Source organism: Kluyvera genomosp. 2 (genome assembly GCF_036759865.1).
GTDB lineage: Bacteria > Pseudomonadota > Gammaproteobacteria > Enterobacterales > Enterobacteriaceae > Kluyvera > Kluyvera ascorbata_B.
Genome location: NZ_JAPKIA010000002.1, coordinates 1 through 115343 on the forward strand (window position 1 = coordinate 1; position 115343 = coordinate 115343).

Annotated in this window: 103 protein-coding genes and 3 riboswitches (1 of these 106 running past the window's edge); of the genes, 29 read left to right on the top strand and 74 right to left on the bottom strand. The window is 56.2% G+C overall.

What is annotated here, in order from left to right:
- Positions 1–130: 130 nt before the first annotated feature.
- From V6942_RS01845 to V6942_RS01925, 17 genes are read right to left on the bottom strand one after another with little or no spacing between them, the layout of a single operon-like run.
- Positions 131–1648 (bottom strand): cobyric acid synthase, encoded by a 1518-nt coding sequence (locus V6942_RS01845; RefSeq protein WP_182930099.1) that lies wholly within the window; start codon positions 1646–1648, stop codon positions 131–133.
- Positions 1645–2451, bottom strand: coding sequence for an energy-coupling factor ABC transporter ATP-binding protein (locus V6942_RS01850; protein ID WP_106925976.1), 807 nt, complete (start codon positions 2449–2451; stop codon positions 1645–1647). The genes V6942_RS01845 and V6942_RS01850 overlap by 4 nt, the downstream gene beginning before the upstream one ends.
- A gap of 8 nt (positions 2452–2459) precedes the next feature.
- On the bottom strand, positions 2460–3137 hold the full coding sequence (locus V6942_RS01855) for an energy-coupling factor ABC transporter transmembrane protein (RefSeq protein WP_106926119.1): 678 nt from the start codon (positions 3135–3137) through the stop codon (positions 2460–2462).
- The gene (locus V6942_RS01860) at positions 3124–3405 is read right to left on the bottom strand and encodes an energy-coupling factor ABC transporter substrate-binding protein (RefSeq protein WP_106925974.1); all 282 of its coding nucleotides are present in this window, start codon (positions 3403–3405) and stop codon (positions 3124–3126) included. Before V6942_RS01860 ends, V6942_RS01855 begins: the two co-directional genes overlap by 14 nt.
- A gap of 1 nt (position 3406) precedes the next feature.
- Positions 3407–4144 (bottom strand): cobalt ECF transporter S component CbiM, encoded by a 738-nt coding sequence (gene cbiM / locus V6942_RS01865; protein ID WP_106925972.1) that lies wholly within the window; start codon positions 4142–4144, stop codon positions 3407–3409.
- Entirely contained in the window at positions 4141–4854 is a 714-nt protein-coding gene (locus V6942_RS01870; RefSeq protein WP_333500750.1) for a cobalt-factor II C(20)-methyltransferase, read from the bottom strand. Before V6942_RS01870 ends, cbiM begins: the two co-directional genes overlap by 4 nt.
- Positions 4851–5630, bottom strand: coding sequence for a sirohydrochlorin cobaltochelatase (cbiK, locus tag V6942_RS01875; RefSeq protein ID WP_106925968.1), 780 nt, complete (start codon positions 5628–5630; stop codon positions 4851–4853). Before cbiK ends, V6942_RS01870 begins: the two co-directional genes overlap by 4 nt.
- A complete protein-coding gene (locus V6942_RS01880; RefSeq protein ID WP_333500751.1) occupies positions 5627–6427 on the bottom strand; it encodes a cobalt-precorrin-6A reductase in 801 nt (266 codons plus the stop codon). Before V6942_RS01880 ends, cbiK begins: the two co-directional genes overlap by 4 nt.
- A complete protein-coding gene (locus tag V6942_RS01885; protein ID WP_065358106.1) occupies positions 6424–7149 on the bottom strand; it encodes a precorrin-3B C(17)-methyltransferase in 726 nt (241 codons plus the stop codon). Before V6942_RS01885 ends, V6942_RS01880 begins: the two co-directional genes overlap by 4 nt.
- Positions 7149–8204 carry a cobalt-precorrin 5A hydrolase gene (gene cbiG / locus V6942_RS01890; protein ID WP_106925964.1) on the bottom strand — a complete coding sequence of 352 codons (1056 nt, stop codon included), beginning with the start codon at positions 8202–8204 and terminating at the stop codon, positions 7149–7151. Before cbiG ends, V6942_RS01885 begins: the two co-directional genes overlap by 1 nt.
- The gene (locus tag V6942_RS01895; protein ID WP_182930095.1) at positions 8185–8958 is read right to left on the bottom strand and encodes a cobalt-precorrin-4 methyltransferase; all 774 of its coding nucleotides are present in this window, start codon (positions 8956–8958) and stop codon (positions 8185–8187) included. Before V6942_RS01895 ends, cbiG begins: the two co-directional genes overlap by 20 nt.
- Complete coding sequence (locus V6942_RS01900; protein WP_182930094.1) at positions 8951–9520, bottom strand: decarboxylating cobalt-precorrin-6B (C(15))-methyltransferase; 570 nt, start codon at positions 9518–9520, stop codon at positions 8951–8953. The genes V6942_RS01895 and V6942_RS01900 overlap by 8 nt, the downstream gene beginning before the upstream one ends.
- Positions 9510–10115 carry a cobalt-precorrin-7 (C(5))-methyltransferase gene (locus V6942_RS01905; protein WP_106925958.1) on the bottom strand — a complete coding sequence of 202 codons (606 nt, stop codon included), beginning with the start codon at positions 10113–10115 and terminating at the stop codon, positions 9510–9512. The genes V6942_RS01900 and V6942_RS01905 overlap by 11 nt, the downstream gene beginning before the upstream one ends.
- On the bottom strand, positions 10109–11248 hold the full coding sequence (gene cbiD / locus V6942_RS01910; RefSeq protein WP_106925956.1) for a cobalt-precorrin-5B (C(1))-methyltransferase CbiD: 1140 nt from the start codon (positions 11246–11248) through the stop codon (positions 10109–10111). The genes V6942_RS01905 and cbiD overlap by 7 nt, the downstream gene beginning before the upstream one ends.
- Positions 11245–11880: a cobalt-precorrin-8 methylmutase gene (locus V6942_RS01915; RefSeq protein WP_106925954.1), complete on the bottom strand. Its 636-nt coding sequence runs from the start codon at positions 11878–11880 to the stop codon at positions 11245–11247. The genes cbiD and V6942_RS01915 overlap by 4 nt, the downstream gene beginning before the upstream one ends.
- Positions 11881–11890: 10 nt before the next feature.
- Positions 11891–12850, bottom strand: a complete 960-nt coding sequence (cbiB, locus tag V6942_RS01920) for an adenosylcobinamide-phosphate synthase CbiB (protein ID WP_333500752.1) — start codon at positions 12848–12850, stop codon at positions 11891–11893.
- A complete protein-coding gene (locus V6942_RS01925; protein ID WP_106925950.1) occupies positions 12847–14220 on the bottom strand; it encodes a cobyrinate a,c-diamide synthase in 1374 nt (457 codons plus the stop codon). Before V6942_RS01925 ends, cbiB begins: the two co-directional genes overlap by 4 nt.
- Before the next feature lie 95 nt (positions 14221–14315).
- Positions 14316–14494: riboswitch (cobalamin riboswitch) on the bottom strand.
- Between the two features lie 133 nt (positions 14495–14627).
- Here V6942_RS01925 and V6942_RS01930 point away from each other — a divergent pair.
- Positions 14628–15497, top strand: coding sequence for an L-threonine kinase (locus V6942_RS01930; protein ID WP_333500753.1), 870 nt, complete (start codon positions 14628–14630; stop codon positions 15495–15497).
- Here V6942_RS01930 and cobD read toward each other — a convergent pair.
- Positions 15482–16558, bottom strand: coding sequence for a threonine-phosphate decarboxylase CobD (cobD, locus tag V6942_RS01935; RefSeq protein WP_333500754.1), 1077 nt, complete (start codon positions 16556–16558; stop codon positions 15482–15484). The two genes, V6942_RS01930 and cobD, sit on opposite strands and share 16 nt — an antisense overlap.
- Positions 16559–16564: 6 nt before the next feature.
- Positions 16565–17815 (bottom strand): N-acetylmuramoyl-L-alanine amidase AmiC, encoded by a 1251-nt coding sequence (gene amiC / locus V6942_RS01940; protein WP_106925944.1) that lies wholly within the window; start codon positions 17813–17815, stop codon positions 16565–16567.
- Positions 17816–18044: 229 nt separating this feature from the next.
- On the opposite strand from amiC, the gene argA reads away from it, so the two are divergent.
- Entirely contained in the window at positions 18045–19376 is a 1332-nt protein-coding gene (gene argA / locus V6942_RS01945) for an amino-acid N-acetyltransferase (protein WP_106925942.1), read from the top strand.
- Positions 19377–19511: 135 nt separating this feature from the next.
- Here the strand turns inward: argA and recD are convergent, their stop codons facing one another.
- The 12 genes from recD to rppH form a co-directional block, all read right to left on the bottom strand.
- Positions 19512–21350 carry an exodeoxyribonuclease V subunit alpha gene (gene recD / locus V6942_RS01950; RefSeq protein WP_106925940.1) on the bottom strand — a complete coding sequence of 613 codons (1839 nt, stop codon included), beginning with the start codon at positions 21348–21350 and terminating at the stop codon, positions 19512–19514.
- Positions 21347–24892 carry an exodeoxyribonuclease V subunit beta gene (gene recB, locus V6942_RS01955; protein ID WP_333500810.1) on the bottom strand — a complete coding sequence of 1182 codons (3546 nt, stop codon included), beginning with the start codon at positions 24890–24892 and terminating at the stop codon, positions 21347–21349. Before recB ends, recD begins: the two co-directional genes overlap by 4 nt.
- Positions 24889–27771 carry a pitrilysin gene (ptrA, locus tag V6942_RS01960; RefSeq protein WP_182967129.1) on the bottom strand — a complete coding sequence of 961 codons (2883 nt, stop codon included), beginning with the start codon at positions 27769–27771 and terminating at the stop codon, positions 24889–24891. Before ptrA ends, recB begins: the two co-directional genes overlap by 4 nt.
- 154 nt (positions 27772–27925) lie before the next feature.
- On the bottom strand, positions 27926–31297 hold the full coding sequence (gene recC, locus V6942_RS01965) for an exodeoxyribonuclease V subunit gamma (protein WP_333500755.1): 3372 nt from the start codon (positions 31295–31297) through the stop codon (positions 27926–27928).
- 12 nt (positions 31298–31309) lie between these two features.
- Positions 31310–31630: a prepilin-type N-terminal cleavage/methylation domain-containing protein gene (locus V6942_RS01970; protein WP_106925932.1), complete on the bottom strand. Its 321-nt coding sequence runs from the start codon at positions 31628–31630 to the stop codon at positions 31310–31312.
- Positions 31615–32016 carry a DUF2509 family protein gene (locus V6942_RS01975; protein ID WP_106925930.1) on the bottom strand — a complete coding sequence of 134 codons (402 nt, stop codon included), beginning with the start codon at positions 32014–32016 and terminating at the stop codon, positions 31615–31617. Before V6942_RS01975 ends, V6942_RS01970 begins: the two co-directional genes overlap by 16 nt.
- Positions 32013–32561 carry a prepilin peptidase-dependent protein gene (locus V6942_RS01980; RefSeq protein WP_420107828.1) on the bottom strand — a complete coding sequence of 183 codons (549 nt, stop codon included), beginning with the start codon at positions 32559–32561 and terminating at the stop codon, positions 32013–32015. Before V6942_RS01980 ends, V6942_RS01975 begins: the two co-directional genes overlap by 4 nt.
- The gene (locus V6942_RS01985; protein WP_106926117.1) at positions 32561–33019 is read right to left on the bottom strand and encodes a prepilin peptidase-dependent protein; all 459 of its coding nucleotides are present in this window, start codon (positions 33017–33019) and stop codon (positions 32561–32563) included. Before V6942_RS01985 ends, V6942_RS01980 begins: the two co-directional genes overlap by 1 nt.
- Before the next feature lie 173 nt (positions 33020–33192).
- The gene (thyA, locus tag V6942_RS01990) at positions 33193–33987 is read right to left on the bottom strand and encodes a thymidylate synthase (protein ID WP_106925926.1); all 795 of its coding nucleotides are present in this window, start codon (positions 33985–33987) and stop codon (positions 33193–33195) included.
- Positions 33988–33993: 6 nt separating this feature from the next.
- Complete coding sequence (gene lgt, locus V6942_RS01995; RefSeq protein WP_106925924.1) at positions 33994–34866, bottom strand: prolipoprotein diacylglyceryl transferase; 873 nt, start codon at positions 34864–34866, stop codon at positions 33994–33996.
- A 268-nt stretch (positions 34867–35134) separates the two neighbouring features.
- Positions 35135–37381 carry a phosphoenolpyruvate--protein phosphotransferase gene (gene ptsP, locus V6942_RS02000; protein ID WP_106925922.1) on the bottom strand — a complete coding sequence of 749 codons (2247 nt, stop codon included), beginning with the start codon at positions 37379–37381 and terminating at the stop codon, positions 35135–35137.
- Between the two features lie 12 nt (positions 37382–37393).
- A complete protein-coding gene (rppH, locus tag V6942_RS02005; RefSeq protein ID WP_035893962.1) occupies positions 37394–37924 on the bottom strand; it encodes an RNA pyrophosphohydrolase in 531 nt (176 codons plus the stop codon).
- A gap of 453 nt (positions 37925–38377) precedes the next feature.
- On the opposite strand from rppH, the gene V6942_RS23380 reads away from it, so the two are divergent.
- The 5 genes from V6942_RS23380 (at position 38378) to V6942_RS02030 (ending at position 41648) form a co-directional block, all read left to right on the top strand.
- Positions 38378–38521: a hypothetical protein gene (locus V6942_RS23380; protein WP_413774302.1), complete on the top strand. Its 144-nt coding sequence runs from the start codon at positions 38378–38380 to the stop codon at positions 38519–38521.
- Between the two features lie 86 nt (positions 38522–38607).
- Positions 38608–39303, top strand: coding sequence for a DNA mismatch repair endonuclease MutH (gene mutH, locus V6942_RS02015; RefSeq protein ID WP_106925918.1), 696 nt, complete (start codon positions 38608–38610; stop codon positions 39301–39303).
- A 122-nt stretch (positions 39304–39425) separates the two neighbouring features.
- Positions 39426–40139 carry a TerC family protein gene (locus tag V6942_RS02020; protein ID WP_106925916.1) on the top strand — a complete coding sequence of 238 codons (714 nt, stop codon included), beginning with the start codon at positions 39426–39428 and terminating at the stop codon, positions 40137–40139.
- A gap of 123 nt (positions 40140–40262) precedes the next feature.
- Positions 40263–40481, top strand: coding sequence for a YgdI/YgdR family lipoprotein (locus V6942_RS02025; RefSeq protein WP_035893968.1), 219 nt, complete (start codon positions 40263–40265; stop codon positions 40479–40481).
- 126 nt (positions 40482–40607) lie between these two features.
- The gene (locus tag V6942_RS02030; protein ID WP_106925914.1) at positions 40608–41648 is read left to right on the top strand and encodes an NADP(H)-dependent aldo-keto reductase; all 1041 of its coding nucleotides are present in this window, start codon (positions 40608–40610) and stop codon (positions 41646–41648) included.
- Between the two features lie 233 nt (positions 41649–41881).
- On the opposite strand, the gene lplT is transcribed toward V6942_RS02030, so the two are convergent.
- Positions 41882–43075: a lysophospholipid transporter LplT gene (gene lplT / locus V6942_RS02035; protein WP_333500757.1), complete on the bottom strand. Its 1194-nt coding sequence runs from the start codon at positions 43073–43075 to the stop codon at positions 41882–41884.
- Entirely contained in the window at positions 43068–45227 is a 2160-nt protein-coding gene (gene aas / locus V6942_RS02040) for a bifunctional acyl-ACP--phospholipid O-acyltransferase/long-chain-fatty-acid--ACP ligase (RefSeq protein ID WP_106925910.1), read from the bottom strand. The genes lplT and aas overlap by 8 nt, the downstream gene beginning before the upstream one ends.
- Before the next feature lie 413 nt (positions 45228–45640).
- Between aas and galR the strand changes: the two genes are divergently transcribed.
- Complete coding sequence (gene galR, locus V6942_RS02045) at positions 45641–46657, top strand: HTH-type transcriptional regulator GalR (RefSeq protein WP_333500758.1); 1017 nt, start codon at positions 45641–45643, stop codon at positions 46655–46657.
- Here galR and V6942_RS02050 read toward each other — a convergent pair.
- From V6942_RS02050 to V6942_RS02065, 4 genes are read right to left on the bottom strand one after another with little or no spacing between them, the layout of a single operon-like run.
- On the bottom strand, positions 46618–47097 hold the full coding sequence (locus V6942_RS02050) for a GNAT family N-acetyltransferase (RefSeq protein WP_333500759.1): 480 nt from the start codon (positions 47095–47097) through the stop codon (positions 46618–46620). The two genes, galR and V6942_RS02050, sit on opposite strands and share 40 nt — an antisense overlap.
- The gene (locus V6942_RS02055; protein ID WP_106925902.1) at positions 47094–47867 is read right to left on the bottom strand and encodes a GntR family transcriptional regulator; all 774 of its coding nucleotides are present in this window, start codon (positions 47865–47867) and stop codon (positions 47094–47096) included. Before V6942_RS02055 ends, V6942_RS02050 begins: the two co-directional genes overlap by 4 nt.
- Before the next feature lie 47 nt (positions 47868–47914).
- Positions 47915–49342: a glycoside hydrolase family 1 protein gene (locus V6942_RS02060; protein ID WP_333500760.1), complete on the bottom strand. Its 1428-nt coding sequence runs from the start codon at positions 49340–49342 to the stop codon at positions 47915–47917.
- 7 nt (positions 49343–49349) lie between these two features.
- A complete protein-coding gene (locus tag V6942_RS02065; protein WP_106926115.1) occupies positions 49350–50687 on the bottom strand; it encodes a PTS sugar transporter subunit IIC in 1338 nt (445 codons plus the stop codon).
- Between the two features lie 310 nt (positions 50688–50997).
- Between V6942_RS02065 and V6942_RS02070 the strand changes: the two genes are divergently transcribed.
- The gene (locus tag V6942_RS02070) at positions 50998–51999 is read left to right on the top strand and encodes a LacI family DNA-binding transcriptional regulator (protein ID WP_182967903.1); all 1002 of its coding nucleotides are present in this window, start codon (positions 50998–51000) and stop codon (positions 51997–51999) included.
- A 152-nt stretch (positions 52000–52151) separates the two neighbouring features.
- Here V6942_RS02070 and lysA read toward each other — a convergent pair whose 3' ends face one another.
- Positions 52152–53414: a diaminopimelate decarboxylase gene (gene lysA / locus V6942_RS02075; RefSeq protein WP_333500761.1), complete on the bottom strand. Its 1263-nt coding sequence runs from the start codon at positions 53412–53414 to the stop codon at positions 52152–52154.
- A gap of 119 nt (positions 53415–53533) precedes the next feature.
- Here lysA and V6942_RS02080 point away from each other — a divergent pair, with 119 nt between their 5' ends.
- Positions 53534–54469: a LysR family transcriptional regulator gene (locus tag V6942_RS02080; protein WP_333500762.1), complete on the top strand. Its 936-nt coding sequence runs from the start codon at positions 53534–53536 to the stop codon at positions 54467–54469.
- Here the strand turns inward: V6942_RS02080 and V6942_RS02085 are convergent.
- Positions 54456–55148, bottom strand: a complete 693-nt coding sequence (locus tag V6942_RS02085) for an aspartate/glutamate racemase (protein ID WP_333500763.1) — start codon at positions 55146–55148, stop codon at positions 54456–54458. The two genes, V6942_RS02080 and V6942_RS02085, sit on opposite strands and share 14 nt — an antisense overlap.
- A gap of 141 nt (positions 55149–55289) precedes the next feature.
- Between V6942_RS02085 and V6942_RS02090 the strand changes: the two genes are divergently transcribed.
- From V6942_RS02090 to V6942_RS02120, 7 genes are all read left to right on the top strand, one after another.
- On the top strand, positions 55290–55616 hold the full coding sequence (locus tag V6942_RS02090) for a cupin domain-containing protein (RefSeq protein WP_106925892.1): 327 nt from the start codon (positions 55290–55292) through the stop codon (positions 55614–55616).
- Between the two features lie 202 nt (positions 55617–55818).
- The gene (locus V6942_RS02095; RefSeq protein WP_333500764.1) at positions 55819–56727 is read left to right on the top strand and encodes a hypothetical protein; all 909 of its coding nucleotides are present in this window, start codon (positions 55819–55821) and stop codon (positions 56725–56727) included.
- A gap of 536 nt (positions 56728–57263) precedes the next feature.
- Positions 57264–58154, top strand: coding sequence for a carbohydrate ABC transporter permease (locus tag V6942_RS02100; protein ID WP_035893990.1), 891 nt, complete (start codon positions 57264–57266; stop codon positions 58152–58154).
- Positions 58147–59049, top strand: coding sequence for a carbohydrate ABC transporter permease (locus V6942_RS02105; RefSeq protein ID WP_064542924.1), 903 nt, complete (start codon positions 58147–58149; stop codon positions 59047–59049). The genes V6942_RS02100 and V6942_RS02105 overlap by 8 nt, the downstream gene beginning before the upstream one ends.
- Positions 59050–59061: 12 nt before the next feature.
- Complete coding sequence (locus V6942_RS02110; RefSeq protein ID WP_106925887.1) at positions 59062–60189, top strand: ABC transporter ATP-binding protein; 1128 nt, start codon at positions 59062–59064, stop codon at positions 60187–60189.
- 14 nt (positions 60190–60203) lie between these two features.
- Positions 60204–61490 (top strand): ABC transporter substrate-binding protein, encoded by a 1287-nt coding sequence (locus V6942_RS02115; protein ID WP_106925885.1) that lies wholly within the window; start codon positions 60204–60206, stop codon positions 61488–61490.
- 69 nt (positions 61491–61559) lie between these two features.
- Positions 61560–62687: an oligogalacturonate lyase family protein gene (locus V6942_RS02120; RefSeq protein ID WP_182967110.1), complete on the top strand. Its 1128-nt coding sequence runs from the start codon at positions 61560–61562 to the stop codon at positions 62685–62687.
- An 88-nt stretch (positions 62688–62775) separates the two neighbouring features.
- Here V6942_RS02120 and V6942_RS02125 read toward each other — a convergent pair whose 3' ends face one another.
- From V6942_RS02125 to kduI, 3 genes are all read right to left on the bottom strand, one after another.
- Entirely contained in the window at positions 62776–64194 is a 1419-nt protein-coding gene (locus V6942_RS02125; protein ID WP_333500765.1) for a sugar porter family MFS transporter, read from the bottom strand.
- Between the two features lie 327 nt (positions 64195–64521).
- The gene (kduD, locus tag V6942_RS02130) at positions 64522–65283 is read right to left on the bottom strand and encodes a 2-dehydro-3-deoxy-D-gluconate 5-dehydrogenase KduD (RefSeq protein WP_052282041.1); all 762 of its coding nucleotides are present in this window, start codon (positions 65281–65283) and stop codon (positions 64522–64524) included.
- 113 nt (positions 65284–65396) lie between these two features.
- A complete protein-coding gene (gene kduI, locus V6942_RS02135; RefSeq protein ID WP_106925879.1) occupies positions 65397–66233 on the bottom strand; it encodes a 5-dehydro-4-deoxy-D-glucuronate isomerase in 837 nt (278 codons plus the stop codon).
- Positions 66234–66703: 470 nt separating this feature from the next.
- On the opposite strand from kduI, the gene V6942_RS02140 reads away from it, so the two are divergent.
- A complete protein-coding gene (locus tag V6942_RS02140; RefSeq protein ID WP_182967106.1) occupies positions 66704–67879 on the top strand; it encodes an oligogalacturonate lyase family protein in 1176 nt (391 codons plus the stop codon).
- Between the two features lie 200 nt (positions 67880–68079).
- Here the strand turns inward: V6942_RS02140 and V6942_RS02145 are convergent, their stop codons facing one another.
- The 3 genes from V6942_RS02145 to V6942_RS02155 form a co-directional block, all read right to left on the bottom strand.
- The gene (locus V6942_RS02145; RefSeq protein ID WP_106925875.1) at positions 68080–68793 is read right to left on the bottom strand and encodes an oligogalacturonate-specific porin KdgM family protein; all 714 of its coding nucleotides are present in this window, start codon (positions 68791–68793) and stop codon (positions 68080–68082) included.
- Between the two features lie 477 nt (positions 68794–69270).
- Positions 69271–70458 (bottom strand): acetyl-CoA C-acetyltransferase, encoded by a 1188-nt coding sequence (locus V6942_RS02150; RefSeq protein WP_106925873.1) that lies wholly within the window; start codon positions 70456–70458, stop codon positions 69271–69273.
- A 111-nt stretch (positions 70459–70569) separates the two neighbouring features.
- On the bottom strand, positions 70570–71439 hold the full coding sequence (locus V6942_RS02155) for a LysR family transcriptional regulator (protein WP_106925871.1): 870 nt from the start codon (positions 71437–71439) through the stop codon (positions 70570–70572).
- Positions 71440–71533: 94 nt separating this feature from the next.
- Between V6942_RS02155 and V6942_RS02160 the strand changes: the two genes are divergently transcribed.
- Both V6942_RS02160 and V6942_RS02165 read left to right on the top strand, forming a co-directional pair.
- On the top strand, positions 71534–71995 hold the full coding sequence (locus V6942_RS02160; RefSeq protein WP_106925869.1) for a multidrug/biocide efflux PACE transporter: 462 nt from the start codon (positions 71534–71536) through the stop codon (positions 71993–71995).
- A 111-nt stretch (positions 71996–72106) separates the two neighbouring features.
- Positions 72107–73336 (top strand): amino acid permease, encoded by a 1230-nt coding sequence (locus tag V6942_RS02165; RefSeq protein WP_106925867.1) that lies wholly within the window; start codon positions 72107–72109, stop codon positions 73334–73336.
- 39 nt (positions 73337–73375) lie between these two features.
- On the opposite strand, the gene V6942_RS02170 is transcribed toward V6942_RS02165, so the two are convergent.
- From V6942_RS02170 to V6942_RS02210, 9 genes are all read right to left on the bottom strand, one after another.
- Positions 73376–74899, bottom strand: coding sequence for an alpha-N-arabinofuranosidase (locus tag V6942_RS02170; protein ID WP_333500766.1), 1524 nt, complete (start codon positions 74897–74899; stop codon positions 73376–73378).
- 11 nt (positions 74900–74910) lie between these two features.
- The gene (locus V6942_RS02175) at positions 74911–76266 is read right to left on the bottom strand and encodes an MFS transporter (protein WP_182967101.1); all 1356 of its coding nucleotides are present in this window, start codon (positions 76264–76266) and stop codon (positions 74911–74913) included.
- 295 nt (positions 76267–76561) lie between these two features.
- A complete protein-coding gene (gene mqo / locus V6942_RS02180) occupies positions 76562–78217 on the bottom strand; it encodes a malate dehydrogenase (quinone) (RefSeq protein ID WP_333500767.1) in 1656 nt (551 codons plus the stop codon).
- 192 nt (positions 78218–78409) lie between these two features.
- Positions 78410–79183: an ABC transporter ATP-binding protein gene (locus tag V6942_RS02185; protein ID WP_181357980.1), complete on the bottom strand. Its 774-nt coding sequence runs from the start codon at positions 79181–79183 to the stop codon at positions 78410–78412.
- Positions 79180–80151 (bottom strand): ABC transporter substrate-binding protein, encoded by a 972-nt coding sequence (locus tag V6942_RS02190; RefSeq protein ID WP_106925863.1) that lies wholly within the window; start codon positions 80149–80151, stop codon positions 79180–79182. Before V6942_RS02190 ends, V6942_RS02185 begins: the two co-directional genes overlap by 4 nt.
- A gap of 51 nt (positions 80152–80202) precedes the next feature.
- Positions 80203–81033, bottom strand: a complete 831-nt coding sequence (locus V6942_RS02195) for an ABC transporter permease (protein ID WP_106925861.1) — start codon at positions 81031–81033, stop codon at positions 80203–80205.
- A 9-nt stretch (positions 81034–81042) separates the two neighbouring features.
- Complete coding sequence (locus V6942_RS02200) at positions 81043–82389, bottom strand: LLM class flavin-dependent oxidoreductase (RefSeq protein ID WP_333500768.1); 1347 nt, start codon at positions 82387–82389, stop codon at positions 81043–81045.
- Between the two features lie 142 nt (positions 82390–82531).
- On the bottom strand, positions 82532–83851 hold the full coding sequence (locus V6942_RS02205) for a voltage-gated chloride channel family protein (protein ID WP_106925857.1): 1320 nt from the start codon (positions 83849–83851) through the stop codon (positions 82532–82534).
- A 70-nt stretch (positions 83852–83921) separates the two neighbouring features.
- A riboswitch (Fluoride riboswitch) is annotated at positions 83922–83983 on the bottom strand.
- A gap of 45 nt (positions 83984–84028) precedes the next feature.
- Positions 84029–84493 carry an Lrp/AsnC family transcriptional regulator gene (locus tag V6942_RS02210; protein ID WP_106925855.1) on the bottom strand — a complete coding sequence of 155 codons (465 nt, stop codon included), beginning with the start codon at positions 84491–84493 and terminating at the stop codon, positions 84029–84031.
- A 139-nt stretch (positions 84494–84632) separates the two neighbouring features.
- Here V6942_RS02210 and V6942_RS02215 point away from each other — a divergent pair, with 139 nt between their 5' ends.
- Positions 84633–85244 carry a LysE family translocator gene (locus tag V6942_RS02215; RefSeq protein WP_106925853.1) on the top strand — a complete coding sequence of 204 codons (612 nt, stop codon included), beginning with the start codon at positions 84633–84635 and terminating at the stop codon, positions 85242–85244.
- Between the two features lie 37 nt (positions 85245–85281).
- On the opposite strand, the gene V6942_RS02220 is transcribed toward V6942_RS02215, so the two are convergent.
- From V6942_RS02220 to V6942_RS02235, 4 genes are all read right to left on the bottom strand, one after another.
- On the bottom strand, positions 85282–85554 hold the full coding sequence (locus V6942_RS02220) for a GNAT family N-acetyltransferase (RefSeq protein WP_106925851.1): 273 nt from the start codon (positions 85552–85554) through the stop codon (positions 85282–85284).
- A gap of 11 nt (positions 85555–85565) precedes the next feature.
- Positions 85566–85799 carry a 4Fe-4S mono-cluster protein YjdI gene (yjdI, locus tag V6942_RS02225; RefSeq protein WP_182930071.1) on the bottom strand — a complete coding sequence of 78 codons (234 nt, stop codon included), beginning with the start codon at positions 85797–85799 and terminating at the stop codon, positions 85566–85568.
- A 67-nt stretch (positions 85800–85866) separates the two neighbouring features.
- Positions 85867–86400 (bottom strand): hypothetical protein, encoded by a 534-nt coding sequence (locus V6942_RS02230; RefSeq protein WP_146145707.1) that lies wholly within the window; start codon positions 86398–86400, stop codon positions 85867–85869.
- 168 nt (positions 86401–86568) lie between these two features.
- Complete coding sequence (locus tag V6942_RS02235) at positions 86569–87264, bottom strand: porin (protein ID WP_106925845.1); 696 nt, start codon at positions 87262–87264, stop codon at positions 86569–86571.
- Positions 87265–87977: 713 nt separating this feature from the next.
- Here V6942_RS02235 and V6942_RS02240 point away from each other — a divergent pair.
- On the top strand, positions 87978–88730 hold the full coding sequence (locus V6942_RS02240) for a DeoR/GlpR family DNA-binding transcription regulator (RefSeq protein WP_106925841.1): 753 nt from the start codon (positions 87978–87980) through the stop codon (positions 88728–88730).
- A 210-nt stretch (positions 88731–88940) separates the two neighbouring features.
- A complete protein-coding gene (locus tag V6942_RS02245) occupies positions 88941–89423 on the top strand; it encodes a hypothetical protein (RefSeq protein WP_333500769.1) in 483 nt (160 codons plus the stop codon).
- Positions 89424–89751: 328 nt separating this feature from the next.
- Here the strand turns inward: V6942_RS02245 and puuE are convergent, their stop codons facing one another.
- The 5 genes from puuE to puuD form a co-directional block, all read right to left on the bottom strand.
- Positions 89752–91017, bottom strand: coding sequence for a 4-aminobutyrate transaminase (gene puuE, locus V6942_RS02250; protein WP_333500770.1), 1266 nt, complete (start codon positions 91015–91017; stop codon positions 89752–89754).
- A gap of 40 nt (positions 91018–91057) precedes the next feature.
- The gene (gene puuB / locus V6942_RS02255) at positions 91058–92338 is read right to left on the bottom strand and encodes a gamma-glutamylputrescine oxidase (RefSeq protein ID WP_333500771.1); all 1281 of its coding nucleotides are present in this window, start codon (positions 92336–92338) and stop codon (positions 91058–91060) included.
- A gap of 2 nt (positions 92339–92340) precedes the next feature.
- Entirely contained in the window at positions 92341–93828 is a 1488-nt protein-coding gene (gene puuC / locus V6942_RS02260; protein WP_182930069.1) for an aldehyde dehydrogenase PuuC, read from the bottom strand.
- A gap of 223 nt (positions 93829–94051) precedes the next feature.
- Positions 94052–94609 carry an HTH-type transcriptional regulator PuuR gene (gene puuR, locus V6942_RS02265; RefSeq protein ID WP_106925831.1) on the bottom strand — a complete coding sequence of 186 codons (558 nt, stop codon included), beginning with the start codon at positions 94607–94609 and terminating at the stop codon, positions 94052–94054.
- Between the two features lie 26 nt (positions 94610–94635).
- A complete protein-coding gene (puuD, locus tag V6942_RS02270; RefSeq protein ID WP_106925829.1) occupies positions 94636–95400 on the bottom strand; it encodes a gamma-glutamyl-gamma-aminobutyrate hydrolase in 765 nt (254 codons plus the stop codon).
- Positions 95401–95611: 211 nt separating this feature from the next.
- Here puuD and puuA point away from each other — a divergent pair, with 211 nt between their 5' ends.
- The 3 genes from puuA to puuP all read left to right on the top strand — a co-directional run bounded on the left by puuA (position 95612) and on the right by puuP (position 98733).
- Positions 95612–97030 (top strand): glutamate-putrescine ligase, encoded by a 1419-nt coding sequence (gene puuA / locus V6942_RS02275; protein ID WP_106925827.1) that lies wholly within the window; start codon positions 95612–95614, stop codon positions 97028–97030.
- A 154-nt stretch (positions 97031–97184) separates the two neighbouring features.
- On the top strand, positions 97185–97352 hold the full coding sequence (locus V6942_RS23385; RefSeq protein ID WP_420107831.1) for a hypothetical protein: 168 nt from the start codon (positions 97185–97187) through the stop codon (positions 97350–97352).
- Entirely contained in the window at positions 97342–98733 is a 1392-nt protein-coding gene (gene puuP / locus V6942_RS02280) for a putrescine/proton symporter PuuP (protein ID WP_182967085.1), read from the top strand. Before V6942_RS23385 ends, puuP begins: the two co-directional genes overlap by 11 nt.
- Positions 98734–98876: 143 nt before the next feature.
- Here the strand turns inward: puuP and uca are convergent, their stop codons facing one another.
- The 8 genes from uca to ompC all read right to left on the bottom strand — a co-directional run bounded on the left by uca (position 98877) and on the right by ompC (position 108656).
- Positions 98877–102479 (bottom strand): urea carboxylase, encoded by a 3603-nt coding sequence (gene uca, locus V6942_RS02285; protein WP_333500772.1) that lies wholly within the window; start codon positions 102477–102479, stop codon positions 98877–98879.
- 153 nt (positions 102480–102632) lie between these two features.
- Complete coding sequence (locus V6942_RS02290; RefSeq protein WP_106925821.1) at positions 102633–103265, bottom strand: urea amidolyase associated protein UAAP2; 633 nt, start codon at positions 103263–103265, stop codon at positions 102633–102635.
- Positions 103266–103276: 11 nt separating this feature from the next.
- Positions 103277–103984 carry an urea amidolyase associated protein UAAP1 gene (locus V6942_RS02295; protein ID WP_333500773.1) on the bottom strand — a complete coding sequence of 236 codons (708 nt, stop codon included), beginning with the start codon at positions 103982–103984 and terminating at the stop codon, positions 103277–103279.
- Positions 103985–103995: 11 nt separating this feature from the next.
- Entirely contained in the window at positions 103996–104772 is a 777-nt protein-coding gene (locus V6942_RS02300) for an ABC transporter ATP-binding protein (protein WP_333500774.1), read from the bottom strand.
- Entirely contained in the window at positions 104769–105584 is an 816-nt protein-coding gene (locus tag V6942_RS02305; protein WP_106925815.1) for an ABC transporter permease, read from the bottom strand. The genes V6942_RS02300 and V6942_RS02305 overlap by 4 nt, the downstream gene beginning before the upstream one ends.
- 17 nt (positions 105585–105601) lie before the next feature.
- Complete coding sequence (locus tag V6942_RS02310; protein ID WP_333500775.1) at positions 105602–106660, bottom strand: putative urea ABC transporter substrate-binding protein; 1059 nt, start codon at positions 106658–106660, stop codon at positions 105602–105604.
- A 55-nt stretch (positions 106661–106715) separates the two neighbouring features.
- Positions 106716–106814: riboswitch (guanidine-I (ykkC/yxkD leader) on the bottom strand.
- 227 nt (positions 106815–107041) lie between these two features.
- Complete coding sequence (locus V6942_RS02315) at positions 107042–107488, bottom strand: hypothetical protein (protein WP_182967077.1); 447 nt, start codon at positions 107486–107488, stop codon at positions 107042–107044.
- 76 nt (positions 107489–107564) lie between these two features.
- Positions 107565–108656, bottom strand: a complete 1092-nt coding sequence (gene ompC / locus V6942_RS02320; protein ID WP_182930588.1) for a porin OmpC — start codon at positions 108654–108656, stop codon at positions 107565–107567.
- 993 nt (positions 108657–109649) lie between these two features.
- Between ompC and V6942_RS02325 the strand changes: the two genes are divergently transcribed.
- The 3 genes from V6942_RS02325 to V6942_RS02335 all read left to right on the top strand — a co-directional run bounded on the left by V6942_RS02325 (position 109650) and on the right by V6942_RS02335 (position 112645).
- Positions 109650–110210, top strand: coding sequence for a hypothetical protein (locus V6942_RS02325; RefSeq protein ID WP_146145705.1), 561 nt, complete (start codon positions 109650–109652; stop codon positions 110208–110210).
- A 275-nt stretch (positions 110211–110485) separates the two neighbouring features.
- On the top strand, positions 110486–111721 hold the full coding sequence (locus V6942_RS02330) for a tyrosine-type recombinase/integrase (protein WP_108454391.1): 1236 nt from the start codon (positions 110486–110488) through the stop codon (positions 111719–111721).
- 252 nt (positions 111722–111973) lie between these two features.
- On the top strand, positions 111974–112645 hold the full coding sequence (locus V6942_RS02335) for an EAL domain-containing protein (protein WP_161575269.1): 672 nt from the start codon (positions 111974–111976) through the stop codon (positions 112643–112645).
- 27 nt (positions 112646–112672) lie between these two features.
- Here the strand turns inward: V6942_RS02335 and V6942_RS02340 are convergent, their stop codons facing one another.
- From V6942_RS02340 to V6942_RS02350, 3 genes are all read right to left on the bottom strand, one after another.
- Positions 112673–114553, bottom strand: a complete 1881-nt coding sequence (locus tag V6942_RS02340; RefSeq protein ID WP_149384606.1) for a hypothetical protein — start codon at positions 114551–114553, stop codon at positions 112673–112675.
- Positions 114553–114747: a hypothetical protein gene (locus V6942_RS02345; protein ID WP_071889112.1), complete on the bottom strand. Its 195-nt coding sequence runs from the start codon at positions 114745–114747 to the stop codon at positions 114553–114555. The genes V6942_RS02340 and V6942_RS02345 overlap by 1 nt, the downstream gene beginning before the upstream one ends.
- Positions 114748–114887: 140 nt before the next feature.
- Positions 114888–115343, bottom strand: the final stretch of a protein-coding gene (locus V6942_RS02350; protein WP_333500776.1) for a major capsid protein E. Its footprint extends 582 nt past the window's final position; the window shows 456 of its 1038 coding nt (coding positions 583–1038); its start codon lies beyond the right edge, outside the window — the gene reads right to left on this strand; it ends in the stop codon at positions 114888–114890.

A 115343-nucleotide genomic window follows, 5' to 3' on the forward strand; every position in this document is an offset into this window, starting at 1 on the left:
GGCTCATAACCCGAAGGTCGTCGGTTCAAATCCGGCCCCCGCAACCAATTAAAATGACACCCTTAAGGGTGTTTTTTTTGCCCGTCGTTCAGCCAACGCAGCGCCACCCGGTTGAATGGCGCCCCCTTCCCTAGGCTTCTCGATACTCGCGCATAATCGTATAAATCTTTTCAATATCAATATGCTGACGCATCGATGCTGCCAGGATATCAAACTGCTGCGCCTTATATTCTGCATAGTGAAAATCGTGGTTGAGCGCCGCCAGCCCTTTGCGCTCACGTAAGCCGTTAACCAGCGCGCGGGTAAACGCATCGCTGTCGAACAGGCCGTGCAAATAGGTGCCAAAGACCAGCCCATCTTCGCTGACCGCGCCATCCGCGCTGTACTGACCGTTTTTACACAGCTGCATCAGCGCACGACCGTCTCCTGACGGCGTGGTTTCACCCATATGAATTTCATAGCCGCGCAGCGGCAGACCAGAGACCGGCGCCAGCCAGCCCGGCAGCGCATCGCCGAGCGTCGCGGTAGCCTGCGTGGTGGTTTTCGTCGGCGCAAAGCGCGTCACCACGTTTAGCAGCCCTAAGCCGGGCAGCGAGCCCAATCCTGACTCCACGTCATCGATGAGCGTATCGCCCAACATCTGATAACCGCCGCAAATACCCAGCACCGGCACGCCCTGACGCTGCGCCAGTAAAACGCCGTGCGCCAGCCCGTTATCCTGCAACCACAGCAAGTCGCCCAGCGTATTTTTACTGCCGGGCAGGATAATCAGGTCAGCGCCGGACAAATCTTCCGCATGCCGGACATAGCGCACCCGCACGTCCGGCTGCGCCGCCAGCGCGTTGAAGTCGGTAAAGTTAGAGATATGCGGCAGTTGCACCACCGCCACGTCAATCTCATACGCTGCCGCGTGACGGTATTTGCCCTTTTGCAGCGCCACGCCGTCTTCATCTTCCAGGTCAACTTCCAGCCACGGCATCACGCCCAGCACCGGCACATGAGTCAGCGCTTCAATCTGTTCAATACCAGAGTGCAGCAGCGCAACGTCGCCGCGAAACTTATTGATAATCACCCCTTTCACCCGCGCCCGTTCGTGCTCGCGCAGCAGCGCCAGGGTACCGTAGATAGCGGCAAACACGCCGCCCCGGTCTATATCGGCCACCAGAATCACCGGGCACTGCGCCATCTCGGCCATGCCCATATTGACGATATCGCGGTCACGCAGGTTAATCTCCGCCGGGCTGCCCGCCCCTTCCAGTACCAGCACCTCATACTCGCTCGCCAGACTCCGGTAGACGCTGAGAATCTGCTCGCGCAGGCGCGGCTTGTAGTCGTGATAGCTGACAGCGTCCATATCGCTCGCCACTTCGCCCATCAGTACAATCTGCGCTTTGCGGTCGCTGGTTGGCTTGAGCAGAATCGGGTTCATCCGCACATCCGGCGCAATGCCCGCCGCTTCCGCCTGAAAAATCTGTGCGCGCCCCATCTCTTTGCCATCTGGGGTAATGCCGGAATTGAGCGCCATATTCTGCGATTTAAACGGCGCGCAGCGCAGGCCATCCTGATAAAAAATCCGGCATAGCCCCGCCACCAGCATACTTTTCCCAACATCGGAGGCGGTGCCCTGCAACATAATGGCCTGTGTCATACGGTTCCTTTTTCACGCATCCGGCGGAAAAATTCCGCCTCGGTTTTACACAGCGGCAGCCCCAGCTCCGCATGCAGCTTCACCAGCCATGGCTGGCTCAACCCCGCTTGTTCAATCAGTGCTGTACGGGCAAACACCTCGCCCGGCTCGCCCTCAGCCAGCACTTCGCCGTGGCGCAGCACGTATACTGCGTCGCTAACTTCATAAATTAAATCAATATCGTGGCTGGAAATCACCACATGATTTCCCTGCGCCACGATGCGTTTGATGATATCGATCATCTGCGCGCGCCCGGAGGGGTCCAGCCCGGCGGTCGGTTCATCCAGCAGCAGGTAGCGCGCCTGTAATACCAGCGCACCGGCAATCGCCACCCGTTTTTTCTGCCCGTGGCTCAGGCATTGAATCGGCTGCTGACGGAAGTGCTGGGCATCAACCAGCGTCAGCGCGTCGTCTACCCGGCGGGCAATTTCCGTTTCCGGAACGCCCAGATTACGCAGGCTAAAGGCGATATCGCTATCAATATCGGTGTAGAAAATCTGCTGCTCCGGGTCCTGGAATACGGTCGCTACCTGCTGGCGCAGCGCCAGCAGCCCGCGCTTACTGTAGTCCAACGGCTTGCCCTGCCACAGCACTGCCCCCTGCTGTGGGCGCAGCAGCCCGCTGAGGTTCATAAACAGCGTCGATTTTCCGCAGCCGTTCGCCCCAACGAGGCCGGTGACGGCCTGGCGCGAGAAGTCCAGCGTCAGCCCTTTGAGCGTCGGTTCCTGCTGGTAGCGAAACCAAAGGTCAGTGGTAGCCAGCATGGCGTTCCTTAGAGGTGAAAATCACCTTGATACAGTTTGATATCCAGTACGGTGCTCATCTGCTGATAGCGGATTAAAACACGCGTAAACAGCAGGCTGACCAGCATCGCCAGCGAGCGGTAGCCCAGACGAACGTTGCGATAACCAAAGCGCAGCGTCTGCGCCCGGTGGATCGCCATCGCCTCGTCCAGCAGGATAAAGATAAAGCGCCAGGTCAGCAGGATCTGCTCGATCAGCAGACGCGGCACTCGTCCGCGTTTGAGCAGCACGATAAGCTGCGGGAACGGCAGATTCAACACCAGCCAGAAGGTCGCGGACAATGCGGCCAGGCTGCGCCAGAAGGTCGCGTTGGCGGTGGCAAGCCCGGCGGTGGTGATGCCGAGCGAGAACGAACCCAGCGGCACGCTCACCAGCAGCGCGTGCGGGTCGCGGCTGACGCTAAAAACAATCGTCACCACGCCTACCAGCAGAAAGCCCAGCGGCAGCGCCATCCAGCGAAGCCAGCGCCACAGCGAGATACGCAGCAGCCAGCAGGTAAAACCCGCCGTCAGTGCCATCAGCAGCGCCTGTCCGAGCGGCGGCAGGCTAAAGGCCAGCACCATCATCAGCAGCCAGAGCAGAAACTTTCGCTCTGGCTGCACGTGAAACCAGCGGCTTTGGTAACTCAGCCTATCAAGCCCGGTCATCATGGCGCTGGCGGCCCTTGTAGTAGCCGAGAATGTAGAAAATCACCGCCGCGCCGAGGGAGCCCTGCAGGGTAAACAGCAGGCTCTCAATTTCGCCGCTTGCCGGTTCATAGAGCGGCTGGAACCACGGCTTATAGCCTGGATCAACGGCGCTAATCACGCCTTCAGCCTGATCGTCAGAACCACCGTATTCGCCGCCATGGTTGATAAAGAACGGCAGGATAACCAGCGCAATCACCATCGCCAGCAGGATTAATGTCTTTTTCATTTTAGCGCCCCTCAGTGGCGATCAGCTGTCGCTTGGTTAACTGGTCGTAGATCATCACCGTCAGCAAGCCTTCGGCAATGGCGATAGGAACCTGAGTCAGGCAAAAGATCCCCATAAACTTCAGGCTCGATCCAACAAAGCCCGCCTGCGGATCCGGAAAGGCCACGCCCAACTGGAGAGAGGTGACAAAGTAGGTCGCCAGGTCCGCCAGCATGGCGCACAGGAACACCGACACATCGCGGCGGAACCCGGCCTTACAGGCCATTTTCCACACCAGATAGCCGACGATTGGCCCAATTACCGCCATCGACATGCCGTTAGCGCCAAGCGTCGTCAGGCCGCCGTGAGCCAGCAGCAGCGCCTGGAACAACAGTACGATCGCCCCCAGAATAGCCACTACGCCCGGCCCGAACAAAATGACTGCCAGCCCCACGCCGGTCGGGTGCGAGCAGCTCCCGGTGACGGACGGGATCTTCAATGCCGAGAGGACAAAAATAAACGCCCCGCACAGCGCCAGCAGCACCTTCTGGTTGCTGTCTTCCTGCACGATGCGGCGCAGGCGAACCAGCCCGTACCACAGGCACGGCAGGAACAGCAGCCACCAGGCCAGCGCCCACATCGGCGGCAGGAAGCCTTCCATGATGTGCATCGCAAAGGCTTCTTGCGGTACCACCAGCAGCAGTATCGCCGCCGCGAATCCACTGAGCGATAACTGCTTCAGCTGTTGTTCCAGTTTCATTTTCCTTGCTCCCACTGTTTATTCACCAGAATGGTGGAGAAATACGGCAGCGGCAGGTCGTCAGCGACCTCGCCTAAATGCCGCCAGCACTGTTCACCCGGCAGCGTCGCCTCGGCCATCAGCAGTGCGTTATCCAGCAGTCCTGCTTTTGCCAGCAGCGCTTTAATACGCGGAAAACGGCCATAGACTTTCATCAGCACCAGGCTGTCGTGCTGCGCCAGCGCGCGTTCAATCTCGTCTTCCGGCGCGGTGCAGGCGACTACCGCCAGCGACTGCTGTTCCATTGCCAGCGGCGTTTTGCTGCGCGCGGCAATGGCAGCGAACGAGGTCACGCCGGGCACAATCTCCAGCCACTCAGGGCTGCCAATGCGCTGGAGTAAAAAGACCCAGGTGCTGAACAGCATCGCGTCACCGAGGGTGATAAAGCCCACGCGCTTCCCGGCTTCCACTTCGCGTACCAGCGCCGCCGAAACGTCATCCCAGACGGCCTCTTTTTCAGCGCTGTCGGCGCTCATCGGGAAGTGGCAGCAGCGTACTTCGGTCTGTTCGCCGAGGTATTCGCGCACGATGGAGAGCGCCAGGCTGTCGCCGCCTTTGCGGCCAGCCGGGGCGTAAAGAATATCCAGCGAGCCCAGAACGCGCGCCGCGCGAATGGTAATCAGGTCAGACGCACCCGGCCCGGTGCTCAGGGCATACAGTTTGCCGCTCATGCTGCCTCCAGAGACTGCTGTAAATGGTCAACAAACATGGCGCGCACCACCGGGTTTTCGCCCAGCCCGCACAGCCACGGCGTAGCCGGAATGCCCGCCGCGTTAAACAGCGTCTTCCACGAATCTTCTTCGTCGGAGGCCATGTCGTTGATAGCGTGGTCGCCCGCCACCAGCATCAGCGGCATCAGGTGTACGGCGCTGACGCCCTCTCTGCTCATGCTCTCAATCAGCACCTCCACTTCCGGGTAGCTCTCCACCGCGCCAACCCGCGCCGGGAAGCGCTGGGCGGTCATCATATGGTCGAGGCAGGCGTAGGCAGCAAAGGCGTGGTGGCTGGCGCCGTGGCCCATAAACACCACCTTTTCGTTGGCGTTCAGCGCAGGCATTTGTTGGGTGAGCGCCTCCATCAGACGCACATAGTCGTCGTGGCCGCTCAGCAGCGGCGTGCCGAGGGTCAGGCGTTTAAACAGCGGGCGCAGGCTCTGTACTTCGCGGGCAATTTTCTCGTACTCGTCGCCATTGATAATGTGCAGCGACTGAACCGCCACATCGTCATAGCCGAGGTCCGCAAGCTTTTGCAGCGCCTCAAGCGGCGTATCGGTTTCAATGCCGTCGCGGGCTTTCAGCTTGCGGATAATCATGCCCGAGGTAAAGGCGCGGAACAGGTCACGATCGGGGCAACTGGCCGCCAGTTCGCGTTCGCAGGCGACAATATTCTTCTCGCAGGTATCGTGGTAGCTGGTGCCGAAGCTCACCACCAGTAGGGCTTTTTTCATGCTTGATTCCTTTTGTCCTCGGCCAACCAGCGCGCTAAGCGCTCGGCAAAGGCGGACTGACTTTCCAGTAGTTCATCGCCGGACACCAGCGGTGCCGGACGGGTAATCACGATGCAGGGAAGTCCGGCGTCCAGGCAGGGTTGTACCTTCTCCAGATAGCCGCCTTCCGCGCCGGAGGCTTTGGTCACCACCACGTCGGCGCGGCAGTGACGATAAAACGCGGCGTTAAATTCCGCGCTGAACGGCGCGCAGATAGCAAAAATCTCGCCCACGCCAAAGCCGAGGTCGGCGCACTGCTGCACCACGTTCGGCACCGGCAGCACGCGGGCCAGCAGCGTTTTTTCCGGCAGCCCGGCGCGCCACCGCGCCAGGTCTTTGCTGCCAGTGGTCAGCAGCACCCGCTGGCCCAGCGGTTTAATCCGCTCACAGGCTTCATCAATGCTGCCGACGTAGTGCAGCAGCGGGTGCGTCAGTTCATCCCGTTGATCCGGGCGCTGGTAGCGACTCAGCAGGACGCCCGCTTGCGCACAGGCGTCCAGCACGTTGCGGCTGACCGCTTCGGCATACGGGTGCGACGCATCAATCACCCAGCGCGTGTTGTGTTCACGAAGCCAGGCGACCATCTCTTCCCGCTCCAGACGACCGCAGCGCACCTGCCCCTGAATATCGCCCGCCAGCGCTTCGCCGGTGGGTGTCGCCACCGACACGGTGTAGCGCACCTGCGCGGCATCAAGCTGCAGGCAAAGCGCACGCGCATCGCTGGTGCCGCCCACCACCAGCACGTCACCGAAACTCACAGCACGTAGCCTCTAGGCGTGATCATCAGGCCGTCCTGCACATAGGTGGTTTTATTGCCGACGATGACCAGGCTGGTCATGTCCACCGGTTCAAAGTCCATCGCGCCGAGCGTAGTGAGCCATTTTTCCTGCTTTTTGCGCCCGGCCGACTTCACCACGCCCACCGGCGTATCGGCGCTTTTAACCGCGGAAAGCAGTTCAAAGGCGCGCGCCAGATGCCCTTCGCGACCCCGGCTGCGCGGGTTGTAGAAGCAGATAACGAAGTCGGCTTCCCCGGCGGCGATAATACGTTTCTCGATCACCGGCCACGGGGTGAGCAGGTCGCTCAGGCTGATATGGCAGAAGTCGTGCATCAGCGGCGCGCCCAGCAGTGAGGCTGCCGCAATGCTGGCGGTCATGCCCGGGATCAGGCGCACTTCCACGTCCAGCTTCTGTTTGCTGACCAGTTCCAGCACCAGCCCCGCCATGCCGTAAATGCCCGCATCACCGCTGCTAATCAGCGCCACGTTGTGCCCGGCCTGCGCCAGTTCAATCGCCGCCTGACAGCGTTCAATCTCTTTGCACATCCCGGTTTTGATCACCTGCTTATCGCCGGTAAAGGCTTTCACCAGGTGGGTATAGGTTTTGTAGCCGACGACGATTTCCGCCGCCTGCAGCGCCTCGACGGCCTCCATGGTCATCATGGCCTGCGAGCCAGGGCCGATCCCAATTACGCTTAACATCAGTATGTGACTCCCAAAGTAATGGTGATCCCCTGTTCACGCAGGGTTCCACCGAGTAAGTGCCCATCGCTTAACAGCCATGCCGACGGGCCGGAAACGCTGCCAACGCCGACCGTTTGTTTGACAAACAGCGATGAGGGAAAACGGTGCTCATGCTCGCGCAGAGCGGACACGCTAAACACCTCAAACGGTACGTCGAGGTCGCTTGCCAACTGAATCAGCCCCAGTTCATCCTGCTTAAGGACAATGCTGCCGATAGCCTTCAGCGCCAGCGGGTCCAACTGCTGAAGTGCCAACTGGCGCATCAGCAGCGCGCTAATCAGCTCGCGCGGGGTGCCGCGACGGCAGCCAATGCCCGCAACGATGCGCCGCGGGACCAGCTTCCAATGGGGCACCGGCAGATCGGGTAACGTTTTACGCAAGGTGATACACACCAGCCCATCGAGGTCGGGCAGCGTATGAAGATCGGTAACCGGAATAAAACCGCGTAGGTCGCAGCGGCGAATATCAGCGCTAAAACGGTCGTCCCACCACAGCCCAACCCGCTGCTGGCTGACGAGCATTTGGTTAACCGCCTTTACCGCGGCGCGAAAGTCGTGCATCCGCGCGTTGAGCTGACAGGCCAGCGTATCCAGCGCCGCCACCTCATTCACGTCGGTGGCGGTGGTGATGACCGGCTCCACGTCGAGAATGCCCGCCAACCGTCGTGCCAGGTCGTTCGCGCCGCCCACGTGGCCGGAAAGCAGGCTAATCACGTGCTGGCCGCGTTCATCAATCACCACCACCGCCGGGTCGCGGAGCTTATCAACCAGCAGCGGCGCCAGCACGCGTACCGCGATGCCGGTCGCGCCGATAAACACCAGCGCTGAATAGTGCGTAAATGCCCGCTGCACGGTACGGGAAAAGCTGCCGTCAAAAGGCAGGAATCCCTCCACCACCAGCCCTTCGCGGGTAAAGCAGGTCATCGGCAGCGCCGAGTGTAGCCGCCTGGCCAGCGCGACGCCGCCGGGGGTCAGGCAGAACAGCGCAATGCGCTCAGGCTTTGCGGTATTCATGGCTAAAATCTGCGGCGTAGAGGCGCGAGTAGTGGTATTCCTCGCCGAGAAAATCCCCGACCAGGATCAGCGCCGTTTTACGGATGTCGGCATCGCGCACTTTATCGGCGATATCCAAAAGCGTACCGCGTACGGTCTGGCTCTCGGGCCAGGTAGCCTTGTAAATCACCGCCACCGGCGTGGTCGCCGGGTAGCCGCCGTCAATCAGCCGCTCGGCGACTTTGTTGATGCGCTGTACGGAGAGGTAAATCGCCATTGAGGTGCGATGCTGGGCAAAGGATTCCAGCTGTTCGCGCTCTGGCACCGGCGTACGCCCTTCCAGGCGAGTGATGATCAGGCTTTGCGAGACTTCCGGTACCGTGTACTCGACGCCCAGCTCCGCCGCCGCGCCGAGAAACGCGCTGACGCCCGGCACCACCTGCCAGTCAATGCCGCGACGGGTCAGCTCTTCGCCCTGCTCGCGCACCGAGCCGTACAGCGACACGTCGCCGGTTTGCAGGCGCACCACCGTTTTTCCGGCCTTCACGCCCGCTTCCATCAGGTCGAGGATTTGCTCAAGATGCAGCCCGGCGCTGTCGTGGCACTCGGCTTCCGCCGGACAGTAGCTCAGCAGTTCGGGGTTAATCAGCGAACCGGCGTAAATCACCACTTGCGCCTGTTGCAGCAGGCGGTAGCCTTTCAGAGTAATCAGTTCGCGGTCGCCCGGCCCGGCGCCGACGAACCAAACGCAGCGTGTATCAAAAGCCTCAGCCATGGTGTCGCTCCTTGTGACAAGCAAGCACAAAAACGGGATTGTGCGGTTTAAAATAGTGACCGGTACCCAGCGCCGTCAGCGTTGAAACATTCAACTGCTGGCAGTCAACCGCCGGAACTCCGACGCGCTCGAGATGCTCGAGAGCACAGTGCAGGTTCTCCTGCAAAATAAAGGTCATCACCAGACGCCCGCCCGGGCGAAGCTGGCGCAGAGACCAGTCGATAAGCGCGCAGAGATGGCCGCCGCTGCCGCCCATAAAGACCGCGTCGGCGAGCGCATCAACCGTCAGCGGCGCTTCGCCTTCTACGATGTGAATATTCCGACACTCAAAGCGCTGACAGTTTTCCGCCAGCAGATGCAGCGCCGCCGGATTGCGCTCAATCGCCGTCACCGTCAGCGCCGGATTTTGCAGCGCGGCTTCAATCGACACGCTGCCGGTGCCTGCGCCAATATCAATCAGGTGACTCGCACCGTGCAGCTCAAGTTTTGAGAGCGCCAGCGCGCGCACTGCCTCTTTGGTCATCGGCACCTTTTCGCCGCGTAAAAACAGCTCATCTTTCATCGAGGATCACCACCGTGTTCATCTCATAATCGCGCTCCACGGCGCTAACCGGCAGCCAGTGGATGCGTTCGTTGTCCTGCGCCAGGTTTTCGCCAATCACCATCCAGCGGTGTCCCTTACCGCGCGCCACCAGTTCAGCGGCGATGGCTTTCGGGCCGCAGCGTTTGTCGGTGACCATCGCCACCTTGCGGTGGCTCGCCAGCCTGTCGAAATCCACCTCGCGCCCGTGGCTGCTGGTCAGCCACATGTCGTTCATATCAATGCCCGCCTGCGCGCACAGGTATTGCACGGCGCTGACGCCGGGGATCACCCGCACGTTTTCACGGCCAAAATGGGCAATAAGCCGCGTGCCGATGCCGTAAAACAGCGGGTCGCCGGAGGCCAGCACCACCACGTTTTGCGCCTGTCGCGCCTCAATCCACGCCAGCACCTGGGGTATATTGGCGCCCAGCGGGCAGCGTTCACCATCAAACGCCGGAAACTGCGCCAGATGGCGCACGCCGCCAACCAGCGCATCAGCTTGTTTCACCGCCTCCACGGCCTGCGGCGTCATCAGCTGTACGCCTGCCGGGCCCATTCCGACGACGGTTAACATTGCATGTCCTTGACGATCTCGTTGACCGGGCGATTGCTGCCGAGGATCTGGTTATCAAAGGCAAACATGATGGCATCGCAGATGGGCGGATTTTGCGTGAAGCGCAGCCGCTCCAGCACGCGCTGGCAGATGCGCTTGGCCAGATGGTTGTAGATTTTCTGGAAGCCGTGAGCGTCAATGTGTTCCATTGCCGCTTCGGTGGTGTCGCACTCGCTCACCAGAGTGAGCAGTTCAAGGGGCGCGCCGAGCAGCGCCAGATGGGCCACCAACGTCTCCATGCGCCCGTCGGCGATATGGCTGTGGGTGTGGAAAATCCCGGCGGCGATTTTGACCAGCTTGCCGGGGTGGCCAATCAGCACAATCTGGCGGAAGCCAAGGCGCACCGACTCTTCAATCATGTAGCCGACAAAGTTGCTCATGGTGACCACCACCTGCGAGTCAATGCCCATCTGCTCGCGTACGAAGCGTTCGCCGTGGTTGCCCGGTACCAGCACCACGCGCGCCAACCCGGCGGCACGTTTCATCTCCAGTTCCAACGCCAGCGAGCGTTTCCAGCTCTCTTCCGACATCGGCGTCACGATACCGGTGGTGCCAATAATCGAAATGCCGCCCAGAATGCCCAGCCGCGCGTTATAGGTTTTCTTCGCCCGCTCTTCGCCCTCTGGGGCAAAAATCTCCACCTCTGCGCCGCGCGCCGGGCCGATGGCTTCACGAACGGCGGTTTCAATGGTGTGTCGCGGGGTACGATTAATCGCCGCGCTGCCGATGGGCAACCCGATGCCTTTGCGGGTAACGGTGCCAACACCTTCGCCGCCGCGCAGGATAATCTCGCCGCTGTCGTTGACGGTGACGCGAGCAAAAATCAGCATCCCGTGGGTAGCGTCGATATCATCGCCGCCATCTTTGCGGATGGCGGCAATACCCTGCTGGCCTTCGACGTGCGGGGATTCGACATTCAGGTTTAGCGTCACGCCCGACGGCGTGACAATCGAGATCTGGTGAATCAGGTGCTGGCGCATCACCATCAGCGCGGCAACTTTCGCCGCCGCCGTGGCGCTGGAGCCGGTGGTGTAGCCTTTGCGCAGCGCTTTGCCGTTATGCCACACCGGGGCATCAAAGGCGGGCTCGCTCATCGCGCCCCCTGCAGATGGTAGAGAATGGCGTTGACGATCGCCGCCGCAACGTTGCTGCCACCTTTACGCCCCAGCGCGGCAATGCCCGGCAGGCTGCTTTTGCTCAGCGCCTCTTTGGATTCCGCCGCGCCGACAAACCCGACCGGCACGCCAATCACCCCGCCGACCTCCAGCGCGTTATGCTCCATCAGGCGAAACAGCGCGGTTGGCGCATTGCCGAAGACAAACACTTTGTCGCCCTCCTCTTTGGCGGCAATATCCACCGCCGCCATCGAGCGGGTAATGCCCTGCGCTTTGGCCTCGCGCACCACGCGCGGGTCGCTGATGTAGCAGCGGCACTCGCCGCCGAAGGTGGCCAGCAGGTTTTTGTTGATGCCGGAAAGTACCATGGTGGTGTCGGTGTAGAGCGTGCACGGGCGGCTCAGCGCCTCGCACAGGCGGGTTAATGCATCCGGCGAGAACCACAAAATATCCAGCCACTCGAAGTCGGCGGTGGTGTGGATCACCCGTTTGATAATCGCTTCGTGCAAGGGGCTGGCGAAGCGATACTCCGGGCGCGTTTGCGCGATAATCTCGCTGATAATCTCGAAGCTTTTGCGCTCAATCGCTTGCGGTTGCTGGATATAGTTCATGCAGTGCTCCTCAGGCCACGCCGATAAGCCAGAACCTGACCGCCATAAACAGCAGCAGGGCCAGCGTTGACGCTACCCACATCAGTCGAATCGTTCGGGAAATATCATCAATGGCAATCGGGCGATGCGCGTCGCCAATCCACGGCTTATTCACCCGTTCGCCAAAATAGTCGTTAGGGCCGCCAAGACGGATGCCCAGCGCCCCGGCGACGGTCGCTTCAGACCAGGCGCAGTTGGGGCTGCTGTGGTTTTTACGATCGCGCCAGCCGATACGCAGCGCGCGCGCGCCATTATCGCGGCAGGGAAAGGCGGCAAGGCCAATCAGCAGCCAACTCAGACGCGCGGGAATGAAGTTCGCCACGTCGTCGAGACGCGCGCTGACCATGCCAATTGCCCGGTATTTTTCGTGCTTGTAACCCACCATCGAGTCGAGGGTGTTCACCGCTTTGTAGGCCATCGCCAGCGGCGCGCCGCCGAGCAACAGGAAGAAGAGCGGCGCGATAATGCCGTCGACGGTGTTTTCCGCCACCGTCTCCACCACCGCGCGGTTGATCTGTTCCGGCTGTAGCTGTGAGGTATCGCGCCCGACAATCCACGACAGCTTGATACGGCTTTCGGCAAGATCGCCTGCCCGCAGCGGACGTTCGACCGCCTGCGCCGACTGCGCCAGGCAGCGCCCGGCCAGCACCGTGAAAATCATCCACACCTCAACGCCAAAACCCAGCCACGGATGCACGCTCGCGGCGAGGCGCAGCACGCCCCAGGCAACGGCGTAACTCAGCCCCACTACCACCAGCCACATCACCCCGCCGCCAATACGCAGCGCAAGGTCGGTATGACACATCCTGCGCACCGCGCGCTGCACGGCGTTAATCAGGTTGCCTATCCAGCGCACTGGATGCGGCCAGCTGTGCGGGTCGCCGATGATGAAATCAAGCCCCCAGGCCAGGCACCAGGCCAGCAGCGTCATTGGGCACTCCTTGCGGCGGCAAACCAGTGGTTGAGCATCGACGGGTTCTGAGCAAAATGGAGATGCAGGTAGCTGGCAAAAGTATTGCCACGTTGCCAGCCACCGGCCCACTGCTGGAGCACCGCGCCGTCGCGGGTTTTACGGCACGCCATCACCGCAGGCGTCTGGGCGGTAAAATCGGAATAGTGGAATTCGTGGCCGCGCAGCACGTCGCCGGGAGCAGCGAGCAGCGTTGGCTGCTGCGCCTGCGCTTCGCAGTAGCCAAAGCGGGTCAGCCGGGAGCCCATTTTGCTGTGGCCGGGCAGAATATCGGCCATTGCGTAGGTATCACCGTTCTTATCTTCCAGCGTGGTGCCAAGGTACATCAGGCCGCCGCATTCGGCGTAAATCGCCACGCCGCGCTCGTGCGCCGCGCGCAGCTGCGTCAGCATTGGCTGGTTATCTGCAAGGGCACGGGCGTGCAGTTCCGGGTAACCGCCGCCGAGCCAGATCATCTGGCAATCGGGCAGCACCGCGTCATGCAGCGGGCTAAAGCGCACAATCTTCACGCCAGCACGCAGCAGCAGTGCCAGATTGTCCGGGTAGTAGAAGTTGAAGGCTTCATCATCGGCAAGGGCGAGCGTCAGCCCCGCGCCGGAGTCCGGCATGGGCGGCCATTGGCCGGAAGGTAAAGTGCGCAATGCGCTCAGTTCAAGCAGACGATCGGCATCCAGCGTTCGCTCCAGCACGGTAGCAAAGTCTTGCCATGGCCCATTGTCGAGCGCCGATTCTCGGGCAGTGACCAGCCCAAGATGGCGCTCCGGCAACGATACGCCGTCCACGTGCGGCACATAGCCCAGCACAGGAAGGCCGCAGTAGCGTTCAATGGCGTGCTTAAGCAGCTGGAAGTGGCCCTCGCTGTTGACGCGATTCACGATGACGCCAGCGATATTCAAGCGGGGATCGAAGTGCTGAAACCCCATCACCGTCGCGGCAATAGAAGTTGAAACCGCCTTACCGTCCACCAGCAGAATCACCGGACAGCCCAGCTGTTTCGCCATCGCCGCGCTGCTGCAATAATCAGGGTCGGTGCCGTAGCCATCGTAAAGGCCCATGACGCCTTCAATGACGGCAACATCGGCCTGCTGCATATGTTCGCAGAACAGCGCATTAAGCGTGGGGGCAGGCAGCATATAGCTGTCGAGATTATGGGAGGTAACGCCGCTAAGGGCGCTGTGCCAGCCGGTATCAAGGTAGTCCGGCCCGACTTTGTAAGGCTGAACCCGCAGGCCGCGTCGCTGTAACAGCGTAAGCAGACCCAGCGTTACCGTGGTTTTACCACAGCCGCTGCCGGTCCCGGCGAGAACAAATGCGTGCTGTCTGGCTGCCATACCCTGACCCTATGCAGGGTGGTCATCGGGTATAGCCGTGCGTGCGCCCGGTCCGGAGACCGTTCGACTCAAAGCAACCCACTTCCCACCGAAGTTGTTGTTAATGGCCAACAGGCAGGTCTTCTGGCTTAGCGTCATCCTCGCCCGTCCTTCCCGATCTGTCGATCAGTGGTGTGTACGGGGTTGTCAGCATCACAGCAGCGGGGGCTGCGGAGGGTTTACACCTCCTTCCCTGGCACATAATCTATGCCAAACCTGTTGGTTGCAGATTTATACCGGCACGTCGGCCCGCATAAAATAAAAACAGGTTACTCTAGCGCCGCAAAAGAAGGATTTCGTTGCGCTATGACAATACCGGCAGATTTATTTACGGTAGTTATATTTCGTTCGGCAAAGCAAGGAAAATCATGAGCGTGGCGCGCTGTCCCGCCTCCTGTGGGGAACTTATTCAGGGCTGGATTCTCGGCAGTGAGAAGCTGGTTTCTTGCCCGATTGACTGGTACAGCACGGTGGAAGTGCGCGACGGAACGCCGCTTGCCGACGAGCGCCCCCTGGCGCGGGCGATACTCAACCGGCTGCTAGCCCAGTTGGGCTATCCACTGGCGCTAAGCCGTTCGCTGCGCATAGAGATTCACTCAACGATTCCGTTGGCTAAGGGAATGGCCAGCAGCACCGCCGATATCGCCGCCACCGCCGTTGCCGCCGCGCATCATCTGGGCCAGACGCTCAGCGAATCGGCGCTCGCCGCGCTATGCGTTTCGCTGGAGCCGACGGACAGCACGCTATTTTGTGCCCCCACCCTGTTCGATCATCATCACGCGCGCACGCAAATTGCCTGCCAGCCCGCGCCGCATTTCGACCTGCTGGTACTGGAAAGCCCGCTACGGCTTCGCACCGTCGACTATCACCGATTACCCCGCCAGGCGGTGCTGGAGGCAAACGCCGGGGTGCTCGATCTGGCATGGGAAAAAGTGCAAAGCGCCTGCAGACGTCAGGATGCTGGCCTGCTGGGCGAAGCGGCGACGCTCAGCGCCACCGCCAGCCAGACTCTGCTGCCCAAGCCGGGGTTTGCGGCGCTGCTGGCACTGGTTGAATCATGCAGCCTGTATGGCCTGAACGTAGCGCACAGCGGCAGCGTTGTCGGGTTGATGCTCGACCGCCGCCGTCACGATGTAGAGTATCTGCGCTGGGCGCTGGGGCAACGTTCGTTAGCGGCGCACTGGCCGCAGCTGCATCTGCGAACGTCGGTATCGGGTGGCGTTCAGCTCAGTACCTGACTCAGCGCCGCCAGCAGCCGCTGGTTTTCTTCGGCGCTGCGGATAGCCACCCTGAAGTAGCGCCCGTCGAGCCCCGGGTAGTTAGCGCAGCTGCGAATTAAAATCTGCTGTTCCAGCAGCGCGTATTGCAGCTCAAGGTCGGGGCGCTCGCAGCGCAGAAACAGGTAATTGGCTCGCCCGGGGTAAACCGTGATCCCGTCAATCTTACTGAGCGCACGGTAAAAGCGCGCCCCTTCATCGGCCAACCAGCGGCGAGTGGCCTGCTGGTAGGCGCTATCGTTGAGAATCACCTCGCCGGCCAGCGCGGCGAACGCATTGATTGACCACGGCATCTGCCGCTGGCGCAGCCTTGCGACCGCCCGTTCATCGCCGTTGAGCAGGTAGCCAAGGCGCAGGCCGGGAATAGCATAGAATTTGGTCAGTGAACGCAGCACCCAGACGTGGGGATACTCCGCCAGTAGAGGAATAAATCCCGGCGCATCGGGGATAAAATCAAGGAAGGCTTCGTCGAGAATCAGCGCGATGTCCAGCGCTCGGCAGCGTTCAGCAATGGCCGTCAATAGCGTGTGCTCCGGCATCAGCCCGGTTGGATTGTTAGGCGTGCAGAGAAACAGGCAGTCGAGTTCAGCCGTCAGCGCCGGGAGAATCGCCTCGCTCAGCTGCCAGCCGTCCTCTTCGCGCAGGTAAAACGTGTCGATAACGCAACCCTGCGTTTCCAGCGCGCGACGATATTCGGCGAACCCAGGCGCAACCACCATCGCCCGGCGCGGCTGCAGACCGTTGACGAGGGTAAAAATAGATTCCGTCTCGCCGTTACCTGCGAGAATCCACGTTGCCGGAACCCCGTGATGTGCCGCTAGCGCCTGATGCAGCTGCTGATACTCAACGTCGGGATAGCGTTCCGCACAGCTTAGCTGAGCCACAATGGCCTGTTTTAAGCTCTCGGGCATACCCAGCGGATTAATGTTGGCACTGAAATCCAGCAGCTGGTCAGCGGCGACACCTATCAGCGCAGCCGCTTCACGCGTATTCCCGCCGTGGGCGCATTTCAGACGCGACATGGCAAGTTACCCGCGCCGCGCAAGGGTCGCGCCGTCGGCGAAGTAGGCTTTGATCCCGGCGAGGATGGATTCGGCCACTTCCTGCTGGAATTTGGCGGTCTTCAGCTTGCGCTCCTCTTCAACGTTACTGATAAATGCAGTTTCGACGAGGATCGATGGAATATCCGGTGCTTTCAGCACCGCAAAGCCTGCCTGCTCAACCTGGTTTTTATGCAGATTGTTAATCTGCCCCATCTTCTTGAGCACCGCTTTACCGAATTTCAGGCTGTCGGCAATGGTCAGCGACTGCACCATATCAAACATGGTGTGGTCAACGTAACGGTCGCCGCTCTTGCTCACCCCGCCGATCAAATCCGAGGCGTTCTGGGTCTGCGCGAGATATTTCGCCGCCGTACTGGTGGCCCCCTTAGTGGAGAGCGCAAACACCGACGAGCCGCTCGGCTGACGGCTGGTGAAGGCATCCGCATGAATCGACACGAACAGGTCGGCGCGCTGCTTTTGCGCCTTCGCCACCCGCACCCTCAGCGGAATAAAGATATCTTCATTGCGCGTCATGTAGGCTTTCATATTGCCTTCTTTCTCAATCAGCGCGCGCAGGCGACGGGCAATTTGCAGCACCACGTCCTTTTCCCGCGTTTTATACAGCCCCACCGCACCCGAGTCTTCGCCGCCGTGACCCGGGTCAAGCATGATTACGATTGGCCGGTCACGTCCGGCTTTCCCCGGCTGAGGCCCGCTCTGCGCAGGCGGTACCTGCTTTTCGAGGCCGTCTTTATTGTACTCTTCCAGCAGCGCCAGCAGCGGATCCTGCACATCGTTGCTGTTGGCCGGGTATAGATCCATCACCAGACGCTCTTTGAAGCTGGCGACCGGCGCCAGGGCAAACAGCTGCGGTTTGACGTCCTGCTTAAGCTCAAACACCATGCGCACCGTCTGCGGGTCAAACTGCCCCACGCGCGCGGATTTAATAAACGGATCGTCGCCGCGGATCTGCGCGGCCATCCCTTTCAGCACCGAGTTAAGATTCACCCCTTCGAGATCGACCACCAGGCGATCCGGGTTGCTTAACGCAAACTGCCGGTACTTGAGCACGCGGTTGGATTCCACCGTAACGCGCGTGTAGCTGGACGCAGGCCAGATGCGAACCGCCACCACCTGACTGACGGCAGCAAAACCAACCTGACTGACACTTAGCAACCACATGGCGCCCGCCCCTTTTAACAGGCGGCGACGACTCAAAGACTGACTTCCGGACATGCTCCATCCCAGGCAAAAAAAGACGATTGTAATTTACGCATAATACGATTGACCGAAAACTCTAACCAATGAGGGATAAACTGTCATCTATAAAAGGGTAAACATTCGTTGGTTAAGCGAAATTCGACGCGAATTTTTGCCATCCTGAGGTAAATTCTGGCTTGCGTTTAGCGGCAAAACAGAATAAAAATACACTTATTACGAATAATCATGCATTGAGGGTTGCGCCGTGGTGAAGGAACGTAGAACCGAACTGGTCGAGGGGTTTCGTCATTCAGTCCCCTATATTAACGCTCACCGAGGGAAGACGTTTGTCATCATGCTCGGCGGCGAAGCCATTGAGCATGAGAATTTTTCCAGCATTGTCAATGACATAGGCCTACTTCACAGTCTGGGTATTCGCCTGGTGTTGGTGTACGGCGCGCGCCCGCAGATTGATGCGAACCTGGAAGAGCATCACCATCAGCCCACGTATCATAAACATATTCGCGTGACGGATAGCAAAACCCTTGAACTGGTTAAGCAGGCGGCCGGTCAGCTGCAGCTGGATATCACCGCGCGTCTGTCGATGAGCCTGAATAACACCCCGCTGCAGGGGGCACACATCAACGTGGTGAGCGGTAACTTTATTATCGCGCAGCCGCTTGGCGTGGACGACGGCATTGATTACTGCCACAGCGGGCGTATTCGTCGTATTGATGAAGAGGCCATTCACCGCCAGCTCGATAGCGGCGCGATTGTGCTGATGGGGCCGGTGGCCGTCTCCGTGACCGGCGAAAGCTTTAACCTGACTTCGGAAGAAATTGCCACCCAGTTGGCGATTAAGCTGAAGGCTGAAAAAATGATCGGCTTCTGCTCGTCGCAGGGCGTGTATAACGAAGCGGGCGAAATTGTTCCCGAGCTGTTCCCGAACGAAGCGCAGGCGCGCATCGAAGAGCTGGAGCAGGAAGGCGATTACCTTTCCGGTACCGCGCGCTTCCTGCGCGGCGCGGTGAAAGCCTGCCGCAGCGGCGTACGCCGTAGCCACCTGATAAGCTATCAGGAAGACGGCGCCCTGCTGCAAGAGCTGTTCTCCCGCGACGGTATTGGTACGCAAATCGTGATGGAGAGCGCCGAGCAAATTCGCCGCGCCACCATTAACGACATCGGCGGTATTCTCGATCTTATCGCCCCGCTGGAGCAGCAGGGTATTCTGGTGCGCCGCTCCCGCGAACAGCTGGAAATGGAGATCGATAAATTCACGATCATTCAGCGTGATAACACCACCATTGCCTGCGCCGCGCTGTATCCGTTCCCGGAAGAAAAAATTGGCGAAATGGCCTGCGTGGCGGTACATCCGGACTACCGCAGTTCATCGCGTGGCGAGGTGCTGCTGGAGCGGATAGCCGCTCAGGCGAAGCAAATGGGGCTGAATCACCTGTTTGTACTGACCACGCGCAGCATTCACTGGTTCCAGGAGCGCGGGTTTAAGCCGGTAGACGTGGAATTGCTGCCGGAAAGTAAGAAACAGCTTTATAACTATCAGCGACGGTCGAAGGTGCTGATGACGGACTTAGCATAGCGGCGCCGAACTGTCCCCTCGCCCCTATGGGGAGAGGGTTAGGGTGAGGGGAAATTCTGGCTCGGCGTTAAACCCTCACCCCAGCCCTCTCCCTTAAAAAGAGAGAGGGGGCACACCGCGCCCCTCTTCACCACTCTATTCCATCTCTGCAAAAATCGCCGACAGGCCGCTACGCCGTTCCGTACGCGTGGCAATCGCCTGCGCCAGCAGGTTTTCATCGGCATACATCGACAGCCGCGATTTTGCGCGGGTAATGGCGGTATACACCAGTTCGCGGCTCACCACCGGAACCAGCTGTGTCGGCAGAACCAGCGCCGCGTGCGTGAATTCAGACCCCTGAGATTTATGCACCGTCATCGCCCACGCGGTGTCGTGCTCCGGCAGGCGGCTTGGCTGTACCGACTTAATCGTGCCATCCGGCATCGGGAACCAGACGCGCATCCCCTGCCCGCGGTCCAGTGCGATACCTATATCACCGTTGAACAACCCCAGAGCGCTGTCGTTACGGCTGATCATGACCGGGCGGCCTTCATACCAGCGCGAATGGCGCTGCGGCACGATCTGACGATGACGGGCCAGCAGTTGCTCAAACTGGGCGTTTAGCCCGCCCACGCCCCACGGCCCTTCGCGTAGCGCGCACAGCAGCTGGTACTCACCAAAGGCCGCCAGCACTTCTGCCGGGTCGGCCTGCTCGCGCAGTCGCTGTAAATAGTGACCGTAGCCGGCGCGTGCATCATCGAGCATCGCGGCATAATCATCCGTCGAGCGCAGCGGTTTCAGTTCGATATCGTGAAAACCACGGGCGAAGACTTCACCGACGGCGTTCTTGTCGCCTCGGTTCACCGCGCCGGCCAGTTGCCCGATACCTGAATCACTGCCAAAACGGTAGCTGGTTCGCAGCAGGCACAGACTGTCACGCAGTGCGCCGGCGACCGGGCCGTCGCCCGCCGGGACCGTTGCCCCCACCAGACGGCTCAGCTGTGCCGCTCGTTCGGCGGTATACCCCGCGCTGACCCAGCTACAGATATCGCCCAGCACGGCCCCCGCCTCAACCGATGCCAGCTGGTCGCGGTCGCCGAGGAAAATCACCCGCCCATGCGACGGCAGCGCGTCAATCAGCCGCGCCATCATCGGCAGGTCAATCATCGACGCTTCGTCGACAACCAGCACGTCAAGGTGCAGCGGGTTACCCGCGTGATAGCGCATCTTCTGGCTGCCGGGCTGCGCGCCCAGCAGACGGTGCAGCGTACTGGCTTCCGTCGGTAGCATCGCCTTTTGCGCCTCATTCAGGGCGAGCTTGCGCAGCGCCGCGCCAAGGGACTCGGTTAATCTTGCCGCCGCTTTACCGGTTGGCGCCGCTAAGCGGATACGGCATTTTTCGCCCCCAGCCATCTGCACCAGCGCCGCCAGCAATTTGGCTACCGTCGTGGTTTTACCGGTGCCCGGCCCGCCGGAAATCACCGAAATACGCCGCGTCAGCGCCACGGCGGCAGCAACTTTTTGCCAGTCGACGCTTTCGCTCGCGGGAAATAGCGCGTTCAGCGTTGCGTTAAGCTGCGCGTCGTCCACTGCGAACGGCAGTTGGGTATCGTTGAAGAAGCGCGCGACCGTCAGCTCATTACGCCACATGCGGTTAAGGTACAGGCGATCGCGGCTGAGGATCAGCGGCGACGGGCGTTCGCCAGCGCTCACCGCCGCCGAGGCCAGCAGCAGCGTGGCCCAATCGTCCGGCGCATCGGCTTCGGCAAACAGCCGTTGCCAGAGTTCGCGCACGCGGCCTTTCGGCTGCGCGACAGGCGTCAGGTGCGACAGCGGCAGGCAAACATGCCCTTCGCCGGTATCACGGCTGAGCATCGCCGCCGCCAGCATCACCGCCGGGTGTTCATCTTGTGCGACCATCAGCGCAAACTGTACGTCCAGCGGGCGAAGCAGCCGTAGTTCCACGGCTTCCAGCAAACGTTGTTCCAGCGTCATGCGTCCATCTCCTCGCCTTCTCCGGCGAACAGCGCATCCATTGCTGCGATCAGCACCGGGTCAGGTCGGGTGGTAAAAATCCCCTGCTGCCCCGCGTCGCCGTTAACGCCGCGCAGGAACAGGTAAATAACGCCGCCAAAGTGGCGTTCATAGTCATAGTCGGCAAGGCGGTGGCGCAGATAGCGGTGCAGCGCCAGGCTATAGAGCTGATACTGCAAATCGTAGCGATGCGATTGCATGGCCTCCGCCATCGCCTGCTGGGTGTAGGCTTCGCCGCTTTCCCCGAGCCAGTTGGATTTGTAGTCCAGCAGGTAATAGCGCCCGTCGTGGCGGAAAACCAGGTCGATAAAGCCTTTCAGCATGCCGCGTACCTGGCGGAAGTCCAGCGTTGGGCAGCCTGCCGAGAGAGGATCATAGCGGCGGGTTAAGGCATCCAGCGCCAGCGGATCAAGCGGGCGGCTTATCGGCAGATAGAACTCCATTTCAACCTGTTTTTGCTTTGCACTCAATTGATTGAGCGCAATGCCCGTATCCGCCAGCGGAGCGGCCAGCACCTGAGAAATCCACGCCGTCAGTACCGGCTCCCACTCTTCGCCAAAACCGTTGCTTTGCAGTTTTTCCGCCATCCATTCCGCTGAAATGGGCTGAGTGAAGTCGAGGTCTTCAAACAGACTGTGCAGGAAGGTGCCCGGCGATGCACCCCGCGGGAAATTATGCGGCGTCAGCAGCTGCTCCGGCGGCGTTTCTGCCGTGCCCGCAGCATCAATATCCAGCCTCGGCAGCAGATCCTGCGCCACGCTGTGACCACGCTGCTGAAGGCCGGAATAGCTGGTCACCCGCCAGTCGTCCACGACGCGACGCAGCACCTGCCGCGCCGCCAGTTCAGGTGCAGGTGCTTGTGTCGCCTGCCAGCGCTCGCCGTTCGGCGGCGTCGCGAGCGTCAGCGCAATATGTTCATCGCACAGCGCGCGCAGACACGCCTCCAGGCCAGCGGCATCCCGCACTTCACCTTTCTGCATCAGCCTTCCCGGCGCGCTGTGGTGTAATTCGGAATCCGTGGGTTTATCGCTGCGTCGCGCGGTCAGCGGCGCGAGCCCCAGGCTGCAGTGCCAGACCGCTCGGGTTAAGGCGACGTACAGCAAACGCAGATCTTCAGCCAGACGCTCGGCCTCCGCCAGTTCAAGGCTTTCATCGCTTTCGTTGAGATCCAGCACCGCCGCGAACGATTCCCGGTCGTGATAAAACGCCTGCTTCTCTTTACGGAAGCGAGCGATAAACGGCAGCCACACCAGGGGATATTCCAGCCCTTTCGATTTGTGGATAGTGACTATCTGCACCAGGTGCTTGTCGCTCTCCAGACGCATCTGCTGACTGGACGCATTGGTATCCGGTTCCGCAATCTGCTGGTTCAGCCAGCGCACCAGCGCGTGCTCGCTCTCCAGTGCACTCGCCGCCTCCTGCAGTAATTCACTCAGGTGCAGAATATCCGTTAAGCGCCGCTCACCGCCGTGGGTCGCCAGCAGATTTTCCGCCAGCGAACGCGCGCTCATCAACGCGCGAATCATCGGCATCACGCCGCGCCGCTGCCAGATAAGCCGGTAATCGCTGAACTCTTCAACCAGCGCATCCCAGGCCTGTTCATCCTGATTTAACCGTTCGATATCCCGCGCGTTGAGGCCAAACATTGCCGTCGCCAGCGCGCTGCGCAGCGTATTTTCACGCTCCGGCGTCAGCACCGCCTGCAGCACCCACAGCAGCTCCTGGGCTTCCGGGGTTTCAAACACGCTGTCGCGGTTGGAGAGATAGACCGACGGGATCGCCAGCGCGTTGAGCGCATCGCGAATCAGCGATGCCTCCTGGCGGTTACGCACCAGCACCGTAATATCCGAAGCCTGCACCGGGCGGGCGCTGTCACCGCGCCACAGCAGGGCCGTGCCGCGCTGGCCACCGTCCAGCCAGTCGCGAATCTGCGCCGCGCACTGCTGAGCCATAAAGTTCTGGTAGTCCCCCGCGCTAACGCCTTCGCCGGGCATCAGCCATAGGTTCATGGCCGGCTGATTTTCGCCGTCAAACTCAAAGCGCAGCGAGGCATTTTTCGCCGCCGACTTCACCGGCTGAAACGGAATATCACGGAACATGAAGGGGTTATCAACCAGCCCGAACAGGCGGTTGACGCTCGCCACCATGCCCGGCGCGGAACGCCAGTTGGTGTCGAGCGTGTAATGGGCGGCCACGTCGCTGCGTGCCCGCATGTAGGTAAAGATATCCGCGCCGCGGAAGGCGTAAATCGCCTGCTTCGGGTCACCGATCAGCAGCAGCGCGGTGTCCGGCTGCTGACGCCAGATACGGCGAAAAATACGGTACTGCTGCGGGTCGGTATCCTGGAATTCATCGATCATTGCTACCGGGAAACGCTGACGGATAGCGGCAGCCAGCGCCTCGCCGCTTTCACTCTCCAGCGCTTCATCCAGACGGCTTAGCATGTCGTCAAAGCCCAGTTCACCGCGGCGGCGTTTCTCACGAGCGACCGCTTCACGAATCTCTTTCATCGCCTGGGCGATGACCAAATCGTTCAGCGTCAGCGGCGACTCAAGCAGGCGCTCAATAGCACTGAACAGGGGGTGAACGGGAACCTTGCCGCCGGCTTTGGTGCGCTCGGCGAGGAACGACTGGCTGAATTTTTCCAGCGCGTCGGGCAATTGGTAGGTTTTGCTCTCTTCCTGCGCCCAGTTGCTGATCTTATCGATCCACTTTCCCTGGTTGCCACGGTTGAACTTGCGGCGATCGAGATCCGAACCTTCCAGCAGCGGCTCCAGCTCACCTACCGCCGCCAGCCACTGCTGTTTGATAGCGTTGATGTGCTCGAGGATCTGCTGATGCCGTGATGCCAGCGTTTCTGTCGTACTCAGCGGCATCTTCAGCTGCGGCGCTTCCCCTTGCAGGTAGCGGTCAATCGATTTCAGCAGATCCTGCGGCCCTTTCCACGACTCGACAATCACCTGTGCAATATCGCGGTTCAGCGGGTAGCAATGACGTCGCCAGAAGTCGGCGCAGGCCTGATAGCGTAGCTGGGATTCATCCTCAATCAGCTGCTGCTCGAACAGCATGCCGGATTCAAACGCGTTGAGACTGAGCATTCGCTGGCAGAAACCGTGGATGGTAAACACCGCTGCGTCGTCCATCTGCCGCTCGGCCAGCAGCAGCACGTTGGCCGCCTGCTGGCGGTCATCGATTTCCGCCAGCAGGCTGGCGTAGAGCGGGTTATCGGTGGCGTTGCGCAGGCAGGCGACGCGCAGCTCGTGAATATTGCTGCGAATGCGCCCACGCAGTTCTTCGGTTGCCGCTTCGGTAAAGGTGACGACCAGCAGCTCTTCGACGTTAACCTGCCGGGGAAAGGCGGCTTCTCCGCCCAGCCCCAGCAGCAGCCGCAGATAGAGTGCGGCGATGGTGAAGGTTTTTCCAGTGCCCGCTGAGGCTTCAATCAGGCGCTCACCGTAGAGGGGCAAACGCAGGGGATCAAGGGACTCGGCGGTTTCGGTCATTCGTTCTCTCGTATCGGTAAAGTTTGCTGCAACGCGCTGATGCTTTCCCATGCCTTCCAGCCCTTAGGACGCGCATAGTCCGCTTTGCCGTTCTGGCTACCGGAAACCTGCGAAAGTACCGTCATGCCCTGCGGCGCAACGACCGTCTGGTGGAAGAAATCGGCCAGCTTTTGCGGCGTTAACCGTTTAATCTGGGCCACTACTTTAGCACGTGAATCAAAGGCCATATTACCGCGATCGAAATCTTTGCTCAGTTGCGAGGCTTCATCGCCCAGCGTTTGCGGTGCCTGAAGCATGTCGGCAATCACTGCCTGCTGAATTTGCGCGAACTCTTCCGGCTTCATCACCCGCAGCTTTTGCTCAGCGGTCGGGAAGAAAGCCTTAAAGCGCTGCCATAAAAACGCAGGCTGCTTCTCGTTGCTTTGCAGCAGGAAGCCCATGCCCCACTGGCGACCTATGTTCATTGAGAAAGCAAAGACGGCGTAGCCAAGCTGCTCTTCAGTGCGCAGCTGGTTATAGAACCAGGGCTGAACAATCTGCGCCAGCATCGCGCTGGCAGCCGAGCTGGAGAACTCGTCGACGTTAGGCGGTACAAACACCGCCGCCAGCGCGGAGTCGGTGCTATTACCCGCTTTCTCGATGATAACGTTCTGCTTTTTATCAACCAGTACGTCTTTGTTGCGGCACCACTCGCTGCCGTTAGCACCAAGCTGAGACTGGACCGCACGCGCCAGCGTCGTCGACTGCTCGGCGCTGAGGTTGCCAATCACCATAAACTCCGGCCGGCCGCCGGTTTTCAGGCGATCGCGGTAGGCCACAATATCCTGCAGCGTAATCGACGGTAGCAGCGCTTTACGCTCTTCACGCTGGAAGTACGGCACCTGTGAAATCATCTGTACCGGCATAATCGCCTGTTCATAGGCTTTGCCTTTGTCAGCAGAGTCGAGCATCTGCTTATACCAGGACTTCGCCTGCTCAAGCTGCTCTTCTGTTGCTGCATAGCTGAAGTAGCCCTGCAACAGCGCTTCGAAAAGCTGCGGCAAGCGCTGGGTGTAACCATTGGCATTCAGCATCAGGCCATTATTCGCACCGGTAGAGAAGCTGATGCCGCCCACCGCCGCCTGGTTGCTTAACTGGTCAAGCGCAATGCCCGCCAGGTAGTCGTTCAGGGCAAACATCACCTGATTTTTCGCGCTGTCCATCGCCTGCGGGTTACGCAGGATCATGGTGATATCAGCCTTCGGCTCGCTGGCAAAATAGCGGCTCGGCATATAGACCAGGCGCAGGTTGGGCTCATCGACAATAAGCGTTGGGTGCGTAGCGGTCTTTTCGTTTTTAATCAGCGCGAAATCATCCGGAATATACGGGTTCAGCTGCGGTAAATTGAGGGTAATGCCCTCGCCCGCCTTCTGCCATCTGGCAAACGTCTCCGGCGTAATTTTATCCACCTGATAAGGCGCATCAACAAAGTAGGCCACCTTGTTATGCGGCTCTTTCTGGCTGATGTACCAGACTCGCGCATTCTGCGGCGTCATCATCGCCAGACGATCTTTGATTGCCTGTGCGTCGTAGCGATCGGCAATATTGACCGCATCCAGCGTGTGCTGCACCGGCACGCGGATCATGGTATCCGCCAGCCATTCGACATAGTCCATGTCGCGGTTGATTGACGGGTAGCGGAAGTCGAGGTCCAGCACGTGCGCCAGCTCGTCGAAATAGCGTTTATCCACGCCTTTCTGGCGCAGCATCTCAAGGTAGCTAAAGATAGCCGCTACGACTTCATCGCGGTGGGCAAGGCCTTTGTCGGTTAAGGTGGCGGAAATTGCCAGTACGCCGCTGTTGCCGTTCACTACCGGGTCAGAGTCGGCGCGGATCCCTTCCACCAGCCCCTGTTTTTGCAGCCAGTCGGATAGCGTGCCCGGCGTGCGGTTGCCGATAAGATAGGTGATCAGTTCGTCGGTTTTGCTACGGAACTGCGCAGAGTTGTTATCAATACGAAACTCAACGCGCAGCACTTTTCGCGGCAGCGCCGGCACGTAGTGGATAACAATCCCTTTCTGCGCATCGGTGACGACCGGGACGGTAATTTCCGGACGCTCAATCGCTTTATCAGGGACGCGGCCATAGGTCTGCGCGGCGATCTGCGCCAGCTCCGGCAGCGGTTTGTTGCTGTAGATAACCGCCTTCATCAGATTGGCAGAATAGTATTTGTCGCGGAATGCCAGCAGCGATTCGTAAACCGGGCTGCCGGGCTTATCGCTCAGCGTTTCAAGGTTGCCGCCGGAGAAACGCGCCCCCGGATGCGCCGGGTTAATGGTTTCTGCGCTGACTTGCGCCATGCGCATCCCGTCTCGGGTACGCGCCATGGTCAACTCGGCATTCACCGCATTGCGTTCTCGATCGGCGTATTTTTTCTCCAGTAGCGGCGAGGCTATGGCGTCCGCCAGGCGGTCAACGGCTCCCTGGAGTGCATCATTTTCCACTTCAAGATAGAACGCCGTCCGGTACGGCGCGGTGCTGGCATTATGGCTGCCACCGTGCAGCTTGAGAAATTCCGAGAGGCTATCGGGCTGCGGGTAATGCTTTGAGCCCATCAACGTCATATGTTCAAGGAAATGCGCGAGGCCGGGGTGTGCGTCAGGATCTTCCAGCGAACCGACCGGCACCACCAGCGCCGAGAGCGATTTTACCGCCTGAGGATCGGACACCAGCAGCACCACCATGTGGTTATCCAGCGTAATCGCCTGATACTGACGGGTGTCTTTATCACTTTTGCGGATGGTTTCCTGAATCGGCTGCCATCCGGTGTCTGCCTGACCTACGGTCGCCCAAAGGGCGGTAACAAAAACAACGATACTCAACCAGATACTGCGGGGCATTCACGGACCTCACCATTAACAAATACAGCTGAATCTTAATGCTTATGCGGGCAGTTCCTGGCCTGGGCGCTGGCTTTGGCTGGCTGCCACTCATCGGTCCGTGACGCGTTATGCATACTAAATGAACAACTCCGCTTGCGCAATTTTTATACAATCACTGCGATTGATGAAACCGAAACAGCGGCAGCAGATACGGCGTCGTCTGTTCAACTATTGCCTCATACTGCGCGGGTTCCAGGGTACGCCACAGGCGTTGATACCAGACATCGGCCCCTTCGCCGCTCACCACCATATTGCCTTCATACGCCTGCATAAACTTGCTGCGCGCTTTTTGCTGCGTGTCCTCGTCCCTTAAGATGGCACCTTTTTCGGCATCGTAACAGGCTTTTATCCATGCCCCGCCGCTTTCGGGTAAGAACAGCAGCGGCTGGCACATTCCCTGTCGATAACCTTCCACCAGCTGCGAGAGATAGGTTTTCGCCTCATCAATCGCCAACGGTGGGAAGCACCATTCACCTTCTTTACGCAGCAGCAGCCGGCTTTCACCGTTGCCGCCGCTAACACAGTAGACAAGGTGTTCCAGCCAAAGTTGCATTCCTTGTGCCACGCTAAGCAAAGATGGCCGCCAACGCAACAATCCATTCTCCTGAACCTGTGGTAACCATCCCGTTATGTTAACCCCGTCGCAATCAAGGTCTATTTCCATGCTTTTTCCGACCCGGCGATATTCAATAACCCGCGCAGCCAGTGCGGCCATCTCCTGGCGCTGAGCTTCCCAGGCAATTTCACCGAACGGCCCGTAGGGGAGCTCGCCCGCTGCGCGATAGCGGCGATACATCGGTTCTGCCTCCTGCTCTTCAATCAGGGTATTGAGCAGTTGCTGGTTAAGCTGGTAGCGCGTCAACCCTTCCAGCGTGAACGGCTCGGTATCCGGGATATCGTTCTCCTCGCTGCGGAAATTAACCTGCAGACGCAGTTGGAAGAAGGCGCGAACGGGGTGCTTCCAGAAGCGCTGGAGCTGCTCCAGCGGCAACGTGGTCAGTGCGAGAGGCTCCAGCGGCTGGATAAATTCACCGTGGGCTTCTCCCTGTCGGCCAGCTGCCGCCAGCCACTCACGGGCATAGCTTTGCCGCTCGTTAGCCTGGTAGTTTTCGGCATCAAACGGCATTCGGCTATGCAGGTGCATAATATGCTGCTTCACCCGCCGCTCGCTTTCGTCGCAGTTGAGCGCCTCGTCACCTTCCAGACAGTGGCTCTGGCCGACGTAGTCCAGCAGCTCCTGCACCAGCACCGACGGATAGCGCTCGCTGTTATCCTGAATAGAACGGCCGATATAGCTGATATAGAGCGCTTTTTCCGCCGACATCATCGCTTCAAGGAACAGATATCGGTCATCATCGCGGCGGCTACGGTCACCACGAACCGGTTTCTGACTCATGAGATCAAAGCCCAAAGGAGCCAGCGCGCGTGGATAGATACCGTCATTCATCCCCAGCAGACACACCACCTTGAACGGGATGGAGCGCATCGGCATAAGGGTACAAATATTAATAGGGCCCGCCAGGAATCGCTGGCTGATACGTTCCTGATCGAGGCGCTGCGCCAGTTCGTCTCGCAGCAGCGTCAGCGGCACATCGCCCGCATACTGTGACTGCACGCCTTGGGCAATAATCGCCTGCCACTGCTGTTCAATCAGGGTCAGCGCCGCTTCGGTATCCTGGTCCGGCAGGAAGAAATCATTAAGCATGTCGCGGCATACCGGCAGCCATTCCTCCAGCGAACGCGCCTGCGTCAGCACCTGACGCCAGCGGTTCAGTTGCATCAACAGCGAGGCCAGATGCCCCACCAGCTCGGCAATCAGCCCGCTGGATTCATCGTACGGCAGCACCTCCTGCCACTCCCCCTGGCTGCTCTCCATGGCATAGCCCAGCAGCATGCGCGTCAGACCAAATCGCCACGTGTGCTGCCCGGTTGCCGGCAGATCCAGCTCACGTACGTTGTCGTCGTCCATCCCCCAGCGCACGCCGGATTCACTCACCCATTGGCGCAGATGCTGTAGCCCCGCTTCATCAATATTAAAACGCGCCGCCAGCACCGGCACGTCGAGCAGCGCCAGCACGTCTTCGCTGGTAAAGCGGCTGTCCGGTAAGGAGAGCAGCGTAATAAACGCCTGCATCGCCGGATGCGCCTGACGGGCGCGGCGGTCGGAAATAGCGTACGGCAGAAAGCGTTCACCGGTTGCGCTGCCGAACACCGCCTGAATAAACGGGCTGTAGCTGTCGATGTCTGCCACCATCACGATAATGTCGCGCGGCGTCAGCGTCGGGTCGGCCTCAAGCATTGCCAGCAGACGGTCATGCAGCACTTCCACTTCGCGCTGCGGGCTGTGGCAGACGTGGACGGTCAGGCTGCGGTCATCATGGGCCAGCGCGCGCTTGTGACCACTCCACGCAAACTCTTCGGCGGTGCGCCCGGCTACGGCGCTATTTTTGAGTTCCAGCACATCGTACTGAAGGTTGTGCAGCAGGTTATCCGGCTCAATGTCAACGAAGGCGTCCAGCTCCTGATAACGCTCCAGCCCCGCCAGCAGATAAATATAGTCGCGCCCCAGCTTGCCCCAGGAGGCCAGCATCGGGTTGCCGACGTCCTGTTCCCCGTCATCGTTAAACAGCCCCGGTGCGCGGCTGGCATCCTGGAACAACGGCAGCTCGCGCTGTTCGCGGTAATGCCGACGCTGGCGCGCCATCAGGCGGGCAAGAAACGCGGGGTCTTTAATATCGCCCCAGTAGTAACGGCACGGGTTGGTAAACAGAACGTAGATATCAACATGTTTGCCCAACGCCTGTAGCGCATGCAGGTACACCGGCGGCAGCGCGGAGATACCACAGATAAACACCCGTGACGGCAGCCCGGCAGGTGCTTCAGCACTGTTTTCCAGCGTGTCAATAAAGCGCTGATAGAGATTGGCTCGATGCCACTGCGGCTGCCCCAGCGCAGCAGTATGTTCAACCAATGCTTTCCACAGCGGAGCCTGCCACTGCTGCGCCTCGCCGACGCCGTCAACGAATTCACCAGCCTCCCATTGGGTCAGCCACTGCGGTCGATACACCAGATACTGGTCGTAAAGGTCCGCCACGCGGGAAGCCAGCTGGAACAGCTTGCGTTTATCCGCGTCGTCGGTCAGATAGTGGCGCAGCGGCATAAAGGCTTCCTCATCCAGCATGCCCGGCAACAGCGTCATCAGCTTCCAGCTCATGCTCTGTTTGTTAAAGGCGCTTTCGCCTGGAATATCGGGCAACACGCGGGTAAACATGTCCCAGATAAAGCTCGCGGGCAGCGGGAAATCGATGTTGGCGGCAATGCCAAATCGCTGAGAAAGCGTCATCTGGAGCCACTGCGCCATACCGGTGCTCTGCACGAGGATCATTTCAGGCTCGAAGGGGTCAGCCAGCCGGTCCTGCTCAACGATAAATTCCATTAGCGCTTCCAGCACGTCCAGACGGTTGGAGTGGTAGACCCTTAACATATTCGCTCCTGACTACTGACTGACCGGGCAATGCAGACGCGTCATGCGTCCCTGCCTGCCCATGGGGGTGGTAATAGTAGCACTGATGCTGACACAACGTTGTGACGTTGTCTGTACCCGCTGGCTGCGCCAGCCTTCCGGCAGCACCGTAGGCTGCGGCTGCGTCTGCTCCCAGGCATAGCGCCACAGCTGGCGATACTGGCTAAGCTGAGCGCTAGCGGTAGCCAACGCCCGGTAATAACCGCCAAGGGCCGTGACGACCAGCACCATCAACGCCATCGCCAGTATGACCTCCGGCAGGCTAAAACCGCGTGTTCTCAGGGTATCTGACATAGCACCGCCTCTTTTAACGGGCAAAAATCACTCCAGCCGTGGGTCGAAAATTGCAGGCCGCTTGCGGCCCAGCGCCCGGATTGCCACAGCTGAAGATCGCCATTTTGCGCAATCAGCAACAGCCTGCCGTCGTTCTGCAGACGCGCGCAGACGCGGCTTTCGCCCAGCGACAGGCACTGGATGCCCGCCTCCACCCGCCAGGGTTGGCCTATTCCCCACTGCAACGCGGAATGCACCTGTGACGTGCGCTGCAATGCCCTGCTTTCGTCGGTGACCGTCGCCAGCTGGCGGCGCTGCGCCTGATTCAGCCCTTGTAGCATCAGGCTACCCAGTACCAATAGCATCAGTACCATGGCAAGCGCAGAGGCGCCGCGCTCGCGGTTCACAGGTTGTATCCCGTCACGCTGTACTGCGCGCTCACCGTATTGCCGCGCGTATCGCGAGCGGAAAGGACGATAGCAAGCTGTGGCATTAAGCTAACCCGCGCGCTACGCGTGACCTGAAAGTCGGTAACCGTGAGGGTCGCGGGGTCCGTCATTTTATCCCATCCGCCCCCTTCACAGGCGGTCGCACCGCGCCGCGTTTCCAGCACGCCGGTCTGTAAGCGAAAACCAATGCTGTCAGCCTCATCGGCGGGCGCGGTTTGCCAGGCACCGTTGCTGTCGCCATCCCAGCGAATAATCACGCACTGCCCCTGACGCGCAATGTACAGCGCATCATCACCGCAGCGCTCGCCGCCGCAGTACCCCGCTCGCTGTAAATGCTTCGCGAGGGTAAACAGCCGCTGCCAGACCTCCTCCTCCAGCGTTTGCTGCTGTATTTGCGCCAGCACGCCGCGCTGCAGGGCAGGCAAAAAGCGTGATGCGCCCAACAGCAGTATGCTGGTGATTGCCATCGCAACCAGCACTTCCAGCAGTGAGAACCCTCGCATCAGCATGCCCCCTCTTCACACAGACGTATTCGCCCCCAGTTTGAAACAACCACGGTCCAGCGTCCCGCCTCGCTGGCTATCGCAAGGCTACCGGCCCATGCGGTATTGCGCAGGCCAAAGAAGGCCAGATTTGGCGTCATTTTGCTGAGCGAGACTTCTTCCCACTCGGGCTGAAATACCGCAGGATTCCCCGCCGGGCAGCCTTCCAGCACCGCGTCATCTGCCGTAAGACACCAGCGCTGAGCGGTACGGTTTACCCGTAGCCGACGATCGCGGTTGTGCCAGTTGGCATCGTTACGCAGGTAAATCAGATAGTCCCGTAGCGCAGACGCCGTTTGCCATAGCCGTTGCTCCTGCTGCCAGCTGCGCCAGCCGTACAGGCCGGTAGCGCTGAGGATCAGCACCAGCGCCACGGCGGCTAAGGTTTCGATAAGGGTGTAGCCTCGTTCTCTGTTCATGCCGACAGTGTGCGGCGGCGCCAAGGGGATGACGAGAGGCGGTCGCGCATTTTTGCTGGGCGCGATGAGGGAAATATGAGGGCGTTGCAACCCGCGACAAAAAAATCGGAAGCATCATTCAAAGAATAAAAAAAACGGCGCTGAAATCAGCGCCGTTTGTCATGCCCGGAAGCTTAGATGGCAACCGGCGCTTTGATACCCGGATGCGGGTCGTAACCTTCGATTTCAAAGTCTTCAAAGCGATAGTCGAAAATCGAGGCCGGTTTGCGTTTAATCACCAGCTTCGGCAACGCGCGCGGTTCGCGAGTGAGCTGCAGCGCAGTCTGTTCCATGTGATTGTTGTACAGGTGAGTGTCACCACCGGTCCAGACGAAATCACCCACTTCCAGGTCGCACTGCTGCGCCATCATATGCACCAGCAGCGCGTAGCTGGCGATGTTGAACGGCAGGCCGAGGAACACGTCGCAGGAGCGCTGGTACAGCTGGCAGGAGAGCTTGCCGTCCGCCACGTAGAACTGGAAGAACGCGTGGCATGGCGCCAGCGCCATTTTGTCCAGCTCGCCGACGTTCCAGGCCGAAACGATGATACGGCGCGAGTCCGGGTCGTTTTTCAGTTGGTTCATCACGGTGGTGATCTGGTCGATATGACGGCCGTCCGGCGTCGGCCAGGCGCGCCACTGTTTACCGTAGACCGGGCCAAGATCGCCGTTCTCATCGGCCCATTCGTCCCAGATGCTGACGTTGTTTTCATGCAGATAGGCCACGTTGGTGTCGCCCTGCAGGAACCACAGCAGCTCGTGGATAATCGAGCGCAGGTGGCAACGTTTGGTCGTCACCAGCGGGAAACCTTCTTGCAGGTTAAAGCGCATCTGGTGGCCAAAAATGGAGACGGTACCGGTGCCGGTGCGGTCATTTTTCGGGGTGCCCTCATCGAGCACCTTCTGCATCAGTTCAAGATACTGTTTCATGCTTCCTCAGGAGATCTGTTGCTGCGGACGGCGAAACGCCCAGACCATCATAATGATACCCGCAAGCACCATCGGAATCGAAAGAATCTGCCCCATGCTGATGTACTGCACCCACTCGCCGGTGAACTGCGCATCCGGCTGGCGGAAGAGTTCGCAGATGATACGGAACAGACCGTAGCCAATCAGGAACAGGCCTGAGACCGAGCCCGCCGGACGCGGTTTACGGATAAAGAAGTTCAGGATCAGGAACAGCACCACGCCTTCCAGCGCCATCTCGTACAGCTGTGACGCGTGACGCGGCAGCGAGCCGTAGGTATCAAACAGCGTTTGCCATTCCGGGTGCGACGGCAGCAGCGCCAGGTCTTCCGCACGGGAGCCAGGGAACAGCATGGTGTAGTGGAAGCTTGGGTCCACGCGGCCCCACAGCTCGCCGTTGATAAAGTTACCCAGACGACCGCAGCCCAGGCCAAATGGAATCAGCGGCGCAATGAAGTCGGAAACCTGGAAGAAGGTACGCTTGGTGCGGCGGGCGAAGATAATCATCACCACGATCACGCCAATCAGGCCACCGTGGAAGGACATACCGCCGTCCCAGACGCGGAACAGATACAGCGGGTCCTGCAGGAAGGAATCGAAGTTGTAGAACATCACGTAGCCGATGCGCCCGCCGAGGAACACCCCGAGGAAGCCCGCATACAGCAGGTTTTCAACTTCGTTTTTTGTCCAGCCGCTGTTCGGGCGATTCGCGCGACGCGTCGCCAGCCACATCGCGAAGATAAAGCCCACCAGGTACATCATGCCATACCAATGCAGGGAGACCGGTCCGATGGAGAAAATTACCGGATCGAAGTCCGGGAAACGCAGATAACCACTATTCATCTGTCACCACAAATGCTTGTTATTCCGCCGAAAGTGGACAGCGGTAGAGATGCGCGCCGTAGGCTTCAGGCGCTCCAAAGGTGCGAATGATAGCATAAGGCGGATGAGAGGTGATGCGCCGAAGATGTAAAAGATATGTATAAGCAAGCAGCTTCGCTCGACCAGGTTACGCAATGGTGCTGCATGTAGGCCGGATAGAGCAACGCCGCCATCCGGCAAAGGACGCAGGAGCCTGATGGCGCTGCGCTTATCAGGCCGACAAAGGCAATCAGAGACCGCCGCGAATCAGGCCGCCAAGGCCACGACGTTCCATAAAGGCCGCCACCTGATGACGCACTTCAGTCGCCATCTGCGCTTCGAGGCTGCGCTGGGCCAGAGTCTGGGCATCTTCGAGTTCGATATTGCGCAGCAGATACTTCACGCGCGGTACCGAGCGGCCGTTCATCGACAGGTGGCGGAAACCCAGGCCAATCAGGATAGTCACGCACATCGGATCGCCGGCCATTTCGCCGCACAGACGTAAATCGATACCGTAGCGTTCGGCTTCCTGCACGATCATCGACAGAACGCGGATCATGCCCGGATGCAGGCTATCGTAGATACTGGCCACGCGAGTGTTGTTGCGATCTACCGCCAGCACGTACTGGGTAAGATCGTTAGTGCCTACCGAGATAAAGTCGATACGGCTGGCCAGATGCGGCAGCATAAAGACCATCGACGGAACTTCCAGCATGATACCAATGCGCGGTTTCGGAATCGCGTAGCCGATCATCTCTTCCACTTCGCGACCGGCGCGGTCGATCAGACGACGCGCTTCGTCCACCTCTTCAAGACTGGTGACCATTGGCAACAGAATACTCAGGTTGCCGGTGGCGGCATTGGCGCGCAGCATGGCGCGAACCTGAACGAGGAAGATTTCCGGCTGATCGAGCGTAATGCGGATCCCGCGCCAGCCCAGGCATGGATTCTCTTCGCTAATCGGCATATAAGGCAGCTGCTTATCTGCGCCAACGTCCAGCGTACGCAGCGTCACCGGCTTGTCGTTGAACATTTGCAGCATCCCCTGATACTGCGCCACCTGCTCCTCTTCGGACGGGAAGCCGCTTTGCAGCATAAAGGGAATTTCAGTCCGGTACAGGCCAATACCGTCAATGCGACGGCCCAGCTTTTGTTCATGTTCCGGGCTCAGGCCGGCGTTGAGCATCACCTTCACGCGTTCGCCGCTTTTCAGCTCCGCCGGGCGTTCAACGTCCCCTTCCGCCAGGCGGCTGAGCTCGTTCTCTTCGCTGATAAGGCGCTGGTATTCCTGTAACAGGATCGGTTCAGGATCGACCAACAGCTCGCCGCGGTAGCCGTCTACCACCAGCGTGCGGCCGTGCAGTACCGATGGCTGAATATCGGCGCCCATCACCGTTGGGATCCCCAGCGCACGCACCATGATCGCCGCGTGGGAGTTGGCTGCGCCGTCGCGAACGACCACCCCCGCCAAACGATCCTGCGGCACTTCCGCCAGCGTGGTGGCAGAAAGCTCATCCGCGACCAGCACAAAACGCTGCGGCCAGCCGTTGGCCCCTTGGGTTGTGTCATCGAGATGGAACAGCAGACGCTGCCCCAGCGCGCGCAGATCGCCCGCCCGTTCTTTCAGGTAGCCGTCGCTGAGCGCAGCAAACTGCTCGGCAAATTTTTCAACAACCGTTTTGACCGCCCATTCGGCTACCGAACCTTTATCTACCGCGGTAAACAGCGCGCGGCGCAGGCTGGCGTCGGACAACAGGTGAGAGTAAAGGTCAAAAATCGCCGCCGTCTCGGTTTGTGCCCCGGCGGCATAGCGCTTGCTGTAGCGACGAAATTCGTTGGCCGCCTCTTCCAGCGCGCCGGTCAAACGCTCACGCTCTAGCTGGACATCCAGCGATGAGGCTTCATAAACCTGCTCCATCAGCGGCAGGGTGGCATCCATCCAGCCTTCGGCAATCGCCACGCCCGGCGACGCGGGCAGCGCGCGAATACGCGTTTGTCGATACTGCCCGAACAGCGCCGTCAGCTGCGACTGCGACAGAATGGCCGCCATTTGAGTGGCCAGCGTCACCAGGAAGGATTCTTCGCTTTCGTCGAACTGCCTTAGCTCACGCTGCTGCACCACCAGCACGCCCAGCAGTTGGCGGCGCTGAATGATCGGCACGCCAAGAAACGCGCGGAAGCGTTCTTCTTTGACTGAGGGGATGTATTTATAGCTGGGGTGTTTTTGCGCATCGGCAAGGTTGATAGGTTCGGCCAGGCGGCCAACCAGCCCGACGATACCTTCATCGAAGGCGAGCGTAATGGTACGACCGCGCGGTTTTTTCAGGCCGCGGGTCGCCATCAGGTAGAAGCAGCGTCGATCGTTGTCGGCAAGATAGACGGAACAGACCTCGGTCTCCATGGCCAGGCAGACGTCGGTGACCAGAATATCCAGCGCCTCGTTCAGCCGAGGCGCGCTTGCGACCTTCTCAACAATTTCGCGTAAGCGCGTGAGCATAATATGCGTGGCTTAACCTCTTTTACGTCGATAAGCAGGCGCGCTTTGCGGTTTTGGCGCGCTCTCCGCAAGCGCCATCACAACGCTGGCGAACTCTTTCATTACCCGGCGGTAGACGTCGCGTTTAAACGACACGACCTGGCGCACCGGATACCAGTAACTCACCCAGCGCCAGCCGTCGAACTCCGGCGTGCTGCTGGTTTGCATATTGATATCCGCGTCATTGCCGATCAACTGCAAGAGAAACCACTTTTGTTTCTGGCCGATACAAACCGGCTTTGTGTCCCAACGCACCAAACGTTTAGGCAACTTGTAACGCAACCAGTTTCGGGTCGAAGCGAGGATCCGTACATCCTTACGGCTTAATCCTACTTCTTCGAACAGTTCCCGATACATCGCCTGTTCTGCTGTCTCACCGGGGTTTATGCCCCCTTGCGGGAATTGCCAGGAGTGCTGACCATAGCGCCGGGCCCACATAACCTGGCCCTGACGATTGCAAATTACAATACCAACATTTGGGCGGTAGCCATCGTCATCAATCACCGGACTACCTCAAAATAAGCTTCAATGTGAATGATTGTTTCACACTCGCTGGAAACGGTAAACCACTCTATTACAGCACGACCACCGAATAACATTTGAATAACTCACAGTAATCATCAGAGTTATAAACAGCGAACGCGGCTGACCGTCGATTTTATTCACTTTTTCTGTGGATAGAGTTGTGAAGAAGTATGGAATTACCCAGGGAAAACCCAGAGTACTCTGAATAATCGCACGCAACCACCGCACAGTAAAACGATATTTTTCATTATGTTATTATAGTTCATCTTGATGCATTAGCGCATAACGTGATGATCATCACATAGGCGATCCCCCAACTGATGAAAGATCGAGCAACGTTGGTTTTATCCACAGAATGTGCCAACAAGTTAGGCATCTTTTGTGCGAAAATTCGATTTTCATCGCACGTCAAGGCTGTAAATTGAAACAGTAGTGGGGCTTTTCCCCAGTTATCCCATTTTTCTGTGGATAACATGGTGTAAGATCCTGTTCATTGTCAGTGACCAGAATTGGAAAACCTTTTTTCACGCCGTTTTTTTAGCGCATGGCATTCATAAAAATTCAATACAATCATAGCGTTGTTATATTTACCCAGAAAAAGTTAAACTCTATCCACCCCCGGTAAAACTGTCGTTCATTTTTTGACCAAGAGGCGCATTGTCATGTCAACGCTCGCTCCACTTTGCGAATCACCGAAAACCCAGGCCGATCTGCTCGCGCAGGCACAGCGGCTGGCGGGCTATTCGCTGGGTGAGCTGGCGGCAATGGCAGGTATCGTGGCACCCAACGATTTAAAGCGGGATAAAGGCTGGATTGGCGTGCTGCTGGAAATCTGGCTTGGCGCCAGCGCGGGCAGCAAACCGGAGCAGGATTTCGCGGCGCTCGGGGTCGAGCTGAAAACCATCCCCATCGACCGCCTGGGGCGGCCGCTGGAGACCACCTTCGTTTGCGTTGCACCGCTGACCGGCAACTCCGGCGTGACCTGGGAAAACAGCCACGTGCGTCACAAGCTCAAACGAGTATTGTGGATCCCGGTCGAAGGCGAACGGACAATCCCGCTGGCGGAGCGCCGCGTCGGCGCGCCGCTGTTGTGGACGCCCAGTTCGGAAGAAGAACGCCAGCTGCAAATGGACTGGGAAGAACTGATGGACCTCATCGTATTGGGTCAGGTCGAACGCATTACCGCGCGCCACGGCGAAGTGCTACAGCTGCGGCCAAAAGCCGCCAACAGTAAAGCGCTGACCGAAGCCATCGGCGCCCACGGCGAGCCAATCATGACGCTACCGCGCGGCTTTTACCTCAAGAAAAACTTCACCGCCGCTCTGCTGGCGCGCCACTTTATGCTGCAACCGCATTAATCTTTTTGTCCTACCGCGCGGCGGGATTATACTCCTCATGCTGCTGGCAACGGAGTTGCCGAACGGCAGCACCTACAACGTACTTCAATTGAATCTTTCGTTTTTTTGGCAGGACTTACCTAATGTTATTTGCATGGATCACCGACCCCAACGCCTGGCTTGCGCTCGGAACGCTGACGCTGCTGGAGATCGTTCTGGGGATCGATAATATTATTTTTCTCTCTCTGGTTGTTGCCAAACTCCCCACCGCGCAACGAGCCCATGCCCGCCGCTTAGGCTTAATGGGGGCCATGATCATGCGCCTGGGGCTGCTGGCCTCGATCGCCTGGGTGGTCAAACTCACCAACCCGCTGTTTACGGTGTTCGATCAGGCGATTTCGCTGCGCGATCTTATCCTGCTGCTTGGCGGGCTGTTCCTTATCTGGAAGGCCAGTAAAGAGATCCACGAATCCATTGAGGGCGATGAAGAAAGCCTGAAAACCAACGTGCATTCGTTCCTCGGCGCCATCGTGCAGATTATGCTGTTGGATATCATCTTCAGCCTCGACTCGGTGATTACCGCCGTCGGTCTGTCCGATCATCTGTTTATCATGATGGCGGCCGTGGTCATCGCCGTAGGCGTGATGATGTTTGCCGCACGCAGCATCGGCGAGTTTGTCGATCGCCACCCATCGGTGAAGATGCTGGCGCTGTCGTTCCTGATTCTGGTTGGTTTTACGCTGATTCTCGAAAGCTTTGACGTGCACGTGCCGAAAGGCTACATCTATTTTGCGATGTTCTTCTCGATTGCGGTGGAAAGTCTCAATCTGCTGAGAAATAAAAAAAATCCGCTTTAATCTGTTGCCCATAGCCCTCTTTTGAGGGCTATGTCTGATTTTTTTAAGATTTTCCTGCTTTATGCTAACCCTAAGGTCGGTTATTACTAGACTGTTAAGAGTGCGGCGATGAAGGGGAAAACGATGACAAAATGGGCAGTTTTGATTTCCGCAGTAGGTTTAGCGTTTGCTGTTTCCGGCTGTAGCAGCGATTACGTCATGGCGACGAAAGATGGCCGGATGATCCTGACCGACGGTAAACCGGAAGTCGACGACGACACCGGGCTTATCAGCTATGAGGATCAGCAGGGCAATAAGATGCAGATCAACCGCGATGACGTATCGCAAATCATTAAACGATAACGACGAAGGTCAGCCGCCTGCTGGCCTTTTTTCATTTTCTGCTTTCCCTTTTTCTTCCCCTCTGCCATTTTTATATTCCTTTGTCGGGACTCTTTCCCGACGTTGTTGATAAAAGGAAGCCGGCTTATGCAGTACCACCGTATCCCCCACAGCTCGCTTGAGATAAGCACCCTTGGGCTTGGCACAATGACGTTTGGTGAACAGAACAGCGAAGCCGACGCCCATGCACAGCTCGATTATGCCGTCAGCCAGGGCATTAATCTGATCGATGTCGCCGAAATGTACCCCGTACCGCCGCGGCCGGAGACTCAGGGCCTGACCGAGACCTACGTCGGCAACTGGCTGGCGAAGCACGGCAACCGTGAAAAGCTGGTTATCGCCTCTAAGGTCAGCGGCCCGTCGCGCAATAACGACAGCGGCATTCGCCCGAATCAGGCGCTGGACCGCAAGAACATTCGCGATGCGCTGCATAATAGCCTGACGCGCCTGCAAACCGACTATCTTGATTTGTACCAGGTACACTGGCCGCAGCGCCCCACCAACTGCTTTGGCAAGCTCGGCTATACCTGGGCTGATTCCGCACCGGTGGTCACGCTATTGGAAACGCTGGAAGCGCTCACCGAATATCAGCGGGCCGGTAAAATTCGCTATATCGGCGTCTCTAACGAAACCGCGTTTGGCGTGATGCGCTATCTGCATCTGGCGGATAAACACGATCTGCCGCGCATTGTCACCATCCAGAACCCGTACAGTCTGGTTAACCGCAGCTATGAAGTGGCGCTCGCAGAAGTGAGCCAGTTTGAAGGCGTAGAGCTGCTGGCCTATTCCTGCCTGGCGTTCGGCACCCTCACCGGTAAGTATCTGAACGGCGCAAAACCGGCCGGCGCGCGCAACACGCTGTTTAGCCGCTTTACCCGCTACAGCGGCGAGCAAACGCAAAAAGCGGTAGCCGCCTACGTGGATATCGCCAAACGTCACGGCCTCGACCCGGCGCAGATGGCGCTGGCATTTGTTCGTCGTCAGCCGTTTGTCGCCAGCACGCTGCTCGGCGCAACCACGATGGAACAGTTGAAAACCAACGTTGAGAGCTTACATCTGGAATTGAGTGAAGAAGTGCTCGCGGAGATTGAGGCGGTGCATCAGGTTTATACCTACCCTGCACCGTAATTTATCGGCCGGATAAGTCGGTTACGCCGCTATCCGGCAATGTGCGCCGGGATGCCTGATGGCGTTACGCTTATCAGGCCTACAGGGCCGTGCGCGACGCGATTGTACGGCTCGTCGACATCCGGCCAGGATGCCTGATGGCGCTGCGCTTATCAGGCCTACAGAACGGGTGTAGGCCGGATAAGGCGGTCACGCCGCCATCCGGCAATTTGAGCGCTGCGCTTGCCGCTCTGTCAACGGTGCTTACCCCACAGCCACAGCGCGATAATCGCCAGCGCAAACAGCACGCCAAAGCCCACGCCCACGCCGACAACCGGCACGTCGACCGCCACCGCCAGCGAGTAAAGCCCCAGCATAATCAGCATCGCGCTGTTTTCACCGAGGTTCTGTACCGCAATGGCGTTGCCTGAGCCCACGGTATGTTTACCGCGATCCTGCAACAGCGCATTCAACGGCACGATAAAGAAGCCGCCGCAGATACCGATGATAAACAGCAACACGTAAGCGGGTAGAATGGCATGCTGAAGAGCGAAAATCGCCACCACGACGCCAATCAACACCCCGGCAGGCAAGCAACGAGCCACCGTTTCCAGCGTCACCATCTTCGCCGCTGCCGCCGCGCCCACCACGATACCCACTGCCACCATGGCGTTAAGATAGGTTGGCGTCGCGTTATCGGTCACGCCTAGCGCCACCGGCACCCACAGCACCAGCAGAAAACGCAGCGTTACACCCGCGCCCCAGAACATGCTGGTACCGAGCAGCGAGAAACGCGTTTCGCCGTTATGCCACAGAACGCGACAAGCGTTGAAAAAGCTGGCGGTCATCGAACGAAAACGCCAGGACTGGCCCGGGCGCGCCGCCGGCAGCTTCGGGATAAAGATATTCGCCACCACCGCGCCGCCGTAAACCATCGCGCACAGCGCCAGCGCCCCGACCACGCTCCAGTCGGCCACCACGCCGCCCGCCACGGAGCCGATAAGAATAGCCGCGATGGTGGAGGCTTCCATCAGACCGTTGGCTTTCACCAGCTTATCGCCGGTGGTCATTTCGCCCAGAATGCCGTACTTGGCAGGCGAGTAAGCCGCCGCGCCGATGCCCACCAGCGTATAGCCAATAAACGGATTAAACCCGATGCAAATCATCGCCGCGCCCGCCAGTTTCAGACCGTTGGCGAACATCATCACCCGGCCTTTACCGTAGCTGTCCGCCCCCTGACCGACAAACGGTGCGAAGAGAATGTAAGCGCCCACAAACACCATCTGCAGCACCGGCTGGCTCCAGTCCGGATAGTACTGCTGTTTCATGAGTGCCAGCGTGGCAAACAGCAGCGCGTTGTCGCCAAAGGCCGAAAGGAACTGGGCGGCAATGACCGCCATCATGCCTTTTGACCAGATTGAGGTGTTAGTGTGTACTGACTCACTCATGCGGCTGTTCCGTTTCTGCAACCATGCTTTTAAGGGTGACGAAATCCGGTTTACCGCTGCCCAGCAGCGGCAGCTGTTTCAGCCAGCGAATGTCGCGAGGGACCGCCAGCTCCGGCACGCCGTGAGCCCGCGCGTACTGTAAGAGACCGTCACGGGTCAGTTCATTATCGGTGGTAAACAGCACCAGCGCCTCGCCTTTGCTGGCGTCGGTTTTCACCGCGGTCGCGTGCATCTTATCGGGCGACACGGCCAGCGCCATCAGTTCGACCGTTTCCAGCGACACCATTTCGCCCGCAATTTTGGCGAAGCGTTTGGCACGCCCCTGAATCTGTACGTAGCCCTGGGCGTCGAAAGCAACAATATCGCCGGTGTCATACCAGCCGGTTTCCCGCTCACCATGCTGATTTTCCGCCGTTGGCGCTTCCAGTACGCCCGGATTTTCTACACGCAGATAGCCGCACATCACGTTCGGCCCTTTCACCTGCAGACGACCGCCCTGCTCAATGCCCGGAACGGCCAGCAGACGAGCGTCCATCCCCGGCAGAATTCGCCCTACCGTACCCGGCTTCGCCGCCATCGGCACGTTGATCGACACCACCGGCGCGCACTCGGTTACGCCGTAGCCTTCAAGAATGCGCAGGCCGAATTTGTCCTGCCATAAATCTTTGGTGCTTTGCTGAAGCTTTTCCGCCCCGGCTACGACATAGCGTAGACGATAGAAATCGTACGGGTTGGCGAAGCGCGCATAGTGACCTAAAAACGTCGAGGTGCCGAACAGCACGGTGCAGTTACGGTCGTATACCAGCTCCGGCACCATACGGTAGTGCAGCGGGCTCGGGTAAAGGAACACTTCCGCGCCGGTCAGCAGCGGCGTAAACAGACCCACCGTCAGGCCGAACGAGTGAAACAGCGGCAGCGCCGACATAAAGCGGTCGTTGGCGGTAAAGTCGGCGATGGTTTTAATTTGCTCGACGTTAGCCAGAATGCTTTTGTGGCTGTGCACCACGCCTTTAGGGTGACCTTCCGAGCCTGAGGTAAAGAGCACCATTGCCGGGTCTTCCGGCTTTTGCGGCACCTGCGCCAGATGCGGCATCAGCACGCGCGAGAAGATCCACAGCTTGTCGGCGGTGGTGACGTCGCCTTTTAAATCTTCCAGAAATACCCAGCGCACCTGGGTGAGCTGCTCGGTGAGATGCCAGAGCTTGCCTTTATCGAGGAACGTACGCGAAGTGAAAATAGTGCCGATTTGCGCCGCGGTAATGGCGCTGGACAGCCCTTTGACGCCCGCGGTGTAGTTCATCATCGCCGGAATGCGACCCCGCGCGATGGCGCCGAAAATCACCGCGGCGCTGATACCGGCATTGGGCAGCATCAGACCGATCTTTTCACCCTTCTGGCTGTATTTTTCGAGAATACGTGCCACAAACAGCGTTTTGGTGAGCAATTTGCGGTAGCTATCGGGCTGGAAGTTAATGTCTTCAACACAGTGCTTTTTCTCACCAAAGCGGTAGATTGCGCTCAACAGCGATTCATACAACGTTTCGCGCGGTCGCACCGCCATTCGAGCTTCCATCATGATCTGATGCAGCATTTCGCCAGCAATGCGGCGGCGGTCACGCGCGCGCGGCGCCTCAGGCATCGGCAAGGTAGTCGGTGGCAGCAGGTGCAGCTGAATGCGCGGGAACATCCGGCGCTTAACCAGCCCTTTCAGGCGGCTGAAGTAGCTCAGCTCGGCCCCTTCAATGCGCACCGGGATAATCGTCGCCCCTGATTTTGCCGCCACAAAGGCTGCGCCATCGTAAATTTTCATCAACGATCCCGACACCGAAATGCGCCCCTCCGGGAAAATCACCACCGGACGGCCCTGTTCAATCAGCCTGACCAGATGTTTGATAGACATCGGTTTTGTCGGGTCCAGCGGGACAAAATCGATGATCGGCGTCAGCCAACGCATGAACCATTTTTGCGAAATAGAGGTGTAGACGGCGAAAACCGGGCGAACGGGGAGAAACAGCGCCAGCAGAATGCCGTCGATAAACGAAACGTGGTTAGGCGTAATCAGCACCTTTGGCTGGCTGAGCGCCTCGGTGTTACCGGTCATCCGTACCCTGAATAACACCTTGAAAAGCTGTCGGAAGAAACAGAGAAGCATACCAACTCCTTTTGCCGTAGTTTTGTCTTTGCAAGGGTACACGAGAAAACCGGGGAAAAGCAGCAGACTGGCGGGTAGAGGCAAAAAAAAACCTGCGCATCTGCGCAGGTTGGTGTAATTAAGCGGTCAACCTTGTGGGCGACTTCACCTATCAATACCTCTGGGATAATCAGATTAGCAATTCCCGTAATGCGTTCTCCAGCGGACATTCGCAACAGCGTCTCGCAAAGTGTAAGCAAACGTTTGAAAGTTCCTGTTTGCTTGCACAAAGCCGGTGTAACTCTTCCACAAAACGCAATCTGGCCCTTATTATTGTGCAATCCACCACAGACTCAGCCTTGAATCACACCGGGATTTCCGTAAAACTGATAGGGTGTAAGCGTTTACCCACCGAATCTTCTTTAAGGCATATTATGGCGACAATTAAAGATGTGGCCCGGATGGCAGGCGTCTCTGTCGCCACCGTGTCCCGCGTCATCAACAACTCCCCTAAAGCCAGCGATGCCTCGCGTCAGGCCGTTCAATCCGCCATGGAGACGCTCAACTATCACCCGAACGCCAACGCGCGCGCGCTGGCGCAGCAGTCGACGGAGACCGTCGGTCTGGTCGTCGGCGACGTCTCCGACCCGTTCTTTGGCGCCATGGTGAAAGCCGTGGAACAGGTTGCCTATCACACCGGTAATTTCCTGCTGATTGGTAATGGCTACCACAATGAAATGAAAGAACGCCAGGCCATTGAGCAGCTGATTCGCCACCGCTGCGCTGCGCTAGTGGTGCACGCGAAGCTGATCCCCGATGCTGAACTGGCGGAACTCATGAAACAGATTCCCGGCATGGTGCTGATCAACCGCATTCTGCCCGGTTGTGAAAAGCGCTGCGTGGCGCTGGACGACCGCTACGGCGCATGGCTGGCCACCCGCCACCTCATTCAGCAGGGCCATACGCGAATTGGCTATATCTGTTCCAACCACGCCATTTCCGATGCGGAAGACCGCCTGCAGGGTTATTACGATGCGCTGAAAGAACACGGTCTGCCGTGCAACGACCGGCTGGTGACCTTCGCCGAGCCGGACGAAAGCGGCGGCGAGCAGGCGATGACCGAGCTGCTGGGTCGCGGTAAGCAGTTCACCGCCGTGGCCTGCTATAACGACTCCATGGCCGCAGGCGCGATGGGCGTACTAAACGATAACGGCATCGAGGTGCCGCAGGCGATTTCGCTGATTGGTTTCGATGACGTGCTGGTGTCGCGCTACGTGCGCCCGCGGCTGACAACCATCCGTTATCCCATCGTCACCATGGCGACCCAGGCCGCCGAGCTGGCGCTGGCGCTGGCAGAGAAGAAACCGCTGCCGGATATTACCCATCTGTTCAGCCCGACGCTGGTGCGCCGTCACTCGGTGATTGCGCCACCGGAAGAGCTTAAAGCGTAACGATAGAGATGCACGGCGGTGTCCGGGTAATCCAGGCCATCGCCGATATACTGCCAGCCAAAACGTTCGTAAAAATCCCGGCAGGCGGAATAGAGATACAGCTCGTCAAATCCCTGCTGCGCGGCATAGTCGATGACGTGCTGTTGCAACTGCCCGGCCAGGCCGCGCCCGCGCGCTTCTGGCGCAACGTACAGCGCCGCCATCCACGGCCACAGATCCTGACGACTAATGAGATCGCAGCGCCATAGCCCCACGGTACCGATAAGCCGATCGTCTTCGACGGCAATGAACGTGAGCGGCAGCGCATTCGACCGCTGGCTATGCTCGACGATGCTGGCAAAAAACGCGCGTGGCAGGCCGTCGCCGCCGAAAGCCTGCCACAGCCAGTCGGTCACCGCTTCGGCATACTGCGGCCTGGCGTAAAGCGGTAAAATCGTCACATCAGTTTTCCCTGAAAAATAGGCACTGATTCAAACAGATAACCGTCAAAGTCCGGCGCGTCCTCGTCAGACAGCTCCATCAGGCTATTTTTGACGTTCTCAAGATGCTGCCACATCGCCTGCCACGCCCCCATCACATCGCGGCGGCGCAGCGCGGCCAGAATCGTTTGCCGATCGCCCAGCCACTTCAAGCGATAGGTACGGCTGGCAATGTGCGCGTTAAACTGCTGCCATAGCGGGCTGCTGTCCATTTGCAGCCATACCCGCTCAATGGTCGCCAGCAGCATCTGGTTTTGCGTCGCACCGGCTAGCACCAGGTGAAACAGTCGACTGTTATCCTGGCTGGTGTCGTTTAGCGCAATCGCCCGCTGTTCTTGTTCAATTATCTGCTTGAGGTTGTCGATATCTGCGCGGGTCGCCATTTTTGCGGCAAAGGCGGCAATATTGCTTTCCAGCAGCTGGCGCGCCTGGAGGATCTCAAACGGCCCCACGTCGCTACTCAGCATCTGCTCTTCCTCACCGTCGTCTTCGTGCGGAATGCGCATCACGTACACGCCGGAGCCCTGGCGAATATCCACCGTCCCCTGTAATTCCAGCATCAGCAGCGCCTCGCGCACAATGGTGCGGCTGACGCCGTAGGTTTCGGCAATATTGCGTTCAGGCGGCAGGCGCGAGCCAACGGCATAGCGGCCCTGCATAATCTGCGCACGCAAATCGTCGCCAATCTCCTGGTAGGGTTTCTTTTCCGGCGGCACGGTAGCCTTCTCCACAATATCACCTGTACGTTATGCCAACACCGGCGCTATCTTAGCAAAAATTAACGCCATTCATCATCGATATCCATCGTTAACACGCGGCTATCGCGCAGTTGACGAAACCAACTGGCCGAGGCTTTTGGCCGCCGCGCGCGGTCGGCGTCAAGATCGATTTCAATCAGGCCGTAGCGATTCTTAAAGGCGTTCATTGGCGAAACGTTGTCGGTGAACGCCCACAGCATATAGCCGTGGCAGTTGGCGCCGTCTTCACGCGCGCGCAGCGTTTGCCATAGATGATCGCGAATAAACCGGATCCGGTAATCGTCGGCAATCACGCCATCGGCGTTACGGAACTGAGCCTCATTTTCCACGCCCATGCCGCTTTCAGCGACAAACCACGGAATATTGCGATAGTCGTTTTTGATGCGCATCGCCATGTCATAAACAATCTGCGGATAAATTTCCCAGCCGCGCGAGGGGTTCATCTTTCTGCCCGGCAGGTCGAATGGCTCGTAATACCAGGCCGGATGGAACGGCGTATCGGGATGCCAGGCGCGAGATGGGGCTTTGACCCGATGCGGGTAATAGAGGTTAATGCCCAGCTCATCGACCGTATTGTCACGGATCATCGCCAGCTCTTCGACACTGTAATCCCAGTTTACGCCGTGTTTTTCCAACAGCGCGAACAGCTCTACCGGGTAAACGCCGTGCACCAGCGGATCGAGAAACACCCGATTGTAGAACAGGTCGTACACCTCGGCCGCACGCCTATCGTGGGCCGCGCTGGAGCGTGGATAGGTGACCTCCGGATTAAGAATGCAGCCAACCGTTCCCCGATACCCTTTCTCACGGAACAGCTGCACCACTTTCGTCGTCGCCAGCACCTTATGGTGGTTCCACTGCATCCATTTGCCGGTGTTCTGCTCATACGGCCAGCGCAGCGCGTCCAGGTAGACGCGGGTCTGCACCACAATCGGCTCGTTAAAGGTGAACCAGCGCGCCACCTTATGGTGGTAGCGGGCGAACACCTGCTCAACGTAGCGCACGTACAGTTCGACTACCTTTTTCGCGCCCCAGCCGCCGTACTGCTCCAACAGGTATCCCGGCAGCTCGTAGTGCTCAAGGCAGATCATCGGTTCGATGCCGTTGGCCAGCAGTTCGTCGAATAGCTGGTCGTAATAGGCGGCATACTCTTCGTCTACCGTGACGGCCTCGTAGTCGGTCAAAAAACGCGACCAGTTGATCGAGGTGCGATAATGGGTGAGCCCCGCCAGCTTCATCAATTGGACATCTTCACGAAAGCGGTTGATAAAGTCAGTGGCGATTGCCGGACCATAGCCGTTGTGCCAGACATGGCGATCGTTCTTGTACCAGAGATCGGGCCAGGAATCCTGCCCCGCTTTCTTTCCGCTCCAGCCTTCCGTCTGCCAGGCCGAAGCCGCGGCCCCGAGGATAAAATCATCGGGGATAGTCATCCGTTGTGTACTCATAGCGTCCTCAAAGGTTATCGGTAGCGGGCGTTTTGGTCGCCTGGCGCTCGGAGAGCTCTGCGCGGCGGGAAGCAATCTTGACGAACGGCAGGTAAATCAGCACCGCCACCACAATGCAAATAAGCTGGGTGACCACCGCGCCCATCGAACCGGCGGTAGAAAGCCAGGCGTTAATCAGCGGCGGCGTCGTCCAGGGCACCATCACCACCGCCTTCCCGGCAAACCCGGTGACGGTAGCGAAGTAGCCGATGCTGCCGGTGACCAGCGGCGTAATGATGAACGGAATCGCCAGGATCGGGTTCAGCATGATCGGCATACCGAAGATCACCGGCTCGTTGATGTTAAAGATCCCCGGGCCGATCGACAGCTTGGCGATCTCTTTCATCTCTTTGCGCTTGGTGGCAATCATCACCGCGATCAGCAGGCCGATCGTCAGCCCCGATCCGCCAATGCTCATATACACATCCCAGAACGGCATGGTGATGATATTCGGCACCTCTTTACCCTGCTCAAAGGCGCTCATATTGACGGTAATCGCCCCCAGCAGCAGCGGTTCGCGGATGGGCTTAATCATCTGGTTGCCGTGAATGCCAATCACCCAGAAAATCTGCGCAACGAACATCAGCAGCAGAATCCCCGGCAGGCTCTGCATCACCCGCTCCAGCGGCTGCTGTACCACTTGATAGACCGCGTCGTACAGATACATCCCGGTGAGTTGATGGAAGATAAACCCGAAGGTGGCGATCGCCGTGACGGTAATGATCGCCGGGATCAGCGCGGAAAACGAGGCGGCGACGTTCGGCGGCACGGTGTCCGGCATTTTGATCTTCAGCCCGTTGCGCGTTTCCAGCCAGCAGTAGATCTCGACCGACAGAATGGCGATAAACATGCCAAGGAACAGGCTACGGGTATCGGAGAACTGACGCAGCAGCACATCCTTGACCTCATGCATCTGGCCATCGACCATCATCTGTACGGTTGTCGGCGTGACGCAGATAAAGCAAATGACCGCCAGCAGGCCGGGAAACAGCGTCTTGATGCCGTTAATACGCCCCAGTTCGATACCTATCAGAAACACCGCGCCAATGTTGAGGAAGTTCAGCGTGGCGTAGTTGATAGCGCCGGTAATCGGCTTGAGCGCCGCCAGAAACGACAGCGACTGGAAGCTGGCGAGGCCGTTTTTAGGATCCAGCACCATGTTGGAGATCAGTACGGAGAAAGCGCCGACGATGATCACCGGCATCAGCGTAATAAAAGCGTGTTTGATCGCCATAATATAGCGATAGCTGTTGAATTTCGTGGCGAAACTCCCCAGCGAATCAATCAATTTTTCCTGCAATGCCATAGAAAGTACCTCAAGTTTAAGGGCTTTATCGCGCATTCGGTGTACAGCCAAACACCTTTTGGTATACCAAAAATAATCACCCTTGCTTAAAAGTTCTGTGATTGAGCTCGCAACCTCCATTTTGGTATTCCAAAACAAAAAATGTAGGGTTATTGGTATGCCGCATGTGGCCGGCGCATTTTTTGCCACGAATAACTACAAAAGCGTGATCGCGATGGGTTTTTTAGCCGCAGCGGAGTTCATATCACCGATGAATGTCTGTGATAAACTGCGTGCCATCACGGAGTTTCAGGGATTAACAATGGCAACAATGCTGGATGTATCAATACGCGCGGGCGTGTCGAAAGCAACGGTCTCCCGCGTACTGAACGGTACGGGTCAGGTCAAAGAGAGCACGCGTAAGCAGGTGTTTAAAGCAATGGAGGAGCTAGGCTACCGGCCTAACTTTCTGGCGCGCTCGCTGGCCAACCGCACCAGCAACAGCATTGGCCTGGTGGTTTCAACCTTCGATGGCTTCTACTTTGGCCGCCTGCTACAGCAGGCGTCTCGCCAGACCGAGGCCTGGGGCAAGCAGCTGATCGTCACCGACGGCCACGATACGCCGGAGCGCGAAGAACAGGCGGTCCAGATGCTGGCCGATCGCCAGTGCGACGCCATCGTGCTCTATACCCGTCATATGAGCGAAAAAGCCATTATGGCTCTGGTGAACAGTACCCCGATGCCGCTCGTCGTGATTAACCGTGACGTAAGCCAGGCGCGCGAACGCTGCGTCTTCTTCGAACAGCAGGACGCCGCGTTTCAGGCGGTCGAGTATCTGATTTCCCAGGGGCACCGTGACATCGCCTGCATTACCGTACCGATTCACACCCCGACGGGCAAAGCGCGTTTGCAGGGCTACCGTCGCGCGCTGGAACAAAACGGCATCAAATGGGATCCGGCAAAGGTGAAGCACGGTGATTCCACCATGAACTGCGGCTATGACATGTGCAACGCGCTGCTGAATGAGAAAGTCACGTTTAGCGCCCTGTTCGCCTGTAACGACGATATGGCGCTGGGCGCATCGAAAGCGCTGCATCAGGCGGGGCTGCGGATCCCGCAGGATATTTCATTATTTGGTTTTGATGATGCCCCTAGCGCCAAATGGCTGGAGCCGGGGCTGTCGACGGTCTATCTGCCGATCGACAATATGATCGTCACCGCCATCGACCAGGCGATTAAGCTGGCCGCTGGCGAAGAGATTGAAACCATTCCACCGTTTACCGGCACGCTGGTATTACGTGATTCCGTCACCACCGGGCCCTATTTTAAGTAACCCGCCGAAACGAATTTACCGGTTCAGCGCAAGCGCCTGTAGGCCTGATAAGCGCAGCGCCATCAGGCATCCTGATGCACATTGCCGGATGGCGGCACAAGCGCCTTATCCGGCCTACAGGGCCATGGCGCCATCGGACGTCTTTCTCTGACTCAAATCAATTCCAGCGCCAGCAGTTCTTCTATCGTCTGTCGACGACGAATCAGCCGCGCCACGCCGTTATCAAACAGCACTTCCGGCAGCAGCGGACGGCTGTTGTAGTTTGACGACATTGACGCACCGTACGCGCCGGTATCATGCAGCACCAGGTAATCACCCGGAACCACCGCGGGCAGCAAACGGGTTTCGACTTTGCCACCTTCCTGCTGGGTAAAGACATCGCCGGATTCACACAGCGGCCCGGCCACAACGGTTTCGATCTGCGCGGCCCGCTCCAGCGAGCGTCCGTCGCCCGCCAGCGCTGAAATATGGTGATAGCTGCCGTACATTGCCGGACGCATAAGATCGTTAAAGCCCGCATCGATCAGCACGAAATGACGGCTGCCCATCGCTTTGACGCTGCGCACCTGTGCCACCAGCACGCCAGACTCGGCCACCAGGAAACGCCCCGGCTCAATCTCAAGCTTCACAGGGTGGCCCAGATGCTGTGCGATCTGCTGGCGCGCCGCGTTCCACAGACCAAAGTAATGATCGGTATTGATCGCCTCTTCCCCTTCACGATACGGGATAGACAGCCCGCCACCCGCGGAGATCGCTTCAAGATCCTGACCAAATTCAATAACCTGACGCACCATCGCGCCGCAAACCTGCTCGAGGTGGCCGTAGTCTACGCCGGAGCCAATGTGCATATGAATGCCCACCAGCTTCAGCTGATAGCGCTGAATAACCGCCAGCGCAGCAGGCAGGTCGCTATACCAGATACCGTGCTTGCTGTTTTCACCACCGGTGTTGGTTTTCTGGCTATGGCCGTGGCCAAAGCCCGGGTTAACGCGCAGCCATACGCGATGGCCCGGGGAAACGCCGCCCAGCTGCTCCAGCATATCCACCGATCCGGCGTTCACCGGAATGTGCAGCTCGCGCACACGGTCGAGCGTCGCCTCGTCAATCATGTCGGCGGTGAAGACAATGTCATCACGCCCTTCCCCCGGCACAAAGCCCGCCGCCAGCGCGCGCTCAATCTCGCCGAGTGACACGGAGTCCACCTTCACGCCCTGTTCGCGCATCAGGCGCAGAATGTGAATGTTTGAACATGCCTTCTGGGCAAAACGCACCACGTCAAACTGGTTGAGTTTGGCAATCTGCGTGCGAATGATTTGCGCATCGTAAACCCACACCGGACAGCCGAATTCGGCAGGCAGGCGCAGCAGGTTATCAGCGGTCAGGTCGGTGTCAGTGTTGTTGAGCGGGCGTGGCATAGCAAACTCCGGTATGGGTCTTTTTCATGATTACGCCACAGCCCGAAGAGAATAAAAAATATCGTTTTATCGCGAGTCTATGCAAAAATGATATGGACTATTGCCTGTGAGGATCGCCGATGCCCGCCGTAAACCTACGCCACATTGAAATTTTTCACGCCATCATGACGGCGGGGAATCTAACGGAAGCTGCGCGAATGCTACACACCTCTCAGCCAACGGTCAGCCGTGAACTGGCGCGCTTTGAACAGGTTCTCGGCCTGAAGCTGTTTGAACGCAGCCGCGGGCGCCTGCACCCTACGGTACAGGGGCTGCGGTTATTTGAAGAGGTCCAGCGCTCCTGGTACGGGCTGGACCGCATCGTCAGCGCCGCCGAGAGTCTGCGCGAATTTCGCCAGGGCGAGCTGTCGATTGTCTGCCTGCCGGTTTTCTCACAATCTTTTTTACCGCTGCTGCTGCAGCCGTTCCTGGCGCGCTATCCGCAGGTCAATATTCAGATCGTGCCCCAGGAGTCGCCGCTGCTGGAAGAGTGGCTGTCAGCGCAGCGCCACGACCTAGGTCTGACCGAGACGCTGCACACGCCAGCCGGTACCGAACGTACGCCGCTGCTGACGCTCAATGAAGTGTGCGTCCTGCCGCAAGGGCATCCGCTGGCAGCCAAAACGGTGTTGACGCCCGCAGATTTCCAGGGCGAGAACTACATCAGCCTGTCGCGCACCGACAGCTATCGCCAGCTGCTGGATGCCCTGTTTAATGAACATCAGGTGAAGCGACGTATGGTTGTCGAGACCCACAGCGCCGCATCGATTTGCGCGATGGTCAGAGCGGGCGTGGGGATTTCGGTGGTTAACCCGCTGACGGCGCTGGATTACGCCAACAGCGGCGTGGCGATTCGCCGTTTTAGCGTCGACGTACCGTTCACGGTCAGTCTGATTCGCCCGCTGCATCGCCCGGCATCAGCGCTGCTGGACACCTTTACCGCGCATCTTCAGGCCCATCTCTCGCGCATTACCGACCCGCTGGAGTCGGTGCTTAGCGAGACTAAGACAGCATAAACGCCACCGCATCTTGCGCATGGATCGCCGCCGTATCAAATACCGGCAGCGGGCTGAGCTCTGCGGGCACCAGCAGACCAATTTCGGTACAGCCGAAGATAACGCCTTCCGCGCCCTGCTTTGCCAGCGCGTCAATCACGCCGAGGTAATAGTCGCGCGATGTCGCGCTGAATTCTCCCAGGCACAGCTCGTCAAAAATAATCTGGTTAATTTTCTGCCTTTCATCCGCCTGCGGTATCAGCGTGCTGATGCCAAACGCCTGCTGCAAACGTCCGCGGTAAAAATCCTGCTCCATGGTGTAGCGCGTGCCCAACAGCGCAACGTGGCGCATCTGTCGTTGCTGAATGGCACGGCCCGTGGCATCCGCGATATGCAGGAAAGGTACATCGCAGGCGGTTTCGATCGCTTCAGCCACCTTATGCATCGTGTTCGTACACAGGACGATGCCTTCCGCTCCCGCCTGCTGGAGGCCGATCGCCGCCTGCGCGAGGATGTCGCCCGCCTGCTGCCAGTCGCCCTGTGACTGACAGCGTTCTATGTCGTGAAAATCTACGCTGTGCAGCAAAATCTGCGCCGAATGCAGGCCGCCAAGACGCTGCTTTACGCCTTCATTAATCAGGCGGTAGTAGGGAATCGTAGACTCCCAGCTCATGCCGCCCAACAGACCGATCGTTTTCATAGTGATTCCTTGTTCGTTACCGTCGCTCCAGTGAAGCAAAGTTGTGATCAACTTTCCACATCTGCGGCTCGCGTTTTCTTTTTGATCGTTTCTGATATAAATTTAATGAAACACCGTTTCAACATACAACAGGACTGCCGGATGTTTATTTTTCATAAAGAAACCACTCTTGAAGATCTGGGCAATGGAGTTACCCGCCGCATTCTCGCACACGATGGCAAGATGATGGCGGTTGAGGTGAACTTCGAACAGGGCGCTATCGGCCCGATGCACAACCACCCGCACGAGCAGCTAACCTACGTACTGTCCGGCGAGTTTGAGTTCACCATCGGCGACGAAAAACACGTCGTGGCCGCCGGCGATACGCTGTACAAACAGCCGAACATTATGCACGGCTGCGTGTGCCTGAAAGCCGGGACCCTGCTCGATACATTCACCCCTATGCGTCAGGATTTCCTGAAAGCATAATCCCCTGCACCTCGGCCGCTTTTTCTGACAAAAAGCGGCTGTTGTTGCCATCATGTTCTTTTCTCATCACTGAAGCCTCAGCCGAAAAATTCACCCTTTCATATGAGATCTAACGTCGATTTTCATCACAGCCCTCTGTAATTAAATCACGCTATTCTGGCAAGTCACTGCCGTACCAGCATATTTAATAAAAGGGACTGTTATGAAATTGCTAACGCTTGATGAGCTACATCCAGCGGACGTACTGCTTTTCTCTGCCGAAAAGAAAAGTTTTATTTCCTGGGCAATGACCTTTCTGACGGGCGCACCGGTGAGCCATACAGCGCTGTATTACGACACGCTGCCGCCCACCATTATTGAAAAAATGCTGCCGCAGGTGGCCACTACCCCTGCAGCACCTCGCTTTAGCGGGCGCACCGTTCATGTCTATCGCCATACCGGCCAAGGAGTGCTGACTCCGGTGATTGATGCCGCGCGTCAGTACCTGAATAATCAGGAACCCTATGATCATGCCGGGTTGTATATGGTTGGCCTGTTACTGATGTATAAAAAATTCTCGATTACCCGCGCCAGGCAGCAGGTCGTGATTCGGATTTTGCAAAAGCTGACCGCCACCCTCACCCGCTTTATTCAACAACATCAGACTCCACACCAACACCCGATGGTCTGTTCACAGTTTGTTGCCCAGTGTTTTGACGATGCCGGCAGCACCTTTCGTCTGCAGTTCCGCCATGCTACGCAGGTCGATTCGGCGATTGGCGAAACGCTGCTTGATAAAGCCATAGAGTGGACAGCGCAGCGCCGGCGCGCCGTGGGTGCATATGATCTGACAGAAGAAGTAGAAAAGGCCAGCGATGAAGCACTGTGCGAAGCACTACACAATGCGTTTATGGAAAACGTGTCACGGCCAACACCACCGATGACCGACGCGTTAGCCGAATCCATTTACCACTTTGCGCAAGCGCATGCGGCGTTATTAAACCTCGATACGACGGCTAAGAAATATCATCCGCTTACAGCCCTGAGGGCGCATAACAATATGTTTATCGCTCCCGGCGATCTGATGCGGAGCTGCAATAATTTAATGCCAATGGGCATTGTGATGATTTAGCGATCATCATCACAAAAACCTCATTATATAAATTTCCACCGCTTACCCAAGATAAAGCCTCATCGGGTTTACTGAGGTTTTATTTTTAATTAACCAACACATTAGTTAGCGACTTAATGATTAAATCAGTAAATTATATCGTTTATTCCAATCTAAATACCCCCTGTCAACTTCCATACCAGAAGCCCCTAACGGTGCCGCCTGAGCGGTAAAAACGCCATCGCCGTCACTATAATGAAACATCGTTTCGACTCCGATCACATTTTCATGATTAATCGAATGACGTGGAAACAAATCGCAATAAAATAAATTTAAAACGGTGTTTTATAAAATGATTGTCGCAAAGCATGAGATTTTAAAACGCAACAACACCGACCAAAGGATTACGTTAAATTTTATTGAATTACATTCACTTACAGGGAAAGGCTGCATGACTGACACCAAGTTAACGCTTTAAACGCTCTGGCGCCAGAAGGCGCGAGGGATGTAACCAACACCCAATCCGTTTGACACACTTGTTCGCCAGGTAGGTATGTATGAATGAAAACAGAATGCTGGGTTTGGCCTGGATTTCACCCTATATAATCGGGTTGATAATCTTCACGGCCTTCCCGTTCGTTTCATCTTTCTTCCTCAGTTTTACTGAGTATGACTTGATGAGTCCACCGGTGTTTAATGGCATCGAAAACTATCGCTACATGTTTACCGAAGATACCCTCTTCTGGAAATCCATGGGCGTGACCTTTGCCTACGTATTTTTGACCATCCCTTTAAAACTCGCTTTTGCTTTAGGGATTGCGTTTGTTCTTAACTTTAAATTACGCGGTATCGGCTTCTTCCGTACGGCTTACTATATTCCGTCCATCCTCGGTAGCTCCGTGGCTATCGCCGTTCTGTGGCGCGCCCTGTTCGCCATCGACGGCCTGCTGAACAGCTTTATCGGCGTTCTCGGTTTCGATCCGGTCAACTGGCTGGGCGAGCCGTCTCTGGCGCTGATGTCCGTTACCCTGCTGCGCGTATGGCAGTTCGGCTCTGCGATGGTTATCTTCCTGGCCGCGCTGCAAAACGTTCCACAGTCTCAGTACGAAGCGGCGATGATCGACGGCGCCTCTAAATGGCAGATGTTCATGAAAGTGACCGTGCCACTGATTACGCCGGTTATCTTCTTCAACTTCATCATGCAGACCACCCAGGCATTCCAGGAGTTCACCGGTCCGTACGTCATCACCGGCGGTGGCCCAACCTACTCAACGTACCTGTTCTCGCTGTACATCTACGACACAGCGTTCAAGTACTTCGATATGGGTTATGGCGCAGCGCTGGCATGGGTACTGTTCCTGGTCGTTGCGGTCTTCGCCGGCATCGCCTTTAAGTCTTCAAAATACTGGGTGTTCTACTCCGCCGATAAGGGAGGCAAAAATGGCTGATATCCAACAAATCTCCGACGCAAGAAGCATCGCTGAACGTGAGGTTGCCCGCACCCTTCGTCGTGAGAAGATCAACGCATGGGTTCGCTATACCATCCTGCTGATCGTCGGTTTGTTAATGCTTTACCCGCTGGCGTGGATGTTCTCGGCGTCGTTCAAACCGAACCACGAGATCTTTACCACCCTGAGCCTGTGGCCTGCGCACGCGACCTGGGACGGCTTTATTAACGGCTGGAAAACCGGTACCGAGTACACCTTCGGTCATTACATGCTGAACACCTTCAAGTATGTCATTCCTAAGGTGATCCTGACCATTATCTCCTCCACCATCGTGGCGTACGGCTTTGCCCGCTTCGAGATTCCGTGGAAGAAATTCTGGTTCGCCACGCTCATCACCACCATGCTGCTGCCGAGCACCGTACTGCTGATTCCTCAGTACCTGATGTTCCGCGAAATGGGCATGCTGAACAGCTACATGCCGCTGTACCTGCCGCTGGCCTTCGCCACGCAAGGGTTCTTCGTCTTCATGCTGATTCAGTTCCTGCGCGGCGTACCGCGTGACATGGAAGAAGCGGCGCAGATTGACGGCTGTAACTCCATCCAGGTGCTGTGGTATGTGGTCGTACCGATTCTGAAGCCGGCGATTATCTCCGTCGCCCTGTTCCAGTTCATGTGGTCCATGAACGACTTTATCGGCCCGCTGATCTACGTCTACAGCGTTGATAAGTACCCGATTGCACTGGCACTGAAAATGTCCATCGACGTCACCGAAGGGGCGCCGTGGAACGAAATTCTGGCAATGGCGAGCATCTCCATTCTGCCATCCATCATTGTGTTCTTCCTGGCACAGCGCTACTTCGTGCAGGGCGTGACCAGCAGCGGAATTAAAGGTTAAGAGGGATATATCATGGCTGAAGTTATTTTCAACAAACTGGAAAAAGTGTACTCCAACGGCTTCAAAGCGGTACATGGTATCGACCTGAAAATCGCAGAAGGTGAGTTTATGGTTATCGTCGGTCCGTCCGGCTGCGCCAAATCCACCACCCTGCGTATGCTGGCAGGACTTGAAACCATCAGCGGCGGCGAAGTCCGCATCGGCGAAAAAATCGTCAACAACCTCGCGCCGAAAGAGCGCGGGATTGCGATGGTGTTCCAGAACTATGCGCTGTACCCGCACATGACCGTGCGTGAAAACCTGGCGTTCGGCCTGAAGCTGAGCAAAATGCCGAAAGATCAGATCGACGCCCAGGTCAATGAAGCGGCGAAAATCCTCGAGCTGGAAGAGCTGCTGGACCGTCTGCCGCGTCAGCTCTCCGGTGGTCAGGCACAGCGTGTGGCCGTAGGCCGCGCGATTGTGAAAAAGCCGGACGTGTTCCTGTTCGATGAACCGCTGTCTAACCTTGACGCTAAGCTGCGTGCATCAATGCGTATCCGTATTTCCGACCTGCACAAGCAGCTGAAGAAATCCGGCAAGCCGGCGACCACCGTTTACGTTACCCACGATCAGACCGAAGCGATGACCATGGGCGACCGTATCTGCGTGATGAAGCTGGGCCACATCATGCAGGTCGATACCCCGGACAACCTGTATCACAAGCCGAAGAACATGTTCGTTGCTGGCTTTATCGGCGCGCCGGAAATGAACATTCGTTCCTGCAAACTGGTGAATAAAGAAGGCCGCCTGAACCTGAGCATCGGCGACGAGTTCATGCCGCTGAGCGAAGATCTGCACCAGAAATTGAGCGGCCACGATAACGAAGAAGTGTTCTACGGCATTCGCCCGGAGTTCGTTTCCCTTTCCGATGAGCCGTTCGCTGAAGGCGGCTGCAGCGGTGAGATGGTTCGCGTCGAAAACATGGGTCACGAGTTCTTCGTTTACCTGAAAGTCGCGAACTACGAGCTGACGGCACGCATCCCTTCAGATGAGGCTAAGCCAATGATTGATAAGGGGCTTCATCGTAAGGTGTACTTTAAGTTTGACATGAACAAATGTCATATCTTTGACGCTAAAACTGAACAGAACCTCTCTCTCTAATCTGGAGTATTACAATGAAAAAAGTGCTTTTAAGCGCAGCAATCTCCGCTACCCTGGGCCTCACGGCCCTCCCTTCTATGGCAAAGGATGTCGACCTTCGCATGTCCTGGTGGGGCGGTAACGGCCGCCACCAGGTCACCCTGAAGGCGCTGGAAGAGTTCCATAAGCAGAACCCGGACATTAACGTCAAAGCAGAATACACCGGTTGGGACGGCCACTTATCCCGTCTGACCACCCAGATCGCAGGCGGCACCGAGCCTGACGTCATGCAGACTAACTGGAACTGGCTGCCGATTTTCTCTAAAACCGGCGACGGTTTCTACGACCTGAACAAAATGAAGGATGTCATCGACTTAAGCCAGTTCGATGCCAAAGAGCTGCAGTCCACCACGGTGAACGGCAAGCTGAACGGGATCCCAATCTCCGTGACCGCGCGCGTGTTCTACTTCAACGATGAAACCTGGAAGCAAGCGGGCGTTGAATACCCGAAAACCTGGGATGATTTGATGGCGGCGGGCAAAACCTTCGAGAGCAAACTGGGTAAACAGTACTATCCAGTGGTTCTTGAGCACCAGGATACCCTGGCGCTGCTGAACTCGTACATGACGCAGAAATACAATATTCCAGCCATCGACCAGGAAGCGAAGAAATTCTCCTACAGCAAAGAGCAGTGGGTTGAATTCTTCCAGATGTACAAAAAACTGGTCGACAGCCACGTGATGCCGGACACCAAATACTATGCGTCATTTGGTAAGAGCAACATGTACGAAATGAAGCCGTGGATCCAGGGCGAATGGGGCGGTACTTACATGTGGAACTCCACCATTAACAAGTACTCCGATAACCTGAAGCCGCCAGCCAAGCTGGAACTGGGTAGCTACCCAATGCTGCCAGGCGCCACCGACGCGGGTCTGTTCTTCAAACCAGCGCAGATGTTGTCTATCGGCAAATCCACCAAGAACCCAGAAGCGGCAGCGAAAGTGATCAACTTCCTGCTGAACAGCAAAGAAGGCGTGGATACGCTGGGCCTGGAGCGCGGCGTGCCGCTGAGCAAGGTTGCAGTGAAATACCTGACCGAAGACGGCATTCTGAAAGAAGACGATCCGTCAGTATCCGGCCTGCGTCTGGCGCAGTCTCTGCCGGCTAAACTGAGCGTGTCTCCGTACTTTGACGATCCGCAGATCGTGGCGCAGTTCGGTACCACGCTGCAGTACATCGACTACGGCCAGAAAACCGTTGAAGAAGCCGCGGCCGACTTCCAGCGTCAGGGTGAACGTATCCTGAGACGCGCCATGCGTTAATTGCTGTTAATGCGTTAATACCCTGCAACTTCCGGTTGCGGGGTATTTTTTTATTCAAGGAGAAAGGACATGAAAGGCAAAATCATCCCGCTGAATTTCCGCCACCAGAAGGACAGCGAAACCGGTCACGAAGTGATCCGGATGACGCCACCGCATATCATTTGCCATCGTAACTACTTCTACCAAAAATGCTTCACCCGCGACGGCGGCAAGCTGATTTTTGGCGGTGCGTTCGAGGGGCACTGGAACTACTACTTGCTGGATATTGCCGCGCAACAGGCAACCCAACTGACCGACGGCGCCGGGGATAACACCTTCGGTGGTTTTCTTTCCGATGACGACCAATCGCTGTGGTATGTAAAAGATACGCGCCAGCTTAGACGCGTCGATCTGACCACGCTGGAAGAGTACGTGGTCTACGAGGTGGATGACGAGTGGGTTGCCTACGGCACCTGGGTAGCAAACTCAGACTGCACAAAGCTGGTTGGCATTGAGATTAAAAAAAGCGACTGGCAGCCGCTGACCGACTGGTCGAAATTCCGCGCGTTCTACTTTACCAACCCGGAATGCCGCTTAATCAATATCGATCTAAAAACTGGCGAGCAGCGCACCATTTTGCAGGAAAAACGCTGGCTGGGGCACCCGATCTACCGCCCGTTTGACGACGCGACGGTGGCGTTTTGCCATGAAGGTCCGCGTGATGCGATCGACGCGCGTATGTGGCTGGTGAACGAAGACGGCAGCAACGTTCGCTGCGTGCGTCAGCAGCAGCCGGGAGAAAGCTTTACCCATGAATTCTGGGTTCCGGACGGTTCGGCGCTGTATTACGTCGCCCATCAGGAGAATAACCCGCACCGCTATCTCTACAGCGCCGATCCCGCAACGCTGGAAAACCGCCAGTTGATGGAGATCCCGCCCTGCTCTCACCTGATGAGCAACCACGATGGCTCGCTGATTGTAGGCGACGGCGCACCGCATAACACCGGTGATATTAGCCTGAACGATCCGTTTATCTGGGTGTTCGATCTGCAAACCGGCGGCAAGAAAGCCATTTGCCAACACAACAGCAGCTGGAAAGTGCTGGACGGCGACCGCCAGGTGACGCACCCGCATCCGTCGTTCTCACCGGACGGTAAGTGGGTGCTGTATACGTCCGACGCGGAGGGGATGCCGGCGCTGTATTTAGCGAAGGTATAAAAAAAGCCGGGTGGCGGCTACGCCTTACCCGGCCTACGTTTGGCGCTACCTTGTAGGCCCGGTAAGCGTAGCGCCACCGGGCATTCCATCAGACGCCGATATTGCGCAATTTCTCGCCTTTCATCAGCTTGCGTTCAATGTGCTCCAGCGTAACCCCTTTGGTTTCCGGAATCAGCCAGAAGGTGACGCCGATAAACGCCACGTTCAGCACGGTATACAGCCAGAACGTCCCTGCCGCACCAATCGAATCCAGCAGCGTCAGGAAGGTCGCGCCGATAATCATATTCGATACCCAGTTCGTCGTGGTTGAACAGGTGATACCAAAGTCGCGACATTTCAGCGGCTGAATTTCGGAACACAGGATCCACACCACCGGCGCAGCGCTCATCGCATAGCCGGCAATGCACATCATGGTCATGCCCACCGACAGCCAGGACAGCCCGCTTGAGGCGGTGCCGTTATCAAACTGCATCAGGCAGTAGCCCAGAACCAGCGTACCGAGCGCCATCACGGTAAAGCCGATTTTCAGCGCCGGTTTACGCCCCGCTTTGTCCACGGTAAACACGGCAATAAAGGTGGCGAACATGAAGGTCAGCCCAACCACCAGCGTGGCAATCATCTGCTGTTCGGTGGTGGTGAAGCCCGCCATTTTAAAAATACGCGGCGCGTAGTACATGATGATATTCATGCCGGTGAATTGCTGCATCGCCTGCAGCAGCATGCCAAGAAATACGGCGCGGCGGACGTTGCGATTGATCTTAAACAGCGCCCAGCCGCCCTGCCTCAGCTTCAGGCTTTCACGAATTTCGTTCAGCTCATCGCGCGCTTTCTCAGAGGTGTCGCGCAGCATCCGCAGTACCTCTTCTGCCTCAATATGGCGGCCCTTTTCCGCCAGCCAGCGCGGGCTGTTAGGCAGGAAGACAACCAATACAATCAGGACAACCGCCGGTAGCGCCAGCACGGCAAGCATCGCACGCCAGTTGCCGCTGTAGCTGAACGCGGTATCGGACAGGAACGCCATCACGATCCCCAGCGTCACCATCAACTGGTACATACTGATCATCTTACCGCGAACGTTCTCGCTGGCCATTTCCGACAGATACAGCGGCGCGGTGTAGGAAGCGATCCCTACGGCCACGCCGAGAACCACCCTGGCAACCAGCAACATTTCCACATTGACGGCAAAACCCGATCCCAGCGACCCCGCCACAAAAAGCACGGCCCCCACCATCAGGCTGTATTTCCGTCCCAGGCGGAAAGAGAGCCAGCCGTTAAACAGGGCACCAATTGCTGCGCCCAGCATCATGCTGCTGACCACCCATTCCTGCAGACGATTAGACAAGACGAAGTGGTCGGTAATAAAGGGCAGCGCACCCGCAATCACCCCGATATCCAATCCAAAGAGCAGCCCGGCCACCGCGGCGGCGAATGAGACAAACCAATTCATGCGCCGGGTATCGCGCTGTGCGCTCGGCATTACCGTAGAGTCGTTACTGATTGAAGTCATTTTTTTCCTGCCAGACAGAGTAAGACATACGCATAAAGTACGGGGAGGACGCGTAACGTTGTCAGGTAAGAAAGGTCAAGGATATGGACTATATTGCTGGGTAGAGTGATTTTGTGATGGATATTTGACTTTCAATGATGCGCGACATTTGTTACATCACCTCTGCGCGTCAATAAAATTAGCCTTTATCCGATATGACAATCTGGGCAGCATGGATAATTCATGCATTTCGATATGGATAAATACAATACTACGCGGGAGGCCTTCCGCCGCCGTGCGGGAATAAAAAAACCTGCCGTAGCAGGTTTTTTTATCGCGAGCGAACGCTTAGCGCGCCAGCCAGCCGCCGTCTACCGCAACGGTATAGCCGTTGATGTAGTCAGATGCCGGAGAAGCCAGGAAGACGATCGGCCCCATCAGGTCGCTCGGCAGACCCCAACGCCCCGCCGGGATACGGTCAAGGATTGCAGCGCTACGCTCTTCGTCAGCACGCAGCTGCTGGGTGTTGTTGGTCGCCATATAGCCCGGAGCAATCGCGTTGACGTTGATGCCGTGCTTCGCCCACTCGTTCGCCATCAGGCGGGTTACGCCCATTACGCCGCTTTTAGACGCGGTGTAAGACGGAACGCGGATGCCGCCCTGGAAGGAGAGCATGGAAGCGATGTTGATGATTTTGCCGCCTTTGCCCTGCGCGATGAAGTGCTTCGCCGCAGCCTGGGACATGAAGAACACGCTCTTGATATTCAGGTTCATGACGTCGTCCCAGTCTTTTTCACTGAAGTCGATCGCATCTTCACGGCGAATCAGACCCGCGTTGTTAACCAGAATATCGATATGGCCGAATTCAGCTACCGCGCGCTCCAGCAGTGCCGGGATGCCGTCAATCTGACGCAGGTCAGCGGTCAGGCTCAGGAAGCGACGGCCCAGCGCGGTAACGCGCTCGATGGTTTCAGTCGGCTCAACGATGTTGATACCCACGATGTCGCAGCCCGCTTCCGCCAGACCCAGCGCCATACCTTGACCCAGACCCGTATCACAACCGGTGACAACGGCAACTTTGCCCTGCAGAGAGAATGAATCCAAAATCATTTTTTTATTCCTTGTCATTAGCGCCTGTACCGGACAGGCATTGTTAATCTATACACATCGTCATTCGGCGCTTGATGTCGCCCGAAAGGTTCTGTGTACAATGCTGTCCGCGACTAGCGCAGATCCTTAACGGCCACGTGATCCATGTCATCAAAGACCTGGTTCTCGCCCACCATCCCCCAGATGAAGGTATACGCCTTAGTACCTACGCCCGAGTGGATTGACCAGCTCGGTGAGATCACCGCCTGTTCGTTATGCATCACAATGTGACGCGTTTCCTGTGGCTGCCCCATCATGTGGAATACGCAGCTGTCTTCATCCATGTTGAAATAGAAATAGACTTCCATGCGGCGCTCGTGAGTGTGGCACGGCATGGTGTTCCACAGGTTGCCCGGCGCCAGTTCGGTCAGCCCCATGCTGAGCTGACAGGTTTCCAGCACGTCCGGAACAAAGTATTTGTTGATGGTACGACGGTTGCTGGTGAGGTTATCGCCCAGCGTGACCGGCGCAACGTCGGCCGGAGTGACTTTTTTCGTCGGGTACGTGGTGTGTGCTGGCGCACAGTTGTAGTAAAACTTAGCCGGTTTCGCCGCGTCGACGCTGGCGAACACCACTTCTTTTGCCCCTTTACCCACGTAAAGCGCGTCGCGATGACCTATCTCGAAGCACTGGCCGTCAACGGTAATCGTGCCCGCGCCGCCAATGTTAATGACGCCCAGCTCGCGGCGTTCCAGGAAGTAGCTCACGCCGAGCTGCTTACCCACTTCACCACCGACGGATACGGTTTTCGCTACCGGCATGATGCCGCCAACGATAATGCGATCGATGTGGCTGTACACCATGGTGTATTCATCAGCGACAAATACCTGCTCAACTAAAAACTCTTCGCGAAGACCCTGCGTATCCAGCGTTTTAGCATGAGCGCTATGAATGCTCTGTCGTACTTCCACCTGAACCTCCAGGAAAATGTGGTGTGATGCTCTTTATAAGAACGAAACTTCGTTCCGCTTTGTTAATGCTCGTATCTTATCTCTGATGAAATGGGTTTTCAATTGCAAATAAAACATCGTTTCATTTTTTCTGTGAATTAATATCAAAAATGCAAATGAGATCACGAATACGCCATGCAGCGGCATGCAGGAAAAATAAAAAACAATATTATTCATTTAGTTACATGTTTCTTTGAAAAATACTCTCTATGGAGTAAAGGAGGGTGCAAAAACAAAGATGCGCTTGACTGGGGGGCAAAAGCCTTACCAAAAAAGTCGCAGAAATGATGATTTTTCGTATAAACTGCGTCTGACATCACAAACATTGAAACAGTGTTTTGATAAATTAACACCTAATTTTTAAAATGACATCCATATCGGCTAGCGGGGTTGATAGCACCTCGTGACCGCATCAGTAAAAGGAGAGCATCATGGCTAAAGGCATGCGGGTAAAATTGAATTATGAGGTCAGCCGCGACCCGGACACCGGCGCGGAAATCACCCGCTTAACACCACCAGAAGTCACCTGTCATCGTAACTACTTCTATCAAAAGTGCTTCTTTAATGATGGCAGCCATCTGCTGTTTGCTGGTGAGTTCGACGGCCATTGGAACTACTACCTGCTGGATGTGGCGAACGCCGAAGCCGTACAGCTGACCGAAGGCGCAGGCGATAACACCTTCGGCGGCTTCCTGTCTCCGGATGACCAATCCCTTTATTATGTGAAGAACGACCGCACACTGCTGGAAGTGAACCTGAAAACGCTGGCCGAGCGCGAAGTGTACCGCGTGCCGGAAGAGTGGGTAGGTTACGGCACCTGGGTCTCTAACAGCGATTGCACCAAACTGGTCGGCATTGAAATCGCAAAAAGCGACTGGACGCCGCTGAACGACTGGCAGCTGTTCCACGATTTCTTCCACAAAGGCCCGCACTGCCGTCTGCTGCGCGTCGATCTGCAAACCGGCGAAAGCGCGGTGATCCACGAAGAGAAAAACTGGCTTGGCCACCCGATTTACCGCCCGTTTGACGACAATACCGTCGCGTTCTGCCACGAAGGTCCGCACGATCTGGTTGATGCACGTATGTGGCTGGTTAATGAAGACGGCAGCAACGTGCGTAAAGTGAAAGAGCATGCGGAAGGCGAAAGCTGCACGCACGAGTTCTGGGTACCCAACGGTTCGGCACTGGTTTACGTCTCCTACCTGAAAGGCAAGCAGGGTCGTACCATTTACCGCTTCAACCCGGATACCAACGTAAACGAAGCGCTGATGCAGATGCCGGCCTGCTCGCACCTGATGAGCAACTTCGACGGCACCATGCTGGTCGGCGATGGCTCCGGTACCCCGGTCGACGTTAAGGACACCAGCGGCTACACCATCGACAACGATCCGTATCTGTATGGCTTTGATGTCGCGAAAAAAGCCTACTTCCCGATTGCGCGCCACGACACCTCGTGGGCAACGGTACAAAACAGTCGTCAGGTGACTCACCCGCATCCGTCCTTTACCCCGGACGACAGCGCGGTGCTGTTCAGCTCTGACAAAGACGGCAAACCGGCGCTGTATATCGCCAAACTGCCGACCGAACGTAAGTTAGTACAAGCTTAAAATTCTGAGTTTAGTGTTTCTGTAACTGGCCTTGCCCTCCTTCTGGAGGGCCTTTTTTTGCCTGTCATATTATGCCCGATAAGCGAAGCGCCATCGGGCAAGACATTACGCGCACAATACTGGCGCACGGACACGAAAAACGAAAACCCCCGGCCAAATGCTCCGGGGGGAAAACGGATGAGGGTCCGATTTTGTTAATGTCAGAAGGAGTACGCTACCCCAACGCGCAGACGGGTCTGGCGTTCATCGGTAGATTTGACGCCCACGTTCCCCACTTCAAAATACGGTGACCAGTTTTTATCCCACTTGTAGGCCATCTTGGCGTTGTATTCGTTGCTGTATGGTTTGTTATTGTTGCGGTACAGGCTCTTATGCTGAGCATCAGCCTCAGTACTGCGCGCATAAACGTAGTTCAGCTCGACGCGCCAGTCACCCATCGCCCAACCCACCCAGGTATCGAGTTTGTTGACTTTATCATCCACGCCGCCGTTGCTTGACGTTGCCGGAACGCGCGTATATTCGTAGCGGTAACGCGCAGCGACATAGAAACCGCTGTCGAAGCTGTACTGCGCATGCAGATAAGGTTTGTAGATAGAGAAGCTATCTTTACTTTCGATGTTAAAGCCCGGGTTCAGGGCAAAATTATTGGTCACTTTCCAGCGCCAGTTAATGGACTCTTCGTGACCATTACCCACGATTTCGTTGAACGGGCGGTCCTGTTTATCAGTATCACCACCGGTCTTCCACTTCGCTTCTACGCCAAAACCAAGACCGTTATCAAAGCGATGAGATACCGCAACGCGGTCGGCGTTGGAACCGCTGTCAATATATTCATGACGCAGGTCAACGGTGACCGCCGATGCGGCGAAAGACATACCGGATAATACAGCCAGGGCCAGAGTTTTCTTAAGCATTTGCCATCCCTCAATTGAAATTATGTTTCTTTTTTATGGAATTGTATTTTATTTTTTCCAAATATCTATTTTAGTGATCAAGATCGTAATTATTTGTTTCAGAAAAACTGGCACAAAGAGGACGTGATAAAGCTCAATAAAAAACCTACATAACCCTTAAAAAATAAAACTTAGATCACAAAGATTTATTTAAACTGAATTAAATTTTCAATATTTTACTTAAATAACAGATGGTTATCACAAAACAAATAACGTGGGTTATTTTTAGCAGGCGAAATATTCAATTTTCTACTTATATCCATGCTAAGGATGAACTGATTCACAATGCTTACATCTGAAACAAATATGAATAAAACGCCAAAGAAGAGAACTAGACAAAAACACGTTTATTGTCTGGCAGTTCGGCGGGAATAAACAAAAAAGACCTCAAATGAGGTCTTTCTGAAAAGAAAAAATATGAGGGAAACTAAAGATAACTTACTGAATATCGCGCTCAACGGCGAGCGCCACACCCTGACCGCCACCGATACACAGCGTCGCCAGCCCTTTACGGGCATCACGCTTAATCATCTCATGCACCAGAGAAACAAGAATACGGCAGCCAGATGCACCGATAGGATGCCCGAGCGCAATTGCCCCACCGTTCACATTGACCTTCTGCGCGTTCCATTCCAGCATTTTACCCACCGAAATCGCCTGGGCGGCAAACGCCTCGTTAGCCTCAATCAGGTCGACATCATTCAACTGCCACCCGACGCGCTCCAGACAACGGCGCGTGGCATACACCGGAGCAATCCCCATCAGCGCCGGATCGACGCCCACGCTGGCAAAGGCGCGGATGCGCGCCAGAATCGGCAGCCCCAGTTCAAGCGCTTTGCTTTCACTCATCATCAGCACTGCCGCCGCGCCGTCATTAATGGATGACGCGTTCCCCGCTGTAACCGATCCGGCGTGGTCGAAGGAAGGGCTTAAACGCGCCAACGCTTCGGCGCTGGCATCCGTTTGCGGCTGTTCATCGGTATCGACAACCTGCCTGCCGCCGTCCGGCAGCGGGTTAATCACCGGCACAATTTCATCACGAAAGCGGCCTGAATCAATGGCCTTACGCGCTTTGTGCTGCGAGCTAAGCGCCCATGCATCCTGCTGCTCGCGGCTAATACCGTATTCACGCGCCAGATTTTCCGCCGTGACCCCCATGTGGTAGTCGTTAAAAGCGTCCCACAGGCCGTCGTGAACCAGGCTATCAATCAGTTGACTGTTGCCAAGCTGCGCGCCGGTGCGGCTGTCGGTCAGCACGTGCGGCGCGCGGCTCATGTTCTCCTGTCCGCCGGCAATCACCACATCCGCTTCACCGCACTGAATCGCCTGGGTCGCCAGATGCAGCGCCTTCAGCCCCGAACCGCAGACGTCGTTGATGGTAATGGCCGAGACGGTATTCGGCAGACCGCCTTTTATCGCAGACTGTCGCGCCGGATTTTGCCCGGTTCCTGCGGTCAAAACCTGACCAATAATCACCTCATCGATCGACGCGGCGGAAATACCGCTGCGTTCCACCAACGCGTTGATCACCAGGCTACCCAGTTCGACGGCAGAATGGCGAGCAAGCGCCCCCTGAAAACAGCCGATGGGCGTACGGACTGCACCTACGATAACGACATCTTTCATCTTGACCTCAGCGCAAAATAACCTGCGTATAGTAGATGATTGTTATCAAATATTTTCGCAATTGTTTAAAAAAAGTGAGTTTTATCACAAAGGAAATTCATCTCATCCGCGTTACGCCGACGCCTGCTGTAGATACTGCCGCAGCCAGCTTCCGGCAGCGCCCAGCGGGGCTTCTTTATGCCACAGCAGATCGATAGAAACCGCCATCGGCCAGCCCGCAATATCCAGCATCTTCAGCTCCGCCGATCGAGAAAACTCCTCTACCAGCGCGCAGGGCAGCGCACACCAGCCTAACCCCTGCGCCGCCATGCTCAGCAGCATCAGGTAGTTTGGTGCCGACCACACCGGGCCGCGCGCGGGCGTGGCGCGATTTTCCAGATAAGTATTCAGCCGGAGCTCGCGCCAGGTTCGCAGCTGCTCCCATTCCACTTTCGACTGCGCGGCCAGCGGGTGCCCCGGCGCAACGTAAATCGCCATATGCGTGCGCATCGGCAGGCGAGTATGGCCAATGTCGGTGGGATAGTCGTCGCGCGCCTCAATCAGCCCCACCTGCGCGCGGCCTTTTTGCAACAGATCGACCACATCGTCGTCTTCACCCACCAGGCACTCAAACTCCGTATGCGGAAACCGCAGGTCGAACTGCGCCAGAAGATCTTCCAGCACGTCAGGATGCAGCGTATCGGAGAGCACAAACGCCAGCCGTGCCTCGGTTTCACCACTCAGCGACACGGCCAACTCATCGAGCCGTTCGCTGGCAGCCAGAATGGCCTGAACATAGCTCAATACCCGCTGGCCTTCCACCGTCAGTACCGGCTGACGCGCGGAGCGATCGAAAAGCGTGACGCCAAGATCCACCTCCAGGTGGGCGATGGCCGTACTGACCGTCGATTGGCTCTTGCGCAGTCGACGGGCAGCGGCCGAAAACGAGCCGCAGGAAACGGTTTCAACAAACGCGGTCAGTGCTTCGGGGGAATAGCGCATGAAGTATCTACTTTATCGATGGATTCTATCTTTTACTTATCACATTTCTCCATAAAATGCGCACAACCGTATTCCATAAAACAAAGGTCATCACATGCAGCAAGATTTATTACATCGCAGAAAGCTCCCGGAGCGTATTTTTCATGCCGTTTGCTTTGAAGGCATCGCCACCGCGATCCTTGCGCCCACCGCCGCATGGCTGATGCAGCGTTCGGTGCTGGAAATGGGCGGGCTGACGATTATTCTCGCCACCACCGCCATGGTGTGGAACATCATTTATAACGCCGTCTTCGATCGCCTGTGGCCCGTCACCCGCGTGAAGCGCACGGCGAAAGTCCGAGCCCTGCACGCTTTAGGATTCGAGTGTGGGTTTATTGTTATCGGCGTCAGCATTGTCTCGTTCGTGCTCGGCGTCACGCTGCTCCAGGCGCTGACGCTGGAGATCGGTTTCTTCCTGTTCTTCCTGCCCTACACCATGCTCTACAACTGGGCGTACGACACCCTGCGCGATCGCATCATGAAGCGTCGCCAGCAGAATCTCTACGCACAAAATTAATCCTCTTTTCAGGCCGATAGCCGTCGGCCTGGAAATGTTCAGCCACACGAAAAGCTAATTATGGTAAATTATCCGCCATTTTTTTGGTTTTATGGTTGATACATTCGAATAATGTCTAAAATCTGGTCTAAAGAAGAGACTCTATGGAGCTTTGCCTTATATGGCACTGCCGTCGGGGCGGGAACCCTTTTCCTGCCCATCCAGCTGGGCGCCGCCGGCGCGGTTGTGCTGTTCATCACCGCGCTGGTTGCCTGGCCATTAACGTACTGGCCGCATCGCGCTTTATGCCAGTTCATCCTCTCCGCTAACACGCCGGCTAGCGTGGGTATCACCGGTGCCGTCACCCATTACTATGGGAAAAAGATCGGCAGCCTGATCACCGCGCTCTACTTTATTGCGTTCTTCGTGGTGGTGTTGATCTATGCGGTTGCCATTACCAACTCACTAGCGGAACAGCTCTCCCGCTATCGGCCGGTTGATTTGCCGCTGCGCGCGCTCATCAGCCTGGGCGTGGTCGTGCTGCTGAACCTGATTTTCCTGACCGGTCGCCAGACCACCATCAAGGTGATGGGAATGCTGGTATTCCCGCTGATCGCCTACTTCCTGTTCCTGTCCGTATACCTGACCGGCAGCTGGCAGCCTTCGCTGCTGACGACGCAGATGGAGGTCAACACCCATACGTTACACCAGGTGTGGCTTTCCATTCCCGTGATGGTTTTCGCTTTTAGCCATACGCCGATTATTTCGACCTTCGCCATCGACAGGCGAGAGAAATACGGCGAGCAGGCCATGGGTAAATGCAAAAAAATCATGAAGGTGGCGTATCTGATTATCTGCCTGAGCGTGCTGTTCTTCGTCTTCAGCTGCCTGTTGTCGATTCCGCCGTCATACATTAATACAGCGAAAGAGGAAGGCGTGACCATCCTTTCTGCGCTGTCGATGATGCCCAACTCGCCTGGCTGGCTGTCGATTTCCGGCATTATTGTCGCGGTCGTGGCGATGTCGAAATCGTTCCTCGGCACCTACTTTGGCGTGATTGAAGGCGCAAGCGAGATGGTAAAATCGTCGCTCAACCAGGTGGGCGTACGCAAAAGCCGCTCGTTCAACCGCGGCCTGTCGATCCTGCTGGTGTCCACGGTGACGTTTATCGTCTGCTGCATCAATCCGAACGCGATATCCATGATTTATGCTATCAGCGGCCCGCTGATTGCCATGATTCTGTTTATCATGCCAACGCTGTCGACCTACCTGATTCCGGCGCTGAAACCCTACCGCTCTATCGGCAGCCTGATTACGCTGATTGTCGGCGTGATGTGCGTGTCGGTGATGTTTTTGGGTTAAATCCCCAGCGGGCAGCCTGGGCTGCCCGCTGTTCTTCTGCTATATCAGCTCAAAAATCAACATATTCCACGAATGCCGTAGGACCACCAGCGTCAGTTGACCGTTATCCGGCGCCGCCAGCGTAAGCGACACCGGCACCACATTATCGGGTCGTTCAAAACTGTTCACCTGTCGATAATCGTCACTCTGCAACTGTGTGTGCGACACGGGCTTGAGCGCCATAAAACCGTTCAGTTGGAGCCGCAGACAGTAATCATCATTAAGATCGTGATTGGCGATAAATACCGCCAGACGGCCGCTGTCAGCATCAAACGTCGCGGCGGTTTCCAGCGCAACATGCTGACCATGGTGCCCCGTCTCGCATAAATCAATCTCGCAAACCGCTTTTAACGCGACGCCTTTGGCGTGGTGGGCCACATCACGGAACGGGTAAAACGTGGTCTGACGAATCGCAGCTCCACCGGGCTGAGTCGAGATCATCCCGCCTTCGTTCACCAGTAGCGACTGACAGGCAATTTTCACCCGGTCGGCGTAATTGAGAAAGGTACACAGCACACCGCCATACACCACGGCGTCGAGCTGTGAAAAGCTGGCATAGCCATAATCTTGCTGCTGGCCGCCCGGTATCGCACCGGACTCGGTAACGACGCCCCATTCGTCGAAGCTGATCGCCATGCTTTTATCTGAACCGCGACGACCTTTCACAAAATCGCAGGCGGCAATCACCGTATCCAGGTAGCGACGCAGATCGCTGAACAACCAGGGGATATCGCGTTCATCTTCATGAGCCGCGTAGACCAGCTGTTTATCCGGGCGATAGTTCAGATAGCGGTGCAGGGAGAGATAGTCAATATCGTCGTAGCATGCTTCGAGTACGATACGATCCCACTCGCCAAATGTCAGATGCCCTGCTTCATTGGTGCAGGAGCCGCAGGCGATAGTCTGAGATTGGGGGTCCATCCATTTGATAATTTTGGCCGCCTCCCGCGCCTTGCGCGCATACTCCTCTGCGGTCAGCGCGCTAATCTGCCATTTTCCGTCCATCTCATTGCCCAGGCACCATAGACGAATATCGTGGGGCTCCTCAACGCCGTGCGCGCGGCGCAGCTCGGCCCATGCCGTTCCGGAATACGTATTGCAATAGTCCACCAGCTCACCGGCTTCCATCGGCGTCCCGGTCCCCAGATTACAGGCCATGATTAATTCAATGCCCGCATCGCGGGTAAAGGCGGCAAATTCGTTGGTCCCGACCGCATTGGTTTCCAGCGCTCGCCACGCCATCTCTTTTCTCACCGGACGCTGCGCCTGCGGCCCAACGCCGTCCAGCCAGCGGTAGCCTGACACAAAGTTTCCACCAGGATAACGTAGACCACTGATGCCCGCCTCCGCCATCAGGGCCTTAACATCCTGGCGAAAGCCGTGAGCATCAGCCTGCGGGTGCTCCGGTTCATACAAACCGTTATATAAGCAGCGCCCCAGGTGCTCGACGAAAGAGCCCATCAGCCGGGGAGAAACGTCACCAATAACATAGTGCCTATCAAACAAAATATGGGCATTTTTCATCGTGTCTCTCCTTAGCGCGAAAACAGTTCATGTTCGATGCGTCCCATCGTCCGGCGATCGAGCTTGTAAAACAGCTGAAACAACAGCCAGCTGGCGGCGTATCCGCCCGCCGGAATACCGGCCATCAGTAGGTAAATACCGGAAATCGCCGTATCGCTTTGCTGCGCCGCATCCGGAACATAACCGTAAAGGGAGAGAATTCCGCCCACCAGCGCTCCGCTAACCGCCAGCGAAACCTTCAGCGTAAAGAGATTGCTGGAAGCGCACAGCCCTGCCATTCTTTTTTTCAGCTTCCATGCACCGTAATCATCCGCATCGCCAACAAAACTCCATAAAATCGGCGCACTGGTCAGATGAACAACCGACAGCACAAAATAAAAGATAAACATCAGCGTCAAATTGTCAGGATCAATAAGATAGAACGCCAAAGACAATACCACGAGACACAGCTTGACATATTTATATACCGCCACTTTACAGAAATAGCGCGTAAACAAAGGCGTAATCAAACAGCCAATAATTCCAGCAACGATACCCAGACTCATAAATAAAGTACTCAACCAATCATTGAGATGCAGAATATATTTAGCAAAATAGATCGCTACCGCGCCGCGAACAAACGAAGGGAAGCAGTCCAGAAACATCCCTAATGAACAGACAATAAGCTGATCGTTCTTTAATGCGTGTCCAATATTCTTTAATACCCCGTCGCTGTTTTCACTCTCTGGCTCCACTCTTTCGGTGGTGGTACGGAAACAAAAAACAAACAGCGCCAGCGCCAGCACCGCATACAGCGTCACCACCCAGAAAAATCCGGTCTGCCGATTGCCGCCGCCGAAATACTGCACCAGAGGCAGCAGCGTAAACGTACAGAACAATCCGGCAACCGCGCCAGCAATGCAGCGATACTGCTGGCAGGAGACCCTTTCCGTCGCATTTCCCGTAATCACACAGCCAAGCGAGCAGAACGGAATATTGACTGCGGAATAGAGCAGCGAGAGCAGCAGATAGGTAAAAAAAGCGTAGATAATCTTGGCATTGGCCCCCAAGTCCGGCGTGTAGAACATCATCATACAGCTCAGGGTAAAGGGCACCGCGCACCAGAGCATCCAGGGACGATAGCGCCCCCAGCGGCTTTTCGTTTTATCAATCATGGCGCCATAAAAAGGATCAAAAAAAGCGTCCACAATACGTACCAGCAAAAAAATCGTGGCCACCACCCCGGCATCAATGCCATAAATATCGGTGTAAAAAAAAGCCAGAAACATGGTAATCGGATTAAACAATAAATTGCAGGCGGCATCGCCCGAACTAAACCCTATTTTTTCAAATACACTCAACTTCTCCACGGCCCTGTTAGGCGTCATATTTATATCCTTATGGCGAATAATTAATAGACATTTATTAATAAAGCAGCGGATGAAGTTTAATAAAAGCGGGTGACGGTTTCATGCTATGCACATGGACAATATAGCTGGTAAAATAAATATGTGAACTGCATTCCGTATATCGATAGGAAAATAAGAGAAACGTTAATATAGACATGTAATAGCAGGAAAATTATTCAATAGTCCAAATTAACGATTCATCGCTAAACGCAAGAATAATACCGGGGATATGTCCCGGGGAAGGCAGTAGCCGCCCCCGGGAAAGAGGCGAGGCTTACAGCGCCATATCATGCTGTGGCGAGGCGGTCGCCGGCTGTTCTACCGGTTTAGCCTGCGCGACCGGTGCGGCGGGCATCTGAATAACCGGCGGTTTGGTCAGTTGCAAGGTGGCGGCCGTGTCATCCCATACCTGCTGGGTGAGCGCGGTATTACCATTCAGATTCTGGCCAAAGCTCGGCACGATGCTGCGGATTTTGCTCTGCCATTCCGGCGAGTTAAACTGCTCAGGGAACAGCTTTTTAATCACGTTCAGCGTAATCGGCGCAGCCGTTGACGCTCCGGGCGATGCGCCCAGCAGTGCAGAAATCGTGCGCTGCTGGTCAACCACAACTTCGGTCCCCAGCTTCAGCACACCGCCTTTGTCAGCGTCTTTCTTAATAATCTGCACACGCTGACCGGCCTGGATCAGCGTCCAGTCTTCCTTACGTGCTGCAGGGTAATACTCTTTCAGTGCCGCAAAACGATCGTCGTCGCTTAACATCACCTGGCTGATAAGATATTTCACGAGATCAAAGTTATCCAGGCCAACGTGGGTCATCGGCATTACGTTGCTGGTCGTGGTGGTGCTTAGCAGATCGAAGAACGATCCCTGCTTCAGGAACTTGGTGGAGAAGGTCGCAAACGGCCCGAACAGCACCACGCGCTTACCGTCGATAAAGCGCGCATCAATATGCGGTACCGACATCGGCGGCGCACCCACGGACGCCTGCCCGTAGACTTTTTCCAGATGCTGGCGAGTGACATCCGGGTTCTCAGTCATCAGGAAGGAACCGCCCACCGGGAAGCCCGCATAATTATCCGCTTCCGGAATACCGGTTTTCTGCAACAGCTTCAGCGCGCCGCCACCAGCGCCAATAAACACGTACTTCGCGTCAATCGCGTGCTGTTTACCGCTACTCACATCTTCAATGGTCACATGCCAGGAGTTATCGCCGTTGCGCTTAAATTCGGTCACTTCAGAGGAGGTTTGCAGCGTGAAGTGCGGGTTCTTTTGCAGGCTGCCGATCAGCTGGCGAGTAATTTCACCGTAGTTAACGTCCGTCCCCACCGGCGTCCAGGTCGCGGCCACCTTCTGCTGTGGGTCACGGCCAGCCATAACCAGCGGCGCCCATTCGGCAATTTGCTGATGATTGGTTGAGAATTTCATGCCCTGGAACAGCGTGGTTTTTTGCAGCGCATCGTAGCGTTTGCCGAGGTATTCCACGTTTTTATCGCCCCACACGAAACTCATGTGCGGCGTCGAGTTAATAAACGCATGCGGATTATTCAGCACGCCGCGCTTAACCTGTGCCGACCAGAACTGGCGGGAAATCATAAACTGTTCGTTAATTTCCAGCGCTTTGCTTACGTCGATAGTGCCGTCCGGGCGCTCCGGCGTGTAGTTTAATTCCATGTTGGCCGAGTGGCCGGTTCCGGCATTATTCCAACCGTTAGAAGATTCCAGGGCCACCTTGTCGAGTTTTTCGACCATGACCTGTTTCCAGTCAGGCTGTAATTCCTGCAGCCAGGTGCCCAGTGAGGCGCTCATGATGCCGCCGCCGATCAGCAGAACATCGGTTTTTTCCGGCGTATCGGTATTGGCGTAAGCGGTTGAATTCACCAGCAGCGCAAGCGCGGCCAGCGAGAATAGTTTTTTATTAATTGCAGACATAATGATGATATTCGCATAGCAGAATGTATTGAGTGCGACAATAGTAGCGCACTTTTACATTATTTTAAAATATCACCCATATTTAATTAAAAACATTAACAATATTCCCCTGCCCGCTTTTTTTAATTAAAAAAAGCAGCCGCATTCTTTGCAAGGAAATAAAGTTAATATTCTCCTTTATTCGAGTATCAATTAATGCAGGCCAAATTCTGCCATTAACTGTTGGCGAAGACGGACAAATTCGCTGCTGCTGCGTTCGCGCGGACGCGGCAGCGTGACCTCAATGGTACGAATCGGATCGCCCTTGATTTTTGGTAATATCAACACCCGATCGGCCAGATAAATCGCCTCTTCGAGATCGTGCGTCACCAGCACCATCGTCATTTTTTCCGCGTCACGGATGCGCACCAGCTCTTCCTGCATGGTGATTTTAGTCATCGCATCCAGCGCCCCCAGCGGTTCATCCAGCAGCAGGATCTCTGGCTGAATCGTCAGCGCTCGCGCAATCCCCACGCGCTGCGCCATGCCGCCGGAAAGCTGGTTCGGCAAGGCCTGCTCACAGTGGCTCAGCCCCACCAGTTCAATCGCCTCTTTCGCCCGCGCCCTGGCCTGCTTGCGCGCAACGCCTTGCACATCCAGGCTGAAGCTGACGTTTTCCAGCACCGTCAGCCATGGCAACAGGCGCGGCTCTTGAAATATGACCGCCCGCTCGCGGCTCATACCGTGCACCGCCTGACCGTCGATAATCACATCGCCGGCGTCAGGTGTTTCCAGCCCCGCCAGAATACGCAGCAGCGTGGTTTTCCCGCAACCGCTCGGCCCGACGATAGCAATACTCTGGCCGCTTTCAATCTGTAAATTGAGGTCGCGGAAGACATCAAACGGCTTGCCCTCAAGAGAGAAGGTCTTACGCAAGCTGCGAATTGAGATATCGCCGCGCGGGGTTTGTAACGTCGCCGTCATCATACACCTTCCGTTTTGAGCAAAATGTTTGAGGCTTTTAACTGGCCTTTTTTCAGCACGCCGTCGCGCTCAAGAATATCCAGCCAGAACTGCACGTCGTGCGGCTCAGACTGCCCGCCCTTACGCACGCCGTAGCCGGTGAAGTACTTCGCCACTTCCGGGTTTTCACCGCGTTCTTTGAGGATGTTAGCCATAATTTCGCGCACTTTTTCCGGGTTATCACGGGCAAAGTCCAGCGCACGCGCAGATTCCACAACGAAGACGCGCGCTGCGTCAGGATGCTGCTTCACGAAATCCGCACGCAGCACCGTAAAGCCGCCGGCAATCGGGCCGAGCACATCAGCATCGTTGAAAATAGGACGCAGGCCGCCGTGGCTACGCGCCGCGCCTTCAAAGGTGGTTTGCCAGTAGCCAAACGCCGCCACGTCCACCTGCCCGGAACGCAAGGTCTGCTCGAGCTGTGGGCCCGGCACCGCAACCGGCTTCGCCGCGTTTTCCGGCAGGTTCGCCTGGTGCAACGCTTCACGCAGGGTGTAGTCCAGATGCGCACCCAGGGTATTCACAGCGACGCTTTTTCCGACTAAATCTTTGATGGACTTAATCGGGCTATCTTCCTTCACGTAGAAGATAGATTTGGTGGTCTCATTGATGCCGTTGGTCGGGTATGCCGCCACGAAGTCGTTGCCGTTGGCGATGGCGTTAATCACCGCAGGCGTCGCCGCCGAGCCAATATCAATGCTGTTAGAAGCCAGCGCAAATAACGACTCCGGGCCACCGCTGGCGTAGCCGGCATTTTTGATCGCTACGCCGGTGCCTTTAAAATACCCCAGCGCTTCCGCTAATTCGTGCGCGGAAATACCGCCGTAGCTCGCCATATAGCGCATCGTGACCTCTTCCTGCGCCCGTACGGAGGCACTCATGCCAACGAGAAAAAGGACCGCTACCCACACAAAATAGATCTGTTTTTTCATTATTTATATTCCCGTCAGGCTAGATGTAAAAACGCAAAATAACGTGCAAAATTAATGGTTACGAGAGTTCCAGCGACACAGTCGGCGTTGCAAAATGACCAGAATGGCATTCGCTAATAACCCGGCAAAAGCCAGCAGAAATATTGCCGCGAACATCATGGGAATTTGGAAGTTATATTGCGCATTCATCACCCGAAAACCGATGCCCTGATTAGCGCCAATCATCTCAGCGGCAATCAGCAACAGCAGCGCAGTGGTCGCGGACAGACGCAGGCCGACAAAAATAGAAGGAACGGAAGCCGGGACAATCACCCGGTAAAACAGCGTCAGACGGCCTGCGCCGAAAGTGCGCGCCATTTCCAGCAGCTTACCGTCCACCTCTTTCACGCCGCTAATGGTCGACAGCAGAATCGGGAACAGCGCCGCCCAGAAGATGACGAATACTTTTGAGGTTTCCCCCAGTCCCAGCAGCAGGATAAAGATCGGGTACAGCGCAAGCGCAGAAGTCTGACGGAAGAGCTGTAAGATGGGGTCCAGCGCCTGTTCGAGCGGGCGAATTTGCCCCATAAACAGTCCCAGCGGAATGCCCACCACAATGGCAGCGGCAAAGGCCAGACCGGCTCGCTGCAGGCTAATGGTGATGTCCCCCAGCAGCGCCCCTTCGGTTATGCCGTTCCACAGCGCGACGAAGATTTTATCCAGCGGCGGGATCACCGCGGCGTTCAACCAGCCCGCGGTGCTGGCGATTTGCCAGCCGGCGAAAAACAGCGCCAGCAGGCCATAACGGGCAATCAGCGACAAACTGCGCTGATACCACAGACCGTAGGCCGGCGCGGCGGCGCGGCGGGCCTTCAGACGAATACGCGTAGCGGAATAAAACATAGCTCCTCCTCAGGCCACTTTGGCGTTGCGCGCAGCGCTGTAGCGGTTTTCGGCAAACGGCAGCCCCAGATTTTCGCGCAGCGTTGTGCCTTCATAGCGAGTGCGGAACACCCCGCGCTTTTGCAAAATAGGCACCACCAGCTCGATAAAGTCATCCAGCCCGCCCGGCAGCCAGGGCGGCAGCACGTTGAAACCGTCGGCCGCTTCGTTCTCAAACCATTCCTGCAGCGTATCGGCCACCTGCTCAGCGCTGCCGACCACGGTAAAGTGCCCGCGCGCGGTCGCCACCCATTGGTACAGCTGGCGGATAGTGAAATTGTTGTCATCGGCGATCTGGCGGATCAGCTCAGGACGCGACTTCATGCCTTCCGTCACCGGCAGCGGCGGCAGCGGGCCATCAGGATCGAATTTCCCCAGATCGATCCCGCCACCGGCCAGACCGTTCAGTAGCGCAATGCCATCGGCTTCGACGATAAGCGAAGTCAGCTTGTGGTATTTTTCTTTGGCTTCTTCCTCGGTACGCCCGATAAACGGCGCAACGCCTGGCATGATCAGCACGTGATCCGGATTACGGCCGACCGCCCTGGCGCGAGATTTGATGTCACGATAAAAAGCCTGCGCCGTCCCGAGATGTTGGTGGGAGGTAAAGATCACTTCCGCCGTGGCTGCCGCCAGCGCCCGACCGCTCTCCGATTGCCCGGCCTGCACGATAACCGGTTGACCTTGCGCCGAGCGCGCGACGTTCAGCGGGCCGCGTACTTTAAAGAATTTGCCGACGTGGTTGGTGTCGTGCACCTTTTGACGATCGAAGAACTGCCCGGAGGCCTTATCGCGCAGGAACGCATCATCTTCAAAGCTATCCCACAGTTTTTTCACCACCTCAACGTGCTCTTTCGCCCGCTGATAGCGGTATTCATGCGGATGCTGGGTATCGAGGTTGAAATTGTGCGCTGCCGCTTCCGTCGCCGTGGTCACCACGTTCCAACCCGCGCGGCCGCCGGAGATCAAATCCAGCGAGGCGAACTTTCGCGCCAGATTATAGGGTTCTTCATAGGTGGTGGATGCGGTGGCGATAAAGCCGATATTTTTGGTCAGCGGCGCCAGCGCGGAGAACAGCGTGAGCGGCTCAAAACCGGCTACCTTCGCCGTGCCGCCGTCGGTTACGCCAGAGGCCGGGATCGCCAGGCCATCGGCCAGAAAGTAGGCATCAAACAAGCCGCGCTCGGCGGTCTGCGCTAGCTGCTTATGAAATTCGAAACTGGTTGCGCCGTCGGCAGGCTGATCCGGATGCCGCCACGCCGCAATATGTTGACCGCCGCCGGGAAGAAAAGCGCCTAATTTGATTTGTCTGCTCATTCTGGTTTTCTCCTGATTCATTGCCGGGGAGTGGGCTGAAATCAAGATAGCCAGAATGAGCCGCCATTCTGAAATAACAAATATTGAGTTCGTTATTTACATTTTTGCAATAAGAAATCCATGCTGTTACAACAATACGTTATTAGCTATCCGCTTTTGCTTCTTCGGTCCGGGCATGTTCGCGAGCATTTTTACGCTGCCAGGCAGGCAGTTCCGACAGCGCAATCCCTTCCGGTACCACCTGATGCTTCAGGCAGGCAACCCGCTGAGCCCGATAAATACCGGTATAGCCAGAGACCAGATAAGCCATCACGCAGGCCATCGCCGCGTACACGCCAACGTCGGCGCCGAACAGCTCAATAGCCATCAGGGTAGAAGCCAGCGGCGTGTTGGCGGCACCGGCAAAGACCGCGACAAAGCCCAGCCCTGCCAGGAAGGCAAACGGCAGATGCAACAACGGCGCCAGCGCATTACCCAGCGTCGCGCCGACATAAAATAGCGGCGTCACCTCGCCGCCTTTAAAGCCGCTACCCAGCGACACGACGGTAAAGACCAGCTTGCCGAGAAAATCCCACGGTGCCAGCGGGTGCTGGAAGGCATCAACGATGGTCGGTATGCCAAGGCCGATATAACGATCCGCGTGCAGCAGGTAAACCGCCAGCGCTACCATTATCCCGCCAATAAACGGGCGCAGCGGCGCATAGGCCACGTATTTCTTCATGATGCCGCCAATCAGGTGCGTGGCATCCGCGAACGCGCGCGCCGCCAGGCCAAAACAGCCGCCGGCGATAATCACCGCACCCAGCGTCCAGAGCGACATCGGCGGGATCAGCGACATTGCATAGTGCGTATGGTGCACGCCCCACATCAGGCCAACCTGGTCGGCAATCACCGCCGCCAGCAGGCAGGGGAAGATGGCGGTGTAGTGCATCCGGCCAATCGCCATCACCTCCATCCCAAATATCGCCCCGGCCAGCGGCGTACCAAAGACGGAAGAAAAACCGGCGCTCACCCCGGCCATCAGCACCATTCGCCGCGCATCGTTATCAAGATTCAACAACGGCGTAAAACGGTCGGCGATAGAGGCGCCCATTTGCACGGCGGTGCCTTCGCGGCCGACCGAAGCACCAAACAGATGCGAAACCACGGTGCCGATAAACACCAGCGGCGCCATTCGCAGCGGGATCGTATTCGCCGGATTATGCACTTCTTCGAGGATCAGATTGTTTCCCGCCTCTACCGAACGGCCAAAGCGCAGGTACAGCCAACCGACGGCAAACCCGGCGAACGGCAACAGTCCGATCAGCCAACGATGGCCGATGCGTGTGGCGGTGGCCCAATCAAGCGAAAAGAGAAACAGTGCGGAAGCCGAGCCGACAAGCACGGCAATCACCGTAGCCACAAGCAGCCACTGCACAAGAAAGAAAAGCGTATTTTTACGTGCGAAACGTTCAGAGATCATTGACGCATCCTTAGATGAATTGATCATCCTGGACGCGGTAGAGGTGTGCCTGTTCATTCCCGGTCCAGGAATAAAAACAGGCATCATCAGCCACACGGCGGTTCAAGGGGGAATGCCATCCCCTGTCGCGCTATATTAGCACACGAATCGTTTCAGCCAAGCACTTTGCGCACGAAACTATTTCAGCGTTTCCAGCGGAAACGGCCGGTCCTGCACCACGGTTTTCATCACCAGCGTCGAACGCAGGTGCTGTACTCCCGGCATCGCCGAGAGCTTCTGATCGTAGAGCTGCTGGAACGAAGAGAGGTCGCGCGTCACGACCTGCATTAAATAGTCCGGGTCGCCAAATAAACGCTGCGCCAGCACAATCTGTGGGATATCTTCGACCGCTTCTTCAAAGGCGCTCACCGCGTTACGATCGCCCTCTCTCAGCGTGGCAAACACCAGCGCGACAAAATTAAAGCCCATCTTGCCCGGATCGAGATTGGCGCGATAGCCGGTAATCACCCCTTCCTGCTCCAGCGCACGCAGGCGCCGATGGCACGGCGACAGGCTCAGATTCACCCGTTCGGCGAGTTCGGTAATCGATAAACGACCATCGGCCTGGAGCTCAGCAAGAATTTTTCGATCGATACTGTCCATTTAGAAGATTCTCTCTCTTACCATCCATTTCAAGCATAACATTGAAAGCTCATTGCGCGGCAATACCGTTATTCTTTCTCGACCACGACTCAAGTGATTCGAAGAATAACGCAATGACAAATCATAAAGGATGTCCACCATGGCAATGAGCTTTGTCGCCGGCTTCTGGCTGGTGTCGTTTCTGCTGATCGTGACGCCGGGGGCCGACTGGGCCTACACCATCAGCGCGGGTATTCACGGACAGCGCATCGTACCGGCCGTCGCGGGGCTTATCTCAGGGCATCTTCTGGCGACCCTCGTGGTGGTGGCCGGCGTGGGCGTACTGATTGCCGGGCACCCGATGGCGTTAACGGCAATAACCCTGCTGGGGGCAGCCTATCTGCTGTGGCTCGGCATCGCGCTACTGCGTCGCCCGGCAACGATATCCACCGCCCGCCAGCTAAGCGGCGGCTGGAATCAGTGGGCGCTGAAGGGACTGTGTATCAGCGGCCTGAATCCAAAGGTTTTTCTGCTGTTCCTTGCGCTGCTGCCGCAGTTTACCGACCCTCACGGCCAATGGCCGGTGGCGCTGCAGATGTCGGCGCTGGGGCTGATGCACCTGATCACCTGTACACTCATCTATTTACTGGTGGGCTACGGTTCGCGCGCGCTGTTGGCCAGCCGCCCGCAGGCGGCGCGGGTCGTCAGCCGGCTCTCCGGGGGATTAATGGTGATTATCGCGGCAATTCTGCTCGTTGAGCAGCTGCGCTAATGGGTGAGAGCTGCGCCAGCCGGGCTGGCGCAGGGGTTCAGGCGCGAATATCGTCGTATTCGCGAGTGTTATCAAATTCATGTTTCGCAAACGGGCACAGCGGAATCACTTTACGCTGCTCCTGGCGCATTTTCGCCACCACTTTTGCCACCAGCTGTTTGCCAACGCCCTGCCCTTTAAGGCTAGGATCAACGTCGGTATGCTCAATAATGCTCAGATGCTCGCCCGTTGGTACAAAGACGATTTCGGCGACCTGATTACCTTGCGCATCGTTCACATAAAACTTGTTATGCCCTTCCAGTATTTCCATCGCACCCTCGTTTAGTCATGATGACGGTATTTCAGCGCCCCGCTTGGGCAGGTATCAATCACCCGCACCACCGTAGCCACATCCACTTCGTCCGGGATAATCCACGGTTTACGCTTCAGGTTAAACAGTTTGCTGCTGCCCCTGACACAGTTACCGGAATGCTGACAAATGCCAGTATTGAAATAGACATCGATTTTTTCCCCGGTATAGACGCGATACCCCGCATCCAGTAGTTCCTTATCCATGACATTGCCTCTATTTATTTATATGGTTCGAGGCTAAGCATAGACCTGAGGCAATGGGGATCGCCACTCATTTCACCGTCACTTCATTGCGGATGCGGTTCTGGAACTCGGTCGACAGGGCGGCAAACTTCTGCATTTTGTCCGAGAGCTCGCGGATCACCCGCGCGCTGTCGTTAGATCGTCCGTAGACATAGTCAAAATAGACCGTGCAGTCTGCCAGTTTGCAGAGCTTGGCGTAATCATCCTGTAAATGAGGGAAGTAGATAAAGATCAGTGCCTTGATTCTGGAATGCAGCTGGGTGTTATCACCGTTAATGCTGGGGTGGGTACTACGGTATTCTGCATCCTGTTTTTTCTTTATTTTGGCGAGAAAAAAATGAATGCTTGCCAGCCGCTGAGTATGCCATTCGATTTCCATTGCCAGCAGCTCCTCATATTTTTGCAGCATCTTCTGCTGCTTTTCCTCTTCTCTTTTTAGTTCGAACTCATCTCGCATCTTTTTTTCAATTTTCAGTTCGGTGCGCATGATAAGAAACCATCCACCTCCTAAAACTAAAAAACTCACGATGAGCAGTAATACTACGGCAATAGCGTTGTCCATACACAAACCTCTTCGATGATGTGAATACGAAAGACGTGGGGTAAGAGCGACACAACGGCGTAGTAACATTAATTAATTTGTTCACGCGATACGCGGTGGACGTTTTGCGGCGAGGAAAAAGAGAACCCCGGCATGCTTCGCCGGGGGTTTCACTGATGCTGGTAAGCGTTAGAAGGAGTAAGCGACGCCTACGCGGAAGCGGGTCTGGCGGTCGCTACGGTCGTTAACGCCCACGTTGCCCACTTCACCGTATGGCGCCCAGTTTTTGTCAATTTTGTACGCCACTTTCACGTTGTATTCCTGGGAGTACGGCTTGTTGTTGTTACGCGCATTGCCTTCAGAGCTACGTGCATATACGTAGTTCAGCTCGGTACGCCAGTCGCCAAACACATAGCCAGCCCATGCGTCACCACGGTTTACCTTATCGTCGTCTTTATTCGCATTTGACGGGTAGCGGGTATAGTCATAACGGTAGCGTGCCGCTACATAGAAGCCGTTATCAAAGCTGTATTGCACTCGCAGGTTTGGCTTATAAATAGAACGGCTGTCGTTACTTTCAATATTAAAGCCCGGCTGAATAGAGAAGTTTTTATTAAATTTGTATTGATAGCTAATAGACTCTTCATGACCATTACCGACAAAGTCGGCAAACGGCTGATTAGTATTATCACCACCCGATTTCCATTTTGCTTCTACCGAGAAGCCAAAGCCATTTGCGAAACGATGAGAAACCGAAACACGGTCGGCGTTAGTTTTATCTGTTTTGCCACCATCAATAAACTCATGACGCAAATCGACCGTTACCGCAGAGGCTGCGAAGGATGCACCACATAATGCCATCAGGACCAGAGATTTTTTAAACATGCAATAACCCTCAATTGGAATTGTGTTTCATTTTTATGGAATTGCATTTTATTTTTTTGCGAAAGATATTTTAGTGATCGAGATCGTAAAGATTTATTTCATAACTGTACGAAATGATAGGACGTGACAGGTGTCAAGAAAATAGGGATTGACGAACAAAAAACACCGCCACAGATCACACCAAAGATTAATTTACATTGAGCTTACATAACTTTAGATAAGATATTTATTCATTTATTTTCAATGGCTTAAATTACAATAATTTCATGCGTTATTTTTTTATTATCAATAATTCACCTTCCCAACAATATAAATATTAAGAATTAACCAAATAACATTGCAGCATTTGACACACTTTCAGGCGATATCTAACGGCATCGATTGAACTTTTCTGGATCACATTTCTCAGCTTCTCTCATTCTCACTTTTTCCATCTCTGCCATGTTTATTCGGTTATTCCTTATCATCTCACGCCGAGGCCTGCATGCTGGAGAATGTCATCATCAGATAATCAGCTTCCCGCTCTTTCAGACCAGGCTGGTTATCGCTGCGCTTAAACCCCTCTCCCGTTCGTTCTCTCTGTCGCGAGAGCGAACGCGACGCGCTTTCTTGCGTGCCAGCTGACTCACAATGTGAATGCCGTGGGTGAGAGATGACAGCAGGCGCACCATTATGCATAATCGTGCAAATTCAACGATAAACAGGCAAAAGACATGTTAGCCAGCCAACGAAAACAGCAGATCCTGGCCATACTGGCACGAGATAAACAGGTGCAGTCGACCGGGCTTAGCCAGCACTTTAATGTTTCTGAAGATTCCATTCGCCGGGATTTACGTGAACTTGCCGCCGCCGGGTTACTCCAGCGCGTCCACGGCGGCGCACTGCCGGTTTCCGCCGCGATCGCGCCGTTCGAAACAAGAAAAAATGTGCAAATAAACGCGAAGAAAACCATTGCCCGGAAGGCCGTCGCGTTAATCAACCCAGGGCAAGTCGTCATTATCGACGGTGGCACCACCACCTCAGAGATGATCGCACTGCTGCCAAAGGCGCTGCCTCTCACCGTTGTGACCCATAGCCCACATATCGCCGTTGGATTGGTTGACTACCCGGAAGTAGAGGTCATTCTGCTCGGTGGTACGCTGTTTAAACACTCGGTGGTTACCACCGGAGCGGCAATGGCTGAAGCCGCCAGTAGAATCAACGCCGATCTGTTCTTTATGGGCGTGACGGGCGTGCACCACCGCGCGGGCTTTACCACCGGCAGTTTCGAAGAAGCGAGCGTAAAACGACTGCTTAGTGAGAGGGCTTCAGAGACGGTCGTGATGGCCTCCCACGAAAAAATCAACGCCGCCTCCGCCTTCGCCATTGGCGAACTTAGTCTGGCCAGCACGCTTATCGTCGACGGGGAGCTGGACGCATCGCTGTCCGAGGCGCTGGTTCGCAGCAACGTCGCGCTTATTAACTAACCAGGGCTAACCACGTCCTCTCCAGGCTTATCCTTAGAATGGCCTCTGCGCTGGCGAGCGGCGTTATGATCGACGCCACCTTTGCCACTCTGGCAGGCCGGTGACAAAACTATCCCTATATATGCTAGCCATGAGGCCATTGATAAATAACCTCTCGCATAGTTCAATGAATGCATAAGAACTTACGCATTGATTGTTTTAAGGAAGCTTATGTCCGTATCCCATTATTACCAGACTAAGCCGGATGGTTATGTTCGCTTCGAACAATCAGGAAAGTCTATGGAGGGCGAGTTCTACCGTTATGAGTCATTTGGTCAAGATAGTGATCCAACGTGGGGTTATATCAGGCCGTTTAATCGGGTCATCAGGCAACAGCTCATCGACAATTTACAGGCGCAACATGGCATCGACCTTCAGACGTTCACCTCTCAAGGTGACCTGATCACCTGTGATGCATTTGTGACCCACAAAGATTTGCAAGCAAGACACCAGGTGGTGCTTGATGCCTTCGAATTTATTGATCAATCGGAGCTGACAACTGAACAAGAACTCATTGCTCACTGCCGGGTCGATTTACTCCGACGCCAATACATTGTTGGTCGTCAGCTAAACGAGCCCAAAGAGACGTTAGATGACCTCAACGCCGAGTTTCTAAAATGGGTCACCCCTTTCGCTATGAGCGGAAATGGCTAACCCGGCATCGTGAAGGGCTGTTTCGTTTGGCGATAGTGGTTACTGCCGCTGTTCTCGCCTATTTTCACTTTAGCTAACCAGGACATTCACAACATTAGCGCCACCATCGGCCATGGCGATATTCCCGGCGCTAGCCACGAGGGTATTTTTCCCCACAAACACCGAGACGACACCGCCATTGCTGCCGGTGACGTCATCGCGCTGATGCGCTTTTCGTGTCGAAAAGCGCCATCCCTGAAGGCAGGTAAATACCTTTCGAAAAACAGCGGCCCGGCTTAAAGTGCCGGGCCGCTGTCGACGGACAAACATCCCTATCAAAACACGAACATTACTCAGCCAACGTGCCCTGCAAAATAGCCAGCGCGGCGGTAAATTGTTTTTCCGTAATGGTCAGCGGATAAAGGAAACGAATGACGTTGCCATAAGTCCCGCAGGTCAGCAGCAGTAAGCCTTTTTCCAGCGCACGCTGCTGGACTTTTTGCGCCAGCGCGGCGGAAGGCTCGCCGCTTTTAGGGTCGACAAACTCTGCCGCCACCATCGACCCCTGGCCACGCACCGCGGCAATGCTCGGGTTACTTTCTTTTGCCGTAACCAGCGCCTGGGTCAGCCGTTCACCCAGCCGACGCGCGCGATCGCAGAGCGACTCTTTCTCAATGATATCCAGCACCGCGTGTGCGGCAGCGACCGCCAGCGGGTTACCTGCGTAAGTGCCGCCCAACCCGCCCGGCGCTGGCGCATCCATGATTTTCGCATTGCCCACTACGCCGGACAGCGGCATACCGCCCGCCAGGCTCTTGGCCATGGTCATCAAATCAGGTTTATCGGCATAATGATCCATGGCAAACAGTTTCCCGGTACGGGCAAAACCACTCTGCACTTCATCGGCGATCATCACGATCCCGTGCTCATCGCACAGACGACGAATCGCGCTGACCAGCTCTTTCGGCGCGACGTTAAAGCCACCTTCCCCCTGTACCGGCTCAAAAATAATCGCCGCGACTTGTTTAGCGTCGATATCCGCTTTAAACAGACGTTCGATGGCTTTCAGCGAATCTTCAACGGTGATGCCCTGCAGTTCAGAAGGATACGGTGCATGATAGACCGACCCCGGGAACGGGCCAAAGCCCAGCTTGTAAGGGGCCACTTTACCGGTCAGCGCCATGGTCATATAGGTGCGTCCGTGGAAACCGCCGCTAAACGCAATCACGCCGGGACGGCCCGTATAGGCGCGGGCGATTTTTACCGCGTTCTCTACCGCTTCGGCGCCGGTGGTGAAAAAGGCCGTTTTTGCCGGGCCGCTCACCGGTGCCAGCGTATTGAGCTTTTCGGCCAGGCTGACATAGCTTTCATAAGGCACGATCTGGTAGGCCGTATGGGTAAACTGCTGGAGCTGCTTTTCAACCGCCGCGACCAGATCCGGATGGCGATGTCCGGTGTTCAGCACCGCGATACCGGCGGCGAAATCGATGTACTCTTTACCTTCGACGTCGGTGAGCGTCGCGTTTTCCGCCGACTGCGCGAAGAAGTTGCACATCACGCCAACGCCGCGCGGCGTGGCAGAAAGACGACGTTGATGAAGTTCGTTATTGCTCATGTTTTCAGACCTTTTGGTTATTCATCGTTAATCGAATTAATCACACGCCCAGACGATCGCGCAGGCTGTAATAGGCCGCGCCCATCGCGGTAAACGGTACGCGCAGCGTCCGCCCACCCGGGAACGGGTAGTGCGGCAGATTGGCGAACGCATCAAAACGCTCCGCGTCCCCGCGCAGCAGTTCCGAAATCAGCCGTCCGGCCAGGTGGGTACAGGTCACACCATGGCCGCTGTAGCCCTGCATGTAATAAATGTTTTTATCCAGTCGACCGAACTGCGGCATGCGCGAAAGCGTCAGCAGGAAGTTACCGGTCCAGCGATAGTCGATTTTGACCCCTTTCAACTGCGGGAAGGTTTTCAACAGTTTCGGGACCACCAGTCGCTCAACGTCATCAGGATCGCGCGCCCCGTAAACCACCCCGCCGCCGTAAAGCAGACGGTTGTCGGCAGTCAGGCGGTAGTAATCAAGCAGATAGTTACAGTCTTCGACGCAATAGTTATTCGGCAGCAACGAACGCGCCAGCTCATCGGACAGCGGCTCGGTGGTAATCACCTGAGTGCCGCACGGCATGCTGCGTTTGGCTAGCTCAGGTTCCACTTTGTCACCCAGATACGCGTTACCCGCGACGATCACGAACTTCGCCGTCACCTGTCCTTTGGCGGTCGTGACCACCGCCGGCGAGGTGTGCTGAATGCCGGTGACTGCCGACAGTTCATAAACGCGGCCGCCGTTCAGGCGAATAGCGTCGGCTTCCCCGATGGCAAGATTCAGCGGATGAATATGCCCGCCGCTGTGATCCAGCAGCGCGCCGGTGTAGCGCTCGCTATCCACTTCACGGCGGATCGCCTTTTCATCCAGCAGCTCCAGCTGCGTATTACCGTAGTGCTCCCAGTTCTCTTTTTGCTCTTCCAGCGTCGCCAGCTGCTTGTGATTCATCGCCACAAACAGCCCGCCCGGACGGTAGTCGCAGTCGATCTGATAACGCTGAATGCGTTCACGGATAATCTCACCGCCTTCAAACATCATGCTGCCGAGCATTCTCGCCGTGTCCATACCGTAGCTTTTTTCGATAACATCAATATCGCGACTGTAGGAGTTAACCAGCTGCCCGCCGTTACGCCCGCTGGCGCCGAAGCCAATCCGCGCGGCCTCCAGCACAACCACGTCGTACCCCGCTTCGGCCAGATGCAGCGCCGACGACAGGCCGGTATAGCCGCCGCCCACCACGCAGACGTCGCAATGAATGGACTCATCAAGGGTCGGGAATGGCGCATATTTATTGGCGCTGGCGGCGTAATAACTGGTGGTATGTTCGGTCATGATTAAGCCTCCAGGCTGATCCAAATGGTTTTAAGTTCAGTGAATTTTTCAAGGGCGTGCAGCGATTTATCGCGACCATTACCGCTCTGCTTGTAGCCGCCGAACGGCACCGTCATATCGCCATCGTTATAGTTGTTCACGAAGACCGAGCCGGCCTTCAGGCGGCGGCTCATGCGGTGAGCGCGGGACAGGTCGCGCGTCCATACCGCCGCGCCCAGTCCGTATTGGCTATCGTTGGCCAGCGCAAGCGCCTGCGCTTCGGTTTTAAAGCGAGTGACCACCAGCACCGGGCCAAAAATTTCTTCCCGGCTGAGGGAATCTGTAGGGTCAACGTCAACGAAAATGGTCGGGCCGATTGCCGCAGGCCACGGCGTCTGACGACCGTCCACCAGCAGTTGTCCCTTGCGCTCGCCTTCACGAATAAAGGTGTGCACGGTGTCAGCATGGGCGCAATCGATCAGTGTCCCCATGGTGGTGGCCGGGTCGAGAGGATGGCCAGGCTGCCAGTTGCGCGCCTGCGCTTGTAAAAGGTCTAAAAACGCATCGGCAATGCTGTCTTCAAGCAGCAAGCGCGTACCGGCAATACACACCTGCCCCTGGTTGTAGAAAATACCGCCCGCCGTGGCGTTGACGGCCTGCTGTAAATCAGGGCAGTCGGCGAAGACGATATTGGCGCTTTTACCGCCCGCTTCCAGCCAGACGCGTTTCATATTGCTGTCGCCGGCATCTTTCAGCAGCTGTTTGCCGGTGCGGGTGGAGCCGGTAAAGGCGATCGCATCGATATCCGCATGCAAGGACAGCGCCTGCCCGGCTTCATGCCCGAAGCCGCTTACCACGTTCAGCACGCCGTCAGGAATGCCCGCCTCTTTTGCCAGCCCGGCCAGACGCAGTGCCGTCAGCGGGGATTTTTCCGACGGTTTCAGGATGACGCTGTTGCCCGCTGCCAGCGCGGGGCCTAATTTCCAGCAGGTCAGCAGCAGCGGGAAGTTCCACGGGACAATAGCAGCAATCACGCCAACCGGCTCGCGCACAATCATCGCCAGCTCATTACTGCTCGTGGTGGCGACTTCGCCATACACTTTATCCAGCGCCTCGGCGTACCAGCGAATCGCGCGCGCCGCGCCGGGAATATCATCGCGCAGGCTATGACGAATCGGCTTTCCGGTATCCAGCGTTTCCAGCAGCGCCAGCTCTTCCGCATGGGCTTCTATTAAGTCGGCGAGTTTGTTCAGCACCGCCTTACGTTTCGCCGGCGCCGCCTGCGACCAGTCGCCGCGTTCAAATGCATCGCGAGCGCCTTGTACCGCGCGATCCACGTCGGCGTGTTGACCACGGGCAATGTTTGCCAGCGGAGCCTGGGTAAGCGGGTCAAGGGTTTCAAAGGTCGTATTGTCGGCGGCAGCACAATATTCGCCGTTAATAAATAACCGGTTTTCAATGGCGAGACTTAACGCTTTATCCTGCCAGTAAGCCAGATGATGGAAATTCATTTTGACTCCTGATTTTCGTATTCAAATACGCTTGATGGGTGAACGCCGGGCAACAGCAGGCCGCAAAGCGCCCCGGGTCAATAACCCGTATTTGCGCTTATGACGTTCTTTTTAATTACGTGTACTTTTTTACCCCGCCGGGAAATACATCCCGGCGGCGAAAAATAATCCGTTATGACGGCGATAGAACAGCCATTGCATCAGCCAGAGCGGCCAGGGGAGATTAAAACGTGGTGGGGGTATGGGCGCTGATAATCCGGCAAATTCCTGCCGATGTATTACTGAAGCTGTGCGGTATGCCGGTATTAATGGCATAGCTCTGCCCAGCGACCAGGTGATATGTCTGACCGTTAATCGTCAGAACCACTTCACCTTCCAGTACAGTGCCTATTTCCTCACCCTGATGCTTTATTCTTTCCCCGGTGGTGGTGCCCGGTTGATACGTTTCAAAAATCATTGCCAGCGTGCGATTAGGGTTACCGTTATGAACCAGCTTCATCGACACCCCCTGACTGCCCATTTCAATCAGGTCATCCTGATTAATAACGACCTGCGGCTCATCAGGTTTTTCCGGCTCGGAAAAGAATTCCGAGAGTGACAGACCATAAACTTTCAGCAGCTTTTGCAGCGTACTGATAGCAGGGCTGACTTTATCTTGCTCAATCGTGCTGATAGCACTGTGCGTCAGTCCAGAGAGTTCGGCGGCACGACGTTGTGAAAGTCCCTGCTTCTGGCGGATTTCCGACAAACGTTTTCCTGGCGCCAGTCCGTCATCACTCATAATATGCATTTCCTTAAGTGTAGGGGTCAGAGTCGCGGTTTTTCCGCGATATGGTTCTGACAAGCGGTGATAAAGCCCTCAAACAATATACGCGAAAGCGCGTACTCGCTACTGTTCCATTCCGGGTGCCACTGTACGCCCAGCGCGAAAGGATGGTCATTCACGCTGACCGCTTCCACCAGCCCATCCGGCGCACGCGCCTCAACACGCAGCCGAGGGCTGACCACTTTAGCTCCCTGACCGTGCAATGAATTGACCCAAAAGCTACTGCAATCCGGTAACAGGCGGGATAACAACCCGCCCGCCACCACCTGAACTTCATGCGACGGCGCGTATTGCTGCTCAATGGGCAGCTCCGGATCTTCCCGGTGCTCCAGCAGCTCCGGCTGTTCACACAGCTTGCGATGCAACGACCCACCGGTCGCCACCACCATTTCCTGGAGTCCACGGCAAATGGCGAAAATGGGGATGCGCCTTTCGAGCGCTGCGTTGATTAACGCCATGCTCAGAAGATCTCGCCCGGGATCGGCGTCAGGCTCATCGCCGTTTTCACCATAAAGGTGCGGCTGCACATTGCTGGGGCTTCCTGGCAGGTAGATACCGTCCAGTCTGGGAAGGAGTGCGTTCAGGTATTCAGGCTCTGCCAGCGCATGCGGCAGCGCAATGGGCAACCCGCCCGCACGAATAATGGCATTCAGGTACTTTTCTTGCAGGGTTTGGGTCTCATGACCCTTAAGCCTGTTCCTGCACATCACGATACCGATAACCGGCTTGTACATTATATTTTCCATGATCGCCCTCACAAAGTGGACTAAATTATAGCCATTACTGCCGTTAAATTGACCTTTATGTTCAATATTTTTTCAATCTAGCAGTGAGATTTCGTATTTGCAAACTTAATTTAACATTTGACAAACATTTCGTTTGCATACAAATTCGAGTAATGGTCATTATATTTTACACCTGAACGCGGGTGGGCAACAAAACCAAAGGCGAAGAATCATGGAAACTAATATCGTTGAAGTAGAGAGCTATGTTCAGCAGTCAGAAGAGAGGCGGGGCAGCGCGTTTGCGCAGGAAGTAAAACGCTACCTTGAACGCTATCCCAACACGCAGTCCGTCGATGTCTTACTGACCGATCTGAACGGCTGTTTCCGCGGTAAGCGCGTGCCGGTCTCCAGCCTGAAAAAACTCGAAAAAGGCTGCTATTTCCCGGCGTCCGTGTTTGCCATGGATATTCTGGGCAACGTGGTTGAAGAAGCGGGGCTCGGACAGGAGATGGGTGAGCCTGACCGCACCTGCGTGCCGGTGCTGGGGACCTTAACGCCTTCGGCGGCAGATCCTGAATACGTTGGGCAGATGTTACTGACCATGGTCGATGAAGATGGCGCTCCCTTTGACGTTGAGCCGCGGAACGTACTCAACCGCCTGTGGCAGCAGCTACGCCAGCGCGGACTGTTCCCGGTAGTAGCGGTAGAGCTGGAGTTCTATTTACTCGACCGTCAACGCGACGCCGAAGGTTATCTGCAGCCACCGTGCGCGCCGGGAACCGATGACCGCAACACCCAGAGCCAGGTCTACTCCGTCGATAACCTCAACCACTTTGCCGACGTACTCAACGACATCGATGAACTGGCACAGCTGCAGCTGATCCCCGCCGATGGCGCGGTCGCCGAAGCCTCTCCGGGCCAGTTTGAAATCAACCTTTATCACACCGATAACGTGCTCGACGCCTGCGATGATGCGCTCGCCCTGAAACGCCTGGTGCGCCTGATGGCGGAAAAGCATAAGATGCACGCCACTTTTATGGCCAAGCCTTATGAAGAGCACGCGGGCAGCGGTATGCACATCCATATCAGCCTGATGAATAACCGCGGTGAAAACGTGCTGGCCGATGCCGATGGCGAAGATTCTGCGCTGCTGAAAAAGGCGCTGGCGGGCATGATCGACCTGATGCCGTCTTCCATGGCGCTGCTGGCACCGAACGTGAACTCGTATCGTCGCTTCCAGCCGGGCATGTACGTGCCGACCCAGGCATCATGGGGCCACAACAACCGCACGGTTGCGCTGCGCATTCCGTGCGGCGATCGCCATAACCATCGCGTGGAGTATCGCGTGGCGGGGGCCGACGCCAACCCATATCTGGTGATGGCGACCATTTTTGCCGGTATTTTGCACGGCCTCGATAACGATCTGCCGTTGCAGGAAGAAGTGGAAGGTAACGGGCTGGAGCAGGAAGGGCTGCCTTTCCCCATCCGCCAGAGCGATGCGCTGTGGGAATTTATGCAAAACGCCCCGCTGCGTCACTATCTGGGCGAACGTTTTTGCCACGTTTACCACGCCTGTAAGAACGATGAACTGCTGCAATTTGAGCGGCTCATCACCGAAACAGAAATTGAGTGGATGTTGAAAAACGCATGACGCCCCTTCACGGGGCGGTAATACCGGCCTGAGTGGAACCTGGCCTGAATCTTCTGGTAATCCAGACATTTCCCGTATGTCGCGTTATGGAACGCAGGCGGCAACGGGCTTCCGTTAACGATTAAGACTGTGACGAGGAAATGAGATGATGCCGATGTTTACGTCCCCACAGGGGGAGGGAGGTTGCGAACATGAAACCGCCCTCACCGACTGCATGTTATCCCCACCGACGCCATTACTTCCCCTGCTAAACAGGTTTGATTTCAGGTCGACGCGACCGCAAACCCCGTTACGCAGTGGAGGTAACGCGCATGGCAACTAACACTTCGCTGAATATCCCTATGCAGCCGGGAAAAACCCGTCTGCGTAAATCGCTGAAGCTGTGGCAAGTGGTGATGATGGGCCTGGCCTATCTCACGCCGATGACCGTGTTCGATACCTTCGGTATTGTGTCCGGCATCAGTAATGGCCACGTGCCGGCGTCCTACCTGTTAGCGCTGGCCGGGGTGCTGTTTACCGCCATCAGCTACGGCAAACTGGTGCGTCAGTTTCCCGAGGCAGGCTCTGCCTATACCTACGCGCAAAAATCAATTAGCCCCCACGTGGGCTTTATGGTCGGCTGGTCATCGCTGCTGGATTACCTGTTCCTGCCGATGATTAACGTCCTGCTGGCGAAGATTTATCTTTCGGCCCTCTTTCCCGGCGTGCCGCCATGGGTGTGGGTGGTCACGTTCGTGGCAATCCTGACCGCCGCGAACCTGAAAAGCGTTAACCTGGTGGCGAACTTCAATACCCTGTTCGTGCTGGTACAGATAGCCATTATGGTGGTCTTTATCGTACTGGTTGTGCAGGGGCTGCACAAAGGCGAAGGCGTGGGGACCGTATGGTCACTACAGCCGTTTGTCAGTGAAAATGCTCACCTGATCCCTATCATTACCGGGGCGACGATAGTCTGCTTCTCGTTCCTCGGCTTTGATGCGGTGACCACGCTTTCAGAAGAGACGCCGGACGCCGCGCGCGTGATCCCCAAAGCCATCTTCCTGACCGCGGTGTACGGTGGGTTAATCTTCATTGCCGCGTCGTTCTTTATGCAGCTTTTCTTCCCGGATATCAGCCGCTTTAAAGACCCTGACGCCGCGCTGCCGGAGATTGCCCTGTACGTGGGCGGCAAGCTGTTCCAGTCCATCTTCCTGTGCACCACCTTCGTTAACACGCTGGCTTCAGGCCTGGCGTCGCACGCCAGCGTTTCGCGTTTGCTGTACGTGATGGGCCGTGACAACGTCTTTCCGGAACGCGTGTTTGGCTACGTGCATCCGAAATGGCGGACGCCAGCGCTGAACGTGATCATGGTCGGGGTTGTGGCGCTGTCGGCGCTGTTCTTCGACTTAGTCACCGCCACAGCGTTGATTAACTTCGGCGCGCTGGTGGCGTTTACCTTCGTCAACCTGTCGGTGTTCAACCATTTCTGGCGACGCAAAGGCTACAACAAAAGCTGGAAAGATCACTTCCATTACCTGCTGATGCCGCTTATTGGCGCGTTGACGGTCGGCGTACTGTGGATCAACCTGGAAGTCACATCGTTAACGCTGGGTTTGGTCTGGGCAATGCTGGGGGGAATGTATCTTTGGTATCTGATCCGACGCTATCGCAAAGTACCACTGTATGACGGCGAGCAGCGGATAAGCACTGTTGGGGAAAGCTAACCGAAATGCCCGATGGCGCTACGCTTATCGGGCCTACGGGGATTGAGATCGACATTCTTTGTAGGCCGGATAAGTCGCTTGCGACGCCATCCGGCACTCCGCTATCTGAGCGGCGCAGCATCACTGCGCCGCTGTATTCAGGGCTATGCCGTTTTATCCAGCACCACCACACACTGCCCCGCGCGTACCGATGATCCCGGCTGTACGCGGACCTGGCTGACCACCCCGTCCTGCGAGGCCAGCAGCGGGATTTCCATTTTCATCGACTCCAGAATGACCAGCACATCGCCTTCACGAACGGTGCTGCCCACGTCGACGTTGACCTGCCAGAGGTTACCGGAGATCGGGCTTTCAATCCCCTCCTGCCCCGGCTTAAGCGGCGCATCCTCACCTTCCGCCTCCCGCGCATCGCTGCTGTCAAAATGTGCCTGGCCGTTGGCAATCCAGCGCTCGCGCTCTGCGTCGAATGCGCCTTGTTGATGATGACGGAACGCCTCAATGCCCGCCGCTTCCGTCGCGAGGAATTTCTGATACTCCGCGAGTTTCAGGGTGGTATGTTCAATACGCAGCGGATAACGACCTAAGGGAAAATCACGACGAATCGTCAGCAGTTCGTCGGCAGAAACCGGGTAGAAACGGATCTGGTCGAAGAAGCGCAGCAGCCACGGCTTACCGCCGAAATCGTCCACCGCATGATAGCGATTCCACATTTGTAGCGTGCGACCAACGAACTGATAGCCGCCCGGGCCCTCCATGCCGTAGACGCAAAGATACGCCCCGCCGATACCGACCGAGTTTTCCGCCGTCCAGGTTCGTGCCGGATTGTACTTGGTAGTGACCAGCCGATGGCGCGGATCGAGCGGGGTGGCCACCGGCGCGCCGAGGTAAACATCCCCCAGCCCCATCACCAGGTAGCTGGCATCGAATACCGTTTTATACACCGCATCGACGTTAGCCAGATCGTTGATACGGCGAATAAACTCCAGATTGCTCGGGCACCACGGCGCATCACGGCGCACCGTGGTCATGTACTTGTCGATAGCTTTCTGACACGCCGGATCGTCCCATGATAGCGGCAGCCAGACAACGCGCGACGGCACCTCCAGAGAGCCCTGTTCACAGACCGACTGCCATAGCCCGGCCACCGCATCCAGCAACGTCGCCAGGCTCAGCGCCTCCGGCTGATAGTGAATCTGTAGCGAACGGATACCCGGCGTCAGATCGATAACCCCCGTTAACGCCCGCGCCTCCAACGCCTGCATCAGCGCATGCGCGCGAAAGCGCAGTACCAGATCCAGTTCCGGATCGCCAATCTCCAGCAGCAAATGGGTATCACCGGAGAGCCGCGCCACCAGCCGTTTATCGCGCTCGCCGCAGTCCAGCACCACCGGCGATGGCAGGCCCGCAGGCTGCCAGGAGGTAATCTGTGAGGTCAGGCTGGCGATTTCCCGCTCCTGGGCCTGCGCCAGCCGCCGGGCGGTGGCGATATCAACCGGCACAAAGCGCACTTTGTCACCGGCTTTAAGCTGCCCCATGGCGTGCAGATCGGCCTCAATAATCGTCGCCGGGCAGACAAAGCCGCCCAGGCTCGGCCCGTCTGGCCCGAGGATCACCGGCATATCGCCGGTAAAATCAATCGCCCCGATGGCGTACGGGTTGTCATGAATATTTGAAGGATGCAGCCCCGCCTCACCGCCGCTATCGCGAACCCATTCGGGTTTCGGGCCAATCAAACGCACGCCGGTACGGCTGGAGTTGAAGTGGACTTCCCAGTCGGTCGCAAAGAAGGTCGCCATATAGCGCAGCGTAAAATACTCCGGCGCCGCGTGCGGGCCATAAATCACCCGCAGTTCGCGCACTGGGGCCAGCGCGGTGCCAAGCGATGGCGGCAGCACCGCGTCCGGACACGGTGCGGTGAGCGGCGCCAGATGCAGCACGTCGCCGGTGCGCAACGCCCGCCCGCCGTGGCCGCCAAACTGACCCAGCGTAAAGGTACTTTTGCTGCCGAGATAATCCGGCACCTGAAAACCGCCGCGCAGGCACAGATAACTGCGCACGCCACCACCCTGGATATCGCCCATCCGCAGCGTCATACCGGCGCGCACGAGGAAGGTGCGGTTGTTGGCCTGCGGGACGCCGTCCAGCGTCAACGCAATCGCCGCGCCGGTCACCACCACCTGCGCATCACAGTTAAATTTTAGCGTTGGGCCGCTGAGGGTAATTTCCAGCGCGGCCGCGTCGGCGGCATTTCCCAGCAGGCGGTTGCCAAGACGCAGCGCCCTGCTGTCCATCGGCCCGGACGGCGGCACGCCCACCGCCCAGTAGCCTACGCGGCCGGGGTAATCCTGTACCGTGGTTTGCGTACCGGCGCTCAACACTTCCAGCGTAGCGGCCTGATAATTCAGCCCTTCCAGGCAACGGGTCCACGGCTCGCCGCAGGCAAACGGCGTAAAGGTCAAAATTTGCTGCAAATAGCTGCGGTTAGTCTCCACGCCGTACAGACGGGTTTCGCCCAGCGCGGTATGCAGCGCGTGGATTGCCGCTTCACGCGTCGGCTGCCAGGCGATAATTTTCGCCAGCATCGGGTCAAAAAACGGCGGCACCTCGCAGCCAGATTCCACCCAGCTGTCGATGCGCAGCGTCACGCGGTCGTCGGTTGGGAACACCACTTCGGTGAGCAGACCGGGCGATGGCTGGAACTGACGGCCCGGATCTTCAGCGTAAACACGCGCCTGAATCGCATGCCCCTGAGGCTCAAGGCGGTCACGCAGCTCGCCCAGCGGCGGTAATTCACCGGCGGCAAGGGCAATCATCCAGCGCACCAGATCGACGCCCCACACCTGCTCCGTCACCCCGTGCTCGACCTGTAGCCGCGTGTTCACCTCGAGGAAGTAGAAGCGGGCGGCATCGCTGTCGTAGACAAATTCCACGGTACCAGCGCTACGGTAGTTTACCGCTTTACCCAGCTTGATTGCCGCCTCGCATAACGCTTGCGCCATGCCTGCGGGCAGGTTGGGCGCGGGCGTCTCTTCCAGTACTTTCTGGTTACGGCGCTGTACCGAGCAGTCGCGCACGCCCAGGGCAATAACCTCACCGTTGCCGTCGCCAAAGAGCTGTACTTCCAGGTGGCGCGCGCGTTCGATGTATTTCTCAATAAACACGCCCGCGTTGCTGAAGTTATTTTTCCCCAGCCGCACCACCGCGTCGAAGGCCTCGCTGAGCTCAGCAGCGCTATAGCAGACGCGCATCCCAATGCCGCCACCGCCCGCCGTGCTTTTGAGCATCACGGGGTAGCCTACGCGTTCGGCGGCCTGAAGCGCGTCGGTGACATCCGCCAGCAGTTCGGTGCCTTCGAGCATCGGCACGCCGTGCGCTTTTGCCAGCGCCCGGGCGGTATGCTTAAGGCCAAACAGGCGCAACTGTTCCGCCGTGGGGCCGACAAAGGCGATACCGGCCTGTTCACAGGCGTCGGCAAAGTCGGCGTTTTCCGAGAGAAAACCATAGCCCGGATGAATCGCCTGTGCGCCGTTGGCCTTCGCCGCCGCGATGATCTTGTCACTGACCAGATAGGTGTTGGCGGCCGGGCCATCGCCCAGGCTTATCGCCTCGTCGGCTTCACGAATATGCAGGCTGCTGATATCAGCGTCGGAATAAACAGCCACGCTGCCAATGTCCATAGCACGCAGCGTGCGCATAATGCGGCAGGCAATCGCCCCGCGATTCGCAATCAGGAGTTTCGTTAACATAGGTCAGACTCAATCGTGGCGGGTCGTCCCGCCCAAAAATCGGCTCACCGCATGGTCGTCCATGGGGAAAAAGCGTTTAAGGCAGGAGGCGTCCGGCACGCACTTCAAACAGGCGATAGATCATTTTTCGCAGGCGCTGCCAGCGGGTTGGCGTCAGTTCCATACCAGCACCTCCGCTGGCGTGGGGTTCCAGCCGTTGCAGGGATTATTCAACTGCGGGCAGTTGGAAATCAGCACAATGACGTTGCACTCGGCGCGCAGCTCGACGTATTTCCCCGGTGCGGAAATACCGTCTTCAAAGGTCAGGCCACCCTGCGGCGTCACCGGGACGTTCATAAAGAAATTGATGTTCGCGCCAATATCGCGTTTTTGCAGGCGACCATCGTGCAGGCAGGCGCACAGGAAGTTATCGCGGCAGCTGTGCATATGACGCTTATCGAGCGCATAGCGCACGGTGTTGCTCTCCTGCGCGCAGGCGCCGCCGAGCGTATCGTGGCGACCGCAGGTATCGGCCACAATCGTCAGCAGCGGGTTGCCCAGATTGGAATAAAGCACGCTGTCGCAGGTCAGGTAGGCGTTGTTCTGGCGGCGCAGCGTGCGCTGGGCATCGTAGCGTTCACGAGGGTTATCGGCGTTATAGAACAGCGTGTCGATAGCCTGATTACCTTCCAGATCGAGCAGACGCAGGGTTTGCCCTTTTTTCACCTCAAACAGGTAGGGTTCTCCCGCCGGGATCACGTGGCGGAAGGCGGCATACTGAGCATGTTTTTCGCTGGCAGCGGTCATTTTTCGGCTCCTTACAGGGCAAAAAGTTGCGTATTGGTGAAGGCGCGCTGGTTTTCCGGGCGGGTTAAAAGCGCGTTAACCGCAGCCTCTTCATCCTCGGCCCGACGCCAGCTGAGCGCGACCGGGCGCGGCGTATATTCGCGCGAAGGGTCCATCGGGTGCGGCAGTGCGGTCATCACCATCAGGACGTCCATGGGCGCATACAGTTCCACGTAGCTGCCCGGCTGCGAGTGGCCGCTGTGGAAGCTGAACTGCCCGTTTTCATCCACGGTCACTTTGCTAAAGAAGTTGACCACCATCAGCAGATCTTCAAGATTCAGATCCCATTTCCCCATCTCCACCAACAGGTTATCCGTGCCGTTGCGGTAGAAGGCATTGCGCAGTTCCTGATAGCGCCCCTGCCCGTATTTCTCCGCCGCTTCGGCGGCATTGAGTACGCCGCCAAACGGGTCGTGCCAGCCGCTGGTGTCGGCGGTAATGCCAGCCAGCACGCGGCCCATATCCGAGTAGAAGCAGTGCCCGGCGGTCAGGCGCGCGGTGTGCTGGCCTTTGAGCGTGTCCGGCAGATTCAAGCGTTCGCTTTTCTCATGCGGGTTTAACATCATCAGGCTGACGTTAGCGCCGCCGTCGATGTCGGTCATCCGCAGGATCTGCCCGCGCTTGAGAATAAAGGAGAGATGCCCACCGGCGGGGAGCGTCTCTTCGCGTAATGTTGTCATGGTATTCACTGTTAACCCCTTAATGCATAAACGTTATCGGGAGCCGTACCGCCGAGCGCGGAAAGCCGCGTCTCGTTGAGCGGGATATCGTAGGTAATACGCGCGCCGAAGGCGTTCGGCACCTGTGGGTCAATGCGCACTTTGTCGAACACCAGCAGGCGGGTGCCGAGGTTGAAGCCTTCCGACAGATCGTGCGTCACCATAAAGACGGTCATGCGGGTTTCGCTCCACAGCTGCAACAGCAGCGCGTGCATGTCTTTACGGATCCCCGGGTCAAGCGCGCCAAACGGTTCGTCCAGCAACAGGACGCGCGGTTGCATAATAAATGCCTGGGCGATGGCTAAACGCTGTTGCATACCGCCCGAGAGCTGAGCCGGATATTTATCGAGCGCGTGGCTTAGCCCAACCTTTTCCAGCATTTCGGCGGCCCGCGCGCGCGCCGCGCGTTTTTTGCCGCCAAACAGCTGCCCGCACAGCGGCGATTGCGGCAGCTCCAGGCCAATCGTGACGTTGTCCAGCACGTTCAGGTGCGGGAAAACGGAGTAGCGCTGAAACACCACGCCGCGGCTGCTGTCCGGCTCGGCGTTGAGCAGTTTTCCTTCCAGCGTAATGGAACCGCGGCTTGGCGCTTCCTGGCCGAGCAGCAGGCGCAAGAAGGTGGATTTTCCGCAGCCGGATGCGCCCACCATGGAGCAAAACTCCCCTTCTTTAACCTGCAAATTCAGGCGTTCCAGCACCACGTGGTCGCCGTATTCCTGCCAGATATTATTGATACTGATAAAGCTCATGCCTTCCCTCCTTCCGCCCAGGGAAAACAGGTTTTGTGTAGCTGACGGAGCGCCAGATCCATCAGCCATGCCAGCAGCGTGATCCACAGGACGTAAGGAATAATGACGTCCATCGCCATGTAGCGGCGCACGAGGAAAATGCGGTAGCCCAGCCCGGCGGTTGAGGAGATAGCCTCGGCTGAAATCAGGAACAGCCACGCCGACCCCAGCAGCAGCCGCAGCGATGTCAGAAGCCGCGACAGCAGCTGCGGCAGCACCACCCGTAGCACCAGCGTCCAGCTATTCGCGCCTAAGGTCTGCGCTTTAATCAGGATCTCCTGCGGAATGTCGCCCGCGCGCTGTTCCAGGTCGCGAGCCAGCATCGGGGTGATGCCAATGACAATCAGCATCACTTTCGACAGTTCATCCAGGCCGAAGACGATAAACAGCACCGGTAAAATCGCCAGCGGCGGGATCATCGACAGCACGGTCATCAGCGGCGACAACGACGCCCGCCACAGCGGGAATACGCCGGACATCACGCCGATGCATAGCCCCACCAGCGACGCAATAGCCAGACCGGTCAGCAAACGGGCCAGGCTGACCAGGGTATCAACCCATAGCAGGTACTCACCGCTGCGTTTATCCGGGGTAAACGCCATCCGCGATATGGCATCCAGCATCTGCTGGAAACCGGGCAGCAGTTTGTCGTGCGGGTTGGCGTCCAGCCGTACCGCCGAACCGAAGAAATAGGCCATCAGCAGCAGGATGAACGGCAACATCACAAGCATCAGACGCATGCCGGGTTTGGGATGACGATTAATGTGTCGCATGGAAACTCCGTCAGTCATCACAGCGTGCCGGCAGCGGCCATTTTCACGAAGCTGTCGTCAAAGCGCAGCTTCACGTTATTGGCATCGCCCCAGCTCACCTTGCCGGGGAAGGTCATACCGATAAAATCCGCGCTCTGGGCGCCCTCGCCCAACAGCCCTTTATCAAATGAGAACGAGGCCACGCGCTGCATGGTTTTCGCCAGCTCCGCCGAGGTGATAAACGCGATGTTGTCCTGCGGGGTGTAGAACAGGTGGGTGGTTTTTAACTGCGCCTGATAACCGGCCAGATCGGTGCCGGAGGCAGCGGCCATCGACGTTAACGCGTGGGTATCCTGCGCCTTCATCAGGCCCATCATCTCGTACCATGCGCCGGTCAGCGCTTTGCCAAGCGCAGGGTTATCCTTCAGGGTTTCGCTATTGACGACCATCATGTCAATAAGCTCGCCGGGGACCTGCGAGGAGCTAAAGACTTCGGTGGTTTTTGGCGTCCCTTTGATAACGGAGAGCTGCGGGTTCCAGGCCACGGCAGCCTGTACGTTTGCCGTGCCGAACGCCGACACGATATCCGCATCGGAGGTGTTCACGACGGTGACATCTTTTTCCGCCAGGCCCGCTTTTTCCAGCCCGCGCACCAGCAGGTAATGGGAAACAGAAAGCTCCGGCAGGTAGACTTTCATCCCTTTCAGATCGTTAAGGGTTTTGCCCTCACCTTTCATCACCACGCCGTCGTTGCCTTCCGAATAGCTGCCGAGGATCAGCGCAGTGGAGTCCACGCCGCCCGCTGCCGGGATCGTCAGCGCGTCCATGTTGGTCATGGTGCAGCCATCAAACTGACCGGCGGTGTACTGGTTAATCGACTCGATATAATCATTAAGCTGGACGACGTTGATTTTAATGCCGTATTTATCCGCCCATTTATCGATGATTTTGCTACTGCTGATGGTGCTCCAGGGCATCCATCCGGCGTAGATGGTCCAGCAGACGTTAAACTCTTTCTTTACGGCAGCAAAAGTGGGAAGACTGACCAGCATCGCCAGCGACAGGACAAGAGCGCGGTATAATGACGTTTTCTTCATGTCTAACCTCTGATAGGCAAAAATTAGGGGCAGCGCGACACCATCAGGTGCTGCTGTCTCCCGGGTTTTTGTCCCGCCGTGTAACCTCTCAGAGGTCGCCAGCTCTTGGACCAGCCGTTCACCGCGGTGAACCGGAACCCTAGCCAGCTATTTTTCAGATTGTGTGTTGCACTGCGAAGTGAGATTTGCAAAGGCTATGCCAGGTTTATTTTTGCTTATTATCAGTGCATTAGGCGTTGGTTCGTGAGCCACATCCCTTTTGTGGTGCGCGAAAAGAAGGCAGTGCTCCACAATGGTGCTGGTGGGGATGGGCGTGGTTTTATCAGCAAGGGGAAAGCATTCAATATGTTTACCGTGGCGTTATCAATATCGCAGCGTTTTCTATCCTTTTCGCTGCGCGCCAGAATAGTGCTGAGTAAACAGCAAATCGAACTGCTGCTTTTTTTTCTGTAGGCAAGGAAACATTTTACTGTAGCTGGTGATAAATTCCGGGGTGATCAGGCTATGCAGATCCTCATTCGCCAGCCACTGGCTGCGGATAAACTGCGCGGGCGTCACGTGCCACTCGGCTTTCGGCTCGCAATATGTATAGCAATGACCACGATGATTAAACTCAAAAAACTCCTGGCCATTATTCAACGAAAAATAGCAGTTCTGCAGGCCGTCAATCGTGAGATTCATAAAGTAAGCATCTTTGATAAAGCGGGCAATATCGTGAGAAATGACGAATACCGCCGTCGGTATGTCATGGCTAAGGAGATCGTTAAAGTCTTTCAGCGTGGTGATTTCAGGAGTCAGTTCATCAGACTCCAGGAATACACAAAACATGGTGGTAACCCTCTGCATACTGCTACCCGGGCGATGAAATCTGGAGAGGCCGTGAGAGCCTCTCCAGCAGAGTGGTTTAGAACTGATATACCGCACCGATACCGACGACGTTATCCGTGCTCAGACCCAGGTTCTTCACGGCCGCGTTGTCTTTATCCAATAGGTTGATTTTATAATCGACGTAGGTGGCCATATTTTTATTGAAGTAGTATGACGCGCCCACTTCCATGTATTTCACGACATCCGCGTTTCCTTTGATGCCCTGGTTGTCGTTGCTCGCTCGCGATTGCAGATAAGCAATGGATGGACGCAGGCCGAAATCGAACTGATACTGAGCAACCAGTTCAATATTTTTGGTTTTGTCGGTAACGAAATCCCCGACCTTTGTCATATTACGGGTTTCGGCGTAAGTCGCGGCCAGGTAGATATTGTTAGCATCGTATTTCAGGCCGCTGGCCCATGCTTCCGCATTTTCAGCATCGTTATAGGTCAGGCGCTGCTGATCGTCAGTACGCTTAGCGCCGGAATAGGCCGCCGTCGCGCTGACGCCCGCACCAATCTCATACGCCACGGAAGCGCCCCAGCCTTCACCATTCTGCGCGAAGGCATCGTCACGGCCGTTAACGTTTTCACTCCCCCCACCGTTTTTGCCCTGGTACTGAATCGCGAAGTCCAGACCATCCACCAGGCCAAAGAAACCGCTATTACGGTAGGTTGCCAGGCCGTTTGCACGGTTATTCATAAAGTTATCGGTGGTTGAATAAGAGTCCCCACCAAAGACAGGGAGCATATCCGTCCAGGCTTCAACGTCATAGATGACGCCATAGTTACGGCCATAATCAAACATACCGTAATCGCCCGCTTTTAATCCGGCATAGCCCAGACGGGTCGCGGTTTTCGCGCCATCTTCTGTACCGTTACCCTGAATGTTGTATTCCCACTGACCATAGCCGGTCAGCACATCATTAATTTGTGTCTCACCTTTAAAGCCCAGACGAATATACGTTGCATCACCATCGCTTCCCTTTGCATCAGAGAAGGTGCGACGGGCATCAACTTTCCCATATAAATCCAGCTTGTTACCGTCTTTATTATACATTTCGGCTGAATGCGCTGCACCCGCAGCCAGTAATGCTGGAATAATCACTGCAAGAATTTTTTTCATAATGGCTTCATCATTTGTTATTATGTTGAAATCAATAGACCGCCTGGCTATTACATGTAGACAGGCGCTCTCAAACACTGCCTGTAAACATTTAAGGAAAAGTTCATAAAACAAAACTAATAACATGTAATAATATGTAAAACACCCTGTCACATCTCTTTTTCTGAGATGCAAAATAAATTCATTCACAATAAAACTACATTTAAAGAAAAACCTCATAATACAAACAGACGATTTCTGATTTTTTTTGCAAATACATCAAAAAGACTAACCCATTACCATAAAAACTATTAGCCTGCGTGCATTTGTTATGTATAAAAAGAATCATTCCATCAAGTCATTTCCACACCGACAGCAGACTTTGATGCCATAAAAATCAATTATTATAGTCGAATAAATTGATAAATAGCTTATGTTTCAAATTATTATCTTGTGTAATGTTGCTTTGTCGGGATTGAAAGAATTCATCAATCTGCTATCAATAGAATGCCCCCTATAACTATCACCTTCATTGGTTATCGGGAACGGCAGCAAACGCGACTATGATGCCTTTATATTGCCTTAGTTGATTCTTATCGCTCTACAGGAAGCGTATTACTTCCCCCTTTTCCCTGATGCGCAAAGTGGCGCGCGGAGAAGATATTTATGCACCAACTCGGCGCACCATGCGTGGCGGTTAAGCTGAACGCCGGGGAAATATTAAACTAAATGAGATGCCTGACGGCAGACAAATATATTGAATGTAAACAAAAATGATAAAACAGGTAAAGATAAGGAACATTCACCCAACATATAGCACGTTACTTTCGTCAAACATCAACCAGACAAATAAATTAGAATCAATAACAAATAAATTGTTAATCACGACATGCGTGATTAATAAATAAAAGACTAATCACTCCAACATTAATTTTATATAGGTTTTTTATGCCGATAGCCCCTGGTAATAATGAAGTTCAGAGCGTAAAAAGACAGCGCCTCTCGCGCCTGCAAAAAATGCTGCTGGTAGAGACGGTAAAACAGCCGTCAGGAAAACCCCTCACGCGTGATATCGAGCGGGCATTACAGCTAAAGTCATCAATCAGGACATACAGCAGCAATGTCCGTAAGACCTTTCATCTGATGGAAAAAAAGGGCCTGGTGCGGATCTATCGGAGGAACGATCTCCAGCTTATGGTTCTGCTGACGGCGGAAGGCCAGAGTCTGGCGAATCAATTGATTAAAGAGGAAAACCGCACCGATTGTCTGAACGATGTCGCGGGTGAAGAGCATCTCCCGTATCGCAAAACGCCTAAGGATGGCACGAAACTGGTATCGATTTCGTTGCTAGGGCAGGAATACATCACCCGCCAGGCGGCGCTGGTGATCTACGCCCAGGGGAATACCGGTTTGAAACTGTGGCTCGAAGAAAATGAGACCGTGACGATTCATGGCAGCCTGTCGACCACCGTGGAACTGTACAGAATGTGCTATCAGACCGGCCTCCCCGTTCATACGGTTGCGCTCGTCGCGGATGACATGCCAACGACTGCGGCTGAGGAAGCGGGGCGAGCGTAAGCCCTGCATACGGAGTGGCTCATTCCTGGCCCCATTTCTATGCCACACAGGCTGTTGATTGGGGGTAAGGCAGGTTGAACTCGGTTGACAGGAAAATGCCAAAAAGCCGAATTAAATCATGGCGTCGTTGAATTCAGTGGAGAGATAGAGACTTGAGATTGGAGCGGGCGAAGGGAATCGAAACGACGTTTCATTTTTCCATAGCGCGACGGTCAGAGAATCAACATAGTAACTATTATTGATACTTGATTGCGAGATTTTAGAGGATCAGTCTCATGACAATCAAGGGCCAGGAGTATCTTTATCTTTCACCGGATGGGGTATGGCAGTTTCAAATCTACGTTCCTGCTTACATGCGCCACATGTTCGGCGGGAAGCGCCTCTACCGGAAAAGCACTGGTACAAGAGACATTTACAAGGCTCGACACTTCCGCAATCACATGCTGGTAGAGTGGAACAACCTGAAAGAACAGTTCAAGCCGGATACAGAGGACAAACGCATTCAAGTTGCGATCACTTCCCTGCACTCACAGATCCGCAAGAATAAAAACAAACCCCTGATTGAGGAGCGAGCCAGTTCGATTCCCCACCTGTGCCTATTACGGGATGAATACGCAACTGCCTACCGGGATCGGCGTTCATTGTCCACACTGAGCAAATCGGCGCGGGCCGTGGAAGTATTTCTCCAGAGCATCGGGAAAGTTGATATCAGTTTGGATCAGATAGGACGGCGGCTGGTTACGGATTTCATCGAAGAACAGCAGAAACGCGACGTAGCAGGGCAGACGCTGCAAAACTGGTTAACGTCACTGGGAAGCCTCTATGAGTTTGCCAAACGTCGCTACGACGCTATAGCGCCGCTTAATCCGTTTCACGGCATGAACCTCGAAGCACGGCGCACTATTGAGAGCTACCAGCCGTTTGAATGGCATCAACTATCTACCCTGCTCAACGAAGCAGACGAAGAACTACGAGCCGTCATTCTGATCGGTTTGTTCTCTGGTGCAAGGCTGGACGAAATCGCCAGCTTGAAAAAATCAGATGTTGTTATAGTGGAAGGGATACAGACTTTCTTCATTAGCAAATCGAAAACGAAAGCAGGGGTTAGGCACATACCGATCCACGCTTTTCTGATCGGTATGGTGGATTATTATCTGAGTTTGAACACTGGAGATTACCTGTTACCACAGGCTAACAAGATTGAACGCAAAGACGGGAAAAAGGGGCCGTTCTATTCCCAGGCATTCACCCGCTTACGGCGTCGCGTAGTGCCTATGGCTACAGATCGCCAATGCTTTCACAGTTTGAGGGGGCATTTTATCACGTGTCTTGACCGTGCCGGAGTACCCGAACAGCGTATAGGCTACATCACGGGGCACTCTTCCCAAGCCGCAGCCACAGAAGCATTCAAGACATACAGCGCGGGGTGTTCCATGAAAGAATTGTCCGACTATGTGGAAATGGTGGATTATCCAGAGATCATCTTCCCTGAAACGGAAAAAGGGGCGTAAGCCCCTTATTTATAAACAAATTGATTAGATTAATAAGCTATTGTTTATGAATAATACACGCTAATTCTTGCTTTACGAACAAAGCAAGATTAAAATAGTAACAAAAAAGCATCAAAGCCATAACACTAAAACCCCAAAAAAAACCCACCAAATTCAGTAGGTTACACACCTAAATAACAGAAACCATTATTGATTTTTTGTTACAAAGACCACATTATGAATGAACCTATGTAGAAATTTAAGGTGTTTGTTATGGATACTACATTCATTGCTGAACCTATAGTAAGCATTGACGAAAAGTTGTTGGGCGTTGAGCTTCTCACTCGCTTCATTTCCCCAGATGGACGCCCCCTTCATCCTGAGTTCGTAATTTCATCTTGGGATTTAGATAGGAAACGGCTTTTCCTATACGAACAATGCGGAAACATTGCCAGTATGCAAAAGTGGTTCGAACGAAAGAATCTATTTTGTACACTGAACATTGATCAGCAAATGGCTTTTCTGATACGTAATGACTACATACTTAGACAAACTTTCGAATCGATGCCATTCATCAAACTTGAGCTTTCTGAGAATTTCCCAGGTTTAGATAAAGGATTAAAAAGCCCCTTGTTAAAGTCGCTGAGCCAGGGTGTGAATGGGCTGTGGCTCGATGACCTTGGGGCAGGTAATTCGAATGTAGTTAGTTTGATGGAAGGATACTTTGAGGTTGTAAAAGTAGATCGCTGCTTCTTTAATCAGCAGGTGCAGAAACCAACCTTCTACCCGCTGATTGCTTCCATTCAAAAACACTGCGGCAAAGTTATTATCGAAGGGATTGAGAATCGAGAACATTTGGGAATACTGCGTGAGGTGGGGATTTGGGGATTACAGGGGTATCTTATTAAATCTGTCCCTTTTAAAAATGTGGATTCATTGCTGTAGTGTTGAAACCATCACCCCTTTGATGTATCACCCACCTGTAGACGATTGACCGGACGACATTTGCAGCGTTAGCGACTGAGCAAAGCTGGCTTGAGAAGCTCTCGCCTGGAAATCAATGTAATCGCTTAATCTTGAGCTATCGCTGGCGATAGTGAGCGGTACGGATGCCTCAAGATTTAGATTGAATGTAGGATTCACCGTGTACACTGGCGCATTGCCGCTGCTGAGTGACATTGCGGAACCACGAAGAGAATCACCATTTAGGCTGTATTGATTTGCCGCTGTTCCAGCATTACCGCCACCAACGCCCAACCAATCCATGATAGCTGGCCCCACTGAACGAGTATTGAAGCCCGTCTTATCCTGAATCCAATCCGCTGTAGCATTCGCAGAACCACCCACAGCACCATCGTAGAGGGCCTGGGCCGCTGGCTTATCGCTATTAGTGAACCACTGAGGGAAACGGGAGCGAAGCCCTTCATTCAGATCAGACACTACGCCGGAAATCTCACCAACAAAGCCCGTCACCTGTTTAGCCAGATCTCCTAATCCCTCTCCAAGCATTCCAGCCGATTCGGTGATAACTTGCGTGTTTTTAACAAGCTCGTCGCCACCGTCAGCGAAGCCTTTCATAAAGCCAGTGAATAGACTGTTATCAACACCATTCACCAGATTACCCATTGCAACGGACAGATCGCCGTAAGCGTAGGCTTGTTTGATCTGCTCGTCGTCCAGCGTCTGACCGCTATCAACCAGCTTTTTCAGAGTCGAAATAAATTGTTCACCGTTATTCTTGAAGAGATCGAGGTAATGAGCGCCATCGTCGAAAATGTTTTCCAGAAGGTGGGACAGTTCACCGTCAGAGTATCCGCGTCTTTGCCCTTCGTTAACACTGGCCTGGAGGAAGTCCAGAGGGTTGTCTTCGTATTGTGAAAGCTGCGACTTGTTCCAACCAAACTTGTTGAGGATTTCTTCAATGTTAGAGTTGCCCCCCTTCCATTTACCACTCTTCTGATCGAATTGGCTGTTCATCAGAGTTTCACTGATTTTCTCGCGCGTATCTTTCCCGAAGCCGTCAGTGATTTTGTCCACGCTGGCACTGTCTACGCCGTGTTGCTGTCCCCAGGCGACAATCGCCTTAACAGCATTAGGATTCAGTTTGGTACGTTCGGACATACGGACAAGTTCCAGATTCTCATTCCCTTTGTCACGGATACGAGACAGGATGCCAGCGCCCCCCGCAAGGGCAGCAGTAGCACCAATAAAACCAGCACCGCCGCCGATCACATTCAGCCCCTTCTCTTTGATACCAGCCGCCGCGCCTTTGTAATCCGTGCGTTTAGCGTGTTTGAGTGCTGCCGCCTGTGCCTGAGTAGATGCCGTCACTTTAGCCTGTAAAGCCGCCTCACGGCGCATGAGGGCAATTCTCTCGCGTAGCTCATAGTTCATCTTCTGACTACTGATCTGACCGCTACGGAACAATTCAGTCTGCTGGTGAGCGAATTTAGCAAACTGGTGTTGTGTGGCGGCATCAACGCCGTATTTTCCGGCTATACCTTTCATTTGGAGGTTGGCTGAGCGCCGTTTCAGGTCGGCTGTCTCATTACGTTTGGCAATCTTAGCCGCTTCCCTGGCTTGCGCTTTCCCTGCCTTTTCTGCCTGGCGTTGCTGCTGCTTCAAGTCACTGGGCGTTTTAGGCAAAGCAGATTTTGCATCAGCCACTTGTTCCCGCGCTTTAGTTCTACGTTGCTTTTGAGCCTGAAAACGAATCTTCGGGTCTTTAATCTTAGAAAAATGACGTTGAAGGTCATCTGCGGATTTTTTAGCCTCCGCAATACTCTGCTTGTCCACAACGAAGGTGACGGTCGATTTTATTTCTGCGATGTTGATCGATAGTCCACCTGACATTATTCACCGCCTTTCTGATCTAAGAAATGGTGAATCGCTTGCTCTACAGTTTCACCACGAAAAATACGTTGTCTCACGCCGTTATAGTCAACATCTAATAGTCTGCAAATAGCAGCGACATTTAATAATCCCTCTGCATCTGATGCAGAAAGTTGAACATGCAGCCCTCTGGCTGATTTTAAAATTAATTGCATAGTATCCTCACCTGAAAATAAAAAAGGGCGGGAACACTGGGGAGATTTGCGCTCTCATAGTTCCCAACGTCCACACGCCCTGTTTAAAAGCTCTTCTTTATTTACCAGACGGAAAGAGCTACCGTCTATCGCTCATTATTCTATTCTGAGACAGTACCGAAAATGATCGCTTGAGGCACATTCACGATAGGCAGATAGCTACACTCGGTAGCCACTTCTGGGAAGCCCCAGCGCTGATCTACGATCACATACTGGTGATACAGATCCGCGCCTTTGCCTTGTGTCGCATGGCGAACGCCCACACCGCTATGCAGGACGTAGGCACTTGATTCAGGAGCCATTAATGGGATACTCACGAACGAATCAACACCAATACGATCAGTAATCAGAGAGTAGCCTGTCACATCGATCACGGTGACACCGTTTAGCGTCCATGTTTCGAAACCAGGATTAGCGCCTTTCGTGCGGGTGTAGAAGTTATCGCCAGATTCCAGCGGCAGCGTATACACCATGAAGTCTTTCACGGACGGGTGATAGCGTAGCGCTACGGCAGCTTTGCCAGAAGCCAGGATCACCGCTCCTTGTTTAGCCTGCGC

Bases quoted from the DNA above. Each gene is read 5' to 3' on its own strand.
- V6942_RS02190 (WP_106925863.1), bottom strand. From the start codon at position 80,151: ATGAAAAAACAGATCTATTTTGTGTGGGTAGCGGTCCTTTTTCTCGTT.
- galR (WP_333500758.1), top strand. From the start codon at position 45,641: ATGGCGACAATTAAAGATGTGGCCCGGATGGCAGGCGTCTCTGTCGCC.
- V6942_RS02070 (WP_182967903.1), top strand. From the start codon at position 50,998: ATGCTGGATGTATCAATACGCGCGGGCGTGTCGAAAGCAACGGTCTCC.
- V6942_RS02095 (WP_333500764.1), top strand. From the start codon at position 55,819: ATGAAATTGCTAACGCTTGATGAGCTACATCCAGCGGACGTACTGCTT.
- puuE (WP_333500770.1), bottom strand. From the start codon at position 91,017: ATGAGCAATAACGAACTTCATCAACGTCGTCTTTCTGCCACGCCGCGC.
- V6942_RS01915 (WP_106925954.1), bottom strand. From the start codon at position 11,880: ATGAACTATATCCAGCAACCGCAAGCGATTGAGCGCAAAAGCTTCGAG.
- V6942_RS02150 (WP_106925873.1), bottom strand. From the start codon at position 70,458: ATGAAAGATGTCGTTATCGTAGGTGCAGTCCGTACGCCCATCGGCTGT.
- V6942_RS02215 (WP_106925853.1), top strand. From the start codon at position 84,633: ATGGCAATGAGCTTTGTCGCCGGCTTCTGGCTGGTGTCGTTTCTGCTG.
- puuC (WP_182930069.1), bottom strand. From the start codon at position 93,828: ATGAATTTCCATCATCTGGCTTACTGGCAGGATAAAGCGTTAAGTCTC.
- V6942_RS01900 (WP_182930094.1), bottom strand. From the start codon at position 9,520: ATGAAAGATGAGCTGTTTTTACGCGGCGAAAAGGTGCCGATGACCAAA.
- V6942_RS02115 (WP_106925885.1), top strand. From the start codon at position 60,204: ATGAAAAAAGTGCTTTTAAGCGCAGCAATCTCCGCTACCCTGGGCCTC.
- V6942_RS01980 (WP_420107828.1), bottom strand. From the start codon at position 32,561: ATGCGAGGGTTCTCACTGCTGGAAGTGCTGGTTGCGATGGCAATCACC.
- recC (WP_333500755.1), bottom strand. From the start codon at position 31,297: ATGTTAAGGGTCTACCACTCCAACCGTCTGGACGTGCTGGAAGCGCTA.
- V6942_RS02025 (WP_035893968.1), top strand. From the start codon at position 40,263: ATGACAAAATGGGCAGTTTTGATTTCCGCAGTAGGTTTAGCGTTTGCT.
- puuB (WP_333500771.1), bottom strand. From the start codon at position 92,338: ATGACCGAACATACCACCAGTTATTACGCCGCCAGCGCCAATAAATAT.
- V6942_RS02325 (WP_146145705.1), top strand. From the start codon at position 109,650: ATGCTGCTGGTAGAGACGGTAAAACAGCCGTCAGGAAAACCCCTCACG.
- lplT (WP_333500757.1), bottom strand. From the start codon at position 43,075: ATGAGTGAGTCAGTACACACTAACACCTCAATCTGGTCAAAAGGCATG.
- V6942_RS02330 (WP_108454391.1), top strand. From the start codon at position 110,486: ATGACAATCAAGGGCCAGGAGTATCTTTATCTTTCACCGGATGGGGTA.
- V6942_RS01985 (WP_106926117.1), bottom strand. From the start codon at position 33,019: ATGAACAGAGAACGAGGCTACACCCTTATCGAAACCTTAGCCGCCGTG.
- uca (WP_333500772.1), bottom strand. From the start codon at position 102,479: ATGTTAACGAAACTCCTGATTGCGAATCGCGGGGCGATTGCCTGCCGC.
- kduD (WP_052282041.1), bottom strand. From the start codon at position 65,283: ATGATTTTGGATTCATTCTCTCTGCAGGGCAAAGTTGCCGTTGTCACC.
- V6942_RS02085 (WP_333500763.1), bottom strand. From the start codon at position 55,148: ATGAAAACGATCGGTCTGTTGGGCGGCATGAGCTGGGAGTCTACGATT.
- V6942_RS01925 (WP_106925950.1), bottom strand. From the start codon at position 14,220: ATGGCAGCCAGACAGCACGCATTTGTTCTCGCCGGGACCGGCAGCGGC.
- V6942_RS02240 (WP_106925841.1), top strand. From the start codon at position 87,978: ATGTTAGCCAGCCAACGAAAACAGCAGATCCTGGCCATACTGGCACGA.
- V6942_RS01845 (WP_182930099.1), bottom strand. From the start codon at position 1,648: ATGACACAGGCCATTATGTTGCAGGGCACCGCCTCCGATGTTGGGAAA.
- amiC (WP_106925944.1), bottom strand. From the start codon at position 17,815: ATGTCCGGAAGTCAGTCTTTGAGTCGTCGCCGCCTGTTAAAAGGGGCG.
- mutH (WP_106925918.1), top strand. From the start codon at position 38,608: ATGTCAACGCTCGCTCCACTTTGCGAATCACCGAAAACCCAGGCCGAT.
- thyA (WP_106925926.1), bottom strand. From the start codon at position 33,987: ATGAAACAGTATCTTGAACTGATGCAGAAGGTGCTCGATGAGGGCACC.
- V6942_RS02205 (WP_106925857.1), bottom strand. From the start codon at position 83,851: ATGATCTCTGAACGTTTCGCACGTAAAAATACGCTTTTCTTTCTTGTG.
- V6942_RS02165 (WP_106925867.1), top strand. From the start codon at position 72,107: ATGTCTAAAATCTGGTCTAAAGAAGAGACTCTATGGAGCTTTGCCTTA.
- V6942_RS02200 (WP_333500768.1), bottom strand. From the start codon at position 82,389: ATGAGCAGACAAATCAAATTAGGCGCTTTTCTTCCCGGCGGCGGTCAA.
- V6942_RS01850 (WP_106925976.1), bottom strand. From the start codon at position 2,451: ATGCTGGCTACCACTGACCTTTGGTTTCGCTACCAGCAGGAACCGACG.
- V6942_RS02295 (WP_333500773.1), bottom strand. From the start codon at position 103,984: ATGACAACATTACGCGAAGAGACGCTCCCCGCCGGTGGGCATCTCTCC.
- V6942_RS02100 (WP_035893990.1), top strand. From the start codon at position 57,264: ATGAATGAAAACAGAATGCTGGGTTTGGCCTGGATTTCACCCTATATA.
- cbiB (WP_333500752.1), bottom strand. From the start codon at position 12,850: ATGACGCTGCTGGCCTGGTGCCTGGCCTGGGGGCTTGATTTCATCATC.
- recD (WP_106925940.1), bottom strand. From the start codon at position 21,350: ATGACGCTGGAACAACGTTTGCTGGAAGCCGTGGAACTACGGCTGCTT.
- V6942_RS02230 (WP_146145707.1), bottom strand. From the start codon at position 86,400: ATGGACAACGCTATTGCCGTAGTATTACTGCTCATCGTGAGTTTTTTA.
- V6942_RS02060 (WP_333500760.1), bottom strand. From the start codon at position 49,342: ATGAGTACACAACGGATGACTATCCCCGATGATTTTATCCTCGGGGCC.
- V6942_RS01860 (WP_106925974.1), bottom strand. From the start codon at position 3,405: ATGAAAAAGACATTAATCCTGCTGGCGATGGTGATTGCGCTGGTTATC.
- recB (WP_333500810.1), bottom strand. From the start codon at position 24,892: ATGACCGAAACCGCCGAGTCCCTTGATCCCCTGCGTTTGCCCCTCTAC.
- mqo (WP_333500767.1), bottom strand. From the start codon at position 78,217: ATGTCTGCAATTAATAAAAAACTATTCTCGCTGGCCGCGCTTGCGCTG.
- V6942_RS02195 (WP_106925861.1), bottom strand. From the start codon at position 81,033: ATGTTTTATTCCGCTACGCGTATTCGTCTGAAGGCCCGCCGCGCCGCC.
- V6942_RS02080 (WP_333500762.1), top strand. From the start codon at position 53,534: ATGCCCGCCGTAAACCTACGCCACATTGAAATTTTTCACGCCATCATG.
- V6942_RS02310 (WP_333500775.1), bottom strand. From the start codon at position 106,660: ATGAAGAAAACGTCATTATACCGCGCTCTTGTCCTGTCGCTGGCGATG.
- V6942_RS02155 (WP_106925871.1), bottom strand. From the start codon at position 71,439: ATGCGCTATTCCCCCGAAGCACTGACCGCGTTTGTTGAAACCGTTTCC.
- cbiM (WP_106925972.1), bottom strand. From the start codon at position 4,144: ATGAAACTGGAACAACAGCTGAAGCAGTTATCGCTCAGTGGATTCGCG.
- puuP (WP_182967085.1), top strand. From the start codon at position 97,342: ATGGCAACTAACACTTCGCTGAATATCCCTATGCAGCCGGGAAAAACC.
- V6942_RS02345 (WP_071889112.1), bottom strand. From the start codon at position 114,747: ATGCAATTAATTTTAAAATCAGCCAGAGGGCTGCATGTTCAACTTTCT.
- V6942_RS01885 (WP_065358106.1), bottom strand. From the start codon at position 7,149: ATGTTAAGCGTAATTGGGATCGGCCCTGGCTCGCAGGCCATGATGACC.
- V6942_RS02145 (WP_106925875.1), bottom strand. From the start codon at position 68,793: ATGCTTAAGAAAACTCTGGCCCTGGCTGTATTATCCGGTATGTCTTTC.
- V6942_RS23385 (WP_420107831.1), top strand. From the start codon at position 97,185: ATGTTTACGTCCCCACAGGGGGAGGGAGGTTGCGAACATGAAACCGCC.
- V6942_RS02245 (WP_333500769.1), top strand. From the start codon at position 88,941: ATGTCCGTATCCCATTATTACCAGACTAAGCCGGATGGTTATGTTCGC.
- V6942_RS02170 (WP_333500766.1), bottom strand. From the start codon at position 74,899: ATGAAAAATGCCCATATTTTGTTTGATAGGCACTATGTTATTGGTGAC.
- V6942_RS02335 (WP_161575269.1), top strand. From the start codon at position 111,974: ATGGATACTACATTCATTGCTGAACCTATAGTAAGCATTGACGAAAAG.
- lysA (WP_333500761.1), bottom strand. From the start codon at position 53,414: ATGCCACGCCCGCTCAACAACACTGACACCGACCTGACCGCTGATAAC.
- V6942_RS02105 (WP_064542924.1), top strand. From the start codon at position 58,147: ATGGCTGATATCCAACAAATCTCCGACGCAAGAAGCATCGCTGAACGT.
- V6942_RS02030 (WP_106925914.1), top strand. From the start codon at position 40,608: ATGCAGTACCACCGTATCCCCCACAGCTCGCTTGAGATAAGCACCCTT.
- V6942_RS02340 (WP_149384606.1), bottom strand. From the start codon at position 114,553: ATGTCAGGTGGACTATCGATCAACATCGCAGAAATAAAATCGACCGTC.
- V6942_RS02125 (WP_333500765.1), bottom strand. From the start codon at position 64,194: ATGACTTCAATCAGTAACGACTCTACGGTAATGCCGAGCGCACAGCGC.
- puuA (WP_106925827.1), top strand. From the start codon at position 95,612: ATGGAAACTAATATCGTTGAAGTAGAGAGCTATGTTCAGCAGTCAGAA.
- V6942_RS02160 (WP_106925869.1), top strand. From the start codon at position 71,534: ATGCAGCAAGATTTATTACATCGCAGAAAGCTCCCGGAGCGTATTTTT.
- V6942_RS01970 (WP_106925932.1), bottom strand. From the start codon at position 31,630: ATGTCAGATACCCTGAGAACACGCGGTTTTAGCCTGCCGGAGGTCATA.
- V6942_RS02140 (WP_182967106.1), top strand. From the start codon at position 66,704: ATGGCTAAAGGCATGCGGGTAAAATTGAATTATGAGGTCAGCCGCGAC.
- cobD (WP_333500754.1), bottom strand. From the start codon at position 16,558: ATGTCGCGTCTGAAATGCGCCCACGGCGGGAATACGCGTGAAGCGGCT.
- ptrA (WP_182967129.1), bottom strand. From the start codon at position 27,771: ATGCCCCGCAGTATCTGGTTGAGTATCGTTGTTTTTGTTACCGCCCTT.
- V6942_RS01870 (WP_333500750.1), bottom strand. From the start codon at position 4,854: ATGAGCGGCAAACTGTATGCCCTGAGCACCGGGCCGGGTGCGTCTGAC.
- V6942_RS02210 (WP_106925855.1), bottom strand. From the start codon at position 84,493: ATGGACAGTATCGATCGAAAAATTCTTGCTGAGCTCCAGGCCGATGGT.
- ptsP (WP_106925922.1), bottom strand. From the start codon at position 37,381: ATGCTCACGCGCTTACGCGAAATTGTTGAGAAGGTCGCAAGCGCGCCT.
- V6942_RS02110 (WP_106925887.1), top strand. From the start codon at position 59,062: ATGGCTGAAGTTATTTTCAACAAACTGGAAAAAGTGTACTCCAACGGC.
- V6942_RS02120 (WP_182967110.1), top strand. From the start codon at position 61,560: ATGAAAGGCAAAATCATCCCGCTGAATTTCCGCCACCAGAAGGACAGC.
- V6942_RS02175 (WP_182967101.1), bottom strand. From the start codon at position 76,266: ATGACGCCTAACAGGGCCGTGGAGAAGTTGAGTGTATTTGAAAAAATA.
- V6942_RS02300 (WP_333500774.1), bottom strand. From the start codon at position 104,772: ATGAGCTTTATCAGTATCAATAATATCTGGCAGGAATACGGCGACCAC.
- puuD (WP_106925829.1), bottom strand. From the start codon at position 95,400: ATGGAAAATATAATGTACAAGCCGGTTATCGGTATCGTGATGTGCAGG.
- V6942_RS02220 (WP_106925851.1), bottom strand. From the start codon at position 85,554: ATGGAAATACTGGAAGGGCATAACAAGTTTTATGTGAACGATGCGCAA.
- cbiK (WP_106925968.1), bottom strand. From the start codon at position 5,630: ATGAAAAAAGCCCTACTGGTGGTGAGCTTCGGCACCAGCTACCACGAT.
- V6942_RS02315 (WP_182967077.1), bottom strand. From the start codon at position 107,488: ATGTTTTGTGTATTCCTGGAGTCTGATGAACTGACTCCTGAAATCACC.
- V6942_RS01895 (WP_182930095.1), bottom strand. From the start codon at position 8,958: ATGGCTGAGGCTTTTGATACACGCTGCGTTTGGTTCGTCGGCGCCGGG.
- V6942_RS02305 (WP_106925815.1), bottom strand. From the start codon at position 105,584: ATGCGACACATTAATCGTCATCCCAAACCCGGCATGCGTCTGATGCTT.
- V6942_RS02235 (WP_106925845.1), bottom strand. From the start codon at position 87,264: ATGTTTAAAAAATCTCTGGTCCTGATGGCATTATGTGGTGCATCCTTC.
- cbiD (WP_106925956.1), bottom strand. From the start codon at position 11,248: ATGAGCGAGCCCGCCTTTGATGCCCCGGTGTGGCATAACGGCAAAGCG.
- puuR (WP_106925831.1), bottom strand. From the start codon at position 94,609: ATGAGTGATGACGGACTGGCGCCAGGAAAACGTTTGTCGGAAATCCGC.
- V6942_RS02185 (WP_181357980.1), bottom strand. From the start codon at position 79,183: ATGATGACGGCGACGTTACAAACCCCGCGCGGCGATATCTCAATTCGC.
- V6942_RS01930 (WP_333500753.1), top strand. From the start codon at position 14,628: ATGAGCGTGGCGCGCTGTCCCGCCTCCTGTGGGGAACTTATTCAGGGC.
- aas (WP_106925910.1), bottom strand. From the start codon at position 45,227: ATGCTTCTCTGTTTCTTCCGACAGCTTTTCAAGGTGTTATTCAGGGTA.
- V6942_RS02290 (WP_106925821.1), bottom strand. From the start codon at position 103,265: ATGACCGCTGCCAGCGAAAAACATGCTCAGTATGCCGCCTTCCGCCAC.
- lgt (WP_106925924.1), bottom strand. From the start codon at position 34,866: ATGAATAGTGGTTATCTGCGTTTCCCGGACTTCGATCCGGTAATTTTC.
- V6942_RS01855 (WP_106926119.1), bottom strand. From the start codon at position 3,137: ATGACCGGGCTTGATAGGCTGAGTTACCAAAGCCGCTGGTTTCACGTG.
- V6942_RS02065 (WP_106926115.1), bottom strand. From the start codon at position 50,687: ATGGCATTGCAGGAAAAATTGATTGATTCGCTGGGGAGTTTCGCCACG.
- yjdI (WP_182930071.1), bottom strand. From the start codon at position 85,799: ATGGATAAGGAACTACTGGATGCGGGGTATCGCGTCTATACCGGGGAA.
- cbiG (WP_106925964.1), bottom strand. From the start codon at position 8,204: ATGAATACCGCAAAGCCTGAGCGCATTGCGCTGTTCTGCCTGACCCCC.
- V6942_RS02020 (WP_106925916.1), top strand. From the start codon at position 39,426: ATGTTATTTGCATGGATCACCGACCCCAACGCCTGGCTTGCGCTCGGA.
- V6942_RS02090 (WP_106925892.1), top strand. From the start codon at position 55,290: ATGTTTATTTTTCATAAAGAAACCACTCTTGAAGATCTGGGCAATGGA.
- V6942_RS01905 (WP_106925958.1), bottom strand. From the start codon at position 10,115: ATGTTAACCGTCGTCGGAATGGGCCCGGCAGGCGTACAGCTGATGACG.